At 70.1% G+C, this 105,495-nt stretch carries 107 protein-coding genes, 1 tRNA gene and 1 pseudogene; 82 read left to right on the top strand and 27 right to left on the bottom strand.

The genetic code is table 11. The annotated features are described in order from the left end of the window. Positions 1–43 precede the first annotated feature (43 nt). Positions 44–679 carry an NAD(P)-dependent oxidoreductase gene (locus ACWCP0_RS01860; protein ID WP_451076885.1) on the bottom strand — a complete coding sequence of 212 codons (636 nt, stop codon included), beginning with the start codon at positions 677–679 and terminating at the stop codon, positions 44–46. A 95-nt stretch (positions 680–774) separates the two neighbouring features. Here ACWCP0_RS01860 and ACWCP0_RS01855 point away from each other — a divergent pair, with 95 nt between their 5' ends. Continuing rightward, positions 775–1,368 (top strand): TetR/AcrR family transcriptional regulator, encoded by a 594-nt coding sequence (locus ACWCP0_RS01855; protein ID WP_451076884.1) that lies wholly within the window; start codon positions 775–777, stop codon positions 1,366–1,368. Here the strand turns inward: ACWCP0_RS01855 and ACWCP0_RS01850 are convergent. Both ACWCP0_RS01850 and ACWCP0_RS01845 read right to left on the bottom strand, forming a co-directional pair. Continuing rightward, on the bottom strand, positions 1,361–2,392 hold the full coding sequence (locus ACWCP0_RS01850; RefSeq protein ID WP_451076883.1) for an adenosine deaminase: 1,032 nt from the start codon (positions 2,390–2,392) through the stop codon (positions 1,361–1,363). The two genes, ACWCP0_RS01855 and ACWCP0_RS01850, sit on opposite strands and share 8 nt — an antisense overlap. 233 nt (positions 2,393–2,625) lie before the next feature. Beyond that, on the bottom strand, positions 2,626–3,852 hold the full coding sequence (locus tag ACWCP0_RS01845; protein ID WP_451076882.1) for a pyridoxal phosphate-dependent aminotransferase: 1,227 nt from the start codon (positions 3,850–3,852) through the stop codon (positions 2,626–2,628). Between the two features lie 214 nt (positions 3,853–4,066). Here ACWCP0_RS01845 and ACWCP0_RS01840 point away from each other — a divergent pair. From ACWCP0_RS01840 to tuf, 15 genes are all read left to right on the top strand, one after another. Continuing rightward, a tRNA-Trp gene (locus tag ACWCP0_RS01840) sits at positions 4,067–4,139 on the top strand. A gap of 106 nt (positions 4,140–4,245) precedes the next feature. After that, positions 4,246–4,533, top strand: coding sequence for a preprotein translocase subunit SecE (gene secE, locus ACWCP0_RS01835; protein WP_451076881.1), 288 nt, complete (start codon positions 4,246–4,248; stop codon positions 4,531–4,533). A gap of 74 nt (positions 4,534–4,607) precedes the next feature. Beyond that, positions 4,608–5,492 carry a transcription termination/antitermination protein NusG gene (gene nusG, locus ACWCP0_RS01830; protein ID WP_451076880.1) on the top strand — a complete coding sequence of 295 codons (885 nt, stop codon included), beginning with the start codon at positions 4,608–4,610 and terminating at the stop codon, positions 5,490–5,492. 160 nt (positions 5,493–5,652) lie between these two features. Next, a complete protein-coding gene (rplK, locus tag ACWCP0_RS01825; RefSeq protein WP_031076594.1) occupies positions 5,653–6,087 on the top strand; it encodes a 50S ribosomal protein L11 in 435 nt (144 codons plus the stop codon). 78 nt (positions 6,088–6,165) lie between these two features. After that, positions 6,166–6,888: a 50S ribosomal protein L1 gene (gene rplA / locus ACWCP0_RS01820; protein WP_351226598.1), complete on the top strand. Its 723-nt coding sequence runs from the start codon at positions 6,166–6,168 to the stop codon at positions 6,886–6,888. Between the two features lie 363 nt (positions 6,889–7,251). Beyond that, positions 7,252–7,422, top strand: coding sequence for a hypothetical protein (locus ACWCP0_RS01815; RefSeq protein WP_451076879.1), 171 nt, complete (start codon positions 7,252–7,254; stop codon positions 7,420–7,422). After that, entirely contained in the window at positions 7,423–7,929 is a 507-nt protein-coding gene (locus ACWCP0_RS01810) for a hypothetical protein (protein WP_451076878.1), read from the top strand. It abuts the gene before it with no gap. Between the two features lie 269 nt (positions 7,930–8,198). Beyond that, positions 8,199–8,729 carry a 50S ribosomal protein L10 gene (gene rplJ, locus ACWCP0_RS01805; RefSeq protein WP_351226593.1) on the top strand — a complete coding sequence of 177 codons (531 nt, stop codon included), beginning with the start codon at positions 8,199–8,201 and terminating at the stop codon, positions 8,727–8,729. Between the two features lie 113 nt (positions 8,730–8,842). Further along, entirely contained in the window at positions 8,843–9,226 is a 384-nt protein-coding gene (rplL, locus tag ACWCP0_RS01800) for a 50S ribosomal protein L7/L12 (RefSeq protein ID WP_451076877.1), read from the top strand. 547 nt (positions 9,227–9,773) lie between these two features. Continuing rightward, positions 9,774–13,262 (top strand): DNA-directed RNA polymerase subunit beta, encoded by a 3,489-nt coding sequence (rpoB, locus tag ACWCP0_RS01795; RefSeq protein WP_451076876.1) that lies wholly within the window; start codon positions 9,774–9,776, stop codon positions 13,260–13,262. A gap of 95 nt (positions 13,263–13,357) precedes the next feature. Further along, complete coding sequence (locus tag ACWCP0_RS01790) at positions 13,358–17,257, top strand: DNA-directed RNA polymerase subunit beta' (RefSeq protein ID WP_451076875.1); 3,900 nt, start codon at positions 13,358–13,360, stop codon at positions 17,255–17,257. 414 nt (positions 17,258–17,671) lie between these two features. Continuing rightward, positions 17,672–18,043, top strand: coding sequence for a 30S ribosomal protein S12 (gene rpsL, locus ACWCP0_RS01785; RefSeq protein ID WP_003948652.1), 372 nt, complete (start codon positions 17,672–17,674; stop codon positions 18,041–18,043). A gap of 2 nt (positions 18,044–18,045) precedes the next feature. Beyond that, positions 18,046–18,516, top strand: coding sequence for a 30S ribosomal protein S7 (gene rpsG, locus ACWCP0_RS01780; protein WP_262006819.1), 471 nt, complete (start codon positions 18,046–18,048; stop codon positions 18,514–18,516). 39 nt (positions 18,517–18,555) lie between these two features. After that, positions 18,556–20,682 (top strand): elongation factor G, encoded by a 2,127-nt coding sequence (gene fusA / locus ACWCP0_RS01775; RefSeq protein WP_451076874.1) that lies wholly within the window; start codon positions 18,556–18,558, stop codon positions 20,680–20,682. Between the two features lie 153 nt (positions 20,683–20,835). Continuing rightward, entirely contained in the window at positions 20,836–22,029 is a 1,194-nt protein-coding gene (gene tuf, locus ACWCP0_RS01770) for an elongation factor Tu (protein ID WP_351226582.1), read from the top strand. A 92-nt stretch (positions 22,030–22,121) separates the two neighbouring features. On the opposite strand, the gene ACWCP0_RS01765 is transcribed toward tuf, so the two are convergent. Beyond that, positions 22,122–24,395, bottom strand: a complete 2,274-nt coding sequence (locus ACWCP0_RS01765) for a PIG-L family deacetylase (protein ID WP_451076873.1) — start codon at positions 24,393–24,395, stop codon at positions 22,122–22,124. 225 nt (positions 24,396–24,620) lie between these two features. Between ACWCP0_RS01765 and ACWCP0_RS01760 the strand changes: the two genes are divergently transcribed. Continuing rightward, entirely contained in the window at positions 24,621–25,586 is a 966-nt protein-coding gene (locus ACWCP0_RS01760) for a phenylalanine 4-monooxygenase (RefSeq protein ID WP_451076872.1), read from the top strand. On the opposite strand, the gene ACWCP0_RS01755 is transcribed toward ACWCP0_RS01760, so the two are convergent. From ACWCP0_RS01755 to ACWCP0_RS01745, 3 genes are all read right to left on the bottom strand, one after another. Further along, positions 25,546–28,536 (bottom strand): RNA repair domain-containing protein, encoded by a 2,991-nt coding sequence (locus ACWCP0_RS01755; RefSeq protein ID WP_451076871.1) that lies wholly within the window; start codon positions 28,534–28,536, stop codon positions 25,546–25,548. The two genes, ACWCP0_RS01760 and ACWCP0_RS01755, sit on opposite strands and share 41 nt — an antisense overlap. Continuing rightward, positions 28,537–30,207: an RNA ligase family protein gene (locus ACWCP0_RS01750; RefSeq protein WP_451076870.1), complete on the bottom strand. Its 1,671-nt coding sequence runs from the start codon at positions 30,205–30,207 to the stop codon at positions 28,537–28,539. Between the two features lie 88 nt (positions 30,208–30,295). Beyond that, positions 30,296–31,144, bottom strand: coding sequence for a helix-turn-helix domain-containing protein (locus ACWCP0_RS01745; protein ID WP_451077011.1), 849 nt, complete (start codon positions 31,142–31,144; stop codon positions 30,296–30,298). A gap of 427 nt (positions 31,145–31,571) precedes the next feature. Here ACWCP0_RS01745 and ACWCP0_RS01740 point away from each other — a divergent pair, with 427 nt between their 5' ends. Continuing rightward, positions 31,572–32,810 (top strand): amidase domain-containing protein, encoded by a 1,239-nt coding sequence (locus ACWCP0_RS01740; RefSeq protein WP_451076869.1) that lies wholly within the window; start codon positions 31,572–31,574, stop codon positions 32,808–32,810. A gap of 31 nt (positions 32,811–32,841) precedes the next feature. Further along, positions 32,842–33,258 carry a hypothetical protein gene (locus ACWCP0_RS01735; protein ID WP_451076868.1) on the top strand — a complete coding sequence of 139 codons (417 nt, stop codon included), beginning with the start codon at positions 32,842–32,844 and terminating at the stop codon, positions 33,256–33,258. Positions 33,259–33,328: 70 nt separating this feature from the next. Here the strand turns inward: ACWCP0_RS01735 and ACWCP0_RS01730 are convergent, their stop codons facing one another. Both ACWCP0_RS01730 and ACWCP0_RS01725 read right to left on the bottom strand, forming a co-directional pair. Further along, positions 33,329–33,640 (bottom strand): hypothetical protein, encoded by a 312-nt coding sequence (locus ACWCP0_RS01730; RefSeq protein WP_451076867.1) that lies wholly within the window; start codon positions 33,638–33,640, stop codon positions 33,329–33,331. Continuing rightward, the gene (locus ACWCP0_RS01725; protein ID WP_451076866.1) at positions 33,619–33,858 is read right to left on the bottom strand and encodes a hypothetical protein; all 240 of its coding nucleotides are present in this window, start codon (positions 33,856–33,858) and stop codon (positions 33,619–33,621) included. Before ACWCP0_RS01725 ends, ACWCP0_RS01730 begins: the two co-directional genes overlap by 22 nt. 841 nt (positions 33,859–34,699) lie before the next feature. On the opposite strand from ACWCP0_RS01725, the gene rpsJ reads away from it, so the two are divergent. From rpsJ to truA, 31 genes are all read left to right on the top strand, one after another. Further along, positions 34,700–35,008, top strand: a complete 309-nt coding sequence (gene rpsJ / locus ACWCP0_RS01720; protein WP_003948644.1) for a 30S ribosomal protein S10 — start codon at positions 34,700–34,702, stop codon at positions 35,006–35,008. Positions 35,009–35,021: 13 nt separating this feature from the next. After that, a complete protein-coding gene (gene rplC / locus ACWCP0_RS01715) occupies positions 35,022–35,666 on the top strand; it encodes a 50S ribosomal protein L3 (RefSeq protein ID WP_351226566.1) in 645 nt (214 codons plus the stop codon). A 7-nt stretch (positions 35,667–35,673) separates the two neighbouring features. Next, a complete protein-coding gene (gene rplD, locus ACWCP0_RS01710) occupies positions 35,674–36,324 on the top strand; it encodes a 50S ribosomal protein L4 (protein WP_266381576.1) in 651 nt (216 codons plus the stop codon). Continuing rightward, positions 36,324–36,647, top strand: coding sequence for a 50S ribosomal protein L23 (gene rplW / locus ACWCP0_RS01705; RefSeq protein WP_451076865.1), 324 nt, complete (start codon positions 36,324–36,326; stop codon positions 36,645–36,647). The genes rplD and rplW overlap by 1 nt, the downstream gene beginning before the upstream one ends. Before the next feature lie 40 nt (positions 36,648–36,687). Next, positions 36,688–37,524, top strand: a complete 837-nt coding sequence (gene rplB, locus ACWCP0_RS01700) for a 50S ribosomal protein L2 (protein ID WP_451076864.1) — start codon at positions 36,688–36,690, stop codon at positions 37,522–37,524. 12 nt (positions 37,525–37,536) lie between these two features. Beyond that, positions 37,537–37,818, top strand: coding sequence for a 30S ribosomal protein S19 (gene rpsS / locus ACWCP0_RS01695; RefSeq protein WP_240135349.1), 282 nt, complete (start codon positions 37,537–37,539; stop codon positions 37,816–37,818). Between the two features lie 52 nt (positions 37,819–37,870). Next, positions 37,871–38,218 (top strand): 50S ribosomal protein L22, encoded by a 348-nt coding sequence (gene rplV, locus ACWCP0_RS01690; RefSeq protein ID WP_004571827.1) that lies wholly within the window; start codon positions 37,871–37,873, stop codon positions 38,216–38,218. Beyond that, a complete protein-coding gene (rpsC, locus tag ACWCP0_RS01685; protein ID WP_451076863.1) occupies positions 38,218–39,051 on the top strand; it encodes a 30S ribosomal protein S3 in 834 nt (277 codons plus the stop codon). Before rplV ends, rpsC begins: the two co-directional genes overlap by 1 nt. A gap of 5 nt (positions 39,052–39,056) precedes the next feature. Further along, on the top strand, positions 39,057–39,476 hold the full coding sequence (gene rplP, locus ACWCP0_RS01680; RefSeq protein ID WP_005313579.1) for a 50S ribosomal protein L16: 420 nt from the start codon (positions 39,057–39,059) through the stop codon (positions 39,474–39,476). Next, positions 39,476–39,700 carry a 50S ribosomal protein L29 gene (rpmC, locus tag ACWCP0_RS01675; protein ID WP_266381587.1) on the top strand — a complete coding sequence of 75 codons (225 nt, stop codon included), beginning with the start codon at positions 39,476–39,478 and terminating at the stop codon, positions 39,698–39,700. Before rplP ends, rpmC begins: the two co-directional genes overlap by 1 nt. Then, complete coding sequence (gene rpsQ, locus ACWCP0_RS01670; RefSeq protein ID WP_451076862.1) at positions 39,700–39,984, top strand: 30S ribosomal protein S17; 285 nt, start codon at positions 39,700–39,702, stop codon at positions 39,982–39,984. The genes rpmC and rpsQ overlap by 1 nt, the downstream gene beginning before the upstream one ends. A gap of 100 nt (positions 39,985–40,084) precedes the next feature. Continuing rightward, positions 40,085–40,453 carry a 50S ribosomal protein L14 gene (gene rplN, locus ACWCP0_RS01665; protein WP_003956455.1) on the top strand — a complete coding sequence of 123 codons (369 nt, stop codon included), beginning with the start codon at positions 40,085–40,087 and terminating at the stop codon, positions 40,451–40,453. A gap of 2 nt (positions 40,454–40,455) precedes the next feature. Next, on the top strand, positions 40,456–40,779 hold the full coding sequence (gene rplX, locus ACWCP0_RS01660; protein WP_105868304.1) for a 50S ribosomal protein L24: 324 nt from the start codon (positions 40,456–40,458) through the stop codon (positions 40,777–40,779). Next, entirely contained in the window at positions 40,779–41,336 is a 558-nt protein-coding gene (rplE, locus tag ACWCP0_RS01655; protein ID WP_351226549.1) for a 50S ribosomal protein L5, read from the top strand. Before rplX ends, rplE begins: the two co-directional genes overlap by 1 nt. A 5-nt stretch (positions 41,337–41,341) precedes the next feature. Beyond that, positions 41,342–41,527: a type Z 30S ribosomal protein S14 gene (locus ACWCP0_RS01650; protein WP_003956452.1), complete on the top strand. Its 186-nt coding sequence runs from the start codon at positions 41,342–41,344 to the stop codon at positions 41,525–41,527. A gap of 212 nt (positions 41,528–41,739) precedes the next feature. Next, entirely contained in the window at positions 41,740–42,138 is a 399-nt protein-coding gene (gene rpsH, locus ACWCP0_RS01645) for a 30S ribosomal protein S8 (RefSeq protein WP_351226547.1), read from the top strand. Between the two features lie 22 nt (positions 42,139–42,160). Then, positions 42,161–42,700 carry a 50S ribosomal protein L6 gene (gene rplF, locus ACWCP0_RS01640; RefSeq protein WP_351226545.1) on the top strand — a complete coding sequence of 180 codons (540 nt, stop codon included), beginning with the start codon at positions 42,161–42,163 and terminating at the stop codon, positions 42,698–42,700. Positions 42,701–42,703: 3 nt separating this feature from the next. After that, positions 42,704–43,087 carry a 50S ribosomal protein L18 gene (rplR, locus tag ACWCP0_RS01635; protein WP_336547169.1) on the top strand — a complete coding sequence of 128 codons (384 nt, stop codon included), beginning with the start codon at positions 42,704–42,706 and terminating at the stop codon, positions 43,085–43,087. 43 nt (positions 43,088–43,130) lie between these two features. Next, on the top strand, positions 43,131–43,742 hold the full coding sequence (gene rpsE, locus ACWCP0_RS01630) for a 30S ribosomal protein S5 (protein ID WP_242329302.1): 612 nt from the start codon (positions 43,131–43,133) through the stop codon (positions 43,740–43,742). Further along, positions 43,742–43,924 carry a 50S ribosomal protein L30 gene (gene rpmD, locus ACWCP0_RS01625; RefSeq protein WP_392323484.1) on the top strand — a complete coding sequence of 61 codons (183 nt, stop codon included), beginning with the start codon at positions 43,742–43,744 and terminating at the stop codon, positions 43,922–43,924. Before rpsE ends, rpmD begins: the two co-directional genes overlap by 1 nt. 2 nt (positions 43,925–43,926) lie before the next feature. Beyond that, entirely contained in the window at positions 43,927–44,382 is a 456-nt protein-coding gene (rplO, locus tag ACWCP0_RS01620; protein WP_451076861.1) for a 50S ribosomal protein L15, read from the top strand. A 253-nt stretch (positions 44,383–44,635) separates the two neighbouring features. Beyond that, positions 44,636–45,955 (top strand): preprotein translocase subunit SecY, encoded by a 1,320-nt coding sequence (gene secY / locus ACWCP0_RS01615; RefSeq protein ID WP_451076860.1) that lies wholly within the window; start codon positions 44,636–44,638, stop codon positions 45,953–45,955. Continuing rightward, complete coding sequence (locus tag ACWCP0_RS01610) at positions 45,955–46,620, top strand: adenylate kinase (protein ID WP_451076859.1); 666 nt, start codon at positions 45,955–45,957, stop codon at positions 46,618–46,620. The genes secY and ACWCP0_RS01610 overlap by 1 nt, the downstream gene beginning before the upstream one ends. Before the next feature lie 128 nt (positions 46,621–46,748). Then, positions 46,749–47,585, top strand: coding sequence for a type I methionyl aminopeptidase (map, locus tag ACWCP0_RS01605; protein ID WP_451076858.1), 837 nt, complete (start codon positions 46,749–46,751; stop codon positions 47,583–47,585). Positions 47,586–47,734: 149 nt separating this feature from the next. Continuing rightward, a complete protein-coding gene (infA, locus tag ACWCP0_RS01600) occupies positions 47,735–47,956 on the top strand; it encodes a translation initiation factor IF-1 (protein WP_003956442.1) in 222 nt (73 codons plus the stop codon). A 58-nt stretch (positions 47,957–48,014) separates the two neighbouring features. Then, positions 48,015–48,128, top strand: coding sequence for a 50S ribosomal protein L36 (rpmJ, locus tag ACWCP0_RS01595; RefSeq protein ID WP_003956441.1), 114 nt, complete (start codon positions 48,015–48,017; stop codon positions 48,126–48,128). A gap of 200 nt (positions 48,129–48,328) precedes the next feature. After that, positions 48,329–48,709, top strand: a complete 381-nt coding sequence (rpsM, locus tag ACWCP0_RS01590) for a 30S ribosomal protein S13 (RefSeq protein ID WP_451076857.1) — start codon at positions 48,329–48,331, stop codon at positions 48,707–48,709. A 63-nt stretch (positions 48,710–48,772) separates the two neighbouring features. Next, positions 48,773–49,177 carry a 30S ribosomal protein S11 gene (gene rpsK / locus ACWCP0_RS01585; protein ID WP_017949643.1) on the top strand — a complete coding sequence of 135 codons (405 nt, stop codon included), beginning with the start codon at positions 48,773–48,775 and terminating at the stop codon, positions 49,175–49,177. 211 nt (positions 49,178–49,388) lie between these two features. Further along, a complete protein-coding gene (locus ACWCP0_RS01580) occupies positions 49,389–50,411 on the top strand; it encodes a DNA-directed RNA polymerase subunit alpha (RefSeq protein ID WP_003956430.1) in 1,023 nt (340 codons plus the stop codon). Positions 50,412–50,491: 80 nt separating this feature from the next. Continuing rightward, positions 50,492–50,998, top strand: coding sequence for a 50S ribosomal protein L17 (gene rplQ / locus ACWCP0_RS01575; RefSeq protein WP_451076856.1), 507 nt, complete (start codon positions 50,492–50,494; stop codon positions 50,996–50,998). Positions 50,999–51,080: 82 nt separating this feature from the next. Next, positions 51,081–51,953, top strand: a complete 873-nt coding sequence (gene truA, locus ACWCP0_RS01570; RefSeq protein ID WP_451076855.1) for a tRNA pseudouridine(38-40) synthase TruA — start codon at positions 51,081–51,083, stop codon at positions 51,951–51,953. Here truA and ACWCP0_RS01565 read toward each other — a convergent pair. Further along, complete coding sequence (locus tag ACWCP0_RS01565; protein WP_451076854.1) at positions 51,921–52,784, bottom strand: hypothetical protein; 864 nt, start codon at positions 52,782–52,784, stop codon at positions 51,921–51,923. The two genes, truA and ACWCP0_RS01565, sit on opposite strands and share 33 nt — an antisense overlap. Before the next feature lie 47 nt (positions 52,785–52,831). Here ACWCP0_RS01565 and ACWCP0_RS01560 point away from each other — a divergent pair, with 47 nt between their 5' ends. The 5 genes from ACWCP0_RS01560 (at position 52,832) to ACWCP0_RS01540 (ending at position 58,800) form a co-directional block, all read left to right on the top strand. Beyond that, positions 52,832–54,460, top strand: coding sequence for an ABC-F family ATP-binding cassette domain-containing protein (locus ACWCP0_RS01560; protein WP_451076853.1), 1,629 nt, complete (start codon positions 52,832–52,834; stop codon positions 54,458–54,460). Between the two features lie 285 nt (positions 54,461–54,745). Beyond that, positions 54,746–55,189 (top strand): 50S ribosomal protein L13, encoded by a 444-nt coding sequence (gene rplM, locus ACWCP0_RS01555; protein ID WP_351226521.1) that lies wholly within the window; start codon positions 54,746–54,748, stop codon positions 55,187–55,189. A 42-nt stretch (positions 55,190–55,231) separates the two neighbouring features. Next, entirely contained in the window at positions 55,232–55,753 is a 522-nt protein-coding gene (rpsI, locus tag ACWCP0_RS01550; RefSeq protein WP_351226519.1) for a 30S ribosomal protein S9, read from the top strand. Between the two features lie 191 nt (positions 55,754–55,944). Continuing rightward, positions 55,945–57,303 carry a phosphoglucosamine mutase gene (glmM, locus tag ACWCP0_RS01545; RefSeq protein WP_451076852.1) on the top strand — a complete coding sequence of 453 codons (1,359 nt, stop codon included), beginning with the start codon at positions 55,945–55,947 and terminating at the stop codon, positions 57,301–57,303. A gap of 84 nt (positions 57,304–57,387) precedes the next feature. Beyond that, positions 57,388–58,800, top strand: coding sequence for an alpha/beta hydrolase family protein (locus tag ACWCP0_RS01540; RefSeq protein ID WP_451076851.1), 1,413 nt, complete (start codon positions 57,388–57,390; stop codon positions 58,798–58,800). On the opposite strand, the gene ACWCP0_RS01535 is transcribed toward ACWCP0_RS01540, so the two are convergent. Together ACWCP0_RS01535 and coaA are read right to left on the bottom strand one after the other, a co-directional pair. After that, the gene (locus ACWCP0_RS01535; protein WP_451076850.1) at positions 58,789–59,733 is read right to left on the bottom strand and encodes a DUF389 domain-containing protein; all 945 of its coding nucleotides are present in this window, start codon (positions 59,731–59,733) and stop codon (positions 58,789–58,791) included. The genes ACWCP0_RS01540 and ACWCP0_RS01535 overlap by 12 nt on opposite strands. Positions 59,734–59,744: 11 nt before the next feature. Then, positions 59,745–60,737 (bottom strand): type I pantothenate kinase, encoded by a 993-nt coding sequence (gene coaA / locus ACWCP0_RS01530; RefSeq protein ID WP_451076849.1) that lies wholly within the window; start codon positions 60,735–60,737, stop codon positions 59,745–59,747. Between the two features lie 184 nt (positions 60,738–60,921). Here coaA and glmS point away from each other — a divergent pair, with 184 nt between their 5' ends. The 7 genes from glmS (at position 60,922) to ACWCP0_RS01495 (ending at position 68,551) form a co-directional block, all read left to right on the top strand. Further along, positions 60,922–62,769: a glutamine--fructose-6-phosphate transaminase (isomerizing) gene (gene glmS / locus ACWCP0_RS01525; protein WP_451076848.1), complete on the top strand. Its 1,848-nt coding sequence runs from the start codon at positions 60,922–60,924 to the stop codon at positions 62,767–62,769. Then, on the top strand, positions 62,766–63,134 hold the full coding sequence (locus ACWCP0_RS01520; RefSeq protein WP_451076847.1) for a holo-ACP synthase: 369 nt from the start codon (positions 62,766–62,768) through the stop codon (positions 63,132–63,134). Before glmS ends, ACWCP0_RS01520 begins: the two co-directional genes overlap by 4 nt. A gap of 468 nt (positions 63,135–63,602) precedes the next feature. After that, positions 63,603–65,036, top strand: coding sequence for an NAD(P)H-hydrate dehydratase (locus ACWCP0_RS01515; protein ID WP_451076846.1), 1,434 nt, complete (start codon positions 63,603–63,605; stop codon positions 65,034–65,036). 258 nt (positions 65,037–65,294) lie between these two features. Then, on the top strand, positions 65,295–66,446 hold the full coding sequence (gene alr / locus ACWCP0_RS01510; protein ID WP_451076845.1) for an alanine racemase: 1,152 nt from the start codon (positions 65,295–65,297) through the stop codon (positions 66,444–66,446). Between the two features lie 37 nt (positions 66,447–66,483). Beyond that, complete coding sequence (locus ACWCP0_RS01505; protein WP_451076844.1) at positions 66,484–67,713, top strand: alpha/beta fold hydrolase; 1,230 nt, start codon at positions 66,484–66,486, stop codon at positions 67,711–67,713. After that, complete coding sequence (tsaE, locus tag ACWCP0_RS01500; RefSeq protein ID WP_451076843.1) at positions 67,685–68,197, top strand: tRNA (adenosine(37)-N6)-threonylcarbamoyltransferase complex ATPase subunit type 1 TsaE; 513 nt, start codon at positions 67,685–67,687, stop codon at positions 68,195–68,197. The genes ACWCP0_RS01505 and tsaE overlap by 29 nt, the downstream gene beginning before the upstream one ends. 159 nt (positions 68,198–68,356) lie before the next feature. Further along, complete coding sequence (locus ACWCP0_RS01495; RefSeq protein WP_451076842.1) at positions 68,357–68,551, top strand: hypothetical protein; 195 nt, start codon at positions 68,357–68,359, stop codon at positions 68,549–68,551. A gap of 83 nt (positions 68,552–68,634) precedes the next feature. On the opposite strand, the gene ACWCP0_RS01490 is transcribed toward ACWCP0_RS01495, so the two are convergent. Next, on the bottom strand, positions 68,635–69,195 hold the full coding sequence (locus tag ACWCP0_RS01490) for a hypothetical protein (RefSeq protein ID WP_451076841.1): 561 nt from the start codon (positions 69,193–69,195) through the stop codon (positions 68,635–68,637). A gap of 100 nt (positions 69,196–69,295) precedes the next feature. Between ACWCP0_RS01490 and tsaB the strand changes: the two genes are divergently transcribed. The 8 genes from tsaB to ACWCP0_RS01450 all read left to right on the top strand — a co-directional run bounded on the left by tsaB (position 69,296) and on the right by ACWCP0_RS01450 (position 75,580). Next, positions 69,296–69,949 (top strand): tRNA (adenosine(37)-N6)-threonylcarbamoyltransferase complex dimerization subunit type 1 TsaB, encoded by a 654-nt coding sequence (gene tsaB / locus ACWCP0_RS01485; RefSeq protein ID WP_451076840.1) that lies wholly within the window; start codon positions 69,296–69,298, stop codon positions 69,947–69,949. Next, entirely contained in the window at positions 69,946–70,440 is a 495-nt protein-coding gene (gene rimI, locus ACWCP0_RS01480; RefSeq protein WP_451076839.1) for a ribosomal protein S18-alanine N-acetyltransferase, read from the top strand. Before tsaB ends, rimI begins: the two co-directional genes overlap by 4 nt. Positions 70,441–70,442: 2 nt before the next feature. After that, on the top strand, positions 70,443–71,552 hold the full coding sequence (tsaD, locus tag ACWCP0_RS01475) for a tRNA (adenosine(37)-N6)-threonylcarbamoyltransferase complex transferase subunit TsaD (RefSeq protein ID WP_451076838.1): 1,110 nt from the start codon (positions 70,443–70,445) through the stop codon (positions 71,550–71,552). Next, positions 71,549–71,875, top strand: a complete 327-nt coding sequence (locus tag ACWCP0_RS01470; protein ID WP_451076837.1) for a hypothetical protein — start codon at positions 71,549–71,551, stop codon at positions 71,873–71,875. The genes tsaD and ACWCP0_RS01470 overlap by 4 nt, the downstream gene beginning before the upstream one ends. Before the next feature lie 167 nt (positions 71,876–72,042). Then, the gene (locus tag ACWCP0_RS01465) at positions 72,043–72,861 is read left to right on the top strand and encodes a polysaccharide deacetylase family protein (RefSeq protein ID WP_451077010.1); all 819 of its coding nucleotides are present in this window, start codon (positions 72,043–72,045) and stop codon (positions 72,859–72,861) included. A gap of 110 nt (positions 72,862–72,971) precedes the next feature. Next, complete coding sequence (locus tag ACWCP0_RS01460; protein ID WP_451076836.1) at positions 72,972–73,328, top strand: YciI family protein; 357 nt, start codon at positions 72,972–72,974, stop codon at positions 73,326–73,328. A 59-nt stretch (positions 73,329–73,387) separates the two neighbouring features. Continuing rightward, positions 73,388–74,767, top strand: a complete 1,380-nt coding sequence (locus ACWCP0_RS01455; RefSeq protein ID WP_451076835.1) for an RNA polymerase sigma factor — start codon at positions 73,388–73,390, stop codon at positions 74,765–74,767. Between the two features lie 144 nt (positions 74,768–74,911). Beyond that, the gene (locus ACWCP0_RS01450) at positions 74,912–75,580 is read left to right on the top strand and encodes a hypothetical protein (RefSeq protein ID WP_451076834.1); all 669 of its coding nucleotides are present in this window, start codon (positions 74,912–74,914) and stop codon (positions 75,578–75,580) included. A gap of 17 nt (positions 75,581–75,597) precedes the next feature. Here ACWCP0_RS01450 and ACWCP0_RS01445 read toward each other — a convergent pair whose 3' ends face one another. The 4 genes from ACWCP0_RS01445 to ACWCP0_RS01430 all read right to left on the bottom strand — a co-directional run bounded on the left by ACWCP0_RS01445 (position 75,598) and on the right by ACWCP0_RS01430 (position 78,465). Continuing rightward, a complete protein-coding gene (locus ACWCP0_RS01445; protein ID WP_451076833.1) occupies positions 75,598–76,245 on the bottom strand; it encodes a contact-dependent growth inhibition system immunity protein in 648 nt (215 codons plus the stop codon). Positions 76,246–76,255: 10 nt separating this feature from the next. Continuing rightward, positions 76,256–76,561: an RNase A-like domain-containing protein gene (locus ACWCP0_RS01440; RefSeq protein ID WP_451076832.1), complete on the bottom strand. Its 306-nt coding sequence runs from the start codon at positions 76,559–76,561 to the stop codon at positions 76,256–76,258. Positions 76,562–76,582: 21 nt separating this feature from the next. Beyond that, entirely contained in the window at positions 76,583–77,146 is a 564-nt protein-coding gene (locus ACWCP0_RS01435; protein ID WP_451076831.1) for a hypothetical protein, read from the bottom strand. Positions 77,147–77,259: 113 nt separating this feature from the next. Continuing rightward, positions 77,260–78,465: a THUMP-like domain-containing protein gene (locus tag ACWCP0_RS01430; protein WP_451076830.1), complete on the bottom strand. Its 1,206-nt coding sequence runs from the start codon at positions 78,463–78,465 to the stop codon at positions 77,260–77,262. Between the two features lie 226 nt (positions 78,466–78,691). Between ACWCP0_RS01430 and ACWCP0_RS01425 the strand changes: the two genes are divergently transcribed. Next, positions 78,692–79,579: a polysaccharide deacetylase family protein gene (locus ACWCP0_RS01425; protein ID WP_451077009.1), complete on the top strand. Its 888-nt coding sequence runs from the start codon at positions 78,692–78,694 to the stop codon at positions 79,577–79,579. 65 nt (positions 79,580–79,644) lie between these two features. Here ACWCP0_RS01425 and ACWCP0_RS01420 read toward each other — a convergent pair whose 3' ends face one another. After that, positions 79,645–80,175: a hypothetical protein gene (locus ACWCP0_RS01420; protein ID WP_451076829.1), complete on the bottom strand. Its 531-nt coding sequence runs from the start codon at positions 80,173–80,175 to the stop codon at positions 79,645–79,647. Between the two features lie 359 nt (positions 80,176–80,534). On the opposite strand from ACWCP0_RS01420, the gene groES reads away from it, so the two are divergent. Both groES and groL read left to right on the top strand, forming a co-directional pair. Next, on the top strand, positions 80,535–80,843 hold the full coding sequence (gene groES / locus ACWCP0_RS01415) for a co-chaperone GroES (RefSeq protein WP_017949608.1): 309 nt from the start codon (positions 80,535–80,537) through the stop codon (positions 80,841–80,843). A 144-nt stretch (positions 80,844–80,987) separates the two neighbouring features. After that, the gene (gene groL, locus ACWCP0_RS01410) at positions 80,988–82,616 is read left to right on the top strand and encodes a chaperonin GroEL (protein WP_451076828.1); all 1,629 of its coding nucleotides are present in this window, start codon (positions 80,988–80,990) and stop codon (positions 82,614–82,616) included. 156 nt (positions 82,617–82,772) lie between these two features. Here groL and ACWCP0_RS01405 read toward each other — a convergent pair whose 3' ends face one another. Together ACWCP0_RS01405 and ACWCP0_RS01400 are read right to left on the bottom strand one after the other, a co-directional pair. Then, entirely contained in the window at positions 82,773–83,468 is a 696-nt protein-coding gene (locus tag ACWCP0_RS01405; RefSeq protein ID WP_451076827.1) for an ester cyclase, read from the bottom strand. Positions 83,469–83,567: 99 nt separating this feature from the next. Then, positions 83,568–84,462, bottom strand: a pseudogene (locus ACWCP0_RS01400) (LacI family DNA-binding transcriptional regulator); the annotation flags it as partial. Between the two features lie 20 nt (positions 84,463–84,482). Between ACWCP0_RS01400 and ACWCP0_RS01395 the strand changes: the two are divergent. Then, positions 84,483–84,830 carry a hypothetical protein gene (locus ACWCP0_RS01395; RefSeq protein ID WP_451076826.1) on the top strand — a complete coding sequence of 116 codons (348 nt, stop codon included), beginning with the start codon at positions 84,483–84,485 and terminating at the stop codon, positions 84,828–84,830. Here the strand turns inward: ACWCP0_RS01395 and ACWCP0_RS01390 are convergent. Continuing rightward, positions 84,793–85,566 carry an SDR family NAD(P)-dependent oxidoreductase gene (locus ACWCP0_RS01390; RefSeq protein ID WP_451076825.1) on the bottom strand — a complete coding sequence of 258 codons (774 nt, stop codon included), beginning with the start codon at positions 85,564–85,566 and terminating at the stop codon, positions 84,793–84,795. The genes ACWCP0_RS01395 and ACWCP0_RS01390 overlap by 38 nt on opposite strands. Before the next feature lie 168 nt (positions 85,567–85,734). Further along, positions 85,735–86,403, bottom strand: coding sequence for an MOSC domain-containing protein (locus ACWCP0_RS01385; RefSeq protein WP_451076824.1), 669 nt, complete (start codon positions 86,401–86,403; stop codon positions 85,735–85,737). 91 nt (positions 86,404–86,494) lie between these two features. Here ACWCP0_RS01385 and ACWCP0_RS01380 point away from each other — a divergent pair, with 91 nt between their 5' ends. After that, positions 86,495–87,385, top strand: coding sequence for a LysR family transcriptional regulator (locus ACWCP0_RS01380; protein WP_451076823.1), 891 nt, complete (start codon positions 86,495–86,497; stop codon positions 87,383–87,385). A 232-nt stretch (positions 87,386–87,617) separates the two neighbouring features. Here ACWCP0_RS01380 and ACWCP0_RS01375 read toward each other — a convergent pair whose 3' ends face one another. Then, positions 87,618–87,944 carry a WhiB family transcriptional regulator gene (locus ACWCP0_RS01375; protein WP_451076822.1) on the bottom strand — a complete coding sequence of 109 codons (327 nt, stop codon included), beginning with the start codon at positions 87,942–87,944 and terminating at the stop codon, positions 87,618–87,620. Positions 87,945–88,325: 381 nt separating this feature from the next. Between ACWCP0_RS01375 and ACWCP0_RS01370 the strand changes: the two genes are divergently transcribed. From ACWCP0_RS01370 to ACWCP0_RS01355, 4 genes are all read left to right on the top strand, one after another. Next, complete coding sequence (locus ACWCP0_RS01370; RefSeq protein ID WP_003948568.1) at positions 88,326–88,937, top strand: response regulator transcription factor; 612 nt, start codon at positions 88,326–88,328, stop codon at positions 88,935–88,937. 338 nt (positions 88,938–89,275) lie between these two features. Further along, positions 89,276–89,863 (top strand): sigma-70 family RNA polymerase sigma factor, encoded by a 588-nt coding sequence (locus ACWCP0_RS01365; protein WP_351226461.1) that lies wholly within the window; start codon positions 89,276–89,278, stop codon positions 89,861–89,863. 172 nt (positions 89,864–90,035) lie between these two features. Further along, positions 90,036–91,538, top strand: a complete 1,503-nt coding sequence (gene guaB, locus ACWCP0_RS01360; RefSeq protein WP_451076821.1) for an IMP dehydrogenase — start codon at positions 90,036–90,038, stop codon at positions 91,536–91,538. Positions 91,539–91,666: 128 nt separating this feature from the next. Beyond that, a complete protein-coding gene (locus tag ACWCP0_RS01355; RefSeq protein ID WP_451076820.1) occupies positions 91,667–92,791 on the top strand; it encodes a GuaB3 family IMP dehydrogenase-related protein in 1,125 nt (374 codons plus the stop codon). A 151-nt stretch (positions 92,792–92,942) separates the two neighbouring features. Here ACWCP0_RS01355 and ACWCP0_RS01350 read toward each other — a convergent pair whose 3' ends face one another. The 4 genes from ACWCP0_RS01350 to ACWCP0_RS01335 form a co-directional block, all read right to left on the bottom strand. Continuing rightward, complete coding sequence (locus tag ACWCP0_RS01350) at positions 92,943–93,440, bottom strand: hypothetical protein (protein ID WP_451076819.1); 498 nt, start codon at positions 93,438–93,440, stop codon at positions 92,943–92,945. Between the two features lie 130 nt (positions 93,441–93,570). After that, positions 93,571–95,271, bottom strand: coding sequence for a M16 family metallopeptidase (locus ACWCP0_RS01345; RefSeq protein WP_451076818.1), 1,701 nt, complete (start codon positions 95,269–95,271; stop codon positions 93,571–93,573). 3 nt (positions 95,272–95,274) lie between these two features. Further along, positions 95,275–96,222 carry a hypothetical protein gene (locus ACWCP0_RS01340; protein WP_451076817.1) on the bottom strand — a complete coding sequence of 316 codons (948 nt, stop codon included), beginning with the start codon at positions 96,220–96,222 and terminating at the stop codon, positions 95,275–95,277. 112 nt (positions 96,223–96,334) lie between these two features. Further along, positions 96,335–97,576: a nucleotide sugar dehydrogenase gene (locus ACWCP0_RS01335; protein ID WP_351226449.1), complete on the bottom strand. Its 1,242-nt coding sequence runs from the start codon at positions 97,574–97,576 to the stop codon at positions 96,335–96,337. Between the two features lie 250 nt (positions 97,577–97,826). Between ACWCP0_RS01335 and ACWCP0_RS01330 the strand changes: the two genes are divergently transcribed. The 3 genes from ACWCP0_RS01330 to ACWCP0_RS01320 all read left to right on the top strand — a co-directional run bounded on the left by ACWCP0_RS01330 (position 97,827) and on the right by ACWCP0_RS01320 (position 105,276). Further along, positions 97,827–99,533: a glycerol-3-phosphate dehydrogenase/oxidase gene (locus ACWCP0_RS01330; RefSeq protein ID WP_451076816.1), complete on the top strand. Its 1,707-nt coding sequence runs from the start codon at positions 97,827–97,829 to the stop codon at positions 99,531–99,533. Between the two features lie 317 nt (positions 99,534–99,850). Beyond that, a complete protein-coding gene (locus tag ACWCP0_RS01325) occupies positions 99,851–102,121 on the top strand; it encodes a protein kinase domain-containing protein (RefSeq protein ID WP_451076815.1) in 2,271 nt (756 codons plus the stop codon). Positions 102,122–102,402: 281 nt separating this feature from the next. Further along, a complete protein-coding gene (locus ACWCP0_RS01320) occupies positions 102,403–105,276 on the top strand; it encodes a protein kinase (protein WP_451076814.1) in 2,874 nt (957 codons plus the stop codon). Positions 105,277–105,495 lie beyond the last annotated feature (219 nt).

Below are 105,495 nucleotides of genomic sequence, written 5' to 3'. Positions count from 1 at the left end.
CGTCAACGAGCCGGTGACGGTCGGCGTCAGCCTGTAGCAGCGGCTAGTACGCCACCGCGACCGGCTGCTTCACCGTCGCCGGGTCCTCCGTCATCGCGAGCATCGCGTGCGCGACGTCCGCGCGGGAGATCTTCGCCCCGCCGCGCAGGCTCGTGCCGATCGCCGTGCGGTAGCGCCCGGTCAGCGGTCCGTCGGTCAGCCGCGGCGGGCGCACCGACGTCCAGTCCGTGGCGCCGGCGCGCATGTCGGCCTCCATGACCCGCAGGTCGTCGTAGTGCCGGCGCAGCACACGGGACACGAGCGGCGTCCCGATCCAGCGCAGGAAGAGCGTCTCGTTCTCCGGTACGGGACCCAGCGGCGCCGCGCTCACCGCCAGGAAGCGCCGGGTCCCCTCCGCTTCCATGGCCTGCAGGACCGGGCGGGTCAGGCGGGAGGCGACGCCGACCTGCCTGGTGCTGCGCGGGCCGAGGCCCGAGAGGACCGCGTCCCGGCCGGCGACCGCCTGCCGCAGCGCCTCCGGGTCGTCGAAGCGGACCGTGCGGACCTTGAGCCCCGCGCCCGTGACCGGCAGCCGCGCCGGGTCCCGGACCACCGCCGTGACCTCGTGGCCCGAGGCCAGGGCCTGCCGGACGATCTCCTGGCCGATACCGCCGGTCGCGCCGAAAACCGTGAGCTTCATGGTGAAAGAACCTCTTCGCCAGGGGTGGGTGAGTACTTACTCACCTCTAGAGTGGGTACGTACTCACCCACCCGTCAAGCCTGGATGGAACGCCCATGCAGAAGCCGGCCCGCGAGCGCATCCTCGACGCCGCCCATGAGCTGATGCTCACCGTCGGCCTGGCCCGCGCCACCACCAAGGCCATCGCCGCGTCCGCCGACTGCTCCGAGGCCGCGCTCTACAAGCACTTCACGAGCAAGGAGGAGCTGTTCGTGAGCGTGCTGCGGGAACGCCTGCCCCAGCTCGACCCGCTGCTGCACCGGCTCGTCGCCGACCCCGGGGAGCGGACCGTCGAGGAGAACCTCACCGAGATCGCCCGCCAGGCCGCCCTCTTCTACGCCGAGAGCTTCCCGATCGCCGCCTCGCTCTACGCCGAGCCCACGCTCAAGGCCCGCCACGACGACGCCATGCGCGAGCTGGGCACCGGACCGCACCTGCCCATCGAGAGCCTCGACACCTATCTGCGCAGCGAGCGGGACGCGGGCCGCATCGCGGCCGGGGCGGACACCTTCGCCGCGGCCTCACTCCTGCTCGGCGCCTGCGCGCAGCGTGCCTTCGCCTTCCACGCGACCGCCGACGGGCAGCCGCCGCAGCCTCTCGACGCGTTCGCCGCGTCCCTCGCCCGCACCCTCCTGCGCGGGATCAGCTAGCCGGCTGGTCGGCCAGCCAGTCGTCGATCCCGGATAGCAGCTTGCTGCGCACGTCGTCCTGCGCCGCGGACGCGCGCACCGACTGGCGGGCCAGCTCGGCCAGCTCCGCGTCGGTGAAACCGTGGTGGCGGCGGGCGATCTCGTACTGCGCCGCGAGCCGCGACCCGAAGAGCAGGGGGTCGTCCGCGCCCAGCGCCATCGGCACGCCGGCCTCCCACAGCGTCCGCAGGGGGACGTCCTCCGGCTTCTCGTAGACGCCGAGCGCGACATTCGACGCCGGGCACACCTCGCAGGCCACCCCGCGCTCGGCCAGCTTCCGCAGCAGCCGCGGGTCCTCCGCCGCCCGCACACCGTGCCCGATGCGCGAGGCGCGCAGATCGTCCAGGCAGTCCCGTACGGACGCGGGACCGGTCAGCTCCCCGCCGTGCGGGGCCGCCAGCAGCCCGCCCTCCCGGGCGATCGCGAACGCCCGGTCGAAGTCGCGGGCCATGCCCCGCCGCTCGTCGTTGGAGAGTCCGAAGCCGACCACGCCCCGGTCCGCGTACCGCACGGCGAGCCGTGCCAGCGTCCGGGCGTCCAGGGGGTGCTTCATGCGGTTGGCCGCGACCACGACCCGGATCCCGAGCCCGGTCTCGCGCGACGCGGCGTCCACCGCGTCCAGAATGATCTCGAGCGCCGGGATCAGCCCGCCCAGCATCGGCGCGTACGACGTCGGGTCGACCTGGATCTCAAGCCAGCCGGAACCGTCCCTGACGTCCTCCTGGGCCGTCTCCCGCACCAGCCGCCGGATGTCCTCGGGCTCCCGCAGACAGGACCGCGCGATGTCGTACAGCCGCTGGAAGCGGAACCAGCCCCGCTCGTCCGTCGCCCGCAGTTTCGGCGGCCGGCCGCTGGTCAGCGCGTCGGGGAGATGGACGCCGTACTTGTCGGCGAGTTCGAGCAGCGTGGCGGGACGCATCGACCCGGTGAAGTGCAGATGCAGATGAGCCTTGGGCAGCAGGCTGAGGTCGCGGACCGCCTCCATGGACCCTCCGTAACGGGTGAACTCCGCGCTGTGCCGAGAGGTGCCGGGCAGGGCTTGTCCGTCATGAGGCCGCGCGAGCGGACGAGTGAGAAGCCCCTCCGGGGGAGGAGTCACTGAAGGATCTTGCCGCATGGATCCCTCCTCAGGAAGCCGAGTTCACCGAACGAGCGCTTGCCTGAACGCACAAGCGGGCCCCCGGTCTCGCCGGAGGCCCGCTCATGCGCGACGCGATGTCAGTCGCGCGCTTCCGCGAGCAGCTTCTGCATCCGTGAGACGCCCTCGACCAGGTCCTCGTCGCCCAGCGCGTACGACAGCCGCAGGTAGCCCGGCGTGCCGAAGGCCTCACCCGGGACGACCGCGACCTCGGCCTCGTCCAGGATCAGCGCCGCCAGCTCCACCGAGGTGGCCGGGCGCTTGCCGCGGATCTCCTTGCCGAGCAGGCCCTTGACCGACGGGTACGCGTAGAACGCGCCCTCGGGGGTCGGGCAGACCACGCCGTCGATCTCGTTCAGCATCTTCACGATCGTCTGGCGGCGGCGGTCGAAGGCCTTGCGCATCTCCGCGACCGCGTCGAGGTCGCCGGAGACGGCGGCCAGGGCGGCGACCTGCGCCACGTTGGACACGTTGGAGGTGGCGTGCGACTGCAGGTTGGTCGCGGCCTTCACCACGTCCTTCGGGGCGATGAGCCACCCGACCCGCCAGCCGGTCATGGCGTACGTCTTGGCCACACCGTTGACGACGATGCACTTGTCGCGCAGCGCCGGGACGATCTGGGGGAGCGAGGTGAACGTCGCGTCCCCGTAGACCAGGTGCTCGTAGATCTCGTCCGTCAGCACCCACAGGCCGTGCTCGGCGGCCCACTCGCCGATCGCACGGGCGTCGGCCTCGGGGTAGACCGCGCCGGTGGGGTTGGACGGGGAGACGAAGAGGACGACCTTGGTCCGCTCCGTGCGCGCGGCCTCCAGCTGCTCCACCGAGACCCGGTAGTCGGTGGTCTCGTCGGCGACGACCTCCACCGGGACTCCGCCCGCGAGACGGATCGACTCGGGGTATGTCGTCCAGTACGGAGCCGGGACGACGACCTCGTCGCCCGGGTCCAGGATCGCCGCGAAGGCCTCGTAGATCGCCTGCTTTCCGCCGTTGGTCACCAGCACCTGGGCGGGGTCGACCTCGTAGCCGGAGTCGCGGAGCGTCTTCTCGGCGATGGCCTTCTTCAGCTCGGGGAGGCCGCCCGCCGGCGTGTAGCGGTGGTACTTGGGGTTCTTGCAGGCCTCGATCGCGGCGTCGACGATGTAGCCGGGCGTCGGGAAATCGGGCTCGCCCGCGCCGAAGCCGATCACCGGGCGGCCGGCGGCCTTGAGGGCCTTGGCCTTGGCGTCGACGGCGAGGGTCGCGGACTCGGAGATCGCACCGATGCGGGCGGAGACCCGGCGCTCGGTGGGAGGAGTTGCAGCGCTCATACGGCCATGCTCCCAGACCCGGGAGGCCCCGGGCACAAGGGTTTCACCGAGCGGACAGGGCCGGGGCACGTCCTGGCGGAACGGTGTCGGAACACGGACAGGAACCGCCGTGGAGCTATCTGTTCGACGCACGGGCGCTGACCACGTACACTCTTGGCTCGTTGGCCCTCACCGACCACCTCTACCCATGGGGTAGGTTTGGGGGGAACCACAAAGGGTCGTAGCTCAATTGGTAGAGCACTGGTCTCCAAAACCAGCGGTTGGGGGTTCAAGTCCCTCCGGCCCTGCTCCACACACCTTCGCCAGGATGTGTGCGCAGGTACGTATCTTCATGCACCGCCGTGCGGCTCCACCGGGCGCGGCACGGCCACGACCCGGAATCAGGTGAGAGACGTGACGGACGCCGTAGGCTCCATCGACATGCCTGATGCCGAGGACGAAGCGCCGGACGCCCGGAAGAAGGCCCGCAAGGGCGGCAAGCGCGGGAAGAAGGGCCCCCTCGGGCGCCTCGCGCTGTTCTACCGTCAGATCGTCGCCGAGCTGCGCAAGGTTGTCTGGCCCACTCGTAGCCAGCTGACGACGTACACCACCGTGGTGATTGTCTTCGTCGTCATCATGATCGGCCTTGTGACCGTGATGGACTATGGCTTCCAGGCAGCAGTCAAGTACGTCTTCGGCTGATCCCGCGGAGGGCGCCTCGCTGGCGTCCCTTTCGCATGTTCCACCCCATCTGTATCCAGGAAGAAGCAGCCACCGTGTCTGACCCGAACCTGAACGACGCCATCGAGTCGGCAGAGTCCGCTGAGGACCAGCTCGACATCGTCGAGGCTGCCGACGAGGACCAGGCGGAAGCTGCTGATGCGGCTGCGGGGCTGCCCGCTGAGGAAGCTGCGATCCAGATCGGCGACGAGGACGAGGTCCTCTCCGACGCCGACGAGGACGAGGACGAGGAAGCCGCCGAGGCGGACGCCGAGACCGAAGCGGAGGCCGAGGTCGAGGTCGAGGCCGAGCCGGAGGCTCCCGTCGACCCGATCGCCGCGCTCCGCGACGAGTTGCGCGGTCTGCCCGGCGAGTGGTACGTGATCCACACCTACGCGGGCTACGAGAAGCGCGTGAAGGCCAACCTGGAGCAGCGTGCCGTCTCGCTGAACGTCGAGGACTTCATCTACCAGGCCGAGGTCCCCGAGGAAGAGATCGTCCAGATCAAGAACGGCGAGCGCAAGAACGTCCGGCAGAACAAGCTGCCCGGCTATGTGCTCGTCCGCATGGACCTGACGAACGAGTCCTGGGGCGTCGTCCGCAACACCCCGGGTGTCACCGGCTTCGTGGGCAACGCCTACGACCCGTACCCGCTGACCCTGGACGAGATCGTCAAGATGCTCGCCCCGGAGGCCGAGGAGAAGGCCGCCCGCGAGGCCGCCGAGGCCGAGGGCAAGCCGGCTCCGGCCCGCAAGGTCGAGGTCCAGGTGCTGGACTTCGAGGTCGGCGACTCGGTCACCGTCACCGACGGTCCGTTCGCCACACTGCAGGCCACGATCAACGAGATCAACGCCGACTCGAAGAAGGTCAAGGGCCTCGTCGAGATCTTCGGTCGCGAGACCCCGGTCGAGCTGAGCTTCGACCAGATCCAGAAGAACTAACGGCACACAGGTTTCCGACCAGGTCAGAACAGCCCTCGTGGCCGTTCTGACCTGCTCGGTTTTTGGCCGCGCAGTGGTACCCGTTATCGTTGTGCGGTATGCCTCCATCCGGATGATCGGGTGGAAGGCGGAAAACTCTCACTAGGACCCGGAGAGAGCAATGCCTCCCAAGAAGAAGAAGGTCACGGGGCTTATCAAGCTCCAGATCCAGGCCGGTGCGGCCAACCCGGCTCCGCCGGTCGGCCCCGCACTGGGTCAGCACGGCGTCAACATCATGGAGTTCTGCAAGGCCTACAACGCCGCGACCGAGTCGCAGCGTGGCATGGTCGTGCCGGTGGAGATCACGGTCTACGAGGACCGTTCCTTCACCTTCGTCACCAAGACTCCGCCGGCCGCCAAGCTGATCCTCAAGGCCGCGGGTGTGGACAAGGGCTCCGGCGAGCCGCACAAGACCAAGGTCGCCAAGCTGACGCGCGACCAGGTCCGCGAGATCGCCACCACCAAGATGCCCGACCTGAACGCCAACGACCTGGACGCCGCCGAGAAGATCATCGCCGGCACCGCCCGTTCCATGGGCATCACGGTCGAGGGCTGATCAGTCCCCGTTCGACCAGTGGCAGGGCCAGGCGCTGGCCCGGACCACGACTCCATACCTGAACCAACAGGAGAAGAAGTGAAGCGCAGCAAGGCTCTCCGCAACGCGGACGCCAAGATCGACCGGGAGCGCAACTACGCCCCGCTCGAGGCCGTCCGTCTTGCGAAGGACACCGCCACCACCAAGTTCGACGGCACCGTCGAGGTCGCCTTCCGCCTGGGCGTTGACCCGCGCAAGGCCGACCAGATGGTCCGTGGCACCGTGAACCTTCCGCACGGCACCGGTAAGACCGCCCGGGTCCTGGTCTTCGCGACCGGTGACCGTGCTGCGGCCGCGGAAGCCGCGGGCGCCGACATCGTCGGCTCCGACGAACTGATCGACGAGGTTTCGAAGGGCCGCCTGGACTTCGACGCCGTCGTCGCCACCCCGGACCTCATGGGCAAGGTCGGCCGCCTCGGCCGTGTGCTCGGTCCCCGTGGTCTCATGCCGAACCCCAAGACCGGCACCGTGACCATGGACGTCGCCAAGGCTGTCAACGACATCAAGGGCGGCAAGATCGAGTTCCGTGTCGACAAGCACTCGAACCTGCACTTCATCATCGGCAAGATCTCCTTCGACGAGACCAAGCTGGTGGAGAACTACGCCGCGGCGCTGGAGGAGATCCTCCGTCTGAAGCCGTCCGCCGCGAAGGGCCGCTACATCAAGAAGGCGACCCTGACCACCACCATGGGCCCCGGCATCCCGCTGGACTCCAACCGCACCCGTAACCTCCTCGTCGAGGAGGACCCGGCAGCTGTCTGACCGGGTCGAGCCTGACGGCTCACGCTGAGCGGCTGACGACGGGCCTTCCACCCCGCTTTCCGGGGTGGAAGGCCCGTCTTCGTCTGCCCGGCGCGATGTTCGTGAGGACTTTTCCGATCTTCCGTCTGAAGTCATGGGGTTCGCACAGAGATCCACCCATGGGGGAGACGCACGTGAAGTAGGCCGTCCTCACGCGAGCGGGCGCCGCCATCGCGAGTCGCCCTGCTCACGACCGCCCTGACCGCTTGCGACGGCTCGGGCGGCGAGGGCGCGGCGGAGCCGGGCACGGCCGCCGCCCGGCCCTCGGAGGCCGCCAAGGCGTCCTACCTGAAGACGGTGGCCGCCGAGTTCGCCAGGACCGATATGACGTATGCAGAGGCGAACGGCGAGGCGGGCCGGCATGTCGGCGTCAAGGGCTGGTACGCGGCCGGCCAGGACCTGACGATGACCGCGGACGGTGAGGACAAGCGGCTGCTCCGGATCGGCGACGACGTCTACGCTCCGTCGGACAAGAGCGCCACGGGCAAGCCGTGAATGAGGATCGGCCTGGGGGACGGCGAGGCGCCGGACGTCCGGCCGAACCAGGACCCGGCCGAGTACCTCGCCATGCTGCTCGACCAGGACAAGCTCCGGCACATGGGCGCCGAGAAGTCCGGCGGCACCGAGACGGAGCACCACCGCGGCACCTTCACCCTCGCCGAACTGCTCCGGGCCGACTCCAGGAGCAAGGTCATGAAGAACGACCGGCGCAAGGCGCTCCAGGACGCTCTCAAGAAGGCCGGGATCAGGACGTACAAGATCGACATCTGGATCGGCGGAAACGGCTGTCCGGTCCGTGTCGAGGACGCCCTGACGGGCGACGAAGGCACGTCGACGACCAAGGCGACGTTCTCGGGCTACGGCACGGCTCCGGCCGTCAAGGCGCCGCCGGCCGACCAGGTGTCCGACTTCGAGGACGTCATGAAGGGCATCGACGAGAAGCTCAAGGAGACCGAGGAGATCCTCGAGGGCCTCGACAGCGGCACCGGCGGCGGGGCCTGATCACCCGATTTGCCTGGCGGGGATTCCCTCCCGTACTCTTCCACGGAAGCCAAAGACCGCTGGTCGTTACCGTGCCCTCATCGGTGCGGTGGCCGAAGGATCCGCTAGCTGCGGACGACCCGCGCAGGTGACTGTGGATGAGCTCCCGGATGTCGCTCCTCAAAGGGCACAGCCGGTCGAGCCACGCCCCGTGCGCCTGCGCCGGGGCGTTTCGTTGTGTTCAGCCCCTTCTGAGCGGTCCTCATCACCCGGAAGGAGGCCGACGCTCTATGGCAAGGCCCGACAAGGCTGCCGCGGTAGCCGAGCTCGCGGACCAGTTCCGTAGCTCGAACGCCGCCGTGCTGACCGAGTACCGGGGTCTCACCGTGGCGCAGCTCAAGACGCTGCGTCGTTCGCTCGGTGAGAACGCCCAGTACGCCGTGGTGAAGAACACGCTGACCAAGATTGCGGCCAACGAGGCCGGGATCACTTCGCTCGACGATCAGTTCACTGGTCCGACGGCGGTCGCCTTCATCACCGGTGACCCGGTGGAGTCGGCGAAGGGTCTTCGTGACTTCGCCAAGGAGAACCCGAACCTCATCATCAAGGGCGGTGTCCTTGACGGTAAGGCGCTGTCCGCCGATGAGATCAAGAAGCTTGCGGACCTCGAGTCCCGCGAGGTTCTGCTCGCCAAGCTGGCGGGCGCCTTCAAGGGCAAGCAGACGCAGACTGCTCAGCTCTTCCAGGCGCTTCCCTCGAAGCTCGTCCGCACCGTGGACGCTCTTCGCGCCAAGCAGGACGAGCAGGGCGGTGCCGAGTAATTCGGCTCGCGCATTGATCCGCGCCGCCTAGAGCGCGGGTCGCAGCGGGCCCAACGTACGCCCGCCGACATGTACACCCGGCACCAGCCGAATTAGTGGAAGGATCGCCCATCATGGCGAAGCTGTCTCAGGAAGACCTGCTCGCGCAGTTCGAGGAGATGACCCTCATCGAGCTCTCCGAGTTCGTGAAGGCGTTCGAGGAGAAGTTCGACGTCACCGCCGCTGCCGCGGTCGCCGTTGCCGGTCCGGCCGGTCCGGCCGCCGCCGCTGAGGCCCCCGAGGAGAAGGACGAGTTCGACGTCGTTCTCACCGGCGCCGGCGAGAAGAAGATCCAGGTCATCAAGGTCGTGCGTGAGCTGACCTCCCTGGGCCTGAAGGAGGCCAAGGACCTCGTCGACGGCACCCCGAAGCCGGTCCTCGAGAAGGTCAACAAGGAGGCCGCGGAGAAGGCTGCCGAGTCCCTCAAGGCCGCCGGTGCCTCCGTCGAGGTCAAGTGACCTCGGGAGTCTGCTGACTCTCGCGCTGTAACGCGCACACACCGCAGGGCGATCACCTATTCGGGTGGTCGCCCTGCGGCGTTCCCCGGCGCACGGGCGGCTGCCTTGCGCAGTCCGCTGCGGAGAGTAAGGTGATCTTCGCCGTGCGCCAGGTGACGATCTCCACGAAGTGGGGGGCCTTGACGAACCGCACGCAGCGCGCAATTCTCAGGTCGCGTCGTCACAACGGTCCAAACTCGAGGCATGGATCGGCGACCGAACGGGCAGGATCGGTGTGCGCCTCCAGCGCACGGCATACCGCGGAGTTGAGAACAACGAGGGTCTCGGAAAACCCGACCTGGACATCAGTGGGCCAAGTGGCTACACTGACCCTTTGCGCTGCCTGTTAGCTGCCTCCTGCCCGTCACCAGGGGCATACCCTCGCAAGAGCATCGTTGACCGAAGTGCCCTGACCTGGCTTTTTGACCAGATTGGGGACCTCTGTCTCCGTGCCTGGCTTGGGACCGGTACGCGCGTAGTGAGTCCGAGCCCTCGGAAGGACCCCCTCTTGGCCGCCTCGCGCAACGCCTCGACCGCGAATACGAACAACGGCGCAAGCACCGCCCCGCTGCGCATCTCCTTTGCAAAGATCAAGGAGCCCCTCGAGGTTCCGAACCTCCTCGCGCTGCAGACCGAGAGCTTTGACTGGCTGCTCGGCAATGCCGCATGGAAGGCTCGTGTCGAGGCGGCTCTGGAGTCCGGACAGGACGTCCCCACGAAGTCCGGTCTGGAGGAGATCTTCGAGGAGATCTCTCCGATCGAGGACTTCTCCGGGTCGATGTCGCTGACCTTCCGCGACCACCGCTTCGAGCCCCCGAAGAACTCGATCGACGAGTGCAAGGAGCGCGACTTCACGTACGCCGCGCCACTCTTCGTCACGGCCGAGTTCACCAACAACGAGACCGGTGAGATCAAGTCCCAGACGGTCTTCATGGGCGACTTCCCGCTCATGACCAACAAGGGCACCTTCGTCATCAACGGCACCGAGCGTGTCGTGGTGTCGCAGCTGGTCCGCTCGCCGGGTGTCTACTTCGACTCCTCCATCGACAAGACGTCCGACAAGGACATCTTCTCCGCCAAGATCATCCCGTCCCGGGGTGCCTGGCTGGAGATGGAGATCGACAAGCGCGACATGGTCGGTGTCCGCATCGACCGCAAGCGCAAGCAGTCCGTCACCGTCCTCCTGAAGGCGCTCGGCTGGACCACCGAGCAGATCCTCGAGGAGTTCGGCGAGTACGAGTCGATGCGCGCCACCCTGGAGAAGGACCACACCCAGGGCCAGGACGACGCGCTGCTCGACATCTACCGCAAGCTGCGCCCGGGCGAGCCCCCGACGCGTGAGGCCGCGCAGACGCTGCTCGAGAACCTGTACTTCAACCCGAAGCGCTACGACCTCGCCAAGGTCGGCCGCTACAAGGTCAACAAGAAGCTCGGGGCCGACGAGCCGCTGGACGCCGGCGTGCTCACCACCGACGACATCATCGCCACGATCAAGTACCTGGTGAAGCTGCACGCCGGTGAGACCGAGACGGTCGGCGAGAGCGGCTCGACGATCGTCGTCGAGACCGACGACATCGACCACTTCGGCAACCGTCGTCTGCGCAACGTCGGCGAGCTCATCCAGAACCAGGTCCGCACGGGTCTGGCCCGTATGGAGCGCGTCGTGCGCGAGCGCATGACCACCCAGGACGTCGAGGCGATCACGCCGCAGACCCTGATCAACATCCGGCCGGTCGTCGCCTCCATCAAGGAGTTCTTCGGCACCAGCCAGCTGTCCCAGTTCATGGACCAGAACAACCCGCTGTCGGGCCTGACCCACAAGCGTCGTCTGTCGGCGCTCGGCCCCGGCGGTCTGTCCCGTGAGCGGGCGGGCTTCGAGGTCCGAGACGTGCACCCGTCCCACTACGGACGCATGTGCCCGATCGAGACCCCCGAAGGCCCGAACATCGGTCTGATCGGTTCGCTTGCCTCGTACGGCCGCGTCAACGCGTTCGGCTTCGTCGAGACGCCGTACCGCAAGGTCGACGAGCACGGCGTCGTCACCGACGAGGTGCACTACCTCACGGCCGACGAGGAGGACCGCTTCGTCATCGCGCAGGCCAACGCCGCGCTCAGCGACGACCTGCGCTTCTCCGAGGCTCGCGTGCTGGTCCGTCGCCGTGGCGGCGAGGTCGACTACGTCGCGCCCGAGGACGTGGACTACATGGACGTCTCGCCGCGCCAGATGGTGTCGGTCGCGACCGCCATGATCCCGTTCCTCGAGCACGACGACGCCAACCGTGCCCTCATGGGCGCGAACATGATGCGCCAGGCCGTTCCGCTCATCAAGGCGGAGGCCCCGCTCGTCGGCACCGGCATGGAGTACCGCTGTGCCACCGACGCCGGCGACGTGGTCAAGGCCGAGAAGGACGGTGTGATCCAGGAGCTCTCCGCGGACTACATCACCGTCGCCAACGACGACGGCACGTACAACACGTACCGCCTGGCCAAGTTCGCCCGCTCCAACCAGGGCACCTCGGTCAACCAGAAGGTCGTCGTCGCCGAGGGCGACCGGGTCGTCGAGGGCCAGGTCCTCGCCGACGGTCCGGCCACCGAGAACGGTGAGATGGCGCTCGGCAAGAACCTGCTGGTCGCGTTCATGCCGTGGGAGGGTCACAACTACGAGGACGCGATCATCCTGTCGCAGCGCCTCGTCCAGGACGACGTCCTCTCCTCGATCCACATCGAGGAGCACGAGGTCGACGCCCGTGACACCAAGCTCGGCCCCGAGGAGATCACCCGGGACATCCCGAACGTCTCCGAGGAGGTCCTCGCGGACCTGGACGAGCGCGGCATCATCCGTATCGGTGCCGAGGTCGTCGCCGGCGACATCCTGGTCGGCAAGGTCACGCCCAAGGGTGAGACCGAGCTGACCCCGGAGGAGCGCCTCCTCCGGGCGATCTTCGGTGAGAAGGCCCGTGAGGTCCGTGACACCTCGCTGAAGGTGCCGCACGGCGAGACCGGCAAGATCATCGGCGTCCGCGTCTTCGACCGCGAGGAGGGCGACGAGCTTCCCCCCGGTGTGAACCAGCTGGTGCGCGTGTACGTCGCGCAGAAGCGCAAGATCACCGACGGTGACAAGCTCGCCGGCCGTCACGGCAACAAGGGCGTCATCTCCAAGATCCTGCCGATCGAGGACATGCCGTTCCTGGAGGACGGCACCCCGGTCGACATCATCCTCAACCCGCTGGGTGTCCCGTCCCGAATGAACCCGGGACAGGTCCTGGAGATCCACCTCGGCTGGCTCGCCAGCCGCGGCTGGGACGTCTCCGGCCTCGCCGAGGAGTGGGCCCAGCGCCTGCAGGCCATCGGAGCGGACCAGGTCCAGCCGGGCACCAACGTCGCGACCCCGGTCTTCGACGGTGCGCGTGAGGACGAGCTCGCGGGTCTGCTGCAGCACACGATCCCGAACCGGGACGGCGAGCGCATGGTGCTCCCGACCGGTAAGGCCCGGCTGTTCGACGGCCGCTCCGGTGAGCCGTTCCCGGACCCGATCTCGGTCGGGTACATGTACATCCTCAAGCTCCACCACCTGGTCGACGACAAGCTGCATGCCCGGTCGACCGGCCCGTACTCGATGATCACCCAGCAGCCGCTGGGTGGTAAGGCTCAGTTCGGTGGCCAGCGCTTCGGTGAGATGGAGGTGTGGGCGCTGGAGGCATACGGCGCCGCGTACGCCCTCCAGGAGCTGCTGACCATCAAGTCCGACGACGTCACCGGCCGCGTGAAGGTCTACGAGGCCATCGTCAAGGGCGAGAACATCCCCGAGCCCGGCATCCCCGAGTCCTTCAAGGTGCTCATCAAGGAGATGCAGTCCCTGTGCCTCAACGTGGAGGTGCTGTCCTCGGACGGCATGTCCATCGAGATGCGCGACACCGACGAGGACGTCTTCCGCGCGGCGGAGGAGCTCGGCATCGACCTGTCCCGGCGCGAGCCGAGCAGCGTCGAAGAGGTCTGACGGGTCGGTCGGGGCTCCCACAAGGAGTCCCGGCCTCTCCCCGGACCCCGTACAGACCATGATTGAGACACGACCCTGAGAGGGATTGACGCATAGTGCTCGACGTCAACTTCTTCGACGAGCTCCGGATCGGCCTGGCCACCGCTGACGACATCCGTCAGTGGTCCCACGGCGAGGTCAAGAAGCCTGAGACCATCAACTACCGCACGCTCAAGCCCGAAAAGGACGGACTCTTCTGCGAGAAGATCTTCGGTCCTACCCGGGACTGGGAGTGCTACTGCGGCAAGTACAAGCGTGTCCGCTTCAAGGGCATCATCTGTGAGCGGTGTGGCGTCGAGGTCACCCGCGCCAAGGTGCGCCGTGAGCGGATGGGCCACATCGAGCTGGCCGCTCCCGTCACCCACATCTGGTACTTCAAGGGCGTTCCGTCGCGGCTGGGCTACCTGCTCGACCTCGCCCCGAAGGACCTGGAGAAGGTCATCTACTTCGCGGCGTACATGATCACGTACGTCGACGAGGAGCGCCGCACCCGCGACCTGCCCTCGCTGGAGGCCCATGTCTCCGTCGAGCGCCAGCAGGTCGAGAACCGCCGCGACGCCGACCTGGAGGCCCGCGCCAAGAAGCTCGAGGCCGACCTGGCCGAGCTCGAGGCCGAGGGTGCCAAGGCCGATGTGCGCCGCAAGGTGCGCGAGGGTGCCGAGCGTGAGATGAAGCAGCTGCGCGACCGTGCCCAGCGCGAGATCGACCGTCTCGACGAGGTGTGGAACCGCTTCAAGAACCTCAAGGTCCAGGACCTGGAGGGTGACGAGCTGCTCTACCGCGAGCTGCGTGACCGCTTCGGCACGTACTTCGACGGCTCGATGGGTGCCGCGGCGCTGCAGAAGCGCCTGGAGTCCTTCGACCTGGAGGAGGAGGCCGAGCGCCTCCGCGAGATCATCCGTACCGGCAAGGGCCAGAAGAAGACCCGTGCGCTCAAGCGCCTCAAGGTCGTCTCCGCCTTCCTGCAGACCAGCAACAGCCCCAAGGGCATGGTGCTGGACTGCGTGCCGGTGATCCCGCCGGACCTGCGTCCGATGGTGCAGCTGGACGGTGGCCGCTTCGCGACCTCCGACCTGAACGACCTGTACCGCCGGGTCATCAACCGGAACAACCGACTGAAGCGTCTGCTCGACCTCGGTGCCCCCGAGATCATCGTGAACAACGAGAAGCGGATGCTCCAGGAGGCCGTCGACGCGCTGTTCGACAACGGCCGCCGCGGCCGTCCGGTCACGGGTCCCGGTAATCGCCCGCTGAAGTCCCTCAGCGACATGCTGAAGGGCAAGCAGGGTCGCTTCCGTCAGAACCTGCTCGGTAAGCGAGTCGACTACTCGGCGCGTTCCGTCATCGTCGTCGGCCCGCAGCTGAAGCTGCACCAGTGCGGTCTGCCCAAGGCCATGGCGCTGGAGCTCTTCAAGCCGTTCGTGATGAAGCGCCTGGTCGACCTGAACCACGCGCAGAACATCAAGAGCGCCAAGCGCATGGTCGAGCGCGGCCGCACCGTCGTGTACGACGTCCTCGAAGAGGTCATCGCCGAGCACCCGGTGCTGCTGAACCGTGCGCCCACGCTGCACCGCCTCGGCATCCAGGCCTTCGAGCCGCAGCTGGTCGAGGGCAAGGCCATCCAGATCCACCCGCTCGTCTGCACCGCGTTCAACGCGGACTTCGACGGTGACCAGATGGCCGTGCACCTGCCGCTGTCCGCGGAGGCGCAGGCCGAGGCCCGCATCCTGATGCTGTCCTCGAACAACATCCTCAAGCCGGCCGACGGCCGACCGGTCACCATGCCGACCCAGGACATGGTGCTGGGCCTCTTCTTCCTCACCACGGACGAGGAGGAGCGCGAGGTGCGCGGCGAGGGCCGTGCGTTCAACTCCAGCGCCGAGGCGATCATGGCCTTCGACGCCCGGGAGCTCTCGCTCCAGGCGAAGGTCGACATCCGCTTCCCGATCGGCACCGTCCCGCCCCGTGGCTGGACCCCGCCGGTCGCCGAGGAGGGTGAGCCGGAGTGGCAGCAGGGTGACTCGTTCCGTCTGCGGACGACCCTGGGCCGCGCGCTCTTCAACGAGCTGCTGCCCGAGGACTACCCGTTCGTCGACTACTCGGTCGGCAAGAAGCAGCTCTCCGAGATCGTCAACGACCTCGCCGAGCGCTACCCGAAGGTCATCGTGGCGGCGACGCTCGACAACCTGAAGGCGGCGGGCTTCTACTGGGCGACCCGTTCCGGTGTCACCGTGGCCATCTCCGACGTCGTCGTTCCCGAGGCGAAGAAGGAGATCGTCGCGGGCTACGAGGCGCAGGACGAGAAGGTCCAGAAGCAGTACGAGCGCGGTCTGATCACCAAGCAGGAGCGCACGCAGGAGCTCATCACCATCTGGACCAAGGCGACCAACGAGGTTGCCGAGGCGATGAACGCGAACTTCCCGAAGACCAACCCCATCTTCATGATGGTCAACTCGGGTGCTCGCGGAAACATGATGCAGATGCGTCAGATCGCCGGTATGCGTGGTCTGGTGTCGAACGCCAAGAACGAGACGATCCCGCGTCCCATCAAGGCGTCGTTCCGCGAGGGTCTGTCCGTGCTGGAGTACTTCATCTCCACGCACGGTGCCCGTAAGGGTCTCGCCGACACCGCTCTGCGTACCGCCGACTCCGGTTACCTGACGCGTCGTCTGGTCGACGTCTCGCAGGACGTCATCATCCGCGAGGAGGACTGTGGCACCGACCGCGGTCTGAAGCTGCGGATCGCCGAGCGGGGCGCCGACGGTGTCCTGCGCAAGGCGGAGGACGTCGAGACGTCCGTGTACGCGCGGATGCTCGCCGAGGACGTCGTCGTGGACGGCAAGGTCATCGCGCCGGCCAACGTCGACCTCGGTGACGTGCTCATCGACGCGCTCGTCGGCGCGGGTGTCGAGGAGGTCAAGACCCGCTCGGTCCTGACCTGTGAGTCCGCGGTCGGTACGTGTGCGTACTGCTACGGCCGTTCGCTCGCCACCGGCAAGCTGGTCGACATCGGTGAGGCGGTCGGCATCATCGCCGCCCAGTCCATCGGTGAGCCCGGTACCCAGCTGACGATGCGTACCTTCCACACCGGTGGTGTGGCCGGTGACGACATCACCCAGGGTCTGCCGCGTGTCGTCGAGCTCTTCGAGGCCCGTACCCCAAAGGGTGTCGCCCCGATCTCCGAGGCCAACGGCCGCGTGCGGATCGAGGAGACCGAGAAGACCAAGAAGCTCGTCGTCACCCCGGACGACGGCAGCGACGAGACGGCGTTCCCGATCTCGAAGCGTGCCCGTCTGCTGGTGGGCGAGGGCGACCACGTCGAGGTGGGCCAGAAGCTCACCGTGGGTGCCACCAACCCGCACGACGTGCTGCGCATCCTCGGCCAGCGGGCCGTCCAGGTCCACCTGGTCGGCGAGGTCCAGAAGGTCTACAACTCGCAGGGTGTGTCGATCCACGACAAGCACATCGAGATCATCATCCGGCAGATGCTGCGCCGTGTGACGATCATCGAGTCCGGCGACGCGGAGCTGCTGCCGGGGGAGCTCGTGGAGCGCTCGCGCTTCGAGCAGGAGAACCGTCGTGTGGTCACCGAGGGCGGTCACCCCGCCTCCGGCCGTCCGCAGCTGATGGGTATCACCAAGGCCTCGCTCGCCACCGAGTCGTGGCTGTCGGCGGCGTCCTTCCAGGAGACGACCAGGGTCCTCACCGACGCGGCGATCAACGCCAAGTCGGACTCCCTGATCGGCCTCAAGGAGAACGTCATCATCGGTAAGCTCATCCCGGCCGGTACGGGCCTGTCCCGCTACCGCAACATCCGGGTCGAGCCGACCGAGGAGGCCAAGGCCGCGATGTACTCGGCCGTCGGCTACGACGACATCGACTACTCGCCGTTCGGCACGGGCTCCGGCCAGGCCGTTCCGCTGGAGGACTACGACTACGGTCCGTACAACCAGTAAGGCGTACGTCCCTGGCCTCCGGCACGGGACCGGAAGGGCGGCCACTCCGTTGCGTACGGGGTGGCCGCCCTTCGGCGTCGACCTCGGCCTTTGGAACGGCCGGAGGGCGGGCTACCGCGGCCCGTACGGCCCTCCGGGGCGCTTCGGGGCGTCCTGGTGGCGTACCGGCGTGTCGGGCCCGCTTGCATTTGTTTTGACCGAACTCGGTGAGGTAGGTACGCTCAGACCTTGTGCCTGGGGTGTGCCTGGGCTCATGTGCGTGTCCTCAACCGCACAGCGAGCCAAGACCGGCCACCGTAATCTGCGCCTTTTCCGCCTTCCGGCGGGAGTCTGCAGCATTCGACACACCCGACCGCGTGGGTCGGCGACGTTCCAGGTTAGCTTTACTAACGGCACACAGAAACCGGAGAAGTAGTGCCTACGATCCAGCAGCTGGTCCGCAAGGGCCGGCAGGACAAGGTCGAAAAGAACAAGACGCCCGCACTCGAGGGTTCCCCTCAGCGTCGCGGCGTCTGCACGCGTGTGTTCACGACCACCCCGAAGAAGCCGAACTCGGCCCTCCGTAAGGTCGCGCGTGTGCGTCTGACCTCCGGTATCGAGGTCACGGCCTACATCCCGGGTGAGGGACACAACCTGCAGGAGCACTCCATCGTGCTCGTGCGTGGTGGCCGTGTGAAGGACCTGCCGGGTGTTCGTTACAAGATCATCCGCGGCTCCCTTGACACCCAGGGCGTCAAGAACCGCAAGCAGGCCCGCAGCCGCTACGGCGCCAAGAAGGAGAAGTAAGAATGCCTCGTAAGGGCCCCGCCCCGAAGCGCCCGGTCATCATCGACCCGGTTTACGGTTCTCCTCTGGTGACCTCGCTGATCAACAAGATCCTGCTCAACGGCAAGCGTTCCACCGCTGAGCGCATCGTCTACGGCGCCATGGAAGGCCTCCGTGAGAAGACCGGCGCTGACCCGGTCATCACGCTGAAGCGCGCTCTCGAGAACGTCAAGCCGTCTCTCGAGGTCAAGTCCCGCCGTGTCGGTGGCGCCACCTACCAGGTTCCGATCGAGGTCAAGCCCGGTCGTGCCTCCACCCTCGCGCTCCGCTGGGTCGTTGGCTACTCTCGCGCCCGCCGCGAGAAGACCATGACCGAGCGCCTCATGAACGAACTGCTCGACGCCTCGAACGGCCTCGGCGCTGCGGTCAAGAAGCGCGAGGACACGCACAAGATGGCCGAGTCCAACAAGGCCTTCGCGCACTACCGCTGGTAGTCGCAACCCCATCGAGAACCGAGAGAAGACGAAAGCCTTATGGCTACCACTTCGCTTGACCTGGCCAGGGTCCGCAATATCGGGATCATGGCCCACATCGACGCGGGCAAGACGACCACCACCGAGCGCATCCTGTTCTACACCGGTGTTTCGTACAAGATCGGTGAGGTCCACGACGGCGCCGCCACGATGGACTGGATGGAGCAGGAGCAGGAGCGCGGCATCACGATCACGTCCGCCGCGACGACCTGCCACTGGCCGCTCGAGGACGTCGACCACACCATCAACATCATCGACACCCCGGGTCACGTCGACTTCACCGTTGAGGTGGAGCGCTCCCTGCGTGTGCTCGACGGTGCCGTGACGGTGTTCGACGGCGTCGCCGGCGTCGAGCCGCAGTCCGAGACCGTTTGGCGTCAGGCGGACCGCTACGGCGTGCCGCGTATCTGCTTCGTCAACAAGCTGGACCGGACGGGTGCCGAGTTCCACCGCTGCGTGGACATGATCAGCGACCGCCTTGGCGCGCAGCCGATCGTCATGCAGCTCCCGATCGGTGCCGAGGCCGACTTCAAGGGCGTCATCGACCTGGTCCGTATGAAGGCCCTGGTCTGGTCCGCCGAGGCGGCCAAGGGCGAGATGTACGACATCGTCGACATCCCGGCCACCCACACCGAGGCTGCCGAGGAGTACCGCGGCAAGCTCGTCGAGGCCGTCGCCGAGAACGACGAAGAGATCATGGAGCTGTACCTGGAGGGCCAGGAGCCTTCCGAGGAGCAGCTGTACGCCGCGATCCGTCGTATCACCATCGCCTCCGGCAAGGGCAAGGGCACCACGGTCACCCCGGTGTTCTGTGGCACCGCGTTCAAGAACAAGGGCGTTCAGCCCCTGCTCGACGCGGTCGTGCGCTACCTCCCGTCGCCCGTCGACATCGAGGCCATCGAGGGCCACGACGTCAAGGACGCGGACCTGGTCGTCAAGCGCAAGCCGTCCGACGACGAGCCGCTGTCGGCGCTGGCGTTCAAGATCATGAGCGACCCGCACCTCGGCAAGCTCACCTTCGTGCGCATCTACTCCGGCCGTCTGGAGTCCGGCACCGCCGTGCTGAACTCCGTGAAGGGCCGCAAGGAGCGCATCGGCAAGATCTACCGCATGCACGCGAACAAGCGTGAGGAGATCGAGTCGGTGGGCGCCGGTGACATCGTCGCCGTCATGGGCCTGAAGCAGACCACCACCGGTGAGACGCTCGCGGACGAGAAGAACCCGGTGATCCTGGAGTCCATGGACTTCCCGGCGCCGGTCATCGAGGTCGCGATCGAGCCCAAGTCCAAGGGCGACCAGGAGAAGCTGGGTGTCGCCATCCAGCGTCTCGCGGAGGAGGACCCCTCCTTCCAGGTGCACACCAACGAGGAGACCGGCCAGACCGTCATCGGCGGTATGGGCGAACTTCACCTCGAGGTGCTCGTCGACCGCATGAAGCGTGAGTTCAAGGTCGAGGCCAACGTCGGCAAGCCTCAGGTCGCGTACCGCGAGACGATCCGCAAGGCCGTCGAGCGCGTGGACTACACCCACAAGAAGCAGACCGGTGGTACCGGTCAGTTCGCCAAGGTGCAGATCGCGATCGAGCCGATCGAGGGCGGCGACGCCGCTTACGAGTTCGTGAACAAGGTCACCGGTGGCCGCATCCCGAAGGAGTACATCCCTTCGGTCGACGCCGGTGCGCAGGAGGCCATGCAGTTCGGCATCCTCGCCGGCTACGAGATGACGGGCGTCCGCGTCATTCTTCTCGACGGTGCCTACCACGAGGTCGACTCCTCCGAGCTCGCCTTCAAGATCGCCGGCTCGCAGGCCTTCAAGGAGGCCGCGCGCAAGGCGTCCCCCGTGCTCCTCGAGCCGATGATGGCCGTTGAGGTCACCACGCCCGAGGACTACATGGGCGATGTCATCGGTGACATCAACTCCCGCCGTGGCCAGATCCAGGCCATGGAGGAGCGTGCCGGTGCCCGTGTCGTCAAGGGCCTGGTGCCGCTGTCGGAGATGTTCGGCTACGTCGGCGACCTCCGCAGCAAGACCTCGGGTCGCGCAAGCTACTCGATGCAGTTCGACTCCTACGCCGAGGTTCCGCGGAACGTCGCCGAGGAGATCATCGCGAAGGCCAAGGGCGAGTAACTCACCCGAGTACACGCTTTAGGCTTGACGCCGTAACCGTCGGGGCGTTTCCCGCGAACCCGTGAGGCTCGCCCCGACGGCCGGCACCACCAGCAAAGATCACCCTGGCGCCGATGAGTAAGGCGTACAGAACCACTCCACAGGAGGACCCCAGTGGCGAAGGCGAAGTTCGAGCGGACTAAGCCGCACGTCAACATCGGCACCATCGGTCACATCGACCACGGTAAGACGACCCTCACGGCCGCCATTACCAAGGTGCTGCACGACAAGTACCCGGACCTGAACGAGGCCTCGGCCTTCGACCAGATCGACAAGGCTCCTGAGGAGCGTCAGCGCGGTATCACCATCTCCATCGCGCACGTCGAGTACCAGACGGAGTCGCGTCACTACGCGCACGTCGACTGCCCGGGTCACGCGGACTACATCAAGAACATGATCACCGGTGCTGCCCAGATGGACGGTGCCATTCTTGTGGTCGCCGCCACCGACGGCCCGATGCCGCAGACCAAGGAGCACGTGCTCCTGGCCCGCCAGGTCGGCGTTCCGTACATCGTCGTCGCCCTGAACAAGGCCGACATGGTGGACGACGAGGAGATCCTGGAGCTCGTCGAGCTCGAGGTCCGTGAGCTCCTCTCCGAGTACGAGTTCCCGGGCGACGACCTGCCGGTCGTCAAGGTCTCGGCGCTCAAGGCGCTCGAGGGCGACAAGGAGTGGGGCCAGTCGGTCCTGAACCTGATGGACGCCGTCGACGAGGCGATCCCGCAGCCCGAGCGTGACGTCGACAAGCCGTTCCTGATGCCGATCGAGGACGTCTTCACGATCACCGGTCGTGGCACCGTCGTCACCGGTCGTATCGAGCGTGGTGTCCTCAAGGTCAACGAGACCGTCGACATCGTCGGTATCAAGCAGGAGAAGACCACCACCACGGTCACCGGCATCGAGATGTTCCGCAAGCTGCTCGACGAGGGCCAGGCCGGTGAGAACGTCGGTCTGCTCCTCCGTGGCATCAAGCGCGAGGACGTCGAGCGCGGCCAGGTCATCATCAAGCCGGGTTCGGTCACGCCGCACACCGAGTTCGAGGCCCAGGCCTACATCCTGTCGAAGGACGAGGGTGGCCGTCACACCCCGTTCTTCAACAACTACCGCCCGCAGTTCTACTTCCGTACCACGGACGTGACCGGCGTCGTGACCCTCCCCGAGGGCACCGAGATGGTCATGCCGGGCGACAACACCACCATGACGGTCGCGCTGATTCAGCCGGTCGCCATGGAGGAGGGCCTGAAGTTCGCCATCCGTGAGGGTGGCCGGACCGTCGGCGCCGGCCAGGTCACCAAGATCAGCAAGTGATTGCCGATCTGACCTGGTAGCTCCTGCGAGCACCATGTGAGAGGCCCCGCACCGGAAGGTGCGGGGCCTCTTTGCTCGGTCCTCGTCAGGTCCTAGCTCGCCGTGGCGGCCTCCGGGTACCAGATCCACGGGTGAGCGTCCACCCCCATGCCGACCGCCGTCGCGCCGGAGCGGCCCAGCCGGAGTGCCGGGAATTCCAGCGCCTCCACTCCCTGACGCCGCGTCACGATCCCGCCGTCGACCTGGAGTTGTACGCGTCCCCGCAGGTCCTTGCCGAGCAGCACCGGCCCGTTCGGCGCGGCGGCCGTGCTCACGGCGCCGTAGCCGTCGAAGTGCTCCTTGCGCGGCCGGGCGGGGGAGCCGCCGGCCCGTACGGCGATCAGAGCCGGGGCCGCCGGCTTGCGGTAGTAGACCTCGACTCCGCCGTCGTCGGTCGGGAGCGCGGCGAGTGGACCGCCGGGGGCCGGCAGGCCGCTGCCGCCGTCCCGCTCGAAGGTGATCTCCTCGCCGAGGACGTCCTGCGCCCAGTGGTGCACGGTGTCATGGCCCGCCCCGAAGACATGGACCCGCCCGGCGCCGTCCACGACCGCCGTGAGCCCGTCCTGGATCTCGGCGCCGCCGAGATCGCGCCAGGTGTCCCAGCGCCCGTCCGTGTCCCGCACCCGCGTGCTGAGGCCCTTGTCCGCGTTGCGTACGAAGAGGTGGACGCGTCCGTCCGGGGCGGTCACCGCGACCGGTACGCCGATGCGGCGGCCCCGGTCGTCGTCCCGCTCGGGATTGCCGAGCCCCGTCCAGGCCGCGAAGCCCCCGCCGACGGTGCGCTGTTCGAGCAGCACCACCTCGCGCCGGTTCGCCCCGCCGTGGCCGCCGAGCGCGGCGAACCGCAGCCCGAACAGCAGCTGCCTGCCGTCCTTCAGCGCCGCCGAGCCCAGCGCGGGCGCGAGCGGCCCGCCGCCGAGGTCGTCCGGCCGGCCCCACCGCCCGCTGCCCGGGCCGGTCTCGCGCCAGCGCACGGCCCGCAGCCCCAGCACCCCGTACGCGGCGAGCCGTCCGTCCGCCTCGGTGACGAGGACGGGGCGGGCGCCCGGGTAGCGGTGGTGGGTCGAGCGGACCCAGCCCTTCTTGTTCGTCAGCGGGCGGGTGCCGCCCACGCTGTAGTCGCCGCAGCCCGACGGGTTGCCGCAGTCCCAGTCGGGGTCGCCGCCGTACGGGACGAGGTGCGCGGCCTTCTCCCGCAGGACCGCCGGCGGGAGGTTCTTGGGCCAGTGCCGGTTGTAGTAGCCGCGGAACGCCGTGGCCACGAACCCGGGCACCCGGCCGCCGTCCTCCGTCGCCTCGGCGACCCAGCGCACCATCGCGGCCCAGCTGAAGCACGCCACGGCGGTGTGGTCGGCGTGGTCCGAGTAGCCGGGCTGTTCGCTGTCCCGCTTGCGGGTCGCCTCGTCGCTGTGCTGGATGTCGGGGTCCGGGTCCAGGGTCTGGATCACGGTCGGCCGGTACTGCTCCATGAGCCCGACGAGCACGTCGATGAGCTGGTCGTGGTCGTACGAGACCGTCCTGCGCAGCGGCGAGTCCGCGGCGACGACCGTGTGCAGGCCGAGCGCCCGGTCGTGCCAGAGGCTCGGCAGGGCCTCCCAGCGGCGGGGTGTGTGCATCGGGAGGTTGAGGAAGATCAGCTCGACCCGGCGGTGGCCGTCGGTGAGGGTGTTGATCTCGGCGCGGTGGTCGCCGCGCAGGGTGGTCACACCCTTCTGCCAGCCGGTGAACTTGTCGAGGCCGAGGAGGGCGGCGTACGCCTGCCGCAGGCCCTGGTGGCGGGCGGAGGAGTAGGCCGGGCGGTCGGCGGGGACGTTCCGGTCCCCGGGTATGCGGTTCCTGCCGTTGTGCTCGCCGGCGGTGACGTACACGCAGACGAGGGGCACGCCGGAGTCCAGCATCCGCTGGGTGTCCGGGTTCATGAAGTACAGGTCGTCGTCCGGGTGCGCCAGGATCTGCATCAGCTGCGCGCGGCGCGTGCCGGCGATCGGGATGCCGGGCGCGGGGTCCGCGGTGGGGGTGGGCCGCCGGGGCGCGGGCACCGAGCAGGCGCCGAGTGCGGCACCGGCGAGTGCGGCGGTGGCGGCGACGACCGAGCGGCGGCGGGGGTGCGTGCGGCCGGTCCGGCGGGCGCCGGGTGCGGCGGGTGCGCCGGGTACGGGGCCGTCCGCTGCCGGGTCCCGCGCCTCGGGCTCCTCGGGCAGGGCGGTCTCGGCCCAGGAGGCCGGGCCCGGGCCGGGCTCACCTGCTCGTACGTCCGGCGTCGATGCGGAGTCCCGCGCACCCCGGAGGGCGTGCGCGGGCATGCTTCGCGCAGCGCTGTCGTTCACTTGTCGTGCTCCGTCCGCTTCCCCCGCAGCGGGCGGGCATGGCCCCCGTCTGCGTACCGTGATCTCCCCAGGCGCGGAGGAGCGGCTGGTCGAGCCGCCTTTCCGCGATCAGCTAGACGGATTTTCGACGGGCCGGGTTGCCCGGACGTTGTGGGTGATGTCGGGCGCCGTCCGGCCCGGCGCGTCAGGCGGGGCGGGCCCGACGAAGTGGATCATGATGGGGGCATGGCCGATCCGCTCGCCCGGACACCCGTGACGCCGGACGGGGGCCTCGGCCCGGCCGACCGGCACCCCGGCATGAGCGGCGCCCGCTATCTCCGGCGGCGGGGCGCCCTCGTGGAGCTCGCACGCGGCCACCGGGTGGGCGACCCCTCGCCCCATGTGACGTACACCGACGAGGAACACGGGACCTGGCGCAGGGTCCACGCCGCGCTCCTCGTCGCCCACCGCGGCAGGGTTCCGCGCGAGGTCCTGGAGGCCCGCGAGTCGGCGCCGATCCCGTCCGACCACGTGCCCCAGCACGCCGAGGTCGGCTTCCGGCTGCGCGAGCTGACCGGCTTCGCCTTCACCCTGGCCGGCGGGATCGTGCCGAACAAGCGGTTCCTGGGGTCCATGGCACGCGACTACTTCCACGCGGTGCAGTACGTACGCCACCCGGCGATGCCGCTCTACACGCCCGAACCCGACGTCATCCACGACGTCTTCGGCCACGGCACCCATCTGGCGTCACCGTGGTTCGCGGATCTCTACCGCCTGTTCGGGTCGGCCGCGGCGAGGGTGGACAGTGACGACGCCCTCGACCTGATCAGCCGCGTGTACTGGTTCACCCTGGAGTACGGCGTCATCGCCGCCGGACCGCGGGGCGTGCAGGCGTACGGCGCGGCCCTGCTCTCCTCGTACGGCGTGCTCGACCGGCTGCACCTGGCACGGATCCTGCCGTGGGACATCGCCGACATGGCCCGCGTGCCGTACCAGGTGGCCGGCTACCAGCCCTTCCTGTTCGGGGCGCGGTCACTGGAGCACCTCGCCGACACCCTGCACGGCTTCCTCGACACCTTCGACGAGGAGACGGCGGCCAGGCTGGGGCTTCCGTCGCTGCGGCAGCGGGGGTTCATGGGCCGGCCTGCCGCCGGGGCGGCGGCGGTCGGAGTCAGCGCAGGCTCGGAACCTCGCCGCACGCCGCCCAGGTGACCGTCGTCCCGGTCAGGCCCCGCAGCCACCGCTCGGTGATCTCCGCGAGGCGGGCCGGGTCCGGGGGAGCGGCGCCGAGGCCGACGGCGTACCTGGCCGAGGCCGGGCCGGACGCGAACGGGCGAGGCCAGGCGTGGGCGTCCGGCACCCCGGCGGTTTCCAGGGCGGTGAGCAGGGCGCGGACACGGCCCCGTACCCGGCCCTCCTCGGGGCCTGTGGGGACGGTCACGACCGCCCAGGCCGCGTGGCGGCGGTGCAGTGGCGGCGGGGACAGCAGCTCCGGCCAGGGGGTGGCAGTCCGGGCGGTGGCGGCGGATTCCGCTGCCTTCTCCAGGACTTCCCAGGCCCGGTAGAGCTCCTGGGTGAGGCGGTCCCGGCCGCCGGGGCCGAGCTGGTCGGTGCAGGAGCGGACCGGTTCGGTCGGGGTCATGACCGGCTCGCTCCAGTCCCGTACGGCCCAGGTCGCGAAGAAGTGACGCAGCAACTCGTCGGGCGGCAGCTCACCGGCCTCGCGGGCGGTACGGGCCGCGAGCACGGACCAGGCCAGGCCCGGCAGCCCTCCGAAGGGCGCCGAGTCCAGACCGCGGACCTTCGCCCAGGCCTTGACCTCACCGGCGAGCCGGGCGAACGCGGCACGGTGGGCCCCGGCCGCGGCGCGTACGGCATCCGCGTCGCTGACCGCGCCGAGCGCGATCGCGGCGGCCTCGCCCAGGGCCGTGCGGCGAGCGACCGCCTCGGCGGGGTCGAGGCTTCCCGTGGCGACGACCACCAGGTCCACGCCGAGCCCGCCGACCCGCAGCCGCAGCCCCGGCACCCTTGCCCCGACCACCTCCCGCACGTCCGTGGCCTCCGGCAGTGCGGCCTCGACACGGGCCCGCACCTCCGCGACCCCGGTCCCACCCGGCAGCGCCGCCACCAGATCCAGATCCGCGCCCGGCAACGCGCAGCCCATGCGCCGCGAGCCGACGACATACACGACCCCGTCGGCCAGCGCGTCGGCCACGCGCTGAGCGACCCTTCGGGCGTGGCCGTCATCGGCCGCCTCCTCGGCCGCCTCCTCGGCCGCCTCCTCGGCGGCGGGGCCGGCGCCGGGCGCCGTGTCTTCGGCCGTCGCCCGGGCCGGGCCGTCGGCGGGGTCGTTCGTGGGCGGGGCGCAGGCGGCGGGGTCGTTCGTGGGCGGGGCGCAGGCGGCCGGGCCCAGGTCGAAGTCGCCGTCGCCCTCCTCCCGTGCCCACCGCACCTCGCCCGTGCCCAGGGCGATCGTCGCCCGCACCTGCATCGGTTCGTCGCCGCGCCGTGACAGCAGGACCAGCTCGTCGACGTGGGCGTGCAGCGGTCCGCCGAGCCGGGACTCGCATTCGGCGACCAGCCCGTGCGGGTCGTGGGTGCGGCCGAGGCTCAGGTGCGGCGTGAAGCCGTGGTGACGGTCCCGGCAGCGCGGGAAGCGCTGCTCCAGGGCGCGCCGGAGGTCGGCCCACGGCTGTTCGCCCGCCGCAGCCGGGTCGAGCCAGACCGTCGCGTAGTCCCGGTGGCCGAAGCTGTGGACGCCGTCCAGCCGGGCCGCGAAGGGAGCCACCCCCGCAGCCGCGGCCGCCAGCAGCGGAGCCGCCGCATCGAAGTCCGACTCCGCTACGAAGCCGAAGAGCACGTTGACGTGCGGCGGCCAGCGCCGGATCTGGGGGTCGTGGTCGCGGCGGACGGCCTGGATCGGCGGCCAGAGCTCGGGCGGCGGGAGCCACGCCACCGCCGTACGGGGCGTCGGCCGTGCGTCGAGGACGCCCGCGGGCGCTTCGCCGGGACCGAGGCCGGGACCGAGGCCGGGACCGGTGTCGATGCCGACGCCGTCACGGCTGTCGAGGCTCAGGTCGGCCTCGACGCCGTAGTGGTCGGAGACGTACAGCCCGTCCGGGCCTGGCGCGTCACCCGTCAGCGTGACGCCGTCCACCCGCAGCCCGTCCGCGCGCAGCAGCACCCTGTCCAGCCGGGACGCCCGCCCGGACAGGGACGAGACCGCGGCGAGCGGATTGACGCCCGGGTCGAACGTGGGCGTTCGGTCGTCGAGGCCGTGGACCTCACTCCAGGCGTCCCGCATCCCGAGCGCCGTCTCCGGTCCGTCCCCGCCCTCGTTGAAGTCCCCGAGCAGGACCACGTCGCCCTCGACGCCCGCCAACCCCTCGGCGAGCTGCGTCAGTTCGGCGTCCCGCCGTACCGCCCCGTTCTCGGAGTGATCGCTGCTCAGATGGGTCGCGGCGACCACGACCGGCCCGGCCCCGGTCTCCACGACGACGGCCGTGACGGCCTTGTGCGGGCCGAGGACGTGCACCCCGGCCTCCCGGACGGGCAGCCGGCTGAGCAGCAGCAGCCCGCAGTCGCCCACGTCCCTGCCCCCCGGGTCGGTGCCCAGCGTGTACGCCTCGCGCACCCACCCCGTCTCCAGCAGCAGCGCGAGCAGCTCCGCCTCGACCTCCTGCAGCGCGATGACGTCGGCGTCGGCGTCGCGCAGCGCCGCGAGCAGCAGAGGGCGGCGCCGGGCGGTGTCGATGAGATCGCTGTCGTACCGGTCCCAGAGCGTGTTCCAGGTCAGTACGCGCAGGCCGGCGGTGGCCGGTACGCCGCGAGGCTCCGCTGCCGGGACCCAGCCGCCCGCCGCGTCCCACACGTACGGCGTCCTCGCCGCGAAGAACGGCGCCCGCAGCCGGCGCGGATCCCGCACCCGCCCCGCGTCCGTGGCGTCGATCCGGTCCACGCCGGTGGACCGGTCCCAGACCAGCTCGCCGTCCGCCTCGAAGAACAGCACTCGGTGCCACGGGATCTCGCCGCCGGGGTCGAAGTCGTCCAGCATCATCCGCTTGGGCGCGGCGCCGCGCTGGTTGACCCCGATCACGAAGCGGGCCGGGTCGAAGCGCGGATCCCAGCGGACCCGGTGGTAGATCTCCTCGCTCGTACGCACCTACGCCTCCTCCTCGACGGTCCCGCCCGCTCCGATGTACCAGGTGCGGTGGGCCTGACCCGGGTACGGCGGGACGAACCGGTGCAGCTGCGCGGTGAGCACCTCGGCCGGCACCGGGTGCGTCCGGCCGGCGTTGCGCCGGGCCAGCTCGTCCTCGTCGACCAGCACGACCGCGTGCGTGACGAGCGCGTCGCGGCGGTGGGCGACCGCGTGCACCAGGGAACGCTGGTGCGGGTTGAGGGATGTGGCGTCCCACACCACCGTGCCACCCTCGGCCAGTGCGGTGTCGAGCGCGGCGAGGGCCTGCCGCAGCACCTCACCGTTGGCCCGCTGGTCCGCGCGCGAGCCGCGGGCCGCACGCAGGTCGTCGAGCGACACGTGCGCGCCGACACCCGGCAGGCCACGCGCGAAGGAGCTCTTCCCGCTGCCCGACGGGCCGACCATGTGGATCAGCTTGGGAAACTCCCCGGACCGCCACCGCCAGGTCGCCGCGACCGCCTCCTCGGCGGTCCGGATCCGGCCGTGCGCGAACGCGGCCCGTGCCTCGGCCCGGCAGCGGTCGGCAGGGTCCGCCGCCAGGTCCGCGAAGGCCTCGCGCAGCCCGTCCAGTGGGCCGGCCTCCTGGGCGTGCAGCGCCGACCACTCCACCTGTTCGCGCGCCTCGGCGTCGGGTGCGGCGGCGGCGGCGACGGCGTGCAGCACGTCCAGGTCGACGGCGTACGCCATTCGTACCAGTCCGGACCTGCGGTCCTCGTCGGGGTACGGGCGGTGCAGCCCGGCGTGCAGCCCGACCAGGTCCGCGACCTGCCGCGCGAGCGGCAGGCCCAGCGTCCGGGCCAGCCGCCCGGCGAGCGCACCCCGGCGGCTGCGGTGCAGCAGCGCGGCCAGCACCCCTGCGAGCCGGGCGTCCCCCGTCCGCTCGATGCGGCCGGCCACCTCTGCGGCGGCCCGCTCGTCCCCCTCCGGCACACCGACCGCCTCCAGCAGGGCGGAGGTGTCCGGCACGGCCCCGGACCGCACGGCCCACATCGCGGCGGCCGGGCCGAGCCCGTTCTCCACCACGGCGGAGTGCATCCAGTGCGTATCGGTCTGCACGTGCCCGGGCCGCACCCACTTGGCGACCCGCCGCGCGAACTCGTCCGCCGGGAAGCCGTCGGCGGTGCGTACGACGTACCCCTCCTGCCGGGCGGTCTCCGGCTTGATCCCCCGCAGGGCCTTCTCGTCGAAAACCCCCCGCCACAGCACGGCCGGCACCGGAACCCCCAGCCCTCGCAGGAACCCCTCGGTCCGGTCCCAGTCCAGGCACCGCCCGGCCCCGTCCCAGACCGAGAACCCGTAGAACCAGCTCTCCAGCTCCTCGTACGCGAGCGAATGCCGCGCGTACAGGTTCTCCCCGCAGATCCGCCACCCGGCCGGGATCCCGTGCCCGATCCGCCCCTGCAGTGCCTTCACCCAGGCCCGCGACGGATGGTGCGCCGAGTCGAGCGACCGCGCGTGCAGCCCGTCGGCGTACAGCGTCGTGTTCTCGCCGTCGAGCTTCTCGGTGACCACGACCTCGCGGCCGACGAGCCCCGACAGATCGACGACCCGCGTGTCGTCGGCGGCGGCGCCGGGCGACCACGGCAGATGCGGCGTGCGCGGATAGTGCGTGCGCGGCTGATGTGCCCGCATGATGATCGGCCCCCGGTGACGATGACGTGCCCGGTCACTGTAGGAGCACGAGGGATCGGCGATCGAACGAATAAGTGGTGCGTCGCGCCTACGAGAGGCCTGGTCGGCAGTCGCGGCAATGGCCCGCCTCCGGAGCGCGGAAGGCGCGGTCGCAGCGATCGCAGGTCTGGAGCGGGTCCGGGCGCGCGGTCGGCGGGGTGCTGGGCAGGGGTGGCGGCAGTAGCGCGGTGAGGCGGTGGGCGAGCAGGCCCGCTGGGTGGTGCAGGTCGGGCGGGAGGTTCGCGGTCAGGGCGCGGCGTACGGCGTCGGGGGTGGTGTCCCGGTCCAGCCAGGCCTCGACGGCCGGGGCGAGGCGGCGTACGTCCTGCTCGGCGAGGAGCAGGCGGGGGTGGTCCCGGCGCAGGTCGGTGAGGAGGGCGGTGGCCGTCGCTCGGCGGGCCGGGTCGTCCGACTGCGGCGCGGGGAGTGGCGGGGGCGCGCCGCGAGGTGCGGGTTCGGGCTCGGGCTCCGATGCCGGCTTCGGCTTCGGCTCCCGCTCCGGCATGGGCTCGGGCGGATGCGGGGCGGGGCTCGCCCCCGGCCGGTTGTACGAGACGACGCGCGTGACGAGCCGCCCGTTGGCCAGGCGCTCGCAGGGTCGCGCGAGGTATCCGGCGGCCTCCAGCTCCCGCATGGCGTCGGCGATGCGCGCCTCGCTCTCCGGGAAGCGAGCTGCGAAGCACTTGATGGTGACCTCTGCCCCGGCCTTGAGCGACTGGATGTGGACGGCGAGCCCGATCGCGACGAGGCTCAACTCGCGGTGCTGGGCGAGGTGGTTGCCGACGACCGTGTAGCGGCCGGCGTGCTTCACGTTGACGTGGACGACACCGGATCGGGCGGTCGGCCGGCGAACGGAGGACTGGACGCGCGAGGGCGCGCTAAGGTGCTGAAGAGCCATCGGGAAGAGGTCTACTTCCTCGGTGGTCAGGCCCTCGATCGGGATGCCAGTCCCGGCCGGGGGCCGACGCATGTCTGGGGTTGTCGCGGCGAGCATATGCCAGCCAACCCATCGCGAATCCAGCCGAGTTGGCGCAGTCCACCCATGTGGGTGACGGGGAGGCTGGAGGGGTTGGGAAGGTCTTTCCCTGGTTCTTTTCTCTTTTTGTGTCGTGGGACGCCGGGTCGCGGTCCACCGGGTCGCGGAGGGCCACGATCCGGTGCGGCCTGGGGTTACCTGCGGTTCCGTGCGAATTCGGCCGCCGCGGTCCAACTCTGAACCGAGCATTCCGGAAATTCGGTGAGAAAAAGGCTGCACGCAAAGGGGCAGCTGATGTCATGGTTGCCTCAAGTGGTCGATGAGTGACCACAGTTGGGGGAAATTCGTAGTGATAAGCATCAGACTGAAACGGGTCGTGGGAGTCGCGCTCGCCATCACTGTGGCGGGCGTCCTGCCGCCGACCGCGGCCGCGAGCGCCACCGGCGGCGCGGCGAGCGGCACCGGGAACGCCACGGCAGCGGCCGACCGTACGGTGGATCAGGCGACCAGCGACGACTTCGCAGCACTCGCCGACGCCGTTCTGACCAGACGGACGTCGGCCCTGTTGGACGGGGCGCAGGCGTCCCGCCGTGTCGCCGCCCTGCCACTGGCGGGCGATGTGCACGTCACCAGCCGTACCGCACACAAGGAGGAGGCTGCGGCCGCCGTCCTGAGAGACCGCAGGGCACGGCTCGCCTCGCTGCATGAGGCGTACACGGCCGCCGACACCGAGGTCGCCGTGGACGAAGTGCGTGTGGACGGCGACCGGGCGACCGCGCAGGTCACCGAGACCACGATGCTCACGTACAAGAAGATCCGCGGGGACGAGCCGCCGACCACCGGGTTTCAGGCACGGCACGAGCTGACCTTGGTCGCGGGCGCGGACGGGAGTTGGCAGCTGACGGGAATCACCTCCCTCGACGAGGGAGGGCCGGCAGCCGTCAACGCGGTGCAGACGGAACCGGCTCAGGGAAGCGACGGGTCCGCGCCGGCCGGCACGGCGGACGGACCGATCGACGAGGGCGGCACGCCCGAGACCGACGGGCCCGCACCCGTCGAAACACGGGCCGGCACCGTCAAGCCCGCCGCTCCGATGCAGGCCAAGGCCGCCGCCCGGGCGAGCTACAACTACAGCGCCATGGCGAAGTACGCGGAGAAGTACTGGAAGAACTACAACTCCAGCTATCGCAAGTTCAACGATGTCGGCGGGGACTGTACAAACTTCATCAGCCAGTCACTGCGGGCGGGCGGATGGAAGAACGACACCGGTTGGTACAAGAGTTACAAGAACTGGTGGTACAACTCCTCGAATCAGACGACGTCCTGGGTCAACGTCAACTATTGGGCTTCCTTCGCGCTGTACAGCGATCGCGCCTACAATCTGGACAACGTGTACAAGCTGGGTATCGGGGACATTCTTCAGATGGACTTCAGCAACAACGGGTCCAAGGACCACTCCATGATCACCACCTACAAGAGTGGTGGAGTTCCCTACCTGACCTACCATTCGACCAACACGTACCGGAAGTCGGTGGCGAGCATTGTTGCGTCCAATCCGAGGGCGACGTACTACGCCTTCCGCACCTGACAACGCCGGTCGGCGCCTCGCCGCGCTGTTCATGGCCGCGTTCTGCGTGATCCTGCTCTCCGCGTGCGGTGGAGGCGGGTCCGCGGATGCGTCGAAGTCACCGGATCTGGCCGACCAGGACCGCTTCCTGCGTGAGTACGTGGAGTTCCTCAACGAGTCGGACGAGGACGGGTTGGCGCGGTTGCTCGATGCCCACCCCAAGGGCTCGGAGGACGCCCGCGCCAGGATCCAGGCGTACGGCGGGCAGGACTGGGACGTGCGGTGGAACCGGACCTCGGAGTTCGCCGGGGTGTGGAAGGTCGAAATGGCCGGCACGGCCGGTGCCGAGAATCGGTCCGTCCGGGTCACCGAGACGGTGACCTGGGAGGACGAGCACTGGGTGATGACCCCGCTGCCGGGCGTCGTTCCGACGCCGTCGAACGCGGCGGGGACCACACCGCCCACATGAGGCAGGCGTCGGCAAGCAGATGACAGGAGGCCCGCGCGATCCCGGAGGGGAACGCGCGGGCCTCCGTCCGTCACGGCACGACCCGCCGGGTGACCTCGTCAGACCCACCCGGTGCCGTCCGGCCGCGGCGCCCGGAGAGGTCGCGGAAGGCCACGATCCGTGCGGTGGAGCGTGAGACCGGCGGGCAGACGATCAGCATGGTCCTGGCCCGGAGCCGCAGCATCAGCTCCTGCGTGACCAGACCAGCCTCGACCGTCTTGCCGACGCCGACGCCGACGCCGACGCCGACGCCGACGCCGACGCCGACGCCGACGCCGACGCCGACGCCGACGCCGACGCCGACGCCGACGTCGTCGGCGATCAGCAGATCGGTCCGCGACATCGACAGGGCACGGACCACCGGGTCCAGTGGTGGTCCTGGCGCTCCATGCCGGAGCGGAACGGGGCCTGGAGGGCGGTCTTGTCGGCCGAGGCGACCGCGCCCCAGCGCACGGCGTCCGGGAATGCGTCCAGCCGGTCGGGCTCGTCGAATCCGTTCGCGGGGGAGGGGAGCTCACGGCTGTCGAGCACCGCTGTTGCCTGCTCCGGCATCCGCACCACCCGCAGCTCCTCGTCGCGGGCGTTCGGACTCGACCGACATCAGCTCTATAGGTGGGTGGGGGGTGTGTCGGCAGCGCGGGTGGGATCGTCCGAGGCGAGGGCGGACCGCGTCACGTCGGCGACCACCCAGGTGCGGTTACGCACGGTTACCTACTGTCCAGGGGCCAGGGGCCAGGGACCAGGGGCCGGGGGCCGGCACGGTGTCCGGGACGTCTGCTGTGCGGCTCTCGGTCACTGCGCTCATGTCGCCCGCCCCCGGGATGCCTCGTTGCTCCGCTGACCTGACCTCGGAAGCTTGGAGCCCTTGTCTCCGCCGGGAACCGGGTAATAGGGACAGGAGCCATTTTCGGCGGCGTGTGATCGAGAGCCCCGATCAGGATCCGGCGCGGCGACGGCCCGCACGTGACCGGCCCTTACGCGCGCCCCGGTTTGACACGCAACCCCCGCGGGGTAATGTCTTCGGCTCGATTGGCGCCCCTGCCGCCCCGTATGGCAGACTGTCCGGGTTGCTCGGTTGAGTGCCGATGCTGCGCGCCTCCCGCCGGGAGGACCGGAAGCGAGTCCCACAGTACTCGTCGCCCCAACTGCCTCACGGCAGCGCTGGGGCGGACGTACGGGAATCTTCCGGGAAGCGTCAGCGGGGCGCCGACCAGGCATCCGGTGGGCCTTCGCCCTCGGTCACGCGGTCTCTTCTGCGACTCGCAAGCCCCTCGAGCAGGGAATCCGTCACTGGATATCTGCATAGCGGGAGTGCGACACGCCCGACCGCGTGGGTCGGAGGAGAAGGCTGGTAACACCGGGTTCCAGAGCGTTACGAGACAGACAGGACTACGAAGTAGCCATGGCGGGACAGAAGATCCGCATCCGGCTCAAGGCCTACGACCACGAGGTCATCGACTCCTCGGCGAAGAAGATCGTCGAGACGGTGACCCGCACTGGTGCGTCGGTCGCAGGCCCGGTGCCGCTGCCCACTGAGAAGAACGTGTACTGCGTCATCAAGTCGCCGCACAAGTACAAGGACTCGCGCGAGCACTTCGAGATGCGCACGCACAAGCGCCTCATCGACATCCTCGACCCCACGCCGAAGACGGTTGACTCGCTCATGCGCCTCGACCTGCCGGCGGGCGTCGACATCGAGATCAAGCTCTGAGGTGACGCGCGAGATGGCTAAGCAGATCAAGGGCATCCTGGGCGAGAAGCTCGGCATGACTCAGGTCTGGGACGAGAACAACCGTGTCGTCCCGGTCACCGTCGTCAAGGCCGGCCCCAACGTCGTCACCCAGGTCCGCACCAACGACACCGACGGCTACGACTCGGTCCAGATCGCCTTCGGCGAGATCGACCCGCGCAAGGTGAACAAGCCCCTCAAGGGCCACTTCGCCAAGGCCGACGTGACCCCGCGCCGCCACCTGGTGGAGCTCCGCACCTCCGACGCCGGCGAGTACACGCTCGGCCAGGAGATCACCGCTGAGACCTTCGAGGCGGGCATCAAGGTCGACGTCACCGGTAAGAGCAAGGGCAAGGGCTTCGCCGGTGTCATGAAGCGTCACAACTTCCGTGGTGGCAAGGCCTCCCACGGTGCGCACCGCGTGCACCGCAAGCCCGGTTCCATCGGTGGCTGCGCCACTCCGGGCCGTGTCTTCAAGGGCATGCGCATGGCCGGTCGCATGGGCAACGAGCGTGTGACCACCCAGAACCTGACCGTCCACGCCGTTGACGCGGAGAAGGGACTGCTGCTCATCAAGGGCGCGGTTCCCGGTCCGAACGGCGGCCTCGTCCTGGTCCGTACCGCGGCCAAGGGGGCCTGAGGTAACGATGAGCACCATTGACATCCTTTCGCCCGCTGGCGACAAGGCCGGTAGCGTCGAGCTCCCCTCGGAGATCTTCGACGCCAAGGTCAGCGTTCCGCTGATCCACCAGGTCGTCGTCGCGCAGCTGGCCGCTGCCCGTCAGGGCACGCACAAGACCAAGACCCGCGGCGAAGTCCGTGGTGGTGGCAAGAAGCCTTACCGCCAGAAGGGCACCGGCCGCGCCCGTCAGGGTTCGACCCGTGCGCCGCAGTTCGCCGGCGGTGGCGTCGTCCACGGCCCCGTGCCGCGTGACTACTCGCAGCGGACCCCGAAGAAGATGAAGGCCGCCGCCCTGCGCGGTGCCCTCACCGACCGGGCCCGTCACTCCCGCATCCACGTCGTCTCCGGCGTGGTCGAGGGCGGGATCTCCACCAAGGCCGCCAAGACGCTGTTCGGCAAGATCTCGGAGCGCAAGAACCTGCTCCTGGTCGTCGACCGCAGCGACGAGGCCGCGTGGCTGTCCGCCCGCAACCTGCCCCAGGTGCACATCCTGGAGCCGGGCCAGCTGAACACGTACGACGTGCTCGTCTCCGACGACGTGGTCTTCACCCAGGCCGCCTTCGAGTCCTTCGTGTCTGGCCCCAAGGCCGTTGAGACCGAAGGGAGCGAGGCCTGATGACTGAGGCCGTCGTCACCAGCAAGACCTTCTCGGACCCGCGCGACCTGCTGATCAAGCCGGTCGTCTCGGAGAAGAGCTACGCGCTGCTGGACGAGAACAAGTACACGTTCGTCGTCGACCCGCGCGCCAACAAGACCCAGATCAAGCAGGCCGTCGAGGCGGTCTTCCAGGTCAAGGTCACCGGGGTCAACACGATCAACCGTCAGGGCAAGCGCAAGCGCACCCGCACCGGTTTCGGCAAGCGCGCCAACACCAAGCGCGCCATCGTGACCCTTGCCGAGGGCAGCCGAATCGACATCTTCGGCGGTCCGACCGCCTAAGGGCGGTCCGGATCGTCCGATATCGGACGAGGACTGAGAAATGGGTATCCGCAAGTACAAGCCGACGACTCCGGGCCGTCGTGGCTCCAGCGTCGCCGACTTCGTCGAGATCACGCGGTCCACGCCGGAGAAGTCGCTGGTCCGCCCCCTGCACAGCAAGGGCGGCCGTAACAACCAGGGACGCATGACTGTTCGCCACCAGGGTGGCGGCCACAAGCGTGCGTACCGGGTGATCGACTTCCGCCGTCACGACAAGGACGGCGTTCCGGCCAAGGTCGCGCACATCGAGTACGACCCCAACCGCACCGCGCGCATCGCGCTCCTGCACTACGCGGACGGCGAGAAGCGCTACATCATCGCCCCGCGTGGCCTGAACCAGGGCGACCGGATCGAGAACGGCCCCGGTGCCGACATCAAGCCCGGCAACAACCTGGCGCTGCGCAACATCCCGGTCGGTACGACCATCCACGCCATCGAGCTGCGGCCCGGCGGCGGCGCGAAGTTCGCCCGCTCCGCGGGTGCCTCCGTGCAGCTGCTGGCGAAGGAGGGCTCCATGGCCCACCTTCGTATGCCGTCCGGCGAGATCCGCCTGGTCGACGTCCGCTGCCGCGCCACTGTCGGCGAGGTCGGCAACGCCGAGCAGTCGAACATCAACTGGGGCAAGGCCGGCCGTATGCGCTGGAAGGGCATCCGCCCGACCGTGCGTGGTGTCGTGATGAACCCGGTCGACCACCCCCACGGTGGTGGCGAGGGCAAGACCTCGGGTGGTCGCCACCCGGTGTCGCCCTGGGGCAAGAAGGAAATGCGTACTCGGGATCGCAACAAGGCGAGCAACAAGTACATCGTCCGCCGCCGCAAGACGAACAAGAAGCGCTAGGAGCGGGTTCAGATGCCGCGCAGTCTCAAGAAGGGGCCCTTCGTCGACGACCACCTGATCAAGAAGGTGGACGTACAGAACGAGGCAGGCACCAAGAACGTCATCAAGACCTGGTCCCGTCGCTCGATGATCGTCCCGGCCATGCTGGGCCACACGATCGCGGTGCACAACGGCAAGACCCACGTCCCGGTGTTCGTCACCGAGTCGATGGTCGGCCACAAGCTCGGCGAGTTCGCGCCGACCCGCACCTTCCGAGGCCATGTCAAGGAAGACCGGAAGTCGAAGCGCCGCTAGTAGCGGGGTGAAACCGACTATGACGAACGTGTCAGACACTGAAGGGACAACCATGGAAGCCAGGGCCCAGGCGCGGTACATCCGCGTCACGCCCATGAAGGCCCGCCGCGTGGTGGACCTCATCCGTGGCATGGACGCCACGGAGGCTCAGGCGGTCCTGCGTTTCGCCCCGCAGGCCGCGAGCGTGCCGGTTGGCAAGGTGCTGGACAGCGCCATCGCCAACGCTGCACACAACTACGACCACACCGACGCCTCTTCGCTGGTCATCAGCGAGGCGTACGTGGACGAGGGCCCGACCCTGAAGCGGTTCCGTCCGCGTGCCCAGGGCCGTGCCTACCGGATCCGTAAGCGGACCAGCCACATCACCGTGGTCGTCAGCAGCAAGGAAGGAACCCGGTAATGGGCCAGAAGGTAAACCCGCACGGGTTCCGGCTCGGCATCACCACGGACTTCAAGTCCCGTTGGTACGCCGACAAGCTGTACAAGGACTACGTCAAGGAAGACGTCGCCATTCGTCGCATGATGACGAAGGGCATGGAGCGGGCCGGTATCTCGAAGGTTGAGATCGAGCGCACCCGCGACCGCGTCCGCGTCGACATCCACACCGCCCGCCCGGGCATCGTCATCGGTCGCCGTGGCGCCGAGGCCGACCGCATCCGTGGCGAGCTGGAGAAGCTGACCGGCAAGCAGGTCCAGCTGAACATCCTCGAGGTCAAGAACCCCGAGGTGGACGCTCAGCTGGTGGCCCAGGCCGTCGCCGAGCAGCTCTCCTCCCGCGTCTCCTTCCGTCGTGCCATGCGTAAGAGCATGCAGAGCTCGATGAAGGCCGGCGCCAAGGGCATCAAGATCCAGTGCGGTGGCCGCCTCGGCGGCGCCGAGATGTCCCGCTCGGAGTTCTACCGCGAGGGCCGCGTGCCCCTGCACACGCTCCGCGCGAACGTCGACTACGGCTTCTTCGAGGCCAAGACGACCTTCGGCCGCATCGGTGTGAAGGTCTGGATCTACAAGGGCGACGTCAAGAACATCGCCGAGGTCCGCGCCGAGAACGCTGCTGCCCGCGCCGGCAACCGCCCGGCCCGTGGCGGCGCTGACCGCCCGGCCGGCCGTGGTGGCCGCGGTGGCGAGCGTGGCGGTCGCGGTCGTAAGCCGCAGCAGTCCGCGCCGGCAGCCGAGGCCCCCAAGGCCGACGCTCCCGCCGCTCCGGCTGCTGAGAGCACCGGAACGGAGGCCTGACCGACATGCTGATCCCTCGCAGGGTCAAGCACCGCAAGCAGCACCACCCCAAGCGCCGCGGTATGGCCAAGGGTGGTACGACCGTTGCGTTCGGCGAGTACGGCATTCAGGCCATGACTCCGGCGTACGTGACCAACCGCCAGATCGAGGCGGCTCGTATTGCGATGACCCGCCACATCAAGCGTGGCGGCAAGGTCTGGATCAACATCTACCCGGACCGCCCGCTGACGAAGAAGCCCGCCGAGACCCGCATGGGTTCCGGTAAGGGTTCCCCGGAGTGGTGGGTCGCGAACGTACACCCGGGCCGGGTCATGTTCGAGCTGTCCTACCCGAACGAGAAGATCGCACGTGAGGCTCTGACTCGCGCGGCTCACAAGCTGCCGATGAAGTGCCGGATCGTCAAGCGCGAGGCAGGTGAAGCGTGATGTCGGCCGGTACCAAGGCGTCCGAGCTGCGCGAGCTGGGCAGCGAGGAGCTTGTTGCCAAGCTCCGCGAGGCCAAGGAAGAGCTGTTCAACCTCCGCTTCCAGGCGGCGACCGGTCAGCTCGAGAACCACGGCCGGCTGAAGGCCGTCCGCAAGGACATCGCGCGGATCTACACCCTGATGCGTGAGCGCGAGCTGGGCATCGAGACGGTGGAGAGCGCCTGATGAGCGAGAGCAACGTGACTGAGAACAAGACCGAGCGCGGCTTCCGCAAGACCCGCGAGGGTCTGGTCGTCAGCGACAAGATGGACAAGACCGTCGTTGTCGCCGTCGAGGACCGCGTCAAGCACGCGCTGTACGGCAAGGTCATCCGCCGTACGAACAAGCTCAAGGCGCACGACGAGCAGAACGCTGCCGGCATCGGCGACCGCGTCCTCATCATGGAGACGCGTCCGCTGTCGGCGACGAAGCGCTGGCGCATCGTCGAGATCCTCGAGAAGGCCAAGTAATTACTTGAAGGGGTAACCCTTCGAGTCAGTTCCGCCAGGCTCGGCCGGGGCTGTCCAGTACAGCCCCGGCCGGGAACCGGCAGACAAACAGGAGATAGACGTGATCCAGCAGGAGTCGCGACTGCGTGTCGCCGACAACACTGGTGCCAAGGAGATCCTTTGCATCCGTGTTCTCGGTGGCTCCGGTCGCCGCTACGCGGGCATCGGTGACGTCATCGTCGCCACCGTCAAGGACGCGATCCCCGGTGGCAACGTGAAGAAGGGTGACGTCGTCAAGGCGGTCATCGTTCGCACCGTCAAGGAGCGCCGCCGCCAGGACGGCTCGTACATCCGCTTCGACGAGAACGCCGCCGTCATTCTGAAGAACGACGGCGACCCTCGCGGCACCCGTATCTTCGGCCCCGTCGGCCGTGAGCTGCGCGAGAAGAAGTTCATGAAGATCATCTCGCTCGCGCCGGAGGTGCTGTAAGCATGAAGATCAAGAAGGGCGACCTGGTCCAGGTCATCACCGGTAAGGACAAGGGCAAGCAGGGCAAGGTCATCGCGGCCTTCCCCCGCGAGGACCGTGTTCTGGTCGAGGGTGTCAACCGGGTCAAGAAGCACACGAAGGCCAACCAGCCGGGCCGTGCGTCGCAGGCCGGCGGCATCGTCACCACCGAGGCCCCCATCCACGTGAGCAACGTTCAGCTCGTCGTGGAGAAGGACGGCAACAAGGTCGTGACCCGCGTCGGTTACCGCTTCGACGACGAGGGCAACAAGATCCGCGTTGCCAAGCGGACGGGTGAGGACATCTGATGGCTACCACCACCACTCCGCGTCTCAAGACGAAGTACCGCGAGGAGATCACGGGCAAGCTGCGTGAGGAGTTCTCGTACGAGAACGTCATGCAGGTTCCCGGCCTCGTGAAGATCGTGGTCAACATGGGTGTGGGCGACGCCGCCCGCGACTCCAAGCTGATCGAGGGCGCCATCCGCGACCTCACCACGATCACCGGTCAGAAGCCGGCCGTCACCAAGGCCCGCAAGTCCATCGCGCAGTTCAAGCTGCGTGAGGGTCAGCCGATCGGTGCCCACGTCACGCTCCGTGGCGACCGCATGTGGGAGTTCCTGGACCGCACCCTGTCGCTCGCGCTGCCGCGCATCCGCGACTTCCGCGGCCTGTCCCCGAAGCAGTTCGACGGCCGTGGCAACTACACCTTCGGTCTCACGGAGCAGGTCATGTTCCACGAGATCGACCAGGACAAGATCGACCGCGTCCGGGGTATGGACATCACCGTGGTCACCACGGCGACCAACGACGCTGAGGGCCGTGCCCTTCTCCGTCACCTCGGCTTCCCGTTCAAGGAGGCGTAAGCGAGATGGCGAAGAAGGCTCTGATTGCCAAGGCTGCTCGTAAGCCCAAGTTCGGTGTGCGTGCGTACACCCGCTGCCAGCGCTGCGGCCGCCCGCACTCCGTGTACCGCAAGTTCGGCCTCTGCCGCGTGTGCCTTCGTGAGATGGCTCACCGCGGCGAGCTCCCGGGCGTGACCAAGAGCTCCTGGTAATCCCCGTTTTCACGGGAATTACCGGAGGCTCTCGGTAAGCAACGGGTCGGCGGGGCCCACCTCCACATGCCGTAGGCTTGTGGGGTTGGGCGCCTGCCGCCCTGATCGACTTACTACGCCGTAGGTCCCCGTGCCGCACCCGTCCCGCCCATGTGTGGGGAGAGGGATGGCGCATACAGGAAACCCCGGCGAGAGAGGCCGAAGGCCAATTCATGACCATGACTGATCCGATCGCAGACATGCTTACGCGTCTGCGGAACGCGAACTCGGCGTACCACGACTCCGTGACGATGCCGCACAGCAAGATCAAGTCTCACATCGCGGAGATCCTCCAGCAGGAGGGCTTCATCACGGGCTGGCGCGTCGAGGACGCCGAGGTCGGCAAGAACCTCGTCCTCGAGCTGAAGTTCGGGCCGAACCGTGAGCGCTCCATCGCGGGCATCAAGCGGATCTCCAAGCCCGGTCTCCGGGTGTACGCGAAGTCCACCAACCTGCCGAAGGTGCTGGGTGGCCTGGGCGTGGCGATCATCTCCACGTCCCACGGGCTCCTGACCGACAAGCAGGCCAGCAAGAAGGGTGTGGGCGGGGAAGTCCTCGCCTACGTCTGGTAGTCGGGAACGGAGGAGAAGAAACATGTCGCGTATCGGCAAGCTCCCCATCTCGGTTCCCGCCGGCGTGGATGTCACCATCGATGGCCGTACGGTCCAGGTGAAGGGCCCCAAGGGATCCCTGACCCACACCGTTGCCGCGCCGATCGAGATCGTGAAGGGTGAGGACGGCGTTCTGAACGTCACCCGCCCGAACGACGAGCGTCAGAACAAGGCCCTGCACGGCCTGTCCCGCACGCTGGTGGCCAACATGATCACCGGTGTGACCCAGGGGTACGTCAAGGCGCTCGAGATCAGCGGTGTCGGTTACCGCGTTGCCGCGAAGGGCTCCAACCTGGAGTTCCAGCTCGGCTACAGCCACCCGATCCTGGTGGAGGCGCCCGAGGGCATCTCCTTCAAGGTCGAGTCGCCGACCAAGTTCTCGGTCGAGGGCATCGACAAGCAGAAGGTCGGCGAGGTCGCCGCGAACATCCGCAAGCTGCGCAAGCCCGACCCGTACAAGGCCAAGGGCGTGAAGTACGCGGGCGAGGTCATCCGCCGCAAGGTCGGAAAGGCTGGTAAGTAAGCCATGGCATACGGCGTGAAGATTGCCAAGGGCAAGGCCTACAAGGGCGCTTCCCTGAAGCGTCGCCACATCCGCATCCGCAAGAAGATCTCGGGTACCCCGGCGCGTCCGCGTCTGGTCGTCACCCGGTCCAACCGCGGCATCACGGCTCAGGTCATCGACGACCTCGCGGGGCACACCCTCGCGTCGGCGTCCACCCTGGACTCGTCCATCCGCGGCGGCGAAGGCGACAAGTCGGCGAAGGCGAAGCAGGTCGGCCAGCTCGTGGCCGAGCGTGCCAAGGCCGCCGGCGTCGAGGCTGTCGTGTTCGACCGTGGCGGCAACCAGTACGCCGGGCGCATCGCCGCCCTGGCGGACGCCGCCCGCGAAGCCGGCCTGAAGTTCTGAGCCGGTTCCGTAGCTCAGCGGAAAACGAAGAGAGGTAATTCCAATGGCTGGACCCCAGCGCCGCGGAAGCGGTGCCGGTGGCGGCGAGCGGCGGGACCGGAAGGGCCGTGACGGCGGCGCAGCTGCCGCCGAGAAGACCGCTTACGTTGAGCGCGTTGTCGCGATCAACCGTGTCGCCAAGGTTGTGAAGGGTGGTCGTCGCTTCAGCTTCACCGCGCTGGTCGTGGTGGGCGACGGTGACGGCACCGTGGGTGTCGGTTACGGCAAGGCCAAGGAGGTGCCGGCCGCCATCGCCAAGGGTGTTGAGGAGGCCAAGAAGCACTTCTTCAAGGTCCCCCGTATCCAGGGCACCATCCCGCACCCGATCACGGGTGAGAAGGCTGCGGGCGTCGTCCTGCTCAAGCCGGCTTCCCCCGGTACCGGTGTTATCGCCGGTGGCCCGGTGCGTGCCGTGCTCGAGTGCGCAGGCGTTCACGACATCCTGTCGAAGTCGCTCGGCTCGTCCAACGCGATCAACATCGTGCACGCGACCGTGGCGGCCCTGAAGGGTCTGCAGCGTCCCGAGGAGATCGCGGCGCGCCGTGGTCTGCCGCTCGAGGACGTCGCCCCCGCAGCCCTGCTGCGTGCGCGTGCCGGTGCGGGAGCGGGTGCGTGATGGCCCGCCTCAAGATCACGCAGACGAAGTCGTACATCGGCAGCAAGCAGAACCACCGTGACACGCTGCGTTCGCTTGGCCTGAAGAGGGTCAACGACGTGGTAGTCAAGGAGGACCGCCCCGAGTTCCGCGGCATGGTGCAGACCGTCCGCCACCTCGTGACGGTCGAGGAGGTCGACTGATCATGGCGGAGAACAACCCGCTCAAGATCCACAACCTCCGTCCCGCCCCGGGCGCCAAGACCGCCAAGACCCGTGTGGGTCGTGGTGAGGCGTCGAAGGGTAAGACGGCCGGTCGTGGTACCAAGGGCACGAAGGCCCGCTACCAGGTTCCGGAGCGCTTCGAGGGTGGGCAGATGCCCCTCCACATGCGTCTCCCGAAGCTGAAGGGCTTCAAGAACCCGTTCCGTACCGAGTACCAGGTCGTGAACCTGGACAAGCTGGCCGCGCTCTACCCGCAGGGTGGCGAGGTCACGGTGGCCGACCTGGTCGCCAAGGGTGCGGTGCGCAAGAACAGCCTCGTCAAGGTCCTGGGCCAGGGCGAGATCTCCGTGGCGCTGCAGGTTTCGGTTGACGCCGTCTCCGGCTCCGCCAAGGAGAAGATCGCCGCCGTCGGCGGCACCGTCACCGAGCTCGTCTGAGACGAGCCGATGGCCTGAAGACCTTCCGGGGATGCCTCGCAAATGGGGCATCCCCGGTTGGTCGTTCCAAGGGGGGCGCACTCGCCGGTAAGGTGGCGTGCGTTGTTGCTGTATATGCCGGGGGGTGACCCTCGGAACACCGGCCGCGAGGTCCGCCCCACCAGGGTCCCGAGCGGTTCTTGACCAACCACGTATTCGTCGAACCTCAAGACCGTCACCTCTGACGCTTTGCGCGGGGGTCGCAGGAGGCACCGTGCTCACCGCGTTCGCCCGGGCGTTCAAGACGCCCGACCTGCGCAAGAAGCTCCTCTTCACGCTCGGCATCATCGTGCTGTACCGGATCGGTGCGCACATCCCGGTCCCCGGCGTGAGCTACGAGAACGTCCAGATCTGTGTCGACCAGGCACAGCGGTCCAACGGCAGCCTGCTGGGTCTGGTCAATCTGTTCAGCGGCGGAGCGCTGCTGCAGATCACCATTTTTGCGCTCGGCATCATGCCCTACATCACGGCGAGCATCATCCTGCAGCTGCTGACCGTGGTCATTCCGCGCCTCGAAGCCCTCAAGAAGGAGGGCCAGGCCGGCACGGCCAAGATCACGCAGTACACGCGTTACCTCACGGTCGCCCTGGCCGTGCTGCAGGGAACGGGCCTCGTCGCCACCGCGCGCAGCGGTGCGCTGTTCTCGGGCTGCCCCGTCGCGAGCGAGATCGTGCCCGACCAGTCGATCTTCGTGACCGTCACCATGGTCATCACCATGACCGCGGGTACCGCCGCGGTCATGTGGCTCGGCGAGCTGATCACCGACCGCGGTATCGGCAACGGCATGTCCATCCTGATGTTCATCTCCATCGCGGCCGGCTTCCCGGGCGCGCTGTGGGCCATCAAGGTGAGCGGCAAGCTCGCCAAGGGATGGATCGAGTTCGGCACGGTGATCCTGATCGGCTTCGTGATGGTCGCGCTCGTCGTCTTCGTCGAGCAGGCCCAGCGCCGGATCCCGGTGCAGTACGCGAAGCGGATGATCGGCCGCAGGTCCTACGGCGGTACGTCCACGTACATCCCGCTCAAGGTGAACCAGGCGGGTGTGATTCCCGTCATCTTCGCCTCGTCGCTGCTCTACATTCCGGCGCTGATCGCCCAGTTCTCCAGCGGGACCTCCGGCTGGAAGACGTGGATCGAATCCCACTTCGTCACCGGTGACCACCCGTACTACATCACCGCCTACTTCCTCCTGATCGTTTTCTTCGCGTTCTTCTACGTGGCCATCTCGTTCAACCCCGAGGAAGTCGCGGACAACATGAAGAAGTATGGTGGCTTCATCCCGGGTATCCGGGCTGGTCGACCTACCGCCGAGTATCTGAGCTACGTGCTCAACCGGATCACCTGGCCGGGCTCGCTGTACCTGGGTCTGATCGCTCTTGTGCCGACGATGGCGTTGGCAGGCTTCGGTGGCGCCAACCAGAACTTCCCGTTCGGTGGCACCAGCATCCTCATCATCGTGGGTGTCGGTCTCGAGACCGTGAAGCAGATCGAGAGCCAGCTCCAGCAGCGCAATTACGAAGGGTTCCTCCGCTGATGCGAATCGTCCTCGTCGGACCGCCCGGTGCCGGCAAGGGAACGCAGGCCGCGTTTCTTGCCAAGAACCTGTCGATCCCTCACATCTCCACGGGCGACCTCTTCCGGGCCAACATCAGCCAGGGCACGGAACTCGGCAAGCAGGCCAAGGCGTACATGGACGCCGGCAACCTGGTGCCCGACGAGGTCACCATCGGGATGGCACGGGACCGCATGGCTCAGCCGGACGCCCAGAGCGGCTTCCTGCTGGACGGCTTCCCCCGCAACGTCTCCCAGGCCGAGGCGCTCGACGCCGCCCTGGAGGCCGACGGAGTGAAGCTGGACGCGGTGCTGGACCTGGAGGTCCCCGAGGACGAGGTCGTGAAGCGGATCGCGGGTCGCCGCGTCTGCCGCAACGAGAGCGCGCACGTCTTCCACGTGTCGTACTCCGCGCCGAAGGCCGAGGGCGTCTGCGACGTCTGCGGCGGCGAGTTGTACCAGCGGGACGACGACTCGGAGGAGACGGTGCGCAAGCGGCTCGAGGTCTACCACACGCAGACCGAGCCGATCATCGACTACTACAAGGCGCAGGACCTGGTGGTCACGATCTCCGCGCTCGGCAAGGTCGCGGACGTGACCGAGCGGGCGATGGAGGCTCTCCGTAGCGACCGGGCCCCGCAGGCCTGACAACGGTCATTCACTGAGCTGTACGCGATACGGCCGCGGTGTCCCTGGGACGCCGCGGCCGTATCGTTGATTACCCACACGCTGATTACCGACGACTACGCTCCCGACCCGGAAAGGCGCCGGCCCTCATGGTGCAGATCAAGACCCCCGAGCAGATCGCGAAGATGCGCGAGGCGGGACTGGTCGTCGCCGCCATCCATGCGGCGACCCGTGAGGCGGCTGTCCCCGGGGCCACCACCCAGGATCTGGACGAGGTCGCCCGCAAGGTGATCGCCGACCACGGCGCGAAGTCGAACTTCCTCGGGTACGGCGGGTTCCCCGCCACCATCTGCACGTCGGTGAACGAGGTCGTGGTCCACGGCATCCCCGACGAGAAGACCGTCCTCAAGGAGGGCGACATCATCTCCGTCGACGCGGGCGCGATCGTCGACGGCTGGCACGGCGACGCGGCGTTCACGGCGTTCGTGGGCGACGGACACGCCCCGGAGCTGCTCGAGCTCTCCCGGGTGACCGAGGAGTCCATGTGGGCCGGCATCGCGGCGATGAAGAACGGCAACCGGCTGGTCGACATCTCCCGCGCCATCGAGACGTACATCCGCCGGCAACCGAGGCCCGCCGGCGGCAAGTACGGAATCATCGAGGAGTACGGCGGCCACGGCATCGGCACCGAGATGCACATGGACCCCCACCTGCTGAACTACGTCACCCGCAAGCGCGGCAAGGGCCCGAAGCTGGTCCCCGGCTTCTGCCTGGCCATCGAGCCGATGGTCTCCCTCGGCACCCCGCACACCGAGGTGCTGTCGGACGACTGGACCGTCATCACCACGGACGGCACCTGGTCCTCGCACTGGGAGCACTCGGTGGCGCTGACCGAGGAGGGCCCGCTGGTCCTCACCGCCGTCGACGGCGGCCGGGCGAAGCTCGCGGAGCTGGGCGTCACGGCGGCTCCGGATCCCCTCGCATGATGATCTGTCCTGTTGGGCAAACTTCCCGGATTCGTCTTTTGCCGGGGGCCTGACGTAGACTGATGTGTCGGCTCTCGTGTACCCGTATGTCCGCTCGCGGACAGGTGACAACGAGAGTCGATCAAGGTAGCCGATTCGAAGGGCGAAGCGTGGCCAAGAAGCAAGGTGCCATCGAAATTGAGGGCACCGTGATCGAGTCCCTGCCGAACGCCATGTTCAAGGTAGAGCTCCAGAACGGTCACAAAGTCCTCGCGCACATCTCCGGCAAGATGCGGATGCACTACATCCGTATCCTCCCGGACGACCGGGTTGTCGTGGAACTGTCTCCGTACGACCTGACGCGTGGCCGGATCGTCTACCGGTACAAGTAGATCTTGCCGTCACCCCTCCCGTGGGGTGCTGGCACTGACCCGGAGAACCTCACATCCCATGAAGGTCAAGCCGAGCGTCAAGAAGATCTGCGACAAGTGCAAGGTGATCCGCCGTCACGGCCGGGTCATGGTCATCTGCGACAACCTGCGCCACAAGCAGCGCCAGGGCTGACGCACGACCTCCTGCATTTCGCAGTTACTTCGCGCGACGCGAGCAATACATGTAGATACGCAGAACCCGCCCAGCCCGCAAGGGTCGGCGGCACCTCCGGCGGGGGCCGGGGACCCGGACGTACCACCTCTTCGATCAGGAGAGGTCGGCGGTCGGGAGTGGTTCTGCGGAAGACCCCCGAACATCACAGGAGCCATTGAATGGCACGCGTTTCCGGTGTTGACATCCCGCGCGACAAGCGCGTGGAGGTCGCACTCACCTACGTTTTCGGCATCGGCCGCACGCTGGCGAAGGAGACCCTCGCCGCGACCGGTGTGAACCCGAACACCCGCGTTCGTGACCTGGGCGAAGAGGACCTGGTCAAGATCCGCGAGTACGTGGACGCCAACCTCAGGACCGAGGGTGACCTCCGCCGCGAGATCCAGGCCGACATCCGCCGCAAGGTCGAGATCGGCTGCTACCAGGGTCTGCGCCACCGCCGTGGCCTGCCGGTCCGCGGTCAGCGCACCAGCACGAACGCTCGCACCCGCAAGGGCCCGCGTCGCGCCATCGCCGGTAAGAAGAAGCCGGGCAAGAAGTAGTCCACAGCGGACGACTGTCCACGGTCTTCGCTGTAGGACCGACCACCTCCACGGGAGAAATACATGCCCCCCAAGGGACGCCAGGGCGCAGTCAAGAAGGTGCGCCGCAAGGAAAAGAAGAACGTCGCTCACGGCCACGCGCACATCAAGAGCACGTTCAACAACACGATCGTCTCGATCACGGACCCGTCGGGCAACGTGATCTCCTGGGCCTCCGCCGGCCACGTCGGCTTCAAGGGCTCGCGCAAGTCCACCCCCTTCGCCGCGCAGATGGCCGCCGAGTCGGCCGCCCGCCGCGCGCAGGAGCACGGCATGCGCAAGGTCGACGTCTTCGTCAAGGGTCCCGGCTCCGGCCGTGAGACCGCGATCCGTTCCCTGCAGGCCACCGGCCTCGAGGTCGGCTCGATCCAGGACGTCACCCCGACGCCGCACAACGGATGCCGTCCGCCGAAGCGCCGTCGCGTCTGACACAGGGCTGAGGCGGGTGGCCTCCGGCTGGGGGTGTGGGGGTCGTCCCCCACGATTCGCAGCACGGATGCCGTCCGCCGAAGCGCCGTCGCGTCTGACCCTGTAAGGGTTTCTTTCGGGCGGTACGGCCCTTCGGGGACGTACCGCCCGTACCCTTGCTGTATCCGAGGGCGTCAAATAGCGGGCGCCCACGACTGAAGGAACTGAAGACATGCTGATCGCTCAGCGCCCCTCGCTGACCGAAGAGGTTGTCGACGAGTACCGCTCCCGGTTCGTCATCGAGCCGCTGGAGCCGGGCTTCGGCTACACCCTCGGCAACTCGCTCCGCCGTACGCTCCTCTCCTCGATCCCGGGCGCTGCTGTCACGTCCATCCGGATCGACGGTGTCCTGCACGAGTTCACCACCGTGCCGGGCGTCAAGGAGGACGTCACCGACCTGATCCTGAACATCAAGCAGCTGGTCGTCTCCTCGGAGCACGACGAGCCGGTCGTGATGTACCTGCGCAAGCAGGGTCCGGGTCTGGTCACCGCCGCCGACATCGCGCCCCCGGCCGGTGTCGAGGTCCACAACCCCGACCTGGTCCTGGCCACGCTGAACGGCAAGGGCAAGCTGGAGATGGAGCTGACCGTCGAGCGCGGTCGCGGCTACGTCTCCGCCGTGCAGAACAAGCAGGTGGGCCAGGAGATCGGCCGTATCCCGGTCGACTCCATCTACTCGCCGGTGCTCAAGGTCACGTACAAGGTCGAGGCGACCCGTGTCGAGCAGCGCACCGACTTCGACAAGCTGATCGTCGACGTCGAGACCAAGCAGGCCATGCGTCCGCGTGACGCCATGGCGTCGGCCGGCAAGACCCTGGTCGAGCTGTTCGGTCTGGCGCGCGAGCTCAACATCGACGCCGAGGGCATCGACATGGGTCCGTCCCCGACGGACGCCGCCCTGGCCGCGGACCTGGCGCTGCCGATCGAGGAGCTGGAGCTCACGGTCCGCTCGTACAACTGCCTCAAGCGCGAGGGCATTCACTCCGTGGGTGAGCTCGTAGCCCGCTCCGAGGCCGACCTGCTCGACATCCGCAACTTCGGTGCGAAGTCGATCGACGAGGTCAAGGCGAAGCTGGCCGGCATGGGCCTGGCCCTCAAGGACAGCCCGCCCGGATTCGACCCGACCGCCGCCGCCGACGCCTTCGGCGCCGACGACGACGCGGACGCGGGGTTCGTCGAGACCGAGCAGTACTGATAGCTGCCCGCAGGCGTCCGCCTGCGGGGCCCTGACACCGGTACCTGATACGGCCGGTGCAGATCTCAAGGAGAAGAACCATGCCGAAGCCCGCCAAGGGTGCCCGTCTGGGCGGCAGCGCCGCGCACGAGAAGCTGCTTCTCGCGAACCTCGCGAAGTCGCTGTTCGAGCACGGCCGCATCACCACGACCGAGGCCAAGGCCCGCCGCCTGCGTCCGGTCGCGGAGCGTCTGATCACGAAGGCGAAGAAGGGCGACATCCACAACCGTCGCCTGGTGCTGCAGTCGATCACGGACAAGGGCGTCGTGCACACGCTCTTCACCGAGATCGCTCCGCGCTACGCCGAGCGTCCGGGTGGCTACACCCGGATCACCAAGATCGGCAACCGTCGTGGCGACAACGCCCCGATGGCCGTGATCGAGCTCGTCGAGGGCGAGATCGCGAAGAAGGCCACCGTCGCCGAGGCCGAGGCCGCCACCAAGCGTGCGGTCAAGGAGTCCGACGAGGCCAAGGCCGAGGAGACCAAGGCCGCCGAGGCCGAGGTCGTCGAGGACGCCAAGCCGGCTGACGAGGCCAAGGACGCCTGAGCGTTCTGATCGGCTGTACGGCTGAGGACGGGCCCGTTCCCCATTGGGGGGCGGGCCCGTTCCCTTGAAAGGGATATGAGACGTGAGCGACGACGTGAAGCCCGGATTCGTGCGGGTGCGGCTGGACCTGTCGTACGACGGCAGGGACTTCTCCGGCTGGGCGCGGCAGACCCGGGGGCAGCGGACCGTACAGGGCGAGATCGAGGACGCGATCCGCACGGTGACCCGGTCGTCCGAGATGTACGAGCTGACCGTCGCCGGCCGCACGGACGCCGGGGTGCACGCGCGTGGACAGGTCGCCCACGTCGATCTCCCGCAGTCCCTGTGGGACGAGCACCGCGAGAAGCTGCTGCGGAGGCTCGCCGGGCGGCTCCCGCACGATGTGCGGGTGTGGAAGGCCGAGGAGGCCCCGGCGGGGTTCAACGCGCGCTTCTCGGCGGTCTGGCGGCGGTACGCCTACCGCGTCACGGACCATCCCGGCGGCGTCGACCCGCTGCTGCGCGGCCATGTGCTCCGGCACGACTGGCCGTTGGACGTGCACGCCATGAACTCCGCCGCCGAACGGCTGCTGGGGGAGCACGACTTCGCCGCGTACTGCCGCAAGCGTGAGGGTGCCACCACCATCCGGACGCTGCAGGAGCTGCGCTGGGTGCGGGGTGCGGACGGGATCCTCACCGCGACCGTGAAGGCCGACGCCTTCTGCCACAACATGGTGCGCGCGCTGGTGGGCGCCATGCTGTTCGTCGGCGACGGGCACCGGCCGGCGGACTGGCCGGGGAAGGTGCTGGCCGCCGGCGTACGGGACTCGGCCGTGCACGTCGTACGGCCGCACGGACTCACGCTGGAGGAAGTCGGCTATCCCGCCGACGAGTTGCTGGCCGCCAGGAACCTGGAGGCCCGCAACAGGCGGTCGCTGCCGGCCTCACTGACCGGCGGGAGCGGTGGCTGCTGCTGACGCCTGCATCTCGCCGCGCGCGACGATCTGACGGAACGTGAACTCGGCCAGGTCGTCGCCCGGCTGGAACGCCTTGGTGTCGCCCTTGGTGACGGACTTTCCGTCGAGATGACCGGTGGCCGTGAAGTAGGCGTACCGGCCGTAGGAGTTGCCTACGAAGCGGCAGACCGGGCCGCCCTTGCAGAAGCCGGCGACGCCGGAGCCGGCCAGCGGGGCGACGTTCTTGACGGACCGTTTGACGGCCGCCTGGGCCTGAGCCTCCGTCGGGAAGACGGCGACACCGATGGTGACGGCCACGCCTTCCCTGGTGTACGTGGCGCGGATGACCTGGTCGCAGCCGTTGGCGGTGAGGACGGCGCCGAGCGAACCCTGGGTGGCCGAGGCGCAGTCGGTGGTGCGGGCGGTCGGGCCCTTGGCGTACACCCGGTCGCCCATCGTCAGCTTCTTGCCGGGGAAGAGGGTGTCGGCGCTGAGCGGCGCCGTGTCCTTCTTCTCGTTGGATATGAAGTCCTTGGGGTTGGGCGGGGGAGGCGGCGCCACGGACGAGAACGAGGGCTCGGGCCGGCCCGTCTCGTTCGGCAGAGCCGGAGCCGCGGGCAGGTCACCGGCCTTCTTGCCGGGGTCGCCGGTGGTCTTGTTCATCGAGACGACGGCCGTGGCGACGATCGCGGCGATCGCCGCCGTCGCGAGTGCGCCGCCGCCGATGAGCAACCATTTCCTGCGCCGGGCGCGCGCTGCGGACGCTTCCGCCAGCGCGGCCCAGTCGGGTGTCTGCGGCTGCTGTGCGTGCTGGTGCGGCTCCTGCGGCCACTGGGGTCCCCCAAAGCTCATGCCGCGCATCCTAAACCGGTTGGGCGGGAGCGTGTCCGGCGGTGAGAATGCCAGCCATGGGACATCTCGAGGCCGGACATCTGGAGTACTACCTGCCGGACGGGCGGCCGCTGCTGGGCGACGTCTCCTTCCGGGTGGGGGAAGGCGCGGTGGTCGCGCTCGTCGGCGCGAACGGCGCGGGCAAGACCACACTGCTCCGGCTTCTGTCCGGGGAGCTCAAGCCGCACGGCGGGACCGTGTCGGGGAGCGGCGGGCTCGGCGTGATGCAGCAGTTCGTGGGGTCGGTGCGGGACGAACGCACGGTCCGGGACCTGCTGGTGTCCGTGGCCCAGCCGCGGATCCGCGACGCGGCGCGGTCGGTCGACGAGGCCGAGCACCTCATCATGTCCGTCGACGACGAGTCCGCGCAGATGCGGTACGCGCAGGCGCTGAGCGACTGGGCCGAGGTGCAGGGGTACGAGGCCGAGACGGTCTGGGACATGTGCACCACGGCCGCGCTCGGGATGCCCTACGAGAAGGCGCAGTGGCGGCTCGTACGGACGCTGTCGGGCGGTGAGCAGAAGCGGCTGGTGCTGGAGGCGCTGCTGCGCGGGCCGGACGAGGTGCTGCTGCTGGACGAGCCGGACAACTATCTGGACGTGCCGGGCAAGCGGTGGCTGGAGGAGCGGCTGCGCGAGACGCGTAAGACGGTGCTCTTCGTGTCCCACGACCGGGAGCTGCTGTCGCGGGCCGCGCAGAAGATCGTGGCGGTGGAGCCGGGGCCCTCGGGCAGCACGGTGTGGGTGCACGGCGGCGGCTTCGACACCTTCCACGCGGCGCGGCGGGAGCGGTTCGCGCGCTTCGAGGAGCTGAAGCGGCGCTGGGACGAGGAGCATGCGCGGCTGAAGGCGCTGGTGCTCAAGCTGCGGCAGCAGGCGGCGAACAGCCCCGACATGGCGTCGCGGTACCGGGCGATGCAGACGCGGTTCAGGAAGTTCGAGGAGGCCGGCCCGCCGCCGGAGCCGCCGCGTGAGCAGGACATCCGGATGCGGCTGCGGGGCGGACGGACGGGTGTGCGGGCGGTGACCTGCTCCGGTCTGGAGCTGTCGGGCCTTATGAAGCCGTTCGACCTGGAGGTCTTCTACGGGGAGCGGGTCGCGGTGCTCGGGTCGAACGGCTCGGGCAAGTCCCACTTCCTGCGGCTGCTGGCCGGGGAGGGCGTGGCGCACACGGGGGAGTGGAAGCTGGGGGCGCGGGTCGTGCCCGGGCACTTCGCCCAGACCCACGCGCACCCGGAGCTGCTGGGCCGCACCCTCGTCGACATCCTCTGGACGGAGCATGCCAAGGACCGGGGCGGGGCGATGAGCGCGCTGCGGCGGTACGAGCTGGAACAGCAGGGCGACCAGTCGTTCGACCGTCTGTCGGGCGGGCAGCAGGCGCGCTTCCAGATCCTGCTGCTGGAGCTGCGCGGGACGACCGCGCTGCTGCTGGACGAGCCGACGGACAACCTGGACCTGGAGTCGGCGGAGGCGCTGCAGGAGGGCCTGGAGGCGTACGAGGGGACCGTGCTGGCGGTCACGCACGACCGCTGGTTCGCGAAGTCCTTCGACCGGTATCTGGTCTTCGGCGCGGACGGCCGCGTACGGGAGACGGCGGAGCCGGTGTGGGACGAGCGGCGGGTGGAACGGGAGCGGTAGCGCCGCCTGGGCCTTCGGCCGCGTCCCCGGCTGTGGGGCCGAGGCGTTTTGACCCGCGTGGGTGCCCGAAGGTATTCTTCTGGTTCGTTATGCGTATTGGCTTGGTCGTTCTCACGCGAGGGGCCCTTACGCCGGTTCACCGGGCCGATGACCAGCGGCATGCACTCGGGTTGCGTCCCCGATGTGCGGCCAAGGCTGTCGTGATCGTCCGGGTGGCCTTAGGACCCTTCCCCTAAGCCCTAGGGCTTGGGGATACCCCAACACTGAGAAGCGAAGGCTACGACCGTGCGTACGTACAGCCCCAAGCCCGGCGATGTCACCCGCCAGTGGCACGTCATCGATGCCCGGGACGTCGTCCTGGGTCGTCTGGCGACCACTGCCGCCACCCTTCTGCGGGGCAAGCACAAGCCGATCTACGCGCCGCACGTTGACGCTGGTGACTTCGTCATCATCATCAACGCCGACAAGGTGCACCTGTCCGGCAACAAGCGGACCCAGAAGATGGCGTACCGCCACTCCGGCTACCCGGGTGGTCTGCGTTCCATCCGCTACGACGAGCTCCTCGAGAAGAACCCCGAGAAGGCCGTCGAGAAGGCCGTCAAGGGCATGCTCCCCAAGAACACCCTGGGCCGTCAGATGCTCTCGAAGCTGAAGGTCTACGCGGGCGAGAACCACCCGCACGCTGCTCAGCAGCCGGTCCCGTTCGAGATCACCCAGGTCGCGCAGTAAGTCCGGCCACCCCCTAAGACGAAGAGAATTCTGAGGAGAATCGTGGCCGACGAGACCACCACCGAAGTTCCGCTCGAGGGCGAAGAGACCTACGCAGAGGTCACCACCTTCGAGTCCGAGACCCCCGTCGAGGGCGAGTACACCAGCGAGTCGCTCGCGTCCCGCTTCGGCGAGCCGCAGCCGGCCGCCGGCCTCGGCCGTCGGAAGAACGCCATCGCCCGCGTCCGGATCGTTCCGGGCACCGGCAAGTGGAAGATCAACGGTCGCACCCTTGAGGACTACTTCCCCAACAAGGTGCACCAGCAGGAAGTCAACGAGCCCTTCAAGGTGCTCGAGCTCGACAACCGCTACGACGTCATCGCCCGCATCTCGGGTGGCGGCGTCTCCGGCCAGGCCGGCGCCCTGCGCCTCGGCGTGGCCCGCGCGCTGAACGAGGCGGACGTGGACAACAACCGCGGCCCGCTGAAGAAGGCCGGCTTCCTGAGCCGCGACGACCGCGCGGTCGAGCGCAAGAAGGCCGGTCTGAAGAAGGCCCGTAAGGCGCCGCAGTACAGCAAGCGCTAATCCCGCCTGCTTGCCACATACGGCATACGTTCGCCCCGGCGGCACTCCGTGCTGCCGGGGCGTTCCGTTTGAACGGACGGAAACGGACCCGGGGTGACCCCCCGGGGTGACACAACTCGATGCCTCGGGCGTATAAACACAGGACAACGCTACGAGGCCCCTCGTTTTCGGAGCATTTTCGGAGGACACCAGTGGGACGACTCTTCGGCACGGACGGTGTGCGCGGTGTCGCCAACGCGGATCTGACGGCGGAGCTCGCGCTCGGTCTGTCGGTCGCGGCGGCGCACGTGCTCGCCGAGGCGGGCACGTTCGAGGGCCATCGGCCGACGGCGGTGGTCGGGCGTGATCCCCGCGCGTCCGGGGAGTTCCTGGAGGCCGCCGTCGTGGCGGGTCTCGCGAGCGCGGGCGTGGACGTCCTGCGCGTCGGTGTGCTGCCCACCCCCGCTGTGGCGTACCTCACCGGCGCGCTGGGCGCCGACCTCGGCGTGATGCTCTCCGCGAGCCACAACGCCATGCCCGACAACGGCATCAAGTTCTTCGCGCGCGGCGGCCACAAGCTGGCCGACGAGCTGGAGGACCGTATCGAGTCCGTGTACGAGGAGCACCGCACCGGCGCCCCGTGGGACCGGCCGACGGGCGCCGGGGTGGGCCGTGTGCGCGACTACGACGAGGGCTTCGACAAGTACGTCGCCCACCTGATCGCGGTCCTGCCGAACCGGCTCGACGGGCTGAAGGTCGTCCTCGACGAGGCGCACGGTGCGGCGGCCCGGGTCTCGCCCGAGGCGTTCGCGCGGGCCGGCGCGGAGATCGTCACGATCGGCGCCGAGCCGGACGGGCTCAACATCAACGACAACTGCGGCTCGACCCACCTGGGCCTGCTGAAGGCCGCGGTCGTCGAGCACCGGGCGGACCTGGGCATCGCCCACGACGGTGACGCCGACCGCTGCCTTGCCGTGGACGCCCGGGGCAACGAGATCGACGGCGACCAGATCCTGGCCGTGCTGGCCCTGGCCATGCGCGAGGCGGGCACGCTGCGCGGGAACACCGTCGTCGCGACCGTCATGTCGAACCTCGGCTTCAAGCTGGCGATGGAGCGCGAGGGCATCGAGCTGGTGCAGACGGCGGTCGGCGACCGCTACGTCCTGGAGTCGATGAAGGAGCACGGGTACGCCCTCGGCGGCGAGCAGTCCGGCCACGTCATCGTCCTCGACCACGCGACGACCGGCGACGGCACGCTGACCGGTCTGATGCTGGCGGCGCGGATCGCGGCGACGGGGCGCTCGCTGGCGGAGCTGGCCGGTGTGATGGACCGCCTGCCGCAGGTCCTGATCAACGTCCCGGACGTCGACAAGTCGCGCGTCGCGACCTCGGACGACCTGGCGGCGGCGGTCACCGACGCGGAGCGCGAGCTCGGCTCCACGGGCCGGGTGCTGCTGCGCCCGTCCGGAACCGAGCCCCTCGTCCGCGTGATGGTCGAGGCCGCGGACATCGACCAGGCACGGTCGGTGGCGGGTCGGCTGGCCGACGCGGTGAAGTCTGCGCTGGGCTGACGGAGGACGCCGCACAAGCCGTACGGGGGAACGGCCGGTGTCGCGAAGAGGGGCCCGGAGGCGCGGCTCGTACGTTCGGCTGGCATGACGTACGTATCAGGTGATCGCGCCGCCGGACCCAGCCGCCGTACCGCGCTCGCCGGGCTCGTCGGAGGGGCCGGTGCCGTGCTGGCCGCCGGGTGCACACCGTCCGGCGCGTCGCCCGCGGCCGCGCCCACACCCAGTCCCACGGCGTCGGCCTCCGCCCAGGCGGGTGGTCCCACCCCCGGCGTGATGACGCTCTTCAAGGACCCGGCGTTCAACTTCAACGGGCTCATGGCGCTGGGTGGCGCCGGTTCGGGCGCCGGTGAGGTGGGCGAGGTGCTCACCGCCGTCAACACGATCAACAAGGCCGGCCTCTCCTCGCAGACGTACGTCGAGACCTTCAAGAAGCTCGGCGACCAGCTCATGGCGGCGCCCGAGGGCGGCAAGCCCGACGACCGGACCACGCGCTTCCGAGCGCTTCGGGCCGCGCAGTACTACGGCCAGGCGCTGTTCTTCGTCCTCGGCTCCGACGACCCCGGCAGCGAGGAGCAGCTGTACAAGGCCGGGCGCGGCGCCTGGGACAAGTTCTGCGACCTGTGCGACCCGGCACCGTTGAAGACGACCGTCCCGTACGGGGCGACACCGCTGCCGGTGTGGTTCTTCCGGCCGGACGAGTCCGGTCGGCGCCGCCCCACCGTGATCCTCACGAACGGCAGCGACGGGCAGAACGTCGACATGTGGACCTACGGTGTCCCGGCCGCCCTGGACCGCGGCTGGAACGCCCTCGTGTACGACGGGCCCGGCCAGGGGCAGCTGCTCTTCGTGGACCAGGTGGTCTTCACTCCGACCTGGGAGAAGGTCGTCACCCCGCTCGTCGACTGGCTGGCCGCCCGCCCGGACGTCGACGCCGACAAGATCGGCCTGACCGGACTGAGCATGGCGGGCGACCTTGCGCCCCGGGCCGCGGCCTTCGAGGACAGGATCGCCGCTCTGGTGGCGATGCCCGGCTGCCTGACGCCGTGGCTGGGCTTTCCGCCGGAGATCCGGGAGATCCTCACCCCGAGCAAGGCGGAGACCAACAACATCTGGAACAAGGAGGTCGTCCCCGAGCTGCCTCCGGCCGATGCCGCGACGCTGAAGAAGCGCTTCGAGCCCTTCTCCGTGCCGGCGATGCTCGACGCCCGTGAGGGCAAGATCTTCACCGACTTCTACACCCCCGCGAAGCTCATCGAGTCGCTGGACATCACGGGTGTCGTGGGCCGCATCAAGATGCCCACGCTGGTCCTGGACTACGAGTACGAGCAGTTCTACCCGGGCCAGGCACGCCAGATGTTCGACAAGCTGACCTCGCCCAAGGACTACGTGAAGCTCACCGCGGCCACCGGCGCGCAACTGCACTGCTCACCGATGGCCCCGCAGCAGCACTGCGAGGTCGTCTTCGACTGGCTCGACGAGACGCTGTCAGGCCGCTGACTCCCTTGCACGCCTCCGCTGGCGCGACCACAGCCACTTCTGGGCGAACAGCGTGAGCGTGCCGGCGAGGATGATGCCGAGCAGATTGAGCAGCAGCTGCTCGGCGGAGCCCCAGGCCTGGCCGTACTCGCCGTAGCTGAGCGCCACCGCCGCGTTGGCCGCCGCCGGGACCGTCGTCACGGAGATGGCCACGCCCACCAGGGCGCCGGATTTCGCCGAGGTGAGCGAGAGCGTGCCGGCGATGCCCGCGAGCACCGCGACAACGAACGAGAACGCGTCGGGGTCGTAGATGAAGCCCGTGTTGGGCCGGTCGGCCTTCAGCATCGCGCGCTCGAAGAGTCCGGCGCCGTCCATGAAGTAGCTGAAGAGGACCGTCACCACCATCGCCACCGCGAAGCCCACGATCAGTGCCGCCAGGGAGCGCCACGCCAGCCGCGGCAGACGCTGCACCATCGCCGTACTGAACCCGGCGAGCGGGCCGAACTCCGGGCCGACGGCCATCGCGCCCACGATGAGGATCGCGTTGTCGAGCACCACACCGCACGCGGCGATCATCGTCGCCAGCGCCAGGAACGCCATGTAGGTGAACGAGAGCGTCGACTCCTCGTGCGTCGCGTCCGACAGCTGCTCCCACAGGACCGCGTCCGCGCCCTCGCCCGGAGCCTCTTCCTCCGCCTTGTCGGCGCGCTTGGACAGCGACAGATCGATGCTCTCGACGGCGATGGAGCCGTCCTTGTCCAGGCCGAGTTTTCGGAGGCGGCCGATCAGCTCGTCGCCGGCCTCGCGTGCCACGTCACAGAGCACCAGATCGCCCGACGGGTTGCGGGCGGCGCCCGTCAGCACGGCGAGGTGGGTCGTACCGACCGTCTTCTCGACGGTACGCACGACCTCGTCGGTGCGGTCCGGCGGGACGATCAGGCGCAGGTGCAGCACGCGAGGGCTCCTCAGAGTTTGCGAAGGGACAGGCGCTGGACCTTGTGGTCCGGGCCCTTGCGCACGACCAGCGTGGCACGTCCCCTGGTCGGAGCGACGTTCTCCAGCAGATTGACCCCGTTGATCGTGCGCCACATGGTGCGGGCGTAGTCCAGCGCCTCTTCCTCCGACACCTGGGTGTACCTCCGGAAGTACGAGGACGGGTCCTGGAAGGCCGTCTCGCGGAGCTTGCGGAAGCGGTTGAGGTACCAGGACTCGATGTCCTCGGGCCGCGCGTCGACGTACACGGAGAAGTCGAAGTAGTCGGCGAGCCCGACGCGGGTGCGGCCGTCGCTGCCGGGGAGCGCCGGCTGGAGGACGTTGAGTCCCTCGACGATGAGGATGTCGGGGCGGCGGACGGTGAGGCGCTCGCCGGGCACGATGTCGTAGATGAGGTGCGAGTAGACGGGGGCGGTGACCTCGTCCTTGCCCGCCTTGATGTCGGCGACGAAACGGGTGAGCGCGCGCCGGTCGTACGACTCGGGGAAACCCTTCCGCGACATCAGGCCGCGGGCCTGGAGCTCCTTCATCGGGTACAGGAACCCGTCGGTGGTGACGAGTTCGACGCGCGGGTGCTCGGGCCAGCGGGCGAGCAGGGCCTGGAGCAGACGGGCGACGGTGGACTTGCCGACGGCGACGGAGCCCGCGACGCCTATGACGAACGGCGTGCCGCGCTGGGTGCCGTGGCCGTTGCCGGCCTCGCCGAGGAAGGTGTTGAGCGCGCCGCGGAGATTGGCCGTGGCGCCGACGTACAGATTGAGCAGCCGGGAGAGCGGCAGGTAGATGTCCCGCACCTCGTCGAGGTCGATGACGTCACCGAGCCCTCGCAGCTGCTCGACCTCGGCGGCGGTCAGCGGGAGCGGGGTCCTCTCGCGGAGGGCGCTCCACTCGTCCCGGGTGAGGTCGACGTAGGGGGACGTCTCTGTCCTGTCGGGCCTGCGGCTTCGTGGCGGCGAAGTGATCACACGCTCATTGTCGGCCCAGGCCGGACGGAGTGCGGCGTGGCGTCGCTCACGCCCGGGGGGCGTCTGTGGACACGCCGGACAGGAATGTGGGTGGAGTACGTCACAGTGCGGCGGGCGGCGGCGGGCAGGGACAGCCGCACCCCGGGTCCGGGGCGGCGCGCGCGGTACGCCGTAGGCTGCGGCCATGTGCGGAATCGTGGGTTATGTGGGAGCGCAGTCCGCGCTCGATGTCGTGATCGCGGGGCTCAAGCGGCTCGAATACCGGGGGTACGACTCGGCGGGCGTCGCCGTGCTCGCCGACGGCGGGCTGGCCGGGGCCAAGAAGGCGGGCAAGCTCCTGAACCTGGAGAAGGAGCTGGTCGACCGGCCGCTGCCGAGCGGTTCGACGGGCATCGGGCACACCCGGTGGGCCACCCACGGCGGGCCGACCGACGCCAACGCGCATCCGCATCTGGACAACGCAGGACGCGTCGCCGTCGTCCACAACGGCATCATCGAGAACTTCGCGGCGCTGCGTGCCGAGTTGACCGAGCGCGGGCACGAGCTCGCGTCCGAGACCGACACCGAGGTCGTCGCGCATCTGCTCGCCGAGGAGTTCTCCTCCTGCGGTGAGCTGGCGGAGGCGATGCGGCTGGTGTGCCGCCGGCTGGAGGGCGCGTTCACGCTGGTCGCGGTGCACGCGGACGAGCCGGACGTGGTCGTGGGGGCCCGTCGCAATTCGCCGCTGGTCGTGGGCGTGGGGGAGGGGGAGGCCTTCCTCGCCTCGGACGTCGCGGCGTTCATCGCGTACACGCGCTCCGCGATCGAGCTGGGCCAGGACCAGGTGGTCGAACTGCGGCGCGACGCCGTCACCGTGACCGACTTCGACGGCGCGCCGGCCGAGGTGCGGACGTACCACGTGGACTGGGACGCCTCCGCAGCGGAGAAGGGCGGCTACGACTACTTCATGCTCAAGGAGATCGCCGAGCAGCCGAAGGCGGTCGCCGACACCCTCCTCGGGCGGATCGACGCGAACGGGTCGCTGACCCTGGACGAACTGCGGATCCCGGACTGGGTGCTCAGGGAAGCGCAGAAGGTCGTGATCGTGGCGTGCGGTACGGCCTTCCACGCGGGGATGATCGCCAAGTACGCGATCGAGCACTGGACGCGCATTCCGTGCGAGGTCGAGCTGGCGAGCGAGTTCCGCTACCGGGATCCGATCCTCGACCAGCGGACACTCGTGATCGCGATCTCGCAGTCCGGCGAGACCATGGACACGCTGATGGCGCTGCGGCACGCGCGCGAGCAGGGCGCGAGGGTCCTGGCCATCTGCAACACCAACGGGTCGACGATTCCGCGCGAGTCCGACGCCGTGCTCTACACGCACGCGGGCCCCGAGGTCGCGGTCGCGTCGACGAAGGCCTTCCTGACGCAGCTGGTGGCGTGCTATCTGGTGGCGCTGTACCTGGGGCAGGTCCGGGGCACCAAGTGGGGGGACGAGATCCGCGCCGTCATCCGCGACCTCTCCAAGATCGCCGGCGAGGTCGACCGGGTCCTGGAGACGATGGAGCCCGTGCGTGAGCTGGCACGGTCGCTCGTGGACAAGAACACCGTCCTCTTCCTGGGGCGGCACGTGGGGTACCCGGTCGCCCTGGAGGGAGCGCTCAAGCTCAAGGAGCTGGCCTACATGCACGCGGAGGGCTTCGCGGCGGGCGAGCTCAAGCACGGGCCGATCGCGCTGATCGAGGATGACCTTCCGGTGGTGGTGGTCGTGCCGTCGCCGCGGAGCCGGTCCGTCCTGCACGACAAGATCGTGTCGAACATCCAGGAGATCCGGGCGCGAGGAGCGCGGACGATCGTGATCGCCGAGGAGGGCGACGAGGTGGTGGCGCCGTACGCGGATCATCTGATCCGTGTCCCGGCGACTCCCGCGCTGCTGCAGCCGCTGGTCGCGACGGTGCCGCTGCAGGTGTTCGCGTGCGAGCTGGCGACGGCGCGCGGCAATGAGGTGGACCAGCCGCGGAACCTGGCGAAGTCGGTCACCGTCGAATGATCATCGGGGTGGGGATCGACGTCGCCGAGATCGACCGGTTCGAGGATGCGCTGCGGCGGACGCCGGGGCTGGCGGACCGGCTGTTCCTCGAGAGCGAGCTGTTCCTGCCGAGCGGGGCGCGGCGCGGGGTCGCCTCGCTCGCGGTCCGCTTCGCCGCGAAGGAGGCGGTCGCGAAGGCGCTGGGCGCCCCGGCCGGGCTGCTCTGGACGGACTGCGAGGTGTACGTCGAGGATTCCGGCAGGCCGCGGCTGCGGGTCCGGGGGACCGTGGCGGCGGCTGCGGAGGCGCGGGGGGTGCGGTCCTGGCACGTCTCGCTCAGCCACGACGCGGGCGTGGCGTCGGCGGTGGTGATCGCGGAGGGGTGACGGGGGCTCCGGCGGTTCGGGGTGCGACGTCGTTGCCGGTGCCTCCCGCGGTGCGGGGTCGGCGGGTGCCGCCGGGTGGGCCCGGGTGTCCGTCCTCGAACTCCCCCTACGCCCCGCGGCGTGGGGGGATCCCCGGACGGGCTTGTTGCGGCTGCTGCCGGTGGGTGGTGGTGCGGGGCCCCTCCGGGCTCGCCTCCTCGAAATCGGTGGGTACGCGTCGTCCGGCACCACCGCCCGATCTCTGCGGGGGCGACCCAGCACGGCCCCGCCCCAGGTCCGCTCCCGGCTGCAGGCCGGTGGTGGCGGAACCACGCCCACCGGGGTCAGCCCGCGGAGCGGCCCCGGACGGCGATCGACGAGTACCGGGCAGGCCCGGCACCGCGGACACCCGGGCGGCCCGGCCGGTACCCGTGCGTTTCGGGCACGGCGGCGTGGCCCCGGAGGGCACCGCACGGCATGCTTCTGAGCATGCGTCATGCCTACAGCGTGGAGACCGTACGGGCCGCCGAGGCCGAGTTGATGGCCCGGTTGCCGGAGGGCGCGCTCATGCAGCGGGCCGCCGCCGGCCTCGCCGCCGCGGCCGCCGGGCTGCTCGGGAGGGTGTACGGGGCCAGGGTCGTGGTCCTGGCGGGGAGCGGCGACAACGGGGGCGACGCCCTGTACGCCGGGGCCAGGCTCGCCCGGCGCGGCGCCGGCGTGAACGCTGTACTGCTCACGCCCGACCGCGCCCACCGGGCCGCGCTCGCGGCACTGCTGAAGGCCGGGGGCCGGGTCGCCGACGACCCGTACGAGGTGCTGGCCGTGGCGGACCTGGTGCTCGACGGGATCACGGGCATCGGCGGACACGGCGGCCTGCGGCCCGACGCCGTACCGGTCGCGCGCGCGGCACGCGGGTCCCACGCGATGGTCGTCGCCGTCGACCTGCCGAGCGGGATCGAGGCGGACACGGGCGAGGTCGCGGGCGAGGCGCTGCGGGCCGACGCGACGGTCACGTTCGGGACGTACAAGCCGGGCCTCCTGATCGATCCCGCGCGGGAGTACGCGGGCGCCGTACGGCTCGTCGACATCGGGCTCGAGCCGCATCTGCCCTCCGCGCCGGAGCTGGAGGCCCTGCAACACGCGGACGTGGGCCAGTTGTTGCCGGTGCCTGCCGCGGAGAGCGACAAGTACCGTCGCGGGGTCGTGGGCGTCGTCGCCGGGTCCGCGCGCTACCCGGGGGCGGCCGTGCTCGCCGTGGCGGGCGCGCTGCGCGGCGGCGCGGGCGCCGTGCGGTACGTGGGCCCCGGCGCCGACGCCGTCATCGCCCGCTTCCCCGAGGCGCTGGTCCACGGCTGGCCCCCGTCGAAGGCGGGCCGCGTCCAGGCCTGGGTCGTCGGGCCAGGCCTGGGCGACGCGCCCGGCGTGGGCGAGGTGCTGGACTCCGACGTACCGGTGCTGGTCGACGCGGACGGGCTCCGCGCCCTGGACCCGGCCGCCGTGCGGGCCCGTACCGCCCCGACGCTGCTCACCCCGCACGCGGGCGAGGCCGCCGCGCTGCTCGGCGTGTCGCGCGAGGAGGTCGAGGGGGCGCGGCTCGTCTCCGTACGGGCGCTGGCCGCCAAGTACGGGGCCACGGTGCTGCTCAAGGGCTCCACGACCCTCGTGGCGGACCCGGATCCGCGCCGCCCGGTCCGGGTGAACCCGACCGGCACGTCCTGGCTGGCCACCGCCGGGAGCGGGGATGTGCTGTCCGGGCTGGGCGGGTCCCTGCTCGCGGCGGGTCTCGCGCCGTTCGACGCCGCATCCGTGGCCGCGTATCTGCACGGGCTCGCGGCCCGTCTCGGCTCCCACGACGCCCCGGTGTCGGCCCATGACGTCGCCGGGGCGATCCCGCGGGCCTGGCGCGACACGAGGACGCCCTGACGCGCCCGCCGCCCGCCGCGGGCCCCGGGACCGCCCCCACACGGGCCGAAGACGGGCCCGGTACCCCCCAGTTGGCCCCGGTACCGGCCCTCGGCCGCCGGACGGGCTCCCGAAGGACCCTGCCTGCCGGGCGCGGCCGGGCGGCCGCATGCTTGTCGTACGAAACCACGAGGCCCCGACCCGTCACGCGGGTGACCAGGGCCACTCGTGGTCGTTGCCGTACGAACTCTGTCGTGGGCCTCTGAGAGACTGACGGCGATGACTCAGAACGCACCCTTTCGAGCCCGCGCCGAGATCGACCTCGCCGCGCTGCGCGCCAACGTCCGCGCACTGCGCGCGCGGGCGCCCCGCGCCGCCGTGATGGCCGTGGTGAAGTCGGACGCGTACGGCCACGGGATGGTGCCCTGCGCGAAGGCCGCGCTCGAGGCGGGTGCGACCTGGCTCGGCACCGCGACGCCCGAGGAGGCGCTGGCGCTGCGGGCGGCCGGGATCCGCAGCCGGGTGCTGTGCTGGCTGTGGACGCCCGGCGGGCCCTGGCGCGCGGGTGTCGAGGCGGACCTGGACCTGTCGGTGAGCGGCCTGTGGGCGCTGCGGGAAGTCACCCGCGCGGCCCGGGAGGCCGGCCGTCCGGCCCGGATCCAGCTCAAGGCGGACACCGGCCTCGGACGCAACGGCTGCCCGCCCGCCGACTGGGCCGAGCTGGTCGCCGCCGCCCGCGCCGCCGAGGAGGCGGGCACGGTGCGCGTCACCGGACTGTGGTCGCACTTCGCGTGCGCCGACGAGCCGGGCCACCCCTCCATCGCCGCCCAACTGACCGTCTTCAAGGACCTGGTGGCGTACGCCGAGAAGGAGGGCATCGAGCCCGAGGTCCGGCACATCGCCAACTCCCCGGCCACGCTGACCCTCCCGGAGACACACTTCGACCTGGTGCGCACGGGCATCGCGGTGTACGGCATCTCGCCCAGCCCGGCGCTGGGCGCCCCCGCCGACCTCGGTCTGCGGCCCGTGATGACGCTCAAGGCCTCGGTGGCGCTCGTCAAGCACGTTCCGGCGGGCCATGGCGTCAGCTACGGGCATCACTACGTCACGGACCGCGAGACCACCCTGGGCCTGATCCCCGTCGGTTACGCCGACGGCATCCCCCGGCACGCGTCGGGCCGCGGCCCGGTGCTGATCGGGGACAGGTGGCGGCGCGTGGCGGGCCGGGTCGCGATGGACCAGTTCGTGGTCGACCTCGGCCCGGACGGCGGCAGCACGGTCCAGGAGGGGGCGGAGGCGGTGCTGTTCGGCCCGGGCGACCGTGGCGAGCCGTCCGCCGAGGACTGGGCCGAGGCGGCCGGCACCATCGCGTACGAGATCGTGACGCGGATCGGCGCGCGCGTCCCGCGCGTCTACATCGACGAGCAGTGACGAGACCACTGAGACCTGGACCCGTAGGAGCGGCACGGTGAGCGAGAGCAGCGCGGGGGACGTGGCGGCGGCGGTGACCGACGCGGCTACGGGCAACTGGCGCCGGGCAGGCTTCGCCGGCGCCGCCATAGGAGTGATCGCCGCCGGTGCGGCGGCGGGCGTCGCGATAGAGCGGATGACCGTGGGCCGCGGCATGCGCCGCAAGGCCCGGCTGGCGCTGGACGCCTCCGGTCCCTACGGGGGCCTGCGCGGCACCCCTGGCCGGGCGACCGCGGACGACGGCACGGCGCTCTACTACGAGACCGACGAGGTCGACCCGGAGGCGGGTGGCGCCGGGCCGCGCAGGCGACGGCTCTTCGGCCGCAAGTCACCCGCGCAGGTCACCGTCGTCTTCAGCCATGGCTACTGCCTCAGCCAGGACTCGTGGCACTTCCAGCGGGCCGCGCTGCGCGGCCTGGTCCGCACGGTCCACTGGGACCAGCGCAGCCACGGCCGCTCCGGCCGCGGGGCCGCCCAGTCGGGCCCGGACGGCGTGCCGGTCTCCATCGACCAGCTGGGCCGCGATCTCAGGGCGGTCATCGACGCGGCGGCGCCCGAGGGTCCGCTGGTGCTGGTCGGCCACTCGATGGGCGGCATGACGATGATGGCGCTGGCCGCCCACTACCCCGAGCTGATCCGGGAGCGCGTCGTCGGCGTCACCTTCGTCGGTACGTCGGCGGGCAGGCTCGGCGAGGTGAACTACGGCCTGCCGGTGGCGGGCGTCAATGTGGTGCGACGTGTGCTGCCGGGGGTCCTTCGGGCGCTCGGTTCGCAGGCAGAGCTGGTCGAGCGGGGCCGCAGGGCCACGGCCGACCTGTTCGCGGGCCTGATCAAGCGGTACTCGTTCAGCTCGAAGGACGTGGACCCGGCGGTGGCCCGGTTCGCCGAGCGGATGATCGAGGGCACCCCGATCGATGTGGTCGCCGAGTTCTACCCGGCGTTCCAGGAGCACGACAAGGCCGAGGCGCTGGGCATCTTCCAGGAGGTCCCGGTGCTGGTCCTGGCCGGGGACAGGGACCTGGTCACGCCCAGTTCGCACAGCGAGGCCATCGCGGACATGCTGCCCGACGCGGAGCTGGTGATCGTGCCGGACGCCGGGCATCTGGTGATGCTGGAGCACCCCGAGGTGGTCACCGACCGCCTGGCGGACCTGCTGGTCCGGGTCGGCGCGGTCCCGGCAGCGGCTAACGTTGGCACGTATGGAAGCACCGCACAGCCCGGCGGCTGAGGCCGCCGCTCGTCTCACTCTCACCTCTCCGGACCAGATGAACGAGCTGGGCCGCCGGCTCGCGAAGCTGCTGCGGCCCGGCGATCTGGTGCTGCTCTCCGGTGAGCTCGGCGCGGGCAAGACGACGCTGACGCGCGGCCTCGGAGAGGGCCTGGGCGTGCGCGGCGCCGTCACGTCCCCGACCTTCGTCATCGCCCGCGTGCACCCCTCGCTGGTCGGCGGCCCGGCGCTGGTGCACGTCGACGCGTACCGGCTGGGCGGCGGGCTCGACGAGATGGAGGACCTCGATCTCGACGTCTCGCTGCCCGAGTCCGTGGTGGTCGTGGAGTGGGGCGACGGCAAGGTCGAGGACCTGTCCGACGACCGGCTGCAGGTGGTCATCCACCGGGTCGTCGGCAACACGGACGACGAGCGCCGCACAGTCACCGTGACGGGCACCGGGACACGCTGGGAGGACGCGGGGCTCGAGGGGCTCACGGCCTGACCGGCGCGCCGGGGTCCCGGCCCGACCCGCTGGTTGTGTACGTTCCGACAAGACGTCGGCAAACTGTTGCGTCCGCTGCTCCGGGCGTGGTCACATGGATACCACGACCTGGTTAGGTCAACCTAACCACGCCTGCCCCCGGAGCCCCAGGAGGCATCCATGTCGGCGTCCGAGCGCGAAGCTCAGCCGCAGTCGCAGTCGCGGCCGCGGCGTCCGTCGGCCTTCTCGATGCGGGATCTGCTGGCGTCGTGCGCGGCGGCCAGCGCGGTCTCCACTCCGCCGCGGGAGCGCGACGCGGAGACTCCGGAGCCCGGCGGGACCGACCGGAGCAAGGAACGGCGCAACGCCGCGTAGCCCGTACGAGTGGCGTACGGATGAGTGGTGTACACACGGGTGCGGCCGTGGCGTCACGGGCGTTGCCGTAGGGCCACGGGCCGTTACCGGACGACGACGACCTTGGAGCCGATCGTCGCGAACGTCCACATCGCGTCGCCGTCCGCGCGCTTCATCCGCACGCCGCCGGTCTTCTTCTCCGGGTCCGGGGCCGGCATCGACCCGTCCACCGCGGCGCTGAACCCGACGTGCACGCCGTCGACGTTGGCGAACCGCACGACGTGCTCGATCTGCACCCCGTCCGACCCCCGGATGCTGCCGCTCCGCGAGGTCACGACGTACTCGCCGGGCAGCGGGTTCACCGTGCTGGGCATGACCGCGAAGGTGCGCGACGGCTGCCCCTTCTCGTCCACCAGCCAGACCCGCTGCTCGGTCAGCGCGTAGACGACGCGCATGCCCGTACCGGACTTCGCGGGCAGGTCCAGCGGGTTCTTCTGCGGCTGGTCCGCCGCGCCGGAGGGACGTGCGGCGGGTGACGCATCGGCGACGGAGGGCTTCGCGAGGTTCTCGGGTACGTTCGCGGAGGCCTGATAGGCGAGGAACGCGACCACGGCGAGGGCCGCAGCGGTGAGCCCGGCCACCGTTCCCGAGCTGCTCCTTGCCACCTTCGCTCCCCTCTCGCACGCACGTACCTGGGTGACGTTAGCAGCAGCGGCATGACGGTACGGGAACCGCGCCCCCCGCGCGTGGCCGTAGGCTGTTTGCGTGCTTCTGCTCGCCGTTGATACCGCCACCCCCGCCGTCACCGTCGCCCTCCACGACGGTGCGTCCGTCGTCGCCGAGGCCACCTCGACCGACGCGCGTCGGCACGGGGAGCTGCTGCTGCCCGCCGTCGACCGCGTCCTCGCCGACGCGGGGCGGAAACTCGCTGCCGTCACGGATCTCGTCGTCGGCGTGGGCCCCGGACCGTACACGGGACTGCGCGTCGGACTCGTGACCGCCGCGACGTTCGGGTCGGCGCTCGGGGTTCCGGTCCACGGTCTGTGCACGCTCGACGGACTCGCCTACGCGTCCGGACTCGAAGGGCCCTTCGTGGTGGCGACGGACGCGCGCCGCAAGGAGGTCTACTGGGCGCGCTACGACGGCTTCCGCACGCGCATGGGTGAGCCGGCCGTCGACCGGCCCGCCGAGATCGCCGAGCAGGTCGCCGGGCTTCCGGCCGTCGGCGCGGGCGCGGCGCTCTACCCCGAGACCTTCCCGGACGCCCGCGGCCCCGAGCACCAGTCGGCCGCCGCCCTCGCGTCGCTCGCCGCCGAGAAGCTGGCGGCGGGCGAGGAGATGCTGCCGCCGCTGCCGCTGTATCTGCGCCGCCCGGACGCCCAGGTGCCGAAGAACTACAAGGTGGTCACGCCGAAATGACCGCCACGACCGCCACTGTGCTGCGCGAGATGCGGTGGTGGGACCTCGAGCCGGTGCTGAGGCTGGAGCACGAGCTGTTCCCGGAGGACGCCTGGTCGCCCGGGATGTTCTGGTCCGAGCTGGCGCACTCCCGCGGCCCGCGCGCCACCCGCCGCTATGTCGCCGCAGTCGACCCCGCCGACGGCCGGATCGTCGGGTACGCGGGCCTCGCCGCAGCCGGCGGACTCGGCGACGTGCAGACCATCGCCGTCGCCCGCGACCAGTGGGGCACCGGGCTCGGCTCCCGGCTCCTGACCGATCTGCTGCAGCACGCCACCGCCTTCGAATGCGACGAGGTGCTTCTCGAGGTGCGGGTGGACAACACCCGCGCCCAGAAGCTGTACGAGCGCTTCGGCTTCGAGCCGATCGGCTTCCGCCGCGGCTACTACCAGCCGGGCAACATCGACGCCCTCGTCATGCGCCTGCACGTACACGACGTACAAGGAAGATAACCATGGCTGACGAACCGCTCGTCCTCGGCATCGAGACGTCCTGCGACGAGACGGGCGTCGGCATCGTCCGCGGCACCACCCTGCTCGCCGATGCCGTCGCCTCCAGCGTCGACGAGCACGCGCGCTTCGGCGGGGTCGTGCCCGAGGTCGCGTCGCGCGCGCATCTGGAGGCGATGGTCCCGACCATCGAGCGCGCCCTGAAGGACGCGGGAGTGACCGCCCGCGACCTCGACGGCATCGCGGTGACGGCGGGCCCCGGGCTCGCGGGCGCGCTGCTGGTGGGCGTCTCGGCCGCCAAGGCGTACGCGTACGCGCTGGACAAGCCGCTGTACGGGGTGAACCACCTGGCCTCGCACATCTGCGTCGACCAGCTGGAGCACGGCCCGCTGCCCGAGCCGACGATGGCGCTCCTGGTCTCCGGCGGCCACTCGTCGCTGCTGCTCGCGCCGGACATCACGAACGACGTACGGCCGTTGGGCGCGACGATCGACGACGCGGCGGGCGAGGCCTTCGACAAGATCGCGAGAGTGCTGAACCTGGGCTTCCCGGGCGGTCCCGTGATCGACCGGCTGGCGAAGGAGGGCGACCCGGCGGCGATCGCGTTCCCGCGCGGGCTGAGCGGTCCGCGCGATCCCGCGTACGACTTCTCCTTCTCCGGGCTGAAGACGGCCGTGGCCCGCTGGATCGAGGCCAAGCGGAACGCGGGCGAGGACGTGCCCGTACGGGATGTCGCCGCGTCCTTCCAGGAGGCCGTGGTGGACGTGCTGACGAGGAAGGCCGTGCGGGCCTGCAAGGACGAGGGCGTCGACCACCTGATGATCGGCGGCGGTGTCGCGGCGAACTCGCGGCTGCGTGCGCTCGCGGAGGAGCGCTGCGAGCGGGCCGGGATCCGGCTGCGGGTGCCGCGGCCGAAGCTGTGCACGGACAACGGGGCGATGGTCGCGGCGCTCGGCGCGGAGATGGTCGCCAGGAACCGGCCGGCCTCGGACTGGGAGCTGTCCGCGGACTCCTCGCTGCCGGTGACGGAACCTCATGTGCCGGGCAACCACAACGGCCATGTGCACGACCACGACCATGTGCACGAGATCAGCAAGGACAACCTGTACTCATGACGGTCGTCACGCTGATGTGGGAGGCGCGGGCGGCCGAGGGGCGGGGCCCGGAGCTGCTGGAGTGGGCGCGGAAGCAGACCCTTGCCGCCGCGCCGCTGCGGAGGGAGACCTTCCGGGCGCCGGGTGAGCGTGTCCTGGTCCTGACCTGGTGGGAGGTGCCGGGGGCCGATGCCGAGCTGCCCGAACCACCGGAACTGCCCGAGCCGGCCGCGGAACTGATCACGCGGCCGGTGCACCGCTGGCGCTTCGAGTCGCTCGACTTCTCCGCGGGCGTCTCCGCAGACGTCTCCACGGACTTCCCCACGGACGTCCCCATGGGATGAGTCCGGACGAGTTCCGCACGCGCATGCAACCCCGCATGCCTTTCGGCCATCAAGCAGGGCGGACCGATTCAGGCGTACGGACATGAGGTGCAGGGGTGGGCGGGAACATCGCGGGGCGGCGGCGGGCTGCCGGGGCACTGCTCGCGGCAGGGCTGATATCCGGACTGATGTCGGGGTGCTCGACCCCGTCGGAGGCGTCGTCGACCACACCCTCGGCCCCCGGGTCCTCGGCTTCGCCGCGCGCGACCGCGTCACCGCGTGCGGCCGGGCCCGACTCCGAGGCGGGAGCAGCCGCCGCCGGCACAGCCGCCGCCTACCGCAAGTGGGGCCTCGAGCCGCTCGCCGCTCCGCCGGTCCCGCCCGCCAAGAAGCCGGTGCCGCTGCGTCCGGGCGGCGACGTACCCGTGATCAGTGAGATCCCGACCAAGGACAAGGTCGTCTTCATCACCATCGACGACGGGGCCGAGAAGGACCCGGAGTTCGTGACGATGATGAGGGAACTGAAGATCCCCTTCACCATGTTCCTGACCGACGCGGCCATCAGCGCCGACTACGGCTACTTCGAGCAACTGCGGCAGCTCGGCAACGGTGTGCAGAACCACACCCTCACCCATCCCAACCTGCGCACGCTGGGCGCCGCCGCCCAGAAGCGGGAGATCTGCGGCCAGCAGAACAGGCTGGAGCGGCACTACGGCACCGCCCCCCGCCTTTTCCGCCCGCCCTACGGCAACTGGAACGAGGACACCCGCGCCGCCGCCAGGGCCTGCGGCGTCGAGGCGATCGTGCTGTGGCGCGAGTCCATGCAGATCAAGAACATGCAGTACCAGCGCGGCGACAGGAAGCTGCACCCCGGCGACATCGTCCTGGCCCACTTCCGCGGGCCCTCCGACCTGAAGGGGAGGACGATGACCGAGATGACGGTGAACATGCTGCGCCACATCCAGGAGCAGGGCTTCACGGTCGCGCGCCTCGAGGACTACCTGTAGAAAACCTCGGCCCAAAAACCTCGGCGGCCGTGTCGATCGGTCCGGTTCCCGTTCGACGTACAGGGTGAGAGGCGGGGAACAGCCCCGCCGGCCCGACCCGAGGAGTCACCATGCCCCGCTACCTGTCGATGGTCCGTATCAACGAGGCCGAGGCTCCCGCCGAGGGCCCCAGCCAGGAACTCATGGAGCGCATGGGGAACCTGATCGAGGAGATGACCAAGGCCGGCGTCCTGCTGGACACCGCCGGGCTCACCCCGACCTCGCAGGGCACCCGCGTCACCTGGTCCGGCGGCAAGCTCACCGTCACCGACGGGCCGTTCACGGAGGCCAAGGAGGTCGTCGGCGGTTACGCGATCGTCCAGGCCAAGGACAAGGCCGAGGCGGTGGAGTGGACGAAGCGTTTCCTGCAGGTCCACGAGGAGCACTGGAACGTCACCTGTGAGGTCCGCGAGATCGTGGAGGGCTGACGCCAGGCGGCCCGGCCGCTGATTGCCGCTGCGCCGCGCGGGTGCTCTGATGGGTACCCGTGAGCGCACGAGACGCGGTCGGCGGCGGGACCGCCGGCGAGGCGGGCGGGGTCCGCGGGGCCGGGGAGGCGGGCAGGGCTCCTGGGACCGTCGAGTCCGTCGAGACCGTCTTCCGGATCGAGTCCGCACGGATCATTGCCGCCGTGACGCGGATCGTCCGGGACATCGGCATCGCCGAGGAACTCGCGCAGGACGCTCTGGTCGCCGCGCTGGAACAGTGGCCGGAGTCGGGTGTCCCGGACAATCCGGGCGCCTGGCTCATGGCCACCGCGAAACACCGCGCGATCGATCTCGTACGCCGCCGCGAGACTTACGCGCGCAAGCTCGCCGAGATGGGCCGCGACCTGGAGACGGCGGCCGCGACGTACGAACCGGACCCCGCCGACCTCGCCGGCGGCCCCGGCGACATCGACGACGACCTGCTGCGGCTCGTCTTCACCGCCTGTCACCCGGTCCTGTCCGCCGAGGCGCGCATCGCGCTCACGCTGCGCCTGCTCGGCGGCCTCACCACCGAGGAGATCGCCCGGGCCTTTCTCGTGCCCGAGCCGACCGTCGCGCAGCGCATCGTGCGCGCCAAGCGGACCCTGGCGAAGGCGAGCGTGCCCTTCGAGGTCCCGTACGGCGAGGACCGCACCGCCCGCCTCTCCTCGGTGCTCGAGGTCATCTACCTCGTCTTCAACGAGGGATACGCGGCCACCGCCGGCGACGACTGGCTGCGCCCCGCGCTGTGCGAGGACGCCCTGCGGCTCGCCCGCGTCCTCACCGGGCTCATGCCCAAGGAGCCAGAGGTCCACGGCCTCGCCGCGCTCCTGGAGCTCCAGGCCTCCCGTACGACGGCCCGCACCCGGCCCGACGGCGAGCCCGTCCTCCTCGCCGACCAGAACCGCCGCCGCTGGAACCAACTCCTCATCCGCCGTGGCTTCACGGCGCTCGGCCGCGCGAACGCGGCGGGCGGCCCGCCCGGCCCGTACGCCCTCCAGGCCGCGATCGCCGCGTGCCACGCGCAGGCCGTGACGTACGCGGACACGGACTGGGCCACCATCGCCGCGCTGTACGGGCGCCTGGCCGCCGTCGCCCCGTCCCCGGTCGTCGAGTTGAACCGCGCGGTCGCCGTCTCGATGGCCGAAGGACCGGAGGAGGGCCTCGCGATCGTGGATCTCCTCACCTCCGAACCCGCCCTGAAGGACTACCACTTGCTGCCGAGCGTGCGCGGGGACCTGCTGGCCCGCCTCGGCCGGACCGCCGAGGCCCGCACGGAGTTCGAGCGGGCGGCGTCGCTGGCCCGCAACGCCCGGGAGCGGGAGCTGCTGCTGGCGAGGGCGCGCACGCCGTCGCGCCCCGGCGCGCGGACGGCCCCTGACCGGCCCACCGCGGAGTAGTGAGGCCGCGCCTGTGCCTCGGGTCGCCAGGTGCGGGGACCCGAGGCGCTGGTAGGCCGCTCCTACGGCGGCGCGGCCGTCATCAATGCGCGTCAGTCCGTCGACGGCTGACGGCACATGATCAACTGCCGATGATCTCGGGGGATGTCCCGCCGAAGGCCCCCGCCTCCACCCCCGCCTCCCGAGCACGTACGCACCTGGCCCGATCGCGATGCGCTGCTCGCCGACCGGGCGGCGGTGCTCGGAGACCTCGTCAGGCGGCTCCTCGGAGCGCCGAGGCTGCTGCTGTTCCTGGCCGTGGTCGCCCTGCTGCAGCTGGCCTGGGGCTTCGTGGGCGCCGGACCGACCTCACTGGGGCAGGGCCCACCGGATCCGATGGTCCTGCTCTTCATGGTCTTCGGCGGAGCGATCGGTGTCGGCATCATGGTCGCGGCCGCTCTCGCCCTCGGCTCCGGCATCAGGCGCGACCGCCGTAGCCGTGAACTGCTCACCGAGTGGTCCTCGTTGGACCGCGACTCGACGGGGGACGTCCGCTTCCGCGCACCCGGCCCGCGCCTGTGCTGGTTCCTGGTGTCCTTCTTCATCGGCGCCTTCGGCCTCTGGCTCTCCTTCGCGGCCCCGGCGACCGCGCGCCCCAGCAGCTCGACGTACGGCGAGGTCGCCCACCTGATGGGCGTGGGTGTCATCCTCTGGGTGGCGGCCCTGATCGGCGCCACGAAGGCGGTGACCCACTACCGCTGGGCGGTCCGCCTCACCACACGCACCGCGGCGGCCGCCTCACCTGCGCACACGCCCGGCGGCTTGCACCGCTGACCCCCGCGGGCGATCCGTCATGTTCCCCCTCGGCGCAGCCGGCCCGCCAGTTCCGCAAGCCAGCCCCCGGGGGCGTACGGCGCGGGCGGGTCGACCTCCATGCCCAGTTCGGCGAGGGCGAGGGCGTAGTCCGCCTCGTCCAACGGGAGAGCCAGCAGATCGTGCAGCTCCCCCGCGAGCTGGGCGATCAGCCCGGGGTCCGTGGTGTCCAAGTAGTCCTGGAGCGCGGCATCATGATTTTCGAACTCGTCCGGCAGGTCCTGGGAGAACCAGCCGCCGAGGAGCTGCGCGACCTCGGGGAAGCGGGTGTGCCACTCCCAGCGGGTCCGCGGAGTGGCGGGCTGCGGGGCGCGGCCGGTCTCCACGCTCTCCTTGAGGCGGTCGGCGAGGCCGACCAGCCAGGCCTGGATCTCGGAGTCGGGCAGGCCCACGTCCGGTACGGGATAGAACTCGCCGAGGCGCAGGCGCAGTCGGCCCGGGGGATTGCCGGCGTACTCGCGCAGCTGCTGTTCGGCGATGGCGATGGCCCAGGGCCGCGTGCGCCAGGTGTGGCGGAGGTAGGCCGTCAGCGGCTCCTCGTCGTCGGCGGCCCTACCCGGGTAAGCGCGGATGACCTGGTCCAACTCGCCGAACCTGCGGTCGTGTTCGCGCGGCTTCGGGGACAACGTGATGCCTCTAGAGGTAGATCGGGAAGGTGGCGTGGACGGTGAAGCCGTGCGGGCTCCCGGTGTCCCGCTTGACGATGACGCGGGCGGCGCGCACGTCGATGGGCTCTCGTCCTGCCAGCATCATCGCCTGGAGCAGCACCCGCCCGACGGGCTCGGGCCGGGACGGCCAGGCCGCCTCGATCGTGAGGCGCTGTCGGGTCGACTGGGCGAGCCAGCGGTGGATGACCTGCTCATTGGCGGTCACGACCTGCTGGGTGGCCCACTGGGCGGTCTCCCGGTCGGGGTAGGTGGAGGTGCGGGTTCGTGCGGTCACGGTGTTCCCAGGTGGATCGGGTCAGTAGGCGTTGAACGACCAGAAGACGCCGACCTCGGTGTCCGAGACGGCGATCAGGCCGACATCCATCAGTAGAGTCAGACTCCGTCCCGCGCTCGCCCCCTGCGAGAAGTCGGGGTCCTTCGACGCGCGGGCGGCGACGGACGTGGTGCAGAAGGTGCATCCCGGTCCGTAACGGGACAGAAGGAGGTGTGCGTCGGCCAGCATGCTGTCCCGGCGTTCCGGAAAACCGGGGATGTTCTTCGTCTCGAACCACTCGTCCGTCATGGCGACCAGCAGATGGGCCGCGGAATCGGGCGAGATCTCGTACACGTCGGCGAGGCTCTCGACCGTCGGCGCGGCAAACGGAAAGAATTCCCCGCCCGGAGCGTTCCTGCGGTCGTCCTCGATGTCCCAGTCCAGAACCGCCCAGCCGCGCGGATCCGGAACGGCACGCGCCATGACCGCGAGGACGTCCTCCCGCCACTCGTCGTGGTGCCTCGGCCCGGTCGCGACATAGGAGTACGTGTCGTCGAACAGCCGCTCCGCGGCCGCTTCCCAGCCCTCGCGCTCCATCGGTTCCACTTCCCATCCCGGGGTGCCCCATTCGTCACTCCCGGCGCTGTAACAACGGTGGTCACAGGAGCGGCGGTTGAGGCCAGGGGACTGGATGCGACCACTCCCGCTGAACCACCGGATTACGCCGCCGGCCCGCCGATCAGCATCGTCGGCGCGCCCGCCACCCGGGTGAGGAAGACCGTCGCCGCGTTCGGGCCCTTCGGCTTGACCTTGCGGCGGACCTCCTCCGGCTCGACCGCCGAGCCGCGCTTCTTCACCGTCAGGTTGCCGACCTCGCGTTCGCGAAGCAGCGCCTTCAGCTTCTTCAGGTTGAAGGGAAGCTCGTCGGTGATCTCGTAGGCCGTGGCGTACGGCGTCGCGCGGAGCTCGTCCGCCGTGATGTACGCGATCGTCTCGTCGATGAGGCCGCCGCCGAGGTCCTCGGCGACCTCGGCGACCAGATGCGCGCGGATGACGGCGCCGTCGGGCTCGTACAGGAAGCGGCCGAGCTTGCGGACGGCGGGGTTCGGGAGGCCGCGGGAGGTGACCGTGGCGCCGTAGGGGAGCAGGGTGGCGCGACGGGCTCCGGGGTTGACGGGGCTCGTGATCGGGCCCGGATCGTGATGCCAGAGCACCGCCTCCTTCACATCGCCGCCGTCCGAGATCCACTCCGCCTCGAAGTCGTCCGGGACCAGTTCGTGCGGGATGCCGGGCGCGATCTTGATGGCGCCGGTGCCGACCCGGCGCACGGCGTCGATCGCCCAGGACAGCGGCGGGGAGTACGCCTCCGGGTCGAAGATGCGTCCCCGCCCGCCGCGCCGGGCCGGGTCGATGAACAGCGCCTCGGTGGCGGTGAGGTCGTAGTCCATGACGTCCGCGCAGGTGACCCACATCTGCGGCGTGCCCTCCACCACGGTGAGGACATTGACCAGAGCGGTCTCGGCGGTCACCGGGTCCCGGTCGACCGCCTGCACGACGAAGCCCGCACGGGCGAGGGCGATCGCGTCGCCGCCGATGCCGCAGCAGAGGTCGGTGATGTCGACCGGGCCGATGTCCCGGAAGCGCCTGGCCCGGTACTCGGCGACCGACGCGCGGGTGGCCTGTTCGATCCCGTTCGGCGTGAAGTACATCCGGTACGCGTCCTCCGCGCCGAACTTCGCCACCGCCCGCTGCCGCAGCCGCGCCTGGGTCAGCGCCGCCGAGACCAGCTCCGCCGGGTGGTCGCGGCGCAGCCGGGTCGCGAGGGCGAGCTCCTTTGCCGGGTCGTAGTCGCGCAGGGCGGCGAGCAGGGCCTGTCCCTCGTCGCTGAGCAGCGGGCCGAGGTGAGGGAAGGAGACATCGTTCACCCGGCCATTGTCGGCCAGGCGGGGGACGGTGGGGCGCCCGGCGGCGGTGTCGGACCGTTGCGGGCGGGCTGCGCTGACAGGATGCGGCGCCATGCAGCCTGTACGACAAAACGGAAATACGAGAAAAGGATCATCGGGTCGGAGTGTGATGCCGCCCAGGTGGAGCGGACGCACGCACCCCCGCCGGGGCCGACGTGACGCGCTGTCCCGGCAACGCCGCCGCGCGGTGCTGGCCGTCCTGCTCGTCGCCGCTCTCGGCTCCGCCTGTGCGGCCGAGCCGTCCGGCACCGCCACCACGGATCCGCGGGCCCCCGAGCCCGCCGCGCACGGGCGGCAGCAGCCGGCCGCCGGCCCGGCGGGCGCGCTGTCCGACTATGCGAAACGGACGAAGAAGGCCCACGCCGCCCGGGCCACGGCCGCCAAGCGCTGGGGCCTCAAGGCGGTCCCGCTGACCCCGCCCGAGCCACCCGCCGAAAAGCTCACGGTCACCACCCGCAAGGGCTTCGAGGTCGACGACCACGAGGGTCTGCCCCCCGTCTTCACCACCGTGCCGACGAAGGAGAAGGTCGTCTTCCTGACGATCGACGACGGGGCCGAGAAGGACCCCGAGCTGCTGAGAATGATGAGCGAGCTGGACATTCCGTACAGCGCGTTCCTCAGCGACTACCTCGTCCGTGACGACTACGGCTACTTCGAGGAGATGCAGGACCGCGGTGTCGCCCTGAACAACCACACCCTCAGCCACGCCTACCTGCGCGGGCTTTCGTACAAGAAGCAGAAGCGGGAGATCTGCGGGCAGCAGAAGAAGATCAAGAAGCGGTTCGGGAAGCGCCCCCGGCTCTTCCGGCCGCCGTACGGAAGCTACGACCGGCACACGCTGCGCGCCGCCAAGTCGTGCGGGGTGAAGGCCGTGCCGCTGTGGGCCGTGGAGGCGTTCCCCGATCGTGTGGAGTGGCGGGAGCCGGACCACACGCTGCGCCCCGGCGACGTCATCCTCACCCACTTCCGCGGCAAGGAGCAGTGGAAGGGCAGCATGCCCGACATGATCCGCCGGGTCATGAACGTCGCCACCGCGCAGGGCTACGCCGTGGCCCGGCTGGAGGACTACGTCTGAGCCGCACGCACCGGCTGCCGCCGCCCGCCCCGGTGGCGGCCGGTGCCCTTGCCCGCGTGCGACCGTCAGTGGCTCCCGCGGCCGTGGCAGCTCCCGCCCGCGCTGTGGCAGACACACCGGTCGCCGGCCGGCACGGGCACCGGCCCGGGGTGAGTCCCGCGGGCTTCCCGCGCGGCGGAGTGGAGCGCTCCGAGAACCAGCAGGACGACCACCAGGATCTGCGCGCCCGCCGTGATCCGGTGACCGCCGCGGACGAAGGCGTAAGCGGTGAGGGCGATCAGCCCCGCCGCGATGGCGAAACCGATGTACCGGGCCAGTCCGCCGACGGCGCCGGGGCGGCGTCCGCGGCGACCTCCGGGCGCGGGCCGGGGCGCATCCCCGGGCATCTCGGGTGCCTTGGGCCGTGCCCCCTCGGCGGCATCGCTGTCCGGCCGCGTCGCGACGTACACCCACATGGTGGTCACCGCGAGCGCGACGGCGTCCAGGAAGAGGACGAGCAGCGCGAGCGCGGCGTCGCCCCAGGGCCTGGCGGGGCCGCGGTGACGACCGCGCGGCGGGGCCGTGCCGATGGACACCTCCGTACGGTCGTAGGGCATCTCCGAACGGTCGTGGAACGCGGCACCGTGTCCCCTCGTTGTCCCTTCGGAGTCCGGATCGAGACCGAGCCGCAGCCCCGGGCCGCAGTCCCGAGACGCGACCACGGCCCGCAATCACGAGCCGCAATCACGAGCCGCAATCACGGGCCGCAATCACGGGCCGTCGACACTCGGCGCGCCGAGTGATTGGCACTCCGCTTGACCGAGTGCTAATCGCGGTCATAGTCTCGGCTCTGGCACTCCCCACTGGAGAGTGCCAACACAGCGACGGGCAGGTCCGGCACCCGCGACGACGGATCGACCTGGTCGCCACTCAGACAGTCAAACCCCGTGAGATCTCCGAAGGGGGAGGTCGGATCGTGACGACCACCAGCTCCAAGGTTGCCATCAAGCCGCTCGAGGACCGCATTGTGGTCCAGCCGCTCGACGCCGAGCAGACCACGGCCTCTGGCCTGGTCATTCCGGACACCGCCAAGGAGAAGCCCCAGGAGGGCGTCGTCCTGGCCGTTGGCCCGGGCCGCTTCGAGAACGGCGAGCGCCTGCCGCTCGACGTCAAGACCGGCGACGTCGTGCTCTACAGCAAGTACGGCGGCACCGAGGTGAAGTACAGCGGCGAGGAGTACCTCGTCCTCTCGGCTCGCGACGTGCTCGCGATCGTCGAGAAGTAGGCACCTGCAGTTTTGCTGTGAGTCGCGCCCCTGGCCCCCGCGTCGTAAAAAGCCGGGCGGCGAGGGGCGCGGTTCGTTTGTGAGCGATGGCGGCCCCTTCTCGAGGCGGCCGAGGATCGCAGATGAGAGGACTTGAGAAGCTCCATGGCGAAGATCCTGAAGTTCGACGAGGACGCCCGTCGCGCCCTTGAGCGCGGCGTCAACAAGCTCGCCGACACGGTCAAGGTGACGATCGGCCCCAAGGGCCGCAACGTCGTGATCGACAAGAAGTTCGGCGCCCCCACCATCACCAACGACGGTGTCACGATCGCCCGCGAGGTCGAGATCGAGGACCCGTACGAGAACCTCGGCGCCCAGCTGGTGAAGGAGGTGGCGACCAAGACCAACGACATCGCGGGTGACGGCACCACCACCGCCACCGTGCTCGCCCAGGCCCTGGTCCGCGAGGGTCTGCGCAACGTCGCCGCCGGTGCCTCCCCGGCCGCCCTGAAGAAGGGCATCGACGCCGCGGTCAAGGCCGTCTCCGACGAGCTGATCGCCACCGCGCGTCCGATCGAGGAGAAGTCCGACATCGCGGCCGTCGCCGCGCTCTCCGCCCAGGACCAGCAGGTCGGCCAGCTCATCGCCGAGGCGATGGACAAGGTCGGCAAGGACGGTGTCATCACCGTCGAGGAGTCCAACGCCTTCGGCCTGGAGCTCGACTTCACCGAGGGCATGGCCTTCGACAAGGGCTACCTGTCCCCGTACATGGTGAGCGACCAGGAGCGTATGGAGGCCGTCCTCGACGACCCGTACATCCTGATCAACCAGGGCAAGATCTCCTCCATCCAGGACATGCTGCCGCTGCTGGAGAAGATCATCCAGGCCGGCGCCTCCAAGCCGCTGCTGATCATCGCCGAGGACGTCGAGGGCGAGGCCCTGTCCACCCTCGTCGTCAACAAGATCCGCGGCACGTTCAACGCGGTCGCGGTGAAGGCCCCTGGCTTCGGCGACCGCCGCAAGGCGATGCTGCAGGACATGGCCACCCTCACCGGTGCCACCGTCATCGCCGAGGAGGTCGGCCTCAAGCTCGACCAGGCCGGTCTGGAGGTGCTGGGCTCGGCCCGCCGCGTCACCGTCTCCAAGGACGACACCACCATCGTCGACGGTGGCGGCAGCCACGAGGACGTCGTCGGTCGCGTCAACCAGATCAAGGCCGAGATCGAGACCACGGACTCCGACTGGGACCGCGAGAAGCTCCAGGAGCGCCTCGCGAAGCTGGCCGGCGGTGTGTGCGTGATCAAGGTCGGCGCCGCCACCGAGGTGGAGCTGAAGGAGAAGAAGCACCGTCTGGAGGACGCCATCTCCGCGACCCGCGCCGCGGTCGAGGAGGGCATCGTCTCCGGTGGTGGCTCCGCGCTCGTCCACGCCGTGAAGGTGCTGGAGGGCAACCTCGGCCTGTCCGGCGACGAGGCCACCGGTGTGGCGGTGGTCCGCCGCGCCGCCGTCGAGCCGCTGCGCTGGATCGCCGAGAACGCGGGCCTCGAGGGCTACGTCATCACCGCGAAGGTGGCGGAGCTGGAGAAGGGCAACGGCTTCAACGCCGCGACCGGCGAGTACGGCGACCTGGTGAAGGCCGGCGTCATCGACCCGGTCAAGGTCACGCGCTCCGCGCTGGAGAACGCCGCGTCGATCGCCTCCCTGCTGCTCACCACCGAGACCCTCGTGGTCGAGAAGAAGGAAGAGGAGCCGGCGGAGGCGGGCCACGGCCACGGCCACGGTCACTCCCACTGACGCGTTCGGACCGGTCCGGCCGGTTCTGACTCGCTCAGGGCTTGAGCAGGCCCCCGTTCCCGGAGAGGGAGCGGGGGCCTTGCGTCTGTCCGGGCCCTTGCCTGTGTCCCTGCCTTTGTCCTTGCCTCTGTCCTTGCCCGGGCTCCTGCCCGGTGTTCACATCTCGAGCACGCCGAGCCGGCCCATCAGACCGAGCCGGTCGTACTGCCACCAGCTCTCGCAGATCTTTCCCTCACGGCACCGCTGCACGGTCGTCCCGGTCATCGTCACCTGCTGGTCGGTCGCGGTGACCCCCATGAACTCGCCCTTGTGCAGGCCGGTCCAGGTCCAGCGCGTGCAGACGCGGTCGGCGTCGGCGATCTGGTCGTCGATCGCGAAGCCGAAGTCGAACCCGCCCCTCCACACATCGACTTCGCGGCGGAGTCCTTCCACACCCACGATGTCCTCGGCGTTGGAGGGATCGTGGTCGACGTAGTCGTCGGTGAGCAGCTCGCCCAGCAGGGCGGCGTCACCGCTCGGCAGCGCCTCCGTGAAGAACCTGCGGCAGGCCGACTCGTTCAGCTGCTCGTCCCTGATCACCTCGAGGTCGGTGAACGTCGGCATGTCGTCGCACAGCGCCACCACTTGCTGGAAGATCCGGTCGGTCTCGGGCAGGTTCGAGTTCTTCATCGCCTCTTCGTACGACGCGAACTCGACCAGCTCCACGACGTGCGTCGAGTCGGACCGGTCGGTGGCGACCAGGCTGTGCGTCGCGGTGCGCCTTCCCTCGGTCTGCTCGATCCAGGCGTCCAGGAGCCGGTTGAGCTCGTCCACGCGGTCCGTCTTGCAGTCGATCAATTGTGCGAATGTCATGGCGTCACCCCGGAGGTCGCTGGGTCACGCCCATTTTAGTGAGAATTGCCCTTTACGGCGGGTTGCGTATACGGGGCGCGGGGAGGTTGCACGGGAGCGTCACGCCCGGACGTCCCCGCTGCCGCCGCCCGCCCCGCACGACGACCGCACGTTCAGCCGCGGCAGCAGCGTCACATGCCGCCGAGGTTCGTCCGCGTCCTGCGCCGCATCGCCGGTCAGCCGTTCGATCAGCAACTCCGTGGCCTGCCGCCCCACATGACGCTTGGGCGGGGCGACGGCCGTCAGCGGCGTGTCGGCGAGGGCGGCGACCTCGTCGTCGTACGCGATCAGGGTCAGGTCCTCCGGCACCCGCAGGCCGAGCTCGGCCAGGCGCTGCACCATCTGGATCGCGTCGACGTCGTTGTGCACGAGTGCCGCCGTCGCCTCGCCCGAGACCACCGCCGCCCGCAGTGCCTGCGTGGCCGCCTCGAAGCCCTCGGGGCCCTGCTCGGCCGGCATCGAATCGATCACCGGCGCGGGTGCGCGCAACCCGAGCGCCCCCAGCGCCTCCCCGTACCCGGAGCGCACGGTCAGCGCCGTCGGGCTGTCCGCGCGCGCCACCAGCAGCGGGGTTCCGTGCCCGAGCCCGACGAGGTGACGGAGTGCGAGGAGCACCCCGTGCCGGTGGTCGGACGAGACCCGGTCCAGCTCGTCCAGCGCGCTCCCCGGCACCGGCAGGCGCTCCAGCAGCACGGCGGGTACGGGCAGTTCGGTGATCCAGTCGCCGTGCGTGGCCGGGTCCTCGGGGCCGCACCAGCCCGCCGCGACCAGCAGCCCTTCGGCACCCGCTTCCAGCAGTCCTTCGGTGCGCGCGGTCCTCGGCGGGGCGGTAGTCGGAGATCCGCAGGACGATCCGTGCCCCGGCGCGCTCGGCGGCATCGCTCGCACCGCGGATCACCTCCGCGAAGTAGTACGTCGCCGAGGGCGCGAGCATCCCCAGCACCAGTCCGCCCCCGCCGGCACGCTCCTGGGGGAGTGCATGCCGCTCGGGCCACCACCCCCGACGGCCCCACCGCCCAACTCCAGCCGGTGCACGGCTACACGGTGCGCACCGCGTCCGACACCGGCTCCACGCTCCAGGGCCCCGTCTCCCGTACCGCCGCGCTCCACGGCACGACCGGTGGCGCGTCCGGTGGCGCGTCCGGCGACGCGACCGGCGAGCGCGAGACGCTGTTCGTCACCCTCGCCTCGCTCACCGACGAGCCCGCCCCCGAGCCCGTCTCCTCACTCGCCGACATCGATATCACCGGCACCCGAACCCTCAAGGTGACCTGGCAGGACGGAACTACTTCGGTCCGTACTTGCGGCCCGCCTTGGAGCTGACCCCGCCCAGCAGCCGGCGCGGCGTCAGCTTCACCACGCCCATCAGCGCCTTGTAGCGCGGATCCGGGATGGAGACCGTCTTCCCGCGCGCCAGGTCGGCCAGCGCGGCCGACACCAGCTTGTCGGCGTCCAGCCACATCCAGCCCGGAATGTTGTCCGTCCCCATCCCGGCCCGCTCATGGAACTCGGTCCGTACGAAACCGGGGCACAGCGCCATCAGCCGCACCCCCGTCCCGGCCAGATCGCGCGCCGCGCCCTGGGTGAACTGCACGACCCACGCCTTGGACGCGCCGTACGTCCCGCGCGGCACGAACGCCGCCACCGATGCCACGTTCACCACGCCGCCGCGACCGCGCTCGCGCATCGCCCCGGCCGCCGCGGACGTCAGCCGCAGCACCGCTTCGCAGTGCACCTTCAGCATCCGCAGCTCATCGGCCATGGACACTTCGAGATACCGGCCCTTGTTGCCGAACCCGGCGTTGTTCACCAGCAGGTCGACGGGCCGCTTCCGGTCCGCGAGCCGGGCCTCGACCGAAGCGATGCCGGCCTCCTCCGCGAGATCCGCGGAGAGGACCTCCGCCTCGATGCCGTGCCGGTCGTGGAGCTCCGTCGCCTGCTCCAGGAGCCGCTCGGTGTCCCGCGCCACCAGGACCAGGTCGTGCCCGTCCGCCGCGAGGCGCCGCGCGAAGGCGGCCCCGATGCCCGCGGTCGCGCCCGTAATCAGTGCTGTCGTCATACGCGGCACGTTAGTGCCCCGCGTACGCGTGCGACGCACCTGGCCGCCCGTCACCCGGCGCGCCCCGACGTTCGTCCTCCGGCGCGCCCCGACGTTCGTCCTCCGGTGGCCCGGACGTTCGTCCTCCGGCGCGGGACCGGCCCTCGGGCCCTCTCCGGAACGCCCTGTCTACACGTCGTACTTGGCCACGTATTCCCTGGCGGCGGCCAGCTGCTCGGGATGGAGTGCCTCCCCCGCCGCGAGGACGCGCGGCAGCAGCGACCGCTCGGTCGTCCCCGCCCGGAAGGACAGTGCGACCGTCACGTCGTGGTCCGGCCGGTGCACGATCTCGATCGGGTCACCCGCCCGGATCTCACCCGGCTCGACGACCCGCAGATACGCCCCGGGGGCAGCGGCCCGCGTGAACCGCCTGACCCACCCCCGCTCGCCGAGACGGCCCGCGAACGTACGGCACGGAACACGGCCCGACGTGACCTGCAGGACCAGCTGTGCGCCGATCCGCCACCGCTCCCCGATGAGGGCGCCGGTCACGTCGAGCCCGGACGTGGTCAGGTTCTCGCCGAAGGACCCGTTCGGCAGGGGGCGGCCCAGCTCGCCCTCCCAGAAGTCGAGGTCCTCGCGCGCGAAGGCGTACACCGCCTGGTGCGTCCCGCCGTGATGCCGCAGGCTGCACACCGTGTCCCCGGCGACGCCGCTGCCGCCCGTGCCCTTGGGGCCGGGATCGGTCACCAGCGCAGGGCCGTCCGCCGGCTGCTTGTCGATCCCCGTCACGCCGTCCCTGTGGTCGGTGTAGTCGACGGCCTTCGGGCGTCCCACATTCACGGTCAGAAGCTGCATAGGGGCGACGCTAGCCCAGCACCGGGCCGCCTTCCTCAAAGATTCCATCGACTATTTCACCTGAACCCCAAGTGCGCCTTATGCTCAGAGGGTGATCGAGGCCCGTCATCTCCGTGTCCTGCGCGCTGTCGCCGCCACCGGTTCCTTCTCGGCGGCGGCGCGCGAGCTGGGCTGCACCCAGCCCGCCGTCAGTCAGCAGATGAAGGCACTCGAAACCTCCGCCGGCACTCCGTTGTTGATCAGGACCGGCCGGGAGATGCGGCTCACCCAGGCCGGGGAGGCCCTGGTGCGCCACGCCGCCGGCATCCTGGCGGGGCTCACCGCCGCGGAGGAGGAGGTCGCCGCGATCGCGGGGCTGCGCGCGGGCCGGGTCCGTCTGGTGTCGTTCCCCAGCGGCAGCTCCACCCTCGTGCCCACCGCGCTCGCCGCCCTGCGCGCGGCGCACCCCGGCACCCGTGTCTCGCTCGTCGAGGCCGAGCCGCCGCGCTCCGAGGAGATGCTGCGTGAGGGTGACTGCGATGTGGCGCTGGCCTTCCGCTACGGCTCGGCGGGCGCGGAGTGGGAGGACCTGGCCGTACGGCCGCTGCTGAGCGACCGGCTCGTCGGTCTGGTGCCCGAGGGGCACCGGCTCGCCGGCGCGGGAGCCGTCTCGATCGCCGATCTGGCGGACGAACCGTGGATCGCGGGCTGCCCGCGCTGCCGCCGCCAACTCGTGGAGGTCTGCGAGGAGTCCGGCTTCACCCCCAGGATCGACTTCGCCACGGACGACTACCCGGCCGTGGTCGGACTCGTCGGCGCCGGTCTCGGCGTCGCGGTGCTGCCGGAGCTGGCGCTGGAGTCGGTACGGCACAAGGGCGCCCGTACGGTCACGGTGGAGCCGTCCGTACAGCGCGAGATCGTCGCCCTGACCCTTCCTGATCTGGCCCAGGTCCCGACGGTCGCGGCCACCCTGGACCAGCTGGCGCTCGCTGCGGCGCGCTGAACTCCGTCCACCGGGCGCGCCCCTTCCCGTTGCGCGCTGAACTCCGCCCCCTCGGCGCGCTCCTGACGGCGCGCTGAACTCCGCCCCCTCGGCGCGCTCCTGACGGCGCGCTGAACTCCGCCCCCTCGGCGCGCTCCTGACGGCGCGCTGATTCCGTGCCCCTCTCGGCATCCGGCGCTGGGCCGGACGGTGCAGGAACGTTTCTTCGGTTGCTTCCGACGGTTGCCGTACGTCAACCGTGTCCGGTGACTCCCCCCGTGCTCGATGCCGGGATCAGCCGGTTCCGGGCCCGCCCCATGAGCTCCTCACGCTCGTCCTCCGTCAGTCCGCCCCATACCCCGTAGGGCTCCCGCACTGCCAGTGCGTGCGCTGCGCACTCCGCGCGCACCGGGCACCTCATGCAGACCTCTTTCGCCGAGTTCTCGCGCGCACTCCTTGCCGCGCCGCGTTCCCCCTCGGGATGGAAGAAGAGCGAGCTGTCAACGCCCCGGCATGCCGCGAGCAGCTGCCAGTCCCACAGATCGGCGTTCGGTCCGGGAAGGCGGGAGAAATCTGCCATAGCGCATGTCCCCTTGTTGCCGTGCTGAGTGGATGCCTGAGCTCCGACCGTACATCTACGGTGTAAGTAGATGTAAATATGACTCATTGCGAATCTAGCCACAGACACCAGCAAAAGGGAAGAAAAGTCGCTAAATGGGGCATAGCCGTCAAGTGACGTCTCGCTGAGCTGTGTCGCTCTCCTCCGTGCGTAGGTCCTCACGTAGAGTGCCGAAGGTGCCCGTCGTACCCGTAACTCTTTCGAGTGACCGTCGTTGAGAGTGCGGAGGCGGTTGAGAGAACAAGCGCTCGGGCTGGAGTCCGGGGGCGTCAACCGCACAGGTGACGATACGTAACCAGCCTGGAGGCTCAAGGTGACGCGCATCAGCTGCGGAGGGCGGCCATGACATCCGTCCTCGTCTGCGACGACTCCCCGCTCGCCCGAGAGGCGCTCCGCCGCGCGGTCGCAACCGTGCCCGGCGTAGAGCGCGTGACGACCGCGGCCAACGGCGAGGAAGTCCTCCGCCGCTGGGGGGCCGACCGCTCGGACCTGATTCTGATGGACGTACGCATGCCCGGACTGGGCGGCGTCGAGACCGTCCGCCGGCTGCTGTCCGCCGACCCCGGCGCCCGGATCATCATGCTCACTGTCGCCGAGGACCTGGACGGCGTCGCGCTCGCCGTCGCCGCAGGTGCCCGTGGCTACCTGCACAAGGACGCCTCGCGCGCCGAGTTGCGGGCCACGGTCACCCAGGCCCTCGCCGACCCGACCTGGCGGCTCGCCCCGCGCCGGCTGCGCTCGGCCGAGATGGGCGCCGCGCCCACGCTCACCGCGCGCGAGATCCAGGTGCTCGAGGGCATGAGCCACGGCAGGTCCAACGCCGAGATCGGGCGCGAGCTGTTCCTCTCCGAGGACACGGTGAAGACGCACGCCAGGCGGCTGTTCAAGAAGCTGGGCGCCTCGGACCGGGCGCACGCCGTGGCGCTCGGATTCCGCTGGGGCCTGGTCCGCTGAGCGGTGCCGATCGCGAGAGGGAGCTCTCACGGCGAGCGAGCCGATGTGGCGCCGAAGCGCCCCGGAGGCGAGCCGAGCCCGGAGGAGGTGCCGTCCCCGCCCGCTGACCGGTGGGCGGGGCGACCGTGCGACGGGTGGGCGGGGCGACCGCAGACGGTGGGCACACGTTTCCCGCGGCATGCCGCATCCTTGAGAGTGTGGAGTTCCTCGGGGACAAGTCGGTCGAGCGTAAGGGGAGGGCGCAGGAGATGACTTCCGGCGCATCTGCTCATAACGCTTCGGTGCACAACTACGGACGCAGTGCCACGGAGCAGCGTCAGTCAAGGCACCATGGACCGATGCGCAACGACGAGGCGGCGAATGCCCACGGGGCCATCGGTGCGCTCGTGCTTCGTGCCGTCGACGGCGACGAGCAGGCCACCCATGACCTGCTGGCCCATGTGCATCCGCTCGCCCTGCGCTACTGCCGTACGCGGCTGAGCCGGCTGCCCGGTGATGCCCGCCACTTCGTGGAGGACCTCGCACAGGAAGTCTGTGTAGCCGTCCTCATGGCGCTTCCGCGCTACAGGGACACGGGACGCCCCTTCGAGGCGTTCGTCTTCGCCATCGCCGCGCACAAGGTCGCCGATCTGCAGCGGGCTGCCATGCGGCATCCCGGGTCAACGGCCGTCCCCTCCGACGAGATGCCCGAGCGGCCCGACGACTCGCTCGGCCCCGAGGAGCGGGCGCTGCTCAGCGACGACGCGGAGTGGGCCAAGAAGCTGCTCGCCAATCTGCCGGAGAACCAGCGGGAGCTGCTGGTGCTGCGGGTCGCCGTCGGCCTCACCGCCGAGGAGACCGGGCAGATGCTCGGGATGTCGCCGGGTGCGGTCCGGGTGGCGCAGCACAGGGCGCTGAGCCGGCTGCGGGCCCTGGCGGAGCAGTGACCGTTCGCGGGCGTACGTCACGCGCGGCGCGCGCATCGAGCTGCTGCGTCACGTGTGTCACGTACGTACGAACGCACAAACATACTGTCTGATCTTGATCGTGGAATGAGACACCCGCGGAGCCCGTTAGCATGGACATCCGCACCGATCAAGGCCATTTGGGGAAGGTGTCATGACTGCCAACGTCGACGGAGTGCCCGAGAAATTCGCGACACTCGGGCTGACCTACGACGACGTGCTGCTGCTGCCCGGCGCGTCCGACATGGCGCCCGACCGGATCGACACCGCCTCGTTCATCTCGAAGAACGTCCGGGTGAACATCCCACTGCTGTCCGCCGCCATGGACAAGGTCACCGAGGCCCGCATGGCCATCGCGATGGCCCGCCAGGGCGGCGTCGGCGTACTGCACCGCAATCTCTCCATCGCCGACCAGGCCAACCAGGTCGACCTGGTGAAGCGCTCGGAGTCCGGCATGGTCTCCGATCCGATCACGGTGCACCCCGACGCGACACTCGCCGAGGCCGACGCGATCTGCGCCAAGTTCCGGATCAGTGGCGTGCCCGTCACCGACCCCGCCGGCAAGCTGCTCGGCATCGTCACCAACCGCGACATGGCCTTCGAGACGGACCGCTCGCAGCAGGTGCGCGACGTCATGACCCCGATGCCACTGGTCACCGGCAAGGTCGGCATCTCCGGCGTGGACGCCATGGAGCTGCTGCGCCGCCACAAGATCGAGAAGCTTCCGCTCGTCGACGACCAGGGCATCCTCAAGGGCCTCATCACGGTCAAGGACTTCGTCAAGGCCGAGAAGTACCCGAACGCCGCGAAGGACAAGGACGGCCGGCTCATCGTCGGCGCAGCCGTCGGCGTCGCAGGTGACGCCTTCGAGCGCGCCCAGGCCCTGATCGAGGCCGGTGTCGACTTCATCGTCGTCGACACCGCGCACGGCCACTCCAAGCTCGTCGGCGACATGATCGCCAAGATCAAGTCGAACTCCGCCGTGGACGTCATCGGCGGCAATGTCGCCACGCGTGACGGCGCCCAGGCGCTCGTCGACGCGGGCGCGGACGGCATCAAGGTCGGCGTCGGCCCCGGCTCGATCTGCACGACGCGTGTCGTCGCCGGCATCGGCGTCCCGCAGGTCACCGCGATCTACGAGGCCTCGCTCGCCGCCAGGGCCGCGGGCATCCCGGTCATCGGCGACGGCGGCCTGCAGTACAGCGGCGACATCGCCAAGGCCCTGGTCGCTGGCGCCGACACGGTGATGCTGGGCTCGCTGCTCGCGGGCTGCGAGGAGTCCCCGGGCGAGCTGCTGTTCATCAACGGCAAGCAGTTCAAGTCGTACCGCGGCATGGGCTCGCTCGGCGCGATGCAGTCGCGCGGCGACCAGCGCTCCTTCTCCAAGGACCGCTACTTCCAGGAGGGTGTCGCCTCCGACGAGAAGCTCGTGCCCGAGGGCATCGAGGGCCAGGTGCCCTACCGCGGCCCGCTCTCCGCCGTCGTCCACCAGCTGGTCGGCGGTCTGCGCCAGTCGATGTTCTACGTCGGCGGTCGCACGGTGCCGGAGCTGCAGGAGCGCGGCCGGTTCGTACGGATCACGTCTGCGGGGCTCAAGGAGAGCCACCCGCACGACATCCAGATGACGGTCGAGGCGCCGAACTACAGCACCAAGTAACAGCACGACGACGCAGGAAGTCGTCGCACGGACGTGCCAGGGGCGGTCCCGGTGTTTGCCGGCGCCGCCCCTGAGGCATGCGTCGGCGATACTGGTAGGCGCAGACGTAGAGGGAAAGGCCACACATCGTGACTGAGATCGAGATCGGGCGCGGCAAGCGCGGCCGCAGGGCGTACGCGTTCGACGACATCGCCGTCGTACCGAGCCGACGCACCCGGGACCCCAAGGAGGTCTCGATCGCGTGGCAGATCGACGCCTACCGCTTCGAGCTGCCCTTCCTGGCCGCTCCCATGGACTCCGTCGTCTCCCCGCAGACCGCGATCCGCATCGGTGAGCTGGGCGGCCTCGGTGTGCTGAACCTCGAGGGCCTGTGGACCCGGTACGAGGACCCGCAGCCGCTGCTCGACGAGATCGCGGAGCTGCCGACGGAGAGCGCGACCCGCCGCCTCCAGGAGATCTACGCCGCCCCGATCAAGGAGGAGCTGATCGGGCAGCGCCTGAAGGAGGTGCGCGACTCGGGCGTCGTCACCGCCGCCGCGCTCTCGCCGCAGCGCACGGCCCAGTTCTCCAAGGCCGTCGTCGACGCGGGTGTCGACCTCTTCGTCATCCGCGGCACGACCGTCTCGGCCGAGCACGTGTCCGGCGCCGCGGAGCCGCTGAACCTGAAGCAGTTCATCTACGAGCTCGACGTCCCGGTCATCGTCGGCGGCTGCGCCACGTACACGGCGGCGCTGCACCTGATGCGCACGGGCGCGGCGGGCGTCCTCGTCGGCTTCGGCGGCGGCGCCGCGCACACCACGCGGAACGTGCTGGGCATCCAGGTCCCGATGGCCACCGCCGTCGCCGATGTCGCCGCGGCCCGCCGCGACTACATGGACGAGTCCGGCGGCCGGTACGTGCACGTCATCGCCGACGGCGGTGTCGGGTGGTCCGGCGACCTGCCGAAGGCGATCGCCTGCGGCGCGGACGCCGTCATGATCGGCTCCCCGCTGGCCCGTGCGACGGACGCGCCCGGCCGCGGCCACCACTGGGGCATGGAGGCCGTCCACGAGGACGTCCCGCGCGGCAAGCTCGTCGACCTGGGCATCGTCGGTACGACGGAGGAGATCCTCACCGGCCCGTCGCACTCCCCGGACGGCTCGATGAACTTCTTCGGCGCCCTGAAGCGGGCCATGGCGACGACGGGCTACAGCGAGCTCAAGGAGTTCCAGCGCGTCGAGGTGACGGTCGCGGACTCGCAGCACAAGCGCTGACACCTGCCGGCACCCGGCGTACGACCGAGGGGCCCGGCACCATCACGGTGCCGGGCCCCTCGTGCGTGCTCGTCACTCCGGTCAGCCGGTGATCAGGGCGAGATCACGACACACGGCCCCCAGGGGCCGGGCAGGCCCTGGAGCGGCAGTGTCACTCCGCGCCCTTCTTCGCACCACCGAACGCCGCGACGCCTGCCAGCACGAAGAAGACGAGCGTCATGAAGTCCTTGCCCTCGTTCCAGCCCTGCGTGAGCAGGGAGAAGTGGTCGAGGAACATGTCGGTCGCGGAGACGTTCAGCTCCTTGGCGACGAGGATCGCGAGGGCGAGGAGCTGACCGAGGTAGACCGCGCCGAGGGAGAAGGCGGCGCTCACGATGGGCAGGACCAGGTTGCGACCGCCGAGCTTCGCCGCGACGAAGCCGACGAGGAAGCCGACACCGATGGCGGCCCAGCCGATTTCGCGCTCGATCGCCCCGGCGACACCGCCGTAGACGCCGCCCGCGACGAGCGCGGCGACCAGGGAGCCCACCAGACCGAGGGCGAGGTTGCCCGATCGGGCCGGCGCGGGCGCGGGCGCGGGAGCCGGCGCCGGCACCGGCGAGGCGTCGGCGGCGAACGGGTTGCCGGACGGCGGTACGGACTGAGACATACGGGATCCCCCCACGGGAAACGGATGCGCACGCATGTGCGACAAGTGGCGCTGGAGGCTAACACCCCGGTCCGACAACGCACACGAGGATTCACCTGGGCCCGGCACCCTCACGGTGCCGGGCCCATAGTCATCCGCCGTAGCCCTGCCTGCGCCGGTACCAGGTGCGGCCCAGAAGGAAGAGCGCTCCGCCTTCGAGGATCCACAGGAGGGCGAGATAGACCCGGTCCGGCGACGCCGTGACCGCCGGATCGAGTTCGTCGGCCGTCCCGACGACGGCGACGAGTCCCCAGAACAGCGCCAGGGCGGCGAACAGCCACAGTGCCGCCGTCGACTTCCAGCTCGGGGTGGGCCGCGCCGGATCGCGCAGCGGCGCGGGCTGCGGGATCCGGTCGGGGGAGCGGGCCGGCATCGGGATGACCGCGTGCGGGGGCACGGCGGCGTCGATGGGCGCGAGCTCCGCCGGGGACACGCGGTACAGCGTCGGCTCGACGGAGAGGCTGAGCCCGTCCTTGGCGATGAGGCGGCGGCCGCCGTCGGCGTACGCGAGCATCGCGGCGCACTCGGAGTAGCGGACGCTGACCTGGTTGTGGGGCGATGCCAGGCTGACGCCTTCCCGGCCGATGAGCAGTGCGGCGTCGGAGTCCGTGCGGTAGGCGTAGCGGCGGCCGGTGAGCAGTTCCGTGGATCCACTGGGGGCCTCGTGGAAGCCCGCCCAGTCGGCGCCCCGGTGACCGGGGACCTTGAGCAGCGCGTTGTCCCAGACCTTGCGCGCCACGTCGTGAAGATCCTCGACCGTGACCGCGTGCAGCTCGGCGATGTGCTCGTCGTCGCCGGGCACGGGGTGGCCGGTGAGCACGCCGAGCGCCTGGCTCGGCAGCTTCGCAGCGGCCAGATCGGGGATCTCGTACGCCTTGAGCCGCGCGCTGCGTACGGCGTCCAGATCGGACTGCTCGATGCGCCCGGCCCGCAGTGCGGCGAGGGTGTCGATGAAGCCGCCGACCACCGCGTCCTGTTTCCTGGGGAGCGAATCGGCCAGGGCGGTGATCGTCGCGAACTCGGCGTCACGCGGGCTGTAGTCGCATTCGGCGGCGTACGAGTAGCCGCCCTCCTGGCGCAGATCACGGAAGAGCGCCTTGCCGAACACGTCGGCGAACAGACTGGCGGCCGTGCTGCGCCGGACGACGGCGTCGAGCACGACGACGCCGTCGTCGCCCTCGAAATACGCGGGAGTGCGCGGCAGGGTGGACGTCGGCGCGGGAAGCGGATGCCACGGTCCCGACGGCAGGTTCAGGTCGAGGCCGTCCGGCACGGTGTCGCTGGTGATCCACAGGACGGCGTTCTCCCGGGTGAACCGGGTCGCGGCCCAGTCCCGTACCGCCGTCGCGTCGATCCGGTACAGGCCCAGCTCCTGGTAGCTGGGCAGACCGTAGCCCTCGGCTCCGTACCGCCACAGGGGCATGTCGTACCCCGGGCCGCTGCTGCGGCCCGCCGCTTCGGTGCGAAGGATCTCCTTCTCGGTCTCCAGCCGTTCCAGCGGCAGGTCGCGCAGCGCGGCGCACACACCGTTGAGGTACGCGACGACCTCGGAGGGGTCGCCCGTGACATGGAAGTGGGTGAAGGTTCCGGCGGTCGCGCCGTTGTAGTGCAGATCGCCGACGCCGTGCCGGTGCAGCGCGAGATGTTCCACCAGATGGGTGATTCCGCGGGTGGCGAGGGTTTCGTCGGCGCTGCCGACGCGGAAGAAGAGCCCGGCGCTCACCGGGCCGGGACGGTGAGCGAGCAGGGTGCGGATGCCGTCGACCTCGGTCTCGCGGATGTCTTCGGTCATGGGTCAGCCCTTCGCGAGCGAGGTCTTGCGGTGTTCCTTGAACGTGACGGCCGGATCGCCGAGATAGTCCCAGGGGTGCTTGCCGGCGCGGTTGCCGAGGACGCGGAAGTGCTGCGCCGCCTGGGCGTGGTGGCGCCCCAGGGAGAGTGTGGCGGCGAAGAAACCGTGGGCGCTGATCCAGTGGAAGCCGGGACGGAACTGCGGATGCAGGACGGACTGCGCGGCGGCAGCGGCCAGTTCGTCCCGCACGGAGGGCTGGGCGAGATGGCGGGCGTCCGCGCCCGGGCTCAGTTCGAGCCACATCTCCAGGTGGGCCTCGGCGAGGAGCGTGGCGCTGTGGGTGCCGGGCGGGGCCGCGGCGGCGCACTCCCTGGCGAAGGCGAAGGCCTCCTCCCAGGTGCCGCTCCACTTCGGGCACAGCAGCTGGAGGAGCTGGGACTGGGCGGGGTAGTGGTGCGGGTGGTGCTCGGCGAGCCGGTTGTAGCGGCGCCGGGCCTCACTGTGGCCGAGCTCAAGTCCGCGGACCGTGATCAGCCGCAGATACCAGGCGAGCCCGTAGTCGGGGTACTCGGCGCAGACGTCGATGAGCAGTTGTTCGGCCTTGCGCAGCCAGCGGTGGAACTGGCTGAACTGCTTGCGTGAGACGGCCTTGGCGCGGGCGGCGGTCCTGATCGACCAGCCGACGATGATGTACCGGTCGGCGAGCAGGCACCTGGCCAGGGGATCGCCGGGACGGTCGGCGACCACCTGCTCCAGGAACGTCTCGGACCCGGGCACGTCGGCCACGACGGACGCGGCGAAGGCGCGCTCGTCCTCATGGCCGAGCGCGGCGAAGAAACGGGAGACCGCATCCCAGTCCCCGGCCACGGCCGCGGTCCGCAGGGGTGCGAGCGCGGGCATGGTGATGTGCGGTTCGAACTGTGGCTGCGACAGCAGCGCGGTGCTGGACACGATGCTGGGTTCCCCCCAAGGAACGCGAGCGCGTGGATGATGCGCTCAGTGGCCCCGGAGGCTAGCACTCCTGTACGACGCCGTCATCGGGCAATGCCGGTCGAACCCCAGCTCAGAGGCGGTGTGCCGCGCCCGCGGGAGACGCGCCCCGGGTGTCCAGCAGGAGCTGGGCCTTCACCGCCAGGCCCTGGAGGTCGTAGGTGTGGTGGTGCTGGAGCAGGATCGTGAGGTCGGCGTTGGCCGCGGCCTCGTAGAGGGAGTCCGCGCGGGGGACCGGCCGGTCGTGGACGCGCCAGTCGAACACGTACGGGTCGTGGTAGCTGACGGACGCGCCCAGCTCCATCAGGCGTTGGGCGATCTCGGGAGCGGGGGAGCCCTCGAGGTCGGCGAGGTCCGGTTTGTACGTGATGCCGAGGAGCAGCACCCTGGCCCCGCGTGCCGATTTCCCGTGCTCGTTCAGGAGCGTGGCGCTGCGCTGGATGACGTACTGCGGCATGCGCTCGTTGATCTGGCCCGCCAGCTCGACCAGCCGCAGTGGCCGGTGGGCGCCGATCGTGTCGACGGGGATGCCGTGGCCGCCGACGCCGGGGCCCGGGCGGAAGGCATGGAAGCCGAACGGCTTGGTCTCGGCGCAGCGGATGACGTCCCAGAGGTCGACGCCGAGCTCGTGGCAGAGCACCGCCATCTCGTTGACGAGGGCGATGTTGACGTGCCGGAAGTTGGTCTCCAGGAGCTTGACGGTCTCGGCCTCGCGCAGACCGCGGGCACGGACCACCTTGTCGGTGACGCGCCCGTAGAACGCGGCGGCGGACTCGGTGCAGGCCGGGGTGAGCCCGCCGATCACCTGGGGGATGCCCGCGTGGCCGTGGACGCGGTTGCCGGGGTCGAGGCGGCTGGGGGCGTACGCGAGGTGGAAGTCGCGGCCGGCGCGCAGCCCCGATCCCTCTTCGAGGATCGGGAGGAGGTAACTCTCCGTGGTGCCGGGTGCGACCGCGGATTCGAGGAGCACGGTGGTGCGCGGGCGCAGCCGCGCGGCGAGGGCGCGGGCGGCGGCGCCGACCGCGGTCAGGTCGAGCATGCGGTCCGCGCCCAGGGGAGTGGGGGCGCAGATGACGGCGGTACGGACGCGGCCCAGCTCGGCAGGGTCGGTGGTCGGCCGGAAGCCGCCCGAGAGCATCCGGCGGATTTCGGAGGCGCTGAGCGAACCGTCCACCGGCGGGCGGCCGGCGGCGAGTTCGGCGACGGGGCGCGGGTCGGTGTCGTAGCCGATCGTCTCGATGCCGGCGGCCACGGCGGCCTGGGCGAGCGGCAGTCCGAGGTGGCCGAGTCCGATGACGGCGAGATCTGCGGGCATGGCGGTGGGCCGTCCTTTCCCGGTAGCCGAAGCTTCCAGTAGCCGAAGGGGACGTGGCCCGCAAGTCCTGTGGACGGAACGAGGGCAGAACCAGCGGGGCGCAATGTCACACTAGGCGTAAATATGACCGAAATACGGCATTGCGAGGGTCTCGCCGCCCGAGTGTTGTCCACAGGCGGTGGCTGAAGTCGGGGAGTGCGGACAGAATCAAGGTTGTGAGTCCGACCAACGGGGGCGACGGGAGGCAGCCGTGAGGACAGCGACACTGGGGCCCGCACAGCGTTCGGAGGCACTCGCCACGATGGCGGAGCGCGAGCTGGACGTGCTGGTCGTGGGCGCAGGCGTGGTCGGTGCGGGCACCGCACTGGACGCCGCGACACGCGGACTCTCGACTGGACTGGTCGAGGCCCGGGACTGGGCATCGGGCACCTCCAGCAGGTCCAGCAAGCTCATCCACGGCGGGCTGCGCTATCTGGAGATGCTGGACTTCGCGCTCGTGCGGGAGGCGCTCAAGGAGCGCGGACTGCTGCTGCAGCGGCTCGCCCCGCATCTGGTGAAGCCCGTGCCCTTCCTGTATCCGCTCCAGCACAGGGTCTGGGAGCGGCTCTACGCCGGACCGGGCGTCGCGTTGTACGACGCGATGTCGGTCTCCTCGGGCCATGGCCGCGGCCTGCCCGTCCACCGCCACCTCTCGCGGACGAACGCGCTGCGGGTCGCCCCCTGCCTCAAGAGGGACTCCCTGGTGGGCGCCTTGCAGTACTACGACGCACAGATGGACGACGCCCGCTATGTGGCGACCCTGGTGCGCACGGCCGCGAGCTACGGGGCACGGGTGGCCAGCCGCGCACGGGTGATCGGCTTCCTGCGGGAGGGCGAGCGGGTCGTGGGCGCCCGCGTGCAGGACGTCGAGGCCGGCGGGGAGTACGAGATCCGGGCGAAGCAGATCGTCAACGCGACAGGAGTGTGGACGGACGACACCCAGGCCCTGATCGGCGAGCGCGGCCAGTTCCACGTCAGGGCGTCCAAGGGCATCCATCTCGTCGTGCCCAAGGACCGGATCCACTCGACCACCGGGCTCATCCTGCGCACCGAGAAGTCCGTGCTCTTCGTCATCCCCTGGGGCCGCCACTGGATCGTGGGGACGACGGACACCGACTGGGACCTGGACAAGGCCCATCCGGCGGCGTCCAGCGCCGACATCGACTATCTGCTGGAGCACGTCAACTCCGTGCTGGCCGTGCCGCTCACCCGCGACGATGTCCAAGGGGTCTACGCGGGACTGCGACCGCTCCTCGCGGGCGAGTCGGACGCGACCAGCAAGCTCAGCCGCGAGCACACGGTGGCCCATCCGGTGCCCGGCCTCGTCGTCGTCGCGGGCGGCAAGTACACGACGTACCGGGTGATGGCGAAGGACGCCGTGGACGCGGCGGTGCACGGGCTGGACCAGCGCGTCGCGGCCTGTGTCACGGAGGACGTGCCCCTGCTGGGCGCCGAGGGCTATCGGGCGCTGTGGAACGCACGGGCGAGGATCGCGGCCCGCACGGGCCTCCATGTCGCCCGGGTGGAGCATCTGCTCAACCGGTACGGCTCGCTGACCGAGGAACTGCTGGAGCTGATCGGGGCCGACCCGAGGCTCGGCGAACCGCTCGGCGGCGCCGACGACTATCTGCGGGCGGAGATCGTCTACGCAGCCTCGCACGAAGGGGCCCGCCATCTCGACGACGTCCTGACGCGGCGGACCCGCATCTCCATCGAGACGTTCGACCGGGGGACGCGCAGTGCACGGGAGTGCGCGGAGCTCATGGCGCCGGTGCTGGGCTGGGAGAAGGAGCAGATCGAGAAGGAGGTCGAGCACTACGAGAAGCGAGTGGAGGCGGAGCGCGAGTCGCAGCGCCAGCCGGACGACCTGACGGCGGACGCGGCGCGGCTCGGCGCGCCGGACATCGTGCCGATCTAGTCCGATCTCGCTCGTGTCCGGAGGGCTTCGGGACACGCCGGTGCGTTCCGGAACTCACATGCCGGGAGGACGGGTTGCTCCGGGTACCGGGGCCCGACCAGGCGTTCGAGGGGGGTGAAGGCGATCGGGGTGGCGGCCGCGCCCCGTGCGGCCGACGGCTGCGGAGTCCCTTTCCGGGGGCCCGTGCTGACACACGGTGGACCCGGGAGACTCAGCGGTCCTGGAGTAAGAGAGAATGGGGGCTCTTCCAGGGCGGGTTACCGCATCGCGCGGAAGCGGCAGGCGCGGGCGAGGATCAGGGATCGCAGAGGGGACGCATGTCGGAGGCGGAGCAGTCGCGGGACACGACACCGGGGACCCTGCAGGACGCTGATCGGGAGGTCGCCGACGCGAACCGCTCTGACGGGGGCTCGGGGACGGACGCGGGCAAGGCGGGTAGGACGGTGTCCGGTGACGCCGGTGCACAGACTGCCGCGCCGGACGCGGACCCGGACGCGGGCGTGAATGCAGGTGTGGCGGACGGCGTCGGCTCGGGCTCGGCGGACGGCGCCGGCTCGCCAGGTGGCGCGGCACGCGGTCCGGTGAAGGATGCGGTGCCGGAGCCGACTTCGGGCGCGGGCCGGGGTACGGGCCCGGGCGCCGAGGCGTTGGCCCCAAGTGCCGGGAGTGGCACCGGGGCCGAGTCCGGCAGAACGGGCGGCGGCGCGGTGCGGGGCGCGGTCAGGGCCGCCGGGGACGGACGGCTGCTGGCCGGGCGGTACCGGCTGGGCGGCGTGCTCGGGCGCGGCGGCATGGGCACCGTATGGCGGGCCGTCGACGAAACCCTCGGCCGCACGGTCGCCGTGAAGGAGCTGCGCTTCCCCAACAGCATCGACGAGGACGAGAAGCGACGCCTCATCACGCGCACACTCCGCGAGGCGAAGGCGATCGCCCGCATCCGCAACAACGGCGCGGTGACGGTCTACGACGTCGTCGACGAGGACGACCGCCCGTGGATCGTCATGGAGCTCGTCGAGGGCAAGTCCCTCGCCGAAGCCCTGCGTGAGGACGGCCTCCTGACGCCCCGACGGGCGGCCGAGGTCGGTCTGGCGATTCTCGACGTGCTGCGCTCCGCGCACCGCGAGGGCATCCTGCACCGCGATGTGAAGCCGTCCAATGTGCTGATCGCCGAGGACGGACGGGTCGTGCTGACCGACTTCGGCATCGCGCAGGTCGAGGGCGACCCCTCCATCACCTCCACCGGCATGCTGGTCGGCGCGCCCTCGTACATCTCGCCCGAGCGCGCCCGCGGTCACAAGCCCGGGCCGGCGGCCGATCTGTGGTCGTTGGGCGGATTGCTGTACGCGTGCGTCGAGGGCTGCCCGCCGTACGACAAGGGCTCCGCGATCGCGACGCTCACCGCGGTGATGACCGAGCCGCTCGACCCGCCGAAGAACGCAGGCCCGCTGGAGGAGGTCATCTACGGCCTGCTGGCCAAGGACCCCGCGCAGCGGCTCGACGACGCGGGTGCGCGGGCTCTGCTCCTGGACGTCATGCACGCGGCGGAGCGCCCGGCCGCGCCGGAGCCGTCGGCCGAGGCGACCAGGGTGGTCGCCCTCCCGCCGGTTCCGCCGGAGCCCGTGGCCCCGGCCCCGGCTGCGGCTCCCGCCAAGGACGCGGCGGCAGTGCGGCTGCGGAGTGCGCTCCGCTCCGTACGGAACGCCGCGGCGAAGTCCGAGCAGTCGCCCGCGTCGCCCAAGCCGGCTCCCTCCGGTGCTCCCGAGGCGGCGTCCGCGCGTACGGCCCCCGTGCGCGCGCCGCTCACGGATGTGGTGTCCAGGCGGACGCTGGTCGTCATCGCGGTCGTCGTCGCACTCGCCGTGCTCTCGACCGTGCTTCTCCTCGCGCTCGACGGCAACGAGGACAAGGGCGGCCAGGGCAAGTCCAAGGGCGACACGGCCGCTTCGGCCGGGGCCACCTCCGGCGGCAACGGTCAGGACAAGGGCAAGGGCGCCACCCAGGGCGGCGACAGCCAGGACCAGGGCGGTGACACCGGCACGGACGACGGCACGCAGGGCAGCGGCGGGAGCACGGCCGGGGCCCAGCCGTCGGGCGACGGGAAGACCGGTGGCCAGGCGGGCGGGGAGGGGATTCCGGCCGGGTACAAGCTGGTGACGAACGACCGGTTCCACTTCACCATGGCGATGCCGCAGGACTTCAAGCTCACCCGCATCGCGGGCCAGAACTCGGGCGGGATCTTCAGCGCGAACGGTGGATTCCCCCGCGTGCAGGTGGACTTCACGAACAGCCCCGGCGACGACGCGAAGGCCGCGTGGGCCGCCGCGGTCCTCGCCGTGAAGAGCAGCAGCGACGGCTACAAGCACCTCGGCATCGACACCGTCGAGTACAACCGCTACCCGACCGTCGCCGACTGGAGCTTCGAGCGCGATCAGCTCGGTCAGCGCGTCCGCGTGCTCAACCGCGGCTTCAAGGTCGACGCCAAGCGCGGCTACTCGATCATGATCAGCTGCAAGGCGAGCGAGTGGGACGGCGAGGAGTGCACGACGCTGCGTGAGACGGCGTTCGACACGTTCGCCCCCAAGGACTGACCAGGCCACGTATCGTGAGAGGCCGTAGACCGTACGCAGCCGCAAGAGGCCGGTGAACGACCGGAATTGACGGTTTCGTACGGTCTCGGGACCGGGGGAACAGGCGAGTGAGGCGAAGGGGCGCGCCGCTGTCGAAAGGGACGCCGGCGTCGATGTGCGGCTACCGCCGCGCGGGCGGAGGTCCTGAGGTACGAGGGACCGAGCACGATCGGCCGTCGACAGCGGCTCGAGCGCCCCGGAGGTGAACCGAGCCAAGAGGACAGCGCTGCTGGGGAGGCGTCGTGGACGACTACGCGGGAAGGGTGCTCGCCGACCGCTACCGCCTGCCGTTGCCACCCTCCGACGAGTACGAACTCGTCGAGACGCGTGCCTTCGACACCTACAGCGGCCAGGAGGTCGTGGTCCGGCAGGTGCCGTTGCCGGAGGTCGTGGACGCCGAGGTGCTCGACCCGGACGGGGGCTCCGGCCCCCGGGGATCCTCCGTGCAGCGGCGGGCGCCAGGGCGGACCACACGGCGGCCCACGGACCCTGCGGTCCGACGTGCCGTCGAGGCGGCCCAGGCAGCGGCCCAGATTCCTGACCACCCCCGGCTGGACCAGGTCTTCGACGTGTTCGCGGAGGGCGGTTCGCTCTGGATAGTGAGCGAACTGATCGCGGCACGCCCGCTGGCGGCGCTGCTCGCGGAGAAGCCGCTGAATCCCTACCGGGCGGCGGAGATCGGCTCGGACGTGCTCACCGCGCTGCGTGCCCTCCATGCGCACGGCTGGACCCACCGCAACATCACGGTCCGCACGGTCCTGGTCTGCGACGACGGCCGTGTCGTGCTGACGGGTCTCGCGGCGGGCGCGGCGGAGGAGGCCCTGTGCGGGTACGCGCCGGTGCCGGAGCCCCCGGACCAGGTGATCGAGGCCGATCTGGTGGATCCGGTCGGCCCGCCGGCCGGAGGGGCGGCGCCCACTCCTGACCCGGCGCCCGGACGTGCCCCCGTGGCCGGGCCCGCACCCGTGCCGCGTCCGGGCGGCGCGACGGACCCGTACGCGCCTCCGGCCTACGGCCACGGCTTCGGCGAGGACTCCGGGGACAGGCGCGCCGCACGCGCGGGGGCCATCGCCGCTTACCGGGCGGGGGCCCGCGCCGCGGCCCGCGTCACCGAGGACCGGCGGCAGGACGAAGCCCGCCGGGAGCTCGAGAGCGGGCGCCGGGCGGAGGACCACGGCCGGCATGCCCCGCACGGCGAGTACGGCCGGCAGAGCCAGGACGGGCACCACGGCGTCGAGCGCCTGCACCACCCGGGAGTACGGGACGAGCCCGCCGGCGGCCGCGGCAGCGGCTCCGCGCTGCCCGCCCCACGCTCGGGTGCGCCCGAGCCCCAGTGGTGGCCCCGGCCGACGGACGCCGGCGACGACGACATCCACGACGACATCGACGCCACGGACGACGACGTCTACGAAGTGGATGCCTACGAGGTCGAGACGTACGAGAGCGACGCCACTGACGACGCGTCGTACGACGATGCGTCGTACGACGATGCGACGTACGACGACGCGACCTACGGCGACGACCCGCCGCGCAGCCCCTACCGTCCCCGCCGCGCCGAACTCGCGGGCACGTGGCACGACGGCCCCCGCCCGGGTGCCGACGGCCCCACGCCGATTCCGGCAGGCGGCGGCCCCTCGCCGTACGCCAGAGGCTCCTTCGGCACCGACGCCCTGCGCGCCGACGCACAGCGGCAGCAGCTCCCCGCCCAGGCCCGTGGCTCCGGACAGCCGGGCACCGGCGGTGGTACCGGCAACTCCGCAGGCACGGGGAGCACCGCGAACTCAGGGAACACCGGGAGCACGGCCGGCACCGGCCGCTGGGACGACGTCGTCGCGGGCGGCCCCGCCACCCCCCTCGCCCCCTACCGCGGCCCCGCCACCCCCCTTGCCGCCGAGCGGGCCCGCCAGGCGCGGATCGCCGTCGTCGGCGCGGTCACCGAACGCTGGGCGCCCGAGCAGGCGGGCCCGGTCCACGAGAACTGGCAGCTGGCGCCGCCCATCGGTCCGGCCACGGACCTGTGGGCGCTCGGCGCGCTGCTCTACCGTGCGGTGCAGGGCCACGCCCCGTACCCCGAGGAGAGCGCGGTCGAGCTGGTCCAGCTGGTCTGCGCCGAGCCGCCCGCGTTCGCCGAGGAGTGCGGCCCGCTGCGGCCGGTCGTCGAGTCGCTGCTGCGCCAGGACCCCACCGAGCGCCCCGACTTCGAGGAGCTCCGCGGCTGGCTGCGCTCGCTGATCAGGTCCGCGCCCGAGCCCGACGCGGGCGCCGAGGTCGTGCCGCTGCCGTCCGTCGACGGCACGCGGCTGCCCGTCGTACGCCGCCGCGGCGAGCTCGTCCGCAAGCGCCGCGCCGGCTCGCCCGAGGCGACACACGGCCGCCACCGCCACAAGAAGGTCAAGGAGCCCCGGGAGCGGCGACCGCGCGGCCCGCGCTCGCTCGGCCGTCTCCTCCTGGTCCTGATCCTGCTGGCGCTGGCCGCGGCCGTGGCGTACGCCGTGATGTTCATGCCGAAGGCCGATCCCCAGTCCGCCGGGAGCACCGCCCCGGGCACTGGCGCACCCGCGAACAGCGAGGCCCCCGACGGGGGCCGGACCCCCGACCCCCAGCAGCCTTCGGGTGCCCCGGACGGTCAGCAGCCCCAGACCTCCGCACCCGCCGTGGACCTCGCCGACGGCTATGTCGTGCGCGTGGATCCGGAGGGCTTCCGGATCGGCGTCGACAAGACGTGGCAGCGGCGGCCCATCAACGACAGCGGTCAGGTCCGTTACGTCGGTGGCGACTTCACCCTCATCGTCGTCCCCGGCCGGGACTCGGTCGGGGCGAACGGCGCGGACCCGATGGCGTACCAGCGCAACAAGGAGCGCGAACTGCAGCCGTTCCGGGACTCCTCCTGGTCGTCCGCGTCCGGTCTGCGCCGTATCGACGTGGGCAAACAGGCCATGGCGGAGGGGCAGTTCACCTGGCAGGACAGCACCGGACGCGAGGTGTACGTCCGCAACATCGCCATGATCGTCGGCGACCGGTACCACGTGATCCAGGTGATCGGCCCGGAGGGCCGGCGGGACAAGGTCAGCGAGATCTACCAGCAGGCGACGGCGGCGTACCGCGCGGCCGGCTGACCACGACTGCCGGCCCTCCGTGTCACCGGCCGAGGGCCCGCGCGGCCGGCCTCCCGTACGACCGTCGGCGACCAGCCGTCGACCACTGTCCGAAAACCACCCGGTGACCGCCCTTGCCGACCGCATCCCGCAACAACCGCGTCACGGTGCGAGTTGGTGAGCGGCCCTGTGTTCCCCGTACGTACTTCCCCTCCGTAACCTGTCATTCCAAGGAACGGG

Source organism: Streptomyces sp. NPDC001970 (assembly GCF_053594115.1).
Note: the sequence above shows the minus strand (reverse complement) of the source record. Positions and strands in the feature narration are given on the sequence as shown.

Bases quoted from the DNA above. Each gene is read 5' to 3' on its own strand.
- ACWCP0_RS01580 (WP_003956430.1), top strand. From the start codon at position 49,389: ATGCTGATCGCTCAGCGCCCCTCGCTGACCGAAGAGGTTGTCGACGAG.
- ACWCP0_RS01335 (WP_351226449.1), bottom strand. From the start codon at position 97,576: ATGCCCGCAGATCTCGCCGTCATCGGACTCGGCCACCTCGGACTGCCG.
- glmS (WP_451076848.1), top strand. From the start codon at position 60,922: ATGTGCGGAATCGTGGGTTATGTGGGAGCGCAGTCCGCGCTCGATGTC.
- rimI (WP_451076839.1), top strand. From the start codon at position 69,946: ATGACCGCCACGACCGCCACTGTGCTGCGCGAGATGCGGTGGTGGGAC.
- rpsJ (WP_003948644.1), top strand. From the start codon at position 34,700: ATGGCGGGACAGAAGATCCGCATCCGGCTCAAGGCCTACGACCACGAG.
- rplE (WP_351226549.1), top strand. From the start codon at position 40,779: ATGGCTACCACCACCACTCCGCGTCTCAAGACGAAGTACCGCGAGGAG.
- rplW (WP_451076865.1), top strand. From the start codon at position 36,324: ATGACTGAGGCCGTCGTCACCAGCAAGACCTTCTCGGACCCGCGCGAC.
- rplL (WP_451076877.1), top strand. From the start codon at position 8,843: ATGGCGAAGCTGTCTCAGGAAGACCTGCTCGCGCAGTTCGAGGAGATG.
- ACWCP0_RS01855 (WP_451076884.1), top strand. From the start codon at position 775: ATGCAGAAGCCGGCCCGCGAGCGCATCCTCGACGCCGCCCATGAGCTG.
- ACWCP0_RS01495 (WP_451076842.1), top strand. From the start codon at position 68,357: ATGTCGGCGTCCGAGCGCGAAGCTCAGCCGCAGTCGCAGTCGCGGCCG.
- ACWCP0_RS01560 (WP_451076853.1), top strand. From the start codon at position 52,832: ATGCCAGCCATGGGACATCTCGAGGCCGGACATCTGGAGTACTACCTG.
- ACWCP0_RS01350 (WP_451076819.1), bottom strand. From the start codon at position 93,440: ATGTCTCAGTCCGTACCGCCGTCCGGCAACCCGTTCGCCGCCGACGCC.
- ACWCP0_RS01750 (WP_451076870.1), bottom strand. From the start codon at position 30,207: ATGCGGGCACATCAGCCGCGCACGCACTATCCGCGCACGCCGCATCTG.
- ACWCP0_RS01745 (WP_451077011.1), bottom strand. From the start codon at position 31,144: ATGGCTCTTCAGCACCTTAGCGCGCCCTCGCGCGTCCAGTCCTCCGTT.
- rpsG (WP_262006819.1), top strand. From the start codon at position 18,046: ATGCCTCGTAAGGGCCCCGCCCCGAAGCGCCCGGTCATCATCGACCCG.
- rplJ (WP_351226593.1), top strand. From the start codon at position 8,199: ATGGCAAGGCCCGACAAGGCTGCCGCGGTAGCCGAGCTCGCGGACCAG.
- rplD (WP_266381576.1), top strand. From the start codon at position 35,674: ATGAGCACCATTGACATCCTTTCGCCCGCTGGCGACAAGGCCGGTAGC.
- rplV (WP_004571827.1), top strand. From the start codon at position 37,871: ATGGAAGCCAGGGCCCAGGCGCGGTACATCCGCGTCACGCCCATGAAG.
- ACWCP0_RS01845 (WP_451076882.1), bottom strand. From the start codon at position 3,852: ATGAGCGCTGCAACTCCTCCCACCGAGCGCCGGGTCTCCGCCCGCATC.
- ACWCP0_RS01810 (WP_451076878.1), top strand. From the start codon at position 7,423: ATGAGGATCGGCCTGGGGGACGGCGAGGCGCCGGACGTCCGGCCGAAC.
- ACWCP0_RS01520 (WP_451076847.1), top strand. From the start codon at position 62,766: ATGATCATCGGGGTGGGGATCGACGTCGCCGAGATCGACCGGTTCGAG.
- groL (WP_451076828.1), top strand. From the start codon at position 80,988: ATGGCGAAGATCCTGAAGTTCGACGAGGACGCCCGTCGCGCCCTTGAG.
- rpsK (WP_017949643.1), top strand. From the start codon at position 48,773: ATGCCCCCCAAGGGACGCCAGGGCGCAGTCAAGAAGGTGCGCCGCAAG.
- rpsS (WP_240135349.1), top strand. From the start codon at position 37,537: ATGCCGCGCAGTCTCAAGAAGGGGCCCTTCGTCGACGACCACCTGATC.
- rpsM (WP_451076857.1), top strand. From the start codon at position 48,329: ATGGCACGCGTTTCCGGTGTTGACATCCCGCGCGACAAGCGCGTGGAG.
- ACWCP0_RS01730 (WP_451076867.1), bottom strand. From the start codon at position 33,640: ATGTCGCGGACCGATCTGCTGATCGCCGACGACGTCGGCGTCGGCGTC.
- ACWCP0_RS01565 (WP_451076854.1), bottom strand. From the start codon at position 52,784: ATGAGCTTTGGGGGACCCCAGTGGCCGCAGGAGCCGCACCAGCACGCA.
- ACWCP0_RS01515 (WP_451076846.1), top strand. From the start codon at position 63,603: ATGCGTCATGCCTACAGCGTGGAGACCGTACGGGCCGCCGAGGCCGAG.
- alr (WP_451076845.1), top strand. From the start codon at position 65,295: ATGACTCAGAACGCACCCTTTCGAGCCCGCGCCGAGATCGACCTCGCC.
- rpsH (WP_351226547.1), top strand. From the start codon at position 41,740: ATGACCATGACTGATCCGATCGCAGACATGCTTACGCGTCTGCGGAAC.
- rplR (WP_336547169.1), top strand. From the start codon at position 42,704: ATGGCATACGGCGTGAAGATTGCCAAGGGCAAGGCCTACAAGGGCGCT.
- rpmJ (WP_003956441.1), top strand. From the start codon at position 48,015: ATGAAGGTCAAGCCGAGCGTCAAGAAGATCTGCGACAAGTGCAAGGTG.
- ACWCP0_RS01405 (WP_451076827.1), bottom strand. From the start codon at position 83,468: ATGACATTCGCACAATTGATCGACTGCAAGACGGACCGCGTGGACGAG.
- ACWCP0_RS01540 (WP_451076851.1), top strand. From the start codon at position 57,388: ATGACGTACGTATCAGGTGATCGCGCCGCCGGACCCAGCCGCCGTACC.
- rplX (WP_105868304.1), top strand. From the start codon at position 40,456: ATGAAGATCAAGAAGGGCGACCTGGTCCAGGTCATCACCGGTAAGGAC.
- ACWCP0_RS01465 (WP_451077010.1), top strand. From the start codon at position 72,043: ATGTCGGGGTGCTCGACCCCGTCGGAGGCGTCGTCGACCACACCCTCG.
- rplQ (WP_451076856.1), top strand. From the start codon at position 50,492: ATGCCGAAGCCCGCCAAGGGTGCCCGTCTGGGCGGCAGCGCCGCGCAC.
- rpsC (WP_451076863.1), top strand. From the start codon at position 38,218: ATGGGCCAGAAGGTAAACCCGCACGGGTTCCGGCTCGGCATCACCACG.
- ACWCP0_RS01760 (WP_451076872.1), top strand. From the start codon at position 24,621: ATGGCCGATCCGCTCGCCCGGACACCCGTGACGCCGGACGGGGGCCTC.
- ACWCP0_RS01345 (WP_451076818.1), bottom strand. From the start codon at position 95,271: ATGACCGAAGACATCCGCGAGACCGAGGTCGACGGCATCCGCACCCTG.
- ACWCP0_RS01365 (WP_351226461.1), top strand. From the start codon at position 89,276: ATGCGCAACGACGAGGCGGCGAATGCCCACGGGGCCATCGGTGCGCTC.
- rplP (WP_005313579.1), top strand. From the start codon at position 39,057: ATGCTGATCCCTCGCAGGGTCAAGCACCGCAAGCAGCACCACCCCAAG.
- map (WP_451076858.1), top strand. From the start codon at position 46,749: ATGGTGCAGATCAAGACCCCCGAGCAGATCGCGAAGATGCGCGAGGCG.
- ACWCP0_RS01735 (WP_451076868.1), top strand. From the start codon at position 32,842: ATGGCCGCGTTCTGCGTGATCCTGCTCTCCGCGTGCGGTGGAGGCGGG.
- tsaE (WP_451076843.1), top strand. From the start codon at position 67,685: ATGGAAGCACCGCACAGCCCGGCGGCTGAGGCCGCCGCTCGTCTCACT.
- ACWCP0_RS01460 (WP_451076836.1), top strand. From the start codon at position 72,972: ATGCCCCGCTACCTGTCGATGGTCCGTATCAACGAGGCCGAGGCTCCC.
- ACWCP0_RS01850 (WP_451076883.1), bottom strand. From the start codon at position 2,392: ATGGAGGCGGTCCGCGACCTCAGCCTGCTGCCCAAGGCTCATCTGCAT.
- guaB (WP_451076821.1), top strand. From the start codon at position 90,036: ATGACTGCCAACGTCGACGGAGTGCCCGAGAAATTCGCGACACTCGGG.
- ACWCP0_RS01390 (WP_451076825.1), bottom strand. From the start codon at position 85,566: ATGACGACAGCACTGATTACGGGCGCGACCGCGGGCATCGGGGCCGCC.
- rplF (WP_351226545.1), top strand. From the start codon at position 42,161: ATGTCGCGTATCGGCAAGCTCCCCATCTCGGTTCCCGCCGGCGTGGAT.
- tsaD (WP_451076838.1), top strand. From the start codon at position 70,443: ATGGCTGACGAACCGCTCGTCCTCGGCATCGAGACGTCCTGCGACGAG.
- ACWCP0_RS01470 (WP_451076837.1), top strand. From the start codon at position 71,549: ATGACGGTCGTCACGCTGATGTGGGAGGCGCGGGCGGCCGAGGGGCGG.
- ACWCP0_RS01610 (WP_451076859.1), top strand. From the start codon at position 45,955: ATGCGAATCGTCCTCGTCGGACCGCCCGGTGCCGGCAAGGGAACGCAG.
- ACWCP0_RS01385 (WP_451076824.1), bottom strand. From the start codon at position 86,403: ATGCAGCTTCTGACCGTGAATGTGGGACGCCCGAAGGCCGTCGACTAC.
- rpsQ (WP_451076862.1), top strand. From the start codon at position 39,700: ATGAGCGAGAGCAACGTGACTGAGAACAAGACCGAGCGCGGCTTCCGC.
- fusA (WP_451076874.1), top strand. From the start codon at position 18,556: ATGGCTACCACTTCGCTTGACCTGGCCAGGGTCCGCAATATCGGGATC.
- ACWCP0_RS01420 (WP_451076829.1), bottom strand. From the start codon at position 80,175: ATGCCCTACGACCGTACGGAGGTGTCCATCGGCACGGCCCCGCCGCGC.
- ACWCP0_RS01815 (WP_451076879.1), top strand. From the start codon at position 7,252: ATGACGTATGCAGAGGCGAACGGCGAGGCGGGCCGGCATGTCGGCGTC.
- rplK (WP_031076594.1), top strand. From the start codon at position 5,653: ATGCCTCCCAAGAAGAAGAAGGTCACGGGGCTTATCAAGCTCCAGATC.
- rplB (WP_451076864.1), top strand. From the start codon at position 36,688: ATGGGTATCCGCAAGTACAAGCCGACGACTCCGGGCCGTCGTGGCTCC.
- ACWCP0_RS01370 (WP_003948568.1), top strand. From the start codon at position 88,326: ATGACATCCGTCCTCGTCTGCGACGACTCCCCGCTCGCCCGAGAGGCG.
- rpsE (WP_242329302.1), top strand. From the start codon at position 43,131: ATGGCTGGACCCCAGCGCCGCGGAAGCGGTGCCGGTGGCGGCGAGCGG.
- rplC (WP_351226566.1), top strand. From the start codon at position 35,022: ATGGCTAAGCAGATCAAGGGCATCCTGGGCGAGAAGCTCGGCATGACT.
- ACWCP0_RS01450 (WP_451076834.1), top strand. From the start codon at position 74,912: ATGTCCCGCCGAAGGCCCCCGCCTCCACCCCCGCCTCCCGAGCACGTA.
- ACWCP0_RS01325 (WP_451076815.1), top strand. From the start codon at position 99,851: ATGTCGGAGGCGGAGCAGTCGCGGGACACGACACCGGGGACCCTGCAG.
- rpmC (WP_266381587.1), top strand. From the start codon at position 39,476: ATGTCGGCCGGTACCAAGGCGTCCGAGCTGCGCGAGCTGGGCAGCGAG.
- rplO (WP_451076861.1), top strand. From the start codon at position 43,927: ATGGCGGAGAACAACCCGCTCAAGATCCACAACCTCCGTCCCGCCCCG.
- ACWCP0_RS01375 (WP_451076822.1), bottom strand. From the start codon at position 87,944: ATGGCAGATTTCTCCCGCCTTCCCGGACCGAACGCCGATCTGTGGGAC.
- ACWCP0_RS01650 (WP_003956452.1), top strand. From the start codon at position 41,342: ATGGCGAAGAAGGCTCTGATTGCCAAGGCTGCTCGTAAGCCCAAGTTC.
- rpmD (WP_392323484.1), top strand. From the start codon at position 43,742: ATGGCCCGCCTCAAGATCACGCAGACGAAGTCGTACATCGGCAGCAAG.
- ACWCP0_RS01860 (WP_451076885.1), bottom strand. From the start codon at position 679: ATGAAGCTCACGGTTTTCGGCGCGACCGGCGGTATCGGCCAGGAGATC.